99 protein-coding genes and 3 tRNA genes (1 of these 102 only partly in view) are annotated in these 115,343 nt (G+C 31.6%); 41 read left to right on the top strand and 61 right to left on the bottom strand.

Annotated elements, in window-relative coordinates; translation table 11 throughout:
• The 5 genes from MW871_RS07480 to MW871_RS07460 form a co-directional block, all read left to right on the top strand.
• Window positions 1-291: the final stretch of a SusC/RagA family TonB-linked outer membrane protein gene (locus MW871_RS07480; protein WP_248428121.1), read on the top strand. Its footprint begins 2,835 nt before the window's first position; the window shows 291 of its 3,126 coding nt (coding positions 2,836-3,126); its start codon lies beyond the left edge, outside the window; the stop codon is at window positions 289-291.
• A 9-nt stretch (window positions 292-300) separates the two neighbouring features.
• Window positions 301-1,998 (top strand): RagB/SusD family nutrient uptake outer membrane protein, encoded by a 1,698-nt coding sequence (locus MW871_RS07475; RefSeq protein WP_248428120.1) that lies wholly within the window; start codon window positions 301-303, stop codon window positions 1,996-1,998.
• 118 nt (window positions 1,999-2,116) lie between these two features.
• A complete protein-coding gene (locus tag MW871_RS07470) occupies window positions 2,117-3,445 on the top strand; it encodes a DUF3472 domain-containing protein (protein ID WP_248428119.1) in 1,329 nt (442 codons plus the stop codon).
• Window positions 3,446-3,543: 98 nt separating this feature from the next.
• Window positions 3,544-4,920, top strand: coding sequence for a Gfo/Idh/MocA family protein (locus tag MW871_RS07465; protein WP_248428118.1), 1,377 nt, complete (start codon window positions 3,544-3,546; stop codon window positions 4,918-4,920).
• 360 nt (window positions 4,921-5,280) lie between these two features.
• Entirely contained in the window at window positions 5,281-6,633 is a 1,353-nt protein-coding gene (locus tag MW871_RS07460) for an NAD-dependent succinate-semialdehyde dehydrogenase (protein WP_248428117.1), read from the top strand.
• A gap of 100 nt (window positions 6,634-6,733) precedes the next feature.
• Here MW871_RS07460 and MW871_RS07455 read toward each other — a convergent pair whose 3' ends face one another.
• From MW871_RS07455 to MW871_RS07435, 5 genes are all read right to left on the bottom strand, one after another.
• Window positions 6,734-7,636, bottom strand: a complete 903-nt coding sequence (locus tag MW871_RS07455) for an N-acetylmuramoyl-L-alanine amidase (protein WP_248428116.1) — start codon at window positions 7,634-7,636, stop codon at window positions 6,734-6,736.
• Window positions 7,637-7,666: 30 nt separating this feature from the next.
• Window positions 7,667-8,137, bottom strand: coding sequence for a hypothetical protein (locus MW871_RS07450; RefSeq protein WP_188049761.1), 471 nt, complete (start codon window positions 8,135-8,137; stop codon window positions 7,667-7,669).
• A 32-nt stretch (window positions 8,138-8,169) separates the two neighbouring features.
• Window positions 8,170-9,483, bottom strand: coding sequence for a 30S ribosomal protein S12 methylthiotransferase RimO (gene rimO / locus MW871_RS07445; protein WP_248428115.1), 1,314 nt, complete (start codon window positions 9,481-9,483; stop codon window positions 8,170-8,172).
• Window positions 9,484-9,698: 215 nt separating this feature from the next.
• Window positions 9,699-11,249 carry an OmpP1/FadL family transporter gene (locus MW871_RS07440; RefSeq protein ID WP_248428114.1) on the bottom strand — a complete coding sequence of 517 codons (1,551 nt, stop codon included), beginning with the start codon at window positions 11,247-11,249 and terminating at the stop codon, window positions 9,699-9,701.
• A 36-nt stretch (window positions 11,250-11,285) separates the two neighbouring features.
• Window positions 11,286-12,332 carry a hypothetical protein gene (locus MW871_RS07435; protein WP_248428113.1) on the bottom strand — a complete coding sequence of 349 codons (1,047 nt, stop codon included), beginning with the start codon at window positions 12,330-12,332 and terminating at the stop codon, window positions 11,286-11,288.
• Between the two features lie 101 nt (window positions 12,333-12,433).
• Here MW871_RS07435 and proS point away from each other — a divergent pair, with 101 nt between their 5' ends.
• The 5 genes from proS to rpsT all read left to right on the top strand — a co-directional run bounded on the left by proS (window position 12,434) and on the right by rpsT (window position 14,573).
• Complete coding sequence (gene proS, locus MW871_RS07430; protein ID WP_248428112.1) at window positions 12,434-13,912, top strand: proline--tRNA ligase; 1,479 nt, start codon at window positions 12,434-12,436, stop codon at window positions 13,910-13,912.
• A 78-nt stretch (window positions 13,913-13,990) separates the two neighbouring features.
• Window positions 13,991-14,062: transfer RNA gene (locus MW871_RS07425), tRNA-Glu, on the top strand.
• A 46-nt stretch (window positions 14,063-14,108) separates the two neighbouring features.
• Window positions 14,109-14,180 (top strand) — tRNA-Glu (locus MW871_RS07420).
• Window positions 14,181-14,216: 36 nt separating this feature from the next.
• Window positions 14,217-14,288: transfer RNA gene (locus MW871_RS07415), tRNA-Glu, on the top strand.
• 33 nt (window positions 14,289-14,321) lie between these two features.
• A complete protein-coding gene (gene rpsT, locus MW871_RS07410) occupies window positions 14,322-14,573 on the top strand; it encodes a 30S ribosomal protein S20 (protein WP_066078122.1) in 252 nt (83 codons plus the stop codon).
• 61 nt (window positions 14,574-14,634) lie between these two features.
• Here the strand turns inward: rpsT and MW871_RS07405 are convergent, their stop codons facing one another.
• Together MW871_RS07405 and MW871_RS07400 are read right to left on the bottom strand one after the other, a co-directional pair.
• Window positions 14,635-15,048: a response regulator gene (locus tag MW871_RS07405; protein WP_248428111.1), complete on the bottom strand. Its 414-nt coding sequence runs from the start codon at window positions 15,046-15,048 to the stop codon at window positions 14,635-14,637.
• Window positions 15,048-16,763, bottom strand: coding sequence for a PAS domain-containing sensor histidine kinase (locus MW871_RS07400; RefSeq protein ID WP_248428110.1), 1,716 nt, complete (start codon window positions 16,761-16,763; stop codon window positions 15,048-15,050). The genes MW871_RS07405 and MW871_RS07400 overlap by 1 nt, the downstream gene beginning before the upstream one ends.
• Before the next feature lie 171 nt (window positions 16,764-16,934).
• On the opposite strand from MW871_RS07400, the gene typA reads away from it, so the two are divergent.
• Window positions 16,935-18,731 (top strand): translational GTPase TypA, encoded by a 1,797-nt coding sequence (gene typA, locus MW871_RS07395; RefSeq protein WP_248428109.1) that lies wholly within the window; start codon window positions 16,935-16,937, stop codon window positions 18,729-18,731.
• 239 nt (window positions 18,732-18,970) lie between these two features.
• On the opposite strand, the gene MW871_RS07390 is transcribed toward typA, so the two are convergent.
• The 4 genes from MW871_RS07390 to MW871_RS07375 all read right to left on the bottom strand — a co-directional run bounded on the left by MW871_RS07390 (window position 18,971) and on the right by MW871_RS07375 (window position 27,847).
• A complete protein-coding gene (locus MW871_RS07390; RefSeq protein WP_248428108.1) occupies window positions 18,971-23,335 on the bottom strand; it encodes a T9SS type B sorting domain-containing protein in 4,365 nt (1,454 codons plus the stop codon).
• Between the two features lie 24 nt (window positions 23,336-23,359).
• Window positions 23,360-25,444, bottom strand: a complete 2,085-nt coding sequence (locus MW871_RS07385; RefSeq protein ID WP_248428107.1) for a choice-of-anchor L domain-containing protein — start codon at window positions 25,442-25,444, stop codon at window positions 23,360-23,362.
• Window positions 25,445-25,617: 173 nt separating this feature from the next.
• A complete protein-coding gene (locus MW871_RS07380; protein WP_188049771.1) occupies window positions 25,618-26,028 on the bottom strand; it encodes a response regulator in 411 nt (136 codons plus the stop codon).
• Window positions 26,018-27,847, bottom strand: coding sequence for a sensor histidine kinase (locus tag MW871_RS07375; protein WP_248428106.1), 1,830 nt, complete (start codon window positions 27,845-27,847; stop codon window positions 26,018-26,020). The genes MW871_RS07380 and MW871_RS07375 overlap by 11 nt, the downstream gene beginning before the upstream one ends.
• Before the next feature lie 323 nt (window positions 27,848-28,170).
• Here MW871_RS07375 and MW871_RS07370 point away from each other — a divergent pair, with 323 nt between their 5' ends.
• Both MW871_RS07370 and MW871_RS07365 read left to right on the top strand, forming a co-directional pair.
• Window positions 28,171-29,235 carry a hypothetical protein gene (locus MW871_RS07370; RefSeq protein ID WP_188049773.1) on the top strand — a complete coding sequence of 355 codons (1,065 nt, stop codon included), beginning with the start codon at window positions 28,171-28,173 and terminating at the stop codon, window positions 29,233-29,235.
• A gap of 38 nt (window positions 29,236-29,273) precedes the next feature.
• The gene (locus tag MW871_RS07365) at window positions 29,274-30,149 is read left to right on the top strand and encodes an SdiA-regulated/phytase-like domain-containing protein (RefSeq protein ID WP_210644018.1); all 876 of its coding nucleotides are present in this window, start codon (window positions 29,274-29,276) and stop codon (window positions 30,147-30,149) included.
• Here the strand turns inward: MW871_RS07365 and MW871_RS07360 are convergent.
• Window positions 30,132-33,869: a metallophosphoesterase gene (locus tag MW871_RS07360; protein WP_248428105.1), complete on the bottom strand. Its 3,738-nt coding sequence runs from the start codon at window positions 33,867-33,869 to the stop codon at window positions 30,132-30,134. The two genes, MW871_RS07365 and MW871_RS07360, sit on opposite strands and share 18 nt — an antisense overlap.
• Window positions 33,870-33,894: 25 nt before the next feature.
• On the opposite strand from MW871_RS07360, the gene MW871_RS07355 reads away from it, so the two are divergent.
• Complete coding sequence (locus MW871_RS07355; RefSeq protein ID WP_248428104.1) at window positions 33,895-35,067, top strand: Pycsar system effector family protein; 1,173 nt, start codon at window positions 33,895-33,897, stop codon at window positions 35,065-35,067.
• Here the strand turns inward: MW871_RS07355 and MW871_RS07350 are convergent.
• The 7 genes from MW871_RS07350 to MW871_RS07320 all read right to left on the bottom strand — a co-directional run bounded on the left by MW871_RS07350 (window position 35,064) and on the right by MW871_RS07320 (window position 42,783).
• Window positions 35,064-37,436 carry a GAF domain-containing protein gene (locus tag MW871_RS07350; RefSeq protein ID WP_248428103.1) on the bottom strand — a complete coding sequence of 791 codons (2,373 nt, stop codon included), beginning with the start codon at window positions 37,434-37,436 and terminating at the stop codon, window positions 35,064-35,066. The genes MW871_RS07355 and MW871_RS07350 overlap by 4 nt on opposite strands.
• Before the next feature lie 157 nt (window positions 37,437-37,593).
• Window positions 37,594-38,652, bottom strand: a complete 1,059-nt coding sequence (locus MW871_RS07345; RefSeq protein WP_248428102.1) for a nucleoid-associated protein — start codon at window positions 38,650-38,652, stop codon at window positions 37,594-37,596.
• A 168-nt stretch (window positions 38,653-38,820) separates the two neighbouring features.
• Window positions 38,821-39,360, bottom strand: a complete 540-nt coding sequence (locus MW871_RS07340) for an IS1096 element passenger TnpR family protein (protein ID WP_188049779.1) — start codon at window positions 39,358-39,360, stop codon at window positions 38,821-38,823.
• Between the two features lie 212 nt (window positions 39,361-39,572).
• Window positions 39,573-40,184: an HPP family protein gene (locus MW871_RS07335; protein ID WP_248428101.1), complete on the bottom strand. Its 612-nt coding sequence runs from the start codon at window positions 40,182-40,184 to the stop codon at window positions 39,573-39,575.
• Between the two features lie 4 nt (window positions 40,185-40,188).
• Window positions 40,189-41,469, bottom strand: a complete 1,281-nt coding sequence (locus tag MW871_RS07330; RefSeq protein WP_248428100.1) for a chloride channel protein — start codon at window positions 41,467-41,469, stop codon at window positions 40,189-40,191.
• Between the two features lie 308 nt (window positions 41,470-41,777).
• The gene (locus MW871_RS07325) at window positions 41,778-42,173 is read right to left on the bottom strand and encodes a hypothetical protein (RefSeq protein WP_248428099.1); all 396 of its coding nucleotides are present in this window, start codon (window positions 42,171-42,173) and stop codon (window positions 41,778-41,780) included.
• A gap of 43 nt (window positions 42,174-42,216) precedes the next feature.
• Entirely contained in the window at window positions 42,217-42,783 is a 567-nt protein-coding gene (locus MW871_RS07320) for a sugar O-acetyltransferase (protein WP_248428098.1), read from the bottom strand.
• A gap of 140 nt (window positions 42,784-42,923) precedes the next feature.
• On the opposite strand from MW871_RS07320, the gene MW871_RS07315 reads away from it, so the two are divergent.
• The 5 genes from MW871_RS07315 to MW871_RS07295 all read left to right on the top strand — a co-directional run bounded on the left by MW871_RS07315 (window position 42,924) and on the right by MW871_RS07295 (window position 48,609).
• Window positions 42,924-45,083, top strand: a complete 2,160-nt coding sequence (locus MW871_RS07315) for a TonB-dependent receptor (protein WP_248428097.1) — start codon at window positions 42,924-42,926, stop codon at window positions 45,081-45,083.
• A 176-nt stretch (window positions 45,084-45,259) separates the two neighbouring features.
• Window positions 45,260-45,880, top strand: coding sequence for a hypothetical protein (locus MW871_RS07310; RefSeq protein WP_248428096.1), 621 nt, complete (start codon window positions 45,260-45,262; stop codon window positions 45,878-45,880).
• Window positions 45,881-45,892: 12 nt separating this feature from the next.
• Window positions 45,893-47,248 carry a histidine kinase gene (locus tag MW871_RS07305; protein WP_210643997.1) on the top strand — a complete coding sequence of 452 codons (1,356 nt, stop codon included), beginning with the start codon at window positions 45,893-45,895 and terminating at the stop codon, window positions 47,246-47,248.
• Between the two features lie 199 nt (window positions 47,249-47,447).
• On the top strand, window positions 47,448-47,801 hold the full coding sequence (locus MW871_RS07300; protein WP_188049787.1) for a 2TM domain-containing protein: 354 nt from the start codon (window positions 47,448-47,450) through the stop codon (window positions 47,799-47,801).
• Between the two features lie 37 nt (window positions 47,802-47,838).
• The gene (locus tag MW871_RS07295) at window positions 47,839-48,609 is read left to right on the top strand and encodes a LytR/AlgR family response regulator transcription factor (RefSeq protein WP_248428095.1); all 771 of its coding nucleotides are present in this window, start codon (window positions 47,839-47,841) and stop codon (window positions 48,607-48,609) included.
• A 107-nt stretch (window positions 48,610-48,716) separates the two neighbouring features.
• On the opposite strand, the gene MW871_RS07290 is transcribed toward MW871_RS07295, so the two are convergent.
• The 11 genes from MW871_RS07290 to MW871_RS07240 all read right to left on the bottom strand — a co-directional run bounded on the left by MW871_RS07290 (window position 48,717) and on the right by MW871_RS07240 (window position 59,560).
• Window positions 48,717-48,899 carry a CsbD family protein gene (locus tag MW871_RS07290; RefSeq protein WP_188049789.1) on the bottom strand — a complete coding sequence of 61 codons (183 nt, stop codon included), beginning with the start codon at window positions 48,897-48,899 and terminating at the stop codon, window positions 48,717-48,719.
• 213 nt (window positions 48,900-49,112) lie between these two features.
• The gene (locus MW871_RS07285) at window positions 49,113-49,886 is read right to left on the bottom strand and encodes a CDP-alcohol phosphatidyltransferase family protein (RefSeq protein ID WP_210643993.1); all 774 of its coding nucleotides are present in this window, start codon (window positions 49,884-49,886) and stop codon (window positions 49,113-49,115) included.
• A 111-nt stretch (window positions 49,887-49,997) separates the two neighbouring features.
• A complete protein-coding gene (locus MW871_RS07280; RefSeq protein WP_248428094.1) occupies window positions 49,998-51,020 on the bottom strand; it encodes a COX15/CtaA family protein in 1,023 nt (340 codons plus the stop codon).
• 51 nt (window positions 51,021-51,071) lie between these two features.
• Window positions 51,072-52,499, bottom strand: a complete 1,428-nt coding sequence (locus MW871_RS07275; protein ID WP_370566830.1) for a CCA tRNA nucleotidyltransferase — start codon at window positions 52,497-52,499, stop codon at window positions 51,072-51,074.
• A gap of 45 nt (window positions 52,500-52,544) precedes the next feature.
• Window positions 52,545-53,114 (bottom strand): L-threonylcarbamoyladenylate synthase, encoded by a 570-nt coding sequence (locus MW871_RS07270; protein WP_188049793.1) that lies wholly within the window; start codon window positions 53,112-53,114, stop codon window positions 52,545-52,547.
• Window positions 53,115-53,121: 7 nt separating this feature from the next.
• Window positions 53,122-54,987, bottom strand: a complete 1,866-nt coding sequence (locus MW871_RS07265; protein WP_248428093.1) for a DUF3413 domain-containing protein — start codon at window positions 54,985-54,987, stop codon at window positions 53,122-53,124.
• A 7-nt stretch (window positions 54,988-54,994) separates the two neighbouring features.
• Window positions 54,995-55,633 carry an acetyltransferase gene (locus MW871_RS07260; RefSeq protein WP_248428092.1) on the bottom strand — a complete coding sequence of 213 codons (639 nt, stop codon included), beginning with the start codon at window positions 55,631-55,633 and terminating at the stop codon, window positions 54,995-54,997.
• Window positions 55,627-56,718: a DegT/DnrJ/EryC1/StrS family aminotransferase gene (locus tag MW871_RS07255; RefSeq protein ID WP_248428091.1), complete on the bottom strand. Its 1,092-nt coding sequence runs from the start codon at window positions 56,716-56,718 to the stop codon at window positions 55,627-55,629. Before MW871_RS07255 ends, MW871_RS07260 begins: the two co-directional genes overlap by 7 nt.
• Window positions 56,719-56,813: 95 nt before the next feature.
• Window positions 56,814-57,635 carry a glycosyltransferase family 2 protein gene (locus MW871_RS07250; protein WP_248428090.1) on the bottom strand — a complete coding sequence of 274 codons (822 nt, stop codon included), beginning with the start codon at window positions 57,633-57,635 and terminating at the stop codon, window positions 56,814-56,816.
• 2 nt (window positions 57,636-57,637) lie between these two features.
• Entirely contained in the window at window positions 57,638-58,612 is a 975-nt protein-coding gene (locus tag MW871_RS07245; protein ID WP_248428089.1) for a hypothetical protein, read from the bottom strand.
• A gap of 3 nt (window positions 58,613-58,615) precedes the next feature.
• Complete coding sequence (locus tag MW871_RS07240; protein ID WP_248428088.1) at window positions 58,616-59,560, bottom strand: WaaS/CpsH family glycosyltransferase; 945 nt, start codon at window positions 59,558-59,560, stop codon at window positions 58,616-58,618.
• Between the two features lie 87 nt (window positions 59,561-59,647).
• Between MW871_RS07240 and MW871_RS07235 the strand changes: the two genes are divergently transcribed.
• Window positions 59,648-60,409, top strand: coding sequence for a PhoP regulatory network YrbL family protein (locus MW871_RS07235; protein WP_248428087.1), 762 nt, complete (start codon window positions 59,648-59,650; stop codon window positions 60,407-60,409).
• 148 nt (window positions 60,410-60,557) lie between these two features.
• Here the strand turns inward: MW871_RS07235 and MW871_RS07230 are convergent, their stop codons facing one another.
• Window positions 60,558-60,866, bottom strand: coding sequence for a winged helix-turn-helix transcriptional regulator (locus tag MW871_RS07230; RefSeq protein WP_248428086.1), 309 nt, complete (start codon window positions 60,864-60,866; stop codon window positions 60,558-60,560).
• Between the two features lie 152 nt (window positions 60,867-61,018).
• Between MW871_RS07230 and MW871_RS07225 the strand changes: the two genes are divergently transcribed.
• Window positions 61,019-61,567, top strand: coding sequence for a YceI family protein (locus MW871_RS07225; RefSeq protein WP_248428085.1), 549 nt, complete (start codon window positions 61,019-61,021; stop codon window positions 61,565-61,567).
• A 258-nt stretch (window positions 61,568-61,825) separates the two neighbouring features.
• Here MW871_RS07225 and MW871_RS07220 read toward each other — a convergent pair whose 3' ends face one another.
• Genes MW871_RS07220 through MW871_RS07210 form a run of 3 tightly spaced genes read right to left on the bottom strand, consistent with a single transcriptional unit; the run spans window position 61,826 to window position 65,619 of the window.
• A complete protein-coding gene (locus MW871_RS07220; RefSeq protein WP_248428084.1) occupies window positions 61,826-62,896 on the bottom strand; it encodes a glycosyltransferase family 9 protein in 1,071 nt (356 codons plus the stop codon).
• 4 nt (window positions 62,897-62,900) lie between these two features.
• Entirely contained in the window at window positions 62,901-64,772 is a 1,872-nt protein-coding gene (locus MW871_RS07215) for an LTA synthase family protein (RefSeq protein WP_248428083.1), read from the bottom strand.
• Window positions 64,773-64,803: 31 nt separating this feature from the next.
• Entirely contained in the window at window positions 64,804-65,619 is an 816-nt protein-coding gene (locus MW871_RS07210) for a 2,3,4,5-tetrahydropyridine-2,6-dicarboxylate N-succinyltransferase (RefSeq protein ID WP_188049802.1), read from the bottom strand.
• A gap of 196 nt (window positions 65,620-65,815) precedes the next feature.
• Here MW871_RS07210 and ruvX point away from each other — a divergent pair, with 196 nt between their 5' ends.
• Window positions 65,816-66,232 carry a Holliday junction resolvase RuvX gene (ruvX, locus tag MW871_RS07205; RefSeq protein WP_188049803.1) on the top strand — a complete coding sequence of 139 codons (417 nt, stop codon included), beginning with the start codon at window positions 65,816-65,818 and terminating at the stop codon, window positions 66,230-66,232.
• A 116-nt stretch (window positions 66,233-66,348) separates the two neighbouring features.
• Window positions 66,349-67,848: a malate:quinone oxidoreductase gene (locus tag MW871_RS07200; protein ID WP_248428082.1), complete on the top strand. Its 1,500-nt coding sequence runs from the start codon at window positions 66,349-66,351 to the stop codon at window positions 67,846-67,848.
• Between the two features lie 71 nt (window positions 67,849-67,919).
• On the opposite strand, the gene MW871_RS07195 is transcribed toward MW871_RS07200, so the two are convergent.
• Complete coding sequence (locus tag MW871_RS07195; RefSeq protein WP_248428081.1) at window positions 67,920-70,139, bottom strand: FUSC family protein; 2,220 nt, start codon at window positions 70,137-70,139, stop codon at window positions 67,920-67,922.
• Between the two features lie 192 nt (window positions 70,140-70,331).
• Here MW871_RS07195 and def point away from each other — a divergent pair, with 192 nt between their 5' ends.
• From def to MW871_RS07175, 4 genes are all read left to right on the top strand, one after another.
• On the top strand, window positions 70,332-70,919 hold the full coding sequence (gene def / locus MW871_RS07190) for a peptide deformylase (protein ID WP_188049806.1): 588 nt from the start codon (window positions 70,332-70,334) through the stop codon (window positions 70,917-70,919).
• Between the two features lie 85 nt (window positions 70,920-71,004).
• Entirely contained in the window at window positions 71,005-71,493 is a 489-nt protein-coding gene (locus MW871_RS07185) for a DUF5606 family protein (protein WP_248428080.1), read from the top strand.
• A gap of 80 nt (window positions 71,494-71,573) precedes the next feature.
• Window positions 71,574-72,356 (top strand): nucleoside triphosphate pyrophosphohydrolase, encoded by a 783-nt coding sequence (gene mazG, locus MW871_RS07180; protein ID WP_248428079.1) that lies wholly within the window; start codon window positions 71,574-71,576, stop codon window positions 72,354-72,356.
• 325 nt (window positions 72,357-72,681) lie between these two features.
• Entirely contained in the window at window positions 72,682-74,130 is a 1,449-nt protein-coding gene (locus tag MW871_RS07175; RefSeq protein ID WP_248428078.1) for an APC family permease, read from the top strand.
• Between the two features lies 1 nt (window position 74,131).
• Here the strand turns inward: MW871_RS07175 and MW871_RS07170 are convergent, their stop codons facing one another.
• Window positions 74,132-74,818 (bottom strand): Crp/Fnr family transcriptional regulator, encoded by a 687-nt coding sequence (locus tag MW871_RS07170; RefSeq protein ID WP_188049810.1) that lies wholly within the window; start codon window positions 74,816-74,818, stop codon window positions 74,132-74,134.
• 109 nt (window positions 74,819-74,927) lie between these two features.
• On the opposite strand from MW871_RS07170, the gene MW871_RS07165 reads away from it, so the two are divergent.
• The 8 genes from MW871_RS07165 to MW871_RS07130 all read left to right on the top strand — a co-directional run bounded on the left by MW871_RS07165 (window position 74,928) and on the right by MW871_RS07130 (window position 83,744).
• On the top strand, window positions 74,928-77,333 hold the full coding sequence (locus tag MW871_RS07165; RefSeq protein WP_248428077.1) for a heavy metal translocating P-type ATPase: 2,406 nt from the start codon (window positions 74,928-74,930) through the stop codon (window positions 77,331-77,333).
• A gap of 116 nt (window positions 77,334-77,449) precedes the next feature.
• Window positions 77,450-77,653: a cbb3-type cytochrome oxidase assembly protein CcoS gene (gene ccoS / locus MW871_RS07160; protein ID WP_188049812.1), complete on the top strand. Its 204-nt coding sequence runs from the start codon at window positions 77,450-77,452 to the stop codon at window positions 77,651-77,653.
• Window positions 77,654-77,706: 53 nt separating this feature from the next.
• The gene (ccoN, locus tag MW871_RS07155) at window positions 77,707-79,884 is read left to right on the top strand and encodes a cytochrome-c oxidase, cbb3-type subunit I (RefSeq protein WP_188049813.1); all 2,178 of its coding nucleotides are present in this window, start codon (window positions 77,707-77,709) and stop codon (window positions 79,882-79,884) included.
• Window positions 79,885-79,902: 18 nt separating this feature from the next.
• Window positions 79,903-80,082 (top strand): CcoQ/FixQ family Cbb3-type cytochrome c oxidase assembly chaperone, encoded by a 180-nt coding sequence (locus tag MW871_RS07150; RefSeq protein WP_188049814.1) that lies wholly within the window; start codon window positions 79,903-79,905, stop codon window positions 80,080-80,082.
• An 18-nt stretch (window positions 80,083-80,100) separates the two neighbouring features.
• Window positions 80,101-80,967: a cbb3-type cytochrome c oxidase N-terminal domain-containing protein gene (locus MW871_RS07145; RefSeq protein WP_210643957.1), complete on the top strand. Its 867-nt coding sequence runs from the start codon at window positions 80,101-80,103 to the stop codon at window positions 80,965-80,967.
• A gap of 96 nt (window positions 80,968-81,063) precedes the next feature.
• The gene (gene ccoG / locus MW871_RS07140) at window positions 81,064-82,482 is read left to right on the top strand and encodes a cytochrome c oxidase accessory protein CcoG (RefSeq protein ID WP_210643955.1); all 1,419 of its coding nucleotides are present in this window, start codon (window positions 81,064-81,066) and stop codon (window positions 82,480-82,482) included.
• A 35-nt stretch (window positions 82,483-82,517) separates the two neighbouring features.
• Window positions 82,518-82,970, top strand: coding sequence for a FixH family protein (locus tag MW871_RS07135; protein ID WP_248428076.1), 453 nt, complete (start codon window positions 82,518-82,520; stop codon window positions 82,968-82,970).
• A gap of 72 nt (window positions 82,971-83,042) precedes the next feature.
• A complete protein-coding gene (locus tag MW871_RS07130) occupies window positions 83,043-83,744 on the top strand; it encodes a sulfite exporter TauE/SafE family protein (protein WP_188049818.1) in 702 nt (233 codons plus the stop codon).
• A 66-nt stretch (window positions 83,745-83,810) separates the two neighbouring features.
• Here MW871_RS07130 and hemN read toward each other — a convergent pair whose 3' ends face one another.
• From hemN to rsfS, 15 genes are all read right to left on the bottom strand, one after another.
• A complete protein-coding gene (gene hemN, locus MW871_RS07125) occupies window positions 83,811-85,175 on the bottom strand; it encodes an oxygen-independent coproporphyrinogen III oxidase (RefSeq protein ID WP_248428075.1) in 1,365 nt (454 codons plus the stop codon).
• Window positions 85,176-85,304: 129 nt separating this feature from the next.
• Complete coding sequence (locus tag MW871_RS07120) at window positions 85,305-85,781, bottom strand: hypothetical protein (RefSeq protein WP_248428074.1); 477 nt, start codon at window positions 85,779-85,781, stop codon at window positions 85,305-85,307.
• Window positions 85,782-85,917: 136 nt separating this feature from the next.
• Window positions 85,918-86,265, bottom strand: a complete 348-nt coding sequence (locus MW871_RS07115) for a hypothetical protein (protein ID WP_188049821.1) — start codon at window positions 86,263-86,265, stop codon at window positions 85,918-85,920.
• A gap of 128 nt (window positions 86,266-86,393) precedes the next feature.
• The gene (locus tag MW871_RS07110; protein ID WP_248428073.1) at window positions 86,394-88,394 is read right to left on the bottom strand and encodes a DUF349 domain-containing protein; all 2,001 of its coding nucleotides are present in this window, start codon (window positions 88,392-88,394) and stop codon (window positions 86,394-86,396) included.
• A 259-nt stretch (window positions 88,395-88,653) separates the two neighbouring features.
• Entirely contained in the window at window positions 88,654-89,403 is a 750-nt protein-coding gene (locus tag MW871_RS07105) for a shikimate dehydrogenase family protein (protein WP_248428072.1), read from the bottom strand.
• Entirely contained in the window at window positions 89,403-90,800 is a 1,398-nt protein-coding gene (locus MW871_RS07100) for a tetratricopeptide repeat protein (protein ID WP_248428071.1), read from the bottom strand. Before MW871_RS07100 ends, MW871_RS07105 begins: the two co-directional genes overlap by 1 nt.
• Window positions 90,801-91,028: 228 nt before the next feature.
• Window positions 91,029-92,216, bottom strand: a complete 1,188-nt coding sequence (locus tag MW871_RS07095; protein WP_248428070.1) for an aspartate aminotransferase family protein — start codon at window positions 92,214-92,216, stop codon at window positions 91,029-91,031.
• 16 nt (window positions 92,217-92,232) lie between these two features.
• The gene (locus tag MW871_RS07090) at window positions 92,233-93,888 is read right to left on the bottom strand and encodes an OstA-like protein (RefSeq protein WP_248428069.1); all 1,656 of its coding nucleotides are present in this window, start codon (window positions 93,886-93,888) and stop codon (window positions 92,233-92,235) included.
• 442 nt (window positions 93,889-94,330) lie between these two features.
• Window positions 94,331-95,104, bottom strand: a complete 774-nt coding sequence (locus tag MW871_RS07085) for a superoxide dismutase (protein ID WP_282454599.1) — start codon at window positions 95,102-95,104, stop codon at window positions 94,331-94,333.
• A gap of 7 nt (window positions 95,105-95,111) precedes the next feature.
• Window positions 95,112-95,381 (bottom strand): acyl-CoA-binding protein, encoded by a 270-nt coding sequence (locus tag MW871_RS07080; protein WP_210643935.1) that lies wholly within the window; start codon window positions 95,379-95,381, stop codon window positions 95,112-95,114.
• A complete protein-coding gene (locus tag MW871_RS07075) occupies window positions 95,381-96,034 on the bottom strand; it encodes a phosphatidylserine decarboxylase family protein (protein ID WP_188049829.1) in 654 nt (217 codons plus the stop codon). Before MW871_RS07075 ends, MW871_RS07080 begins: the two co-directional genes overlap by 1 nt.
• Window positions 96,024-96,914 (bottom strand): phosphatidate cytidylyltransferase, encoded by an 891-nt coding sequence (locus MW871_RS07070; protein WP_248428068.1) that lies wholly within the window; start codon window positions 96,912-96,914, stop codon window positions 96,024-96,026. The genes MW871_RS07075 and MW871_RS07070 overlap by 11 nt, the downstream gene beginning before the upstream one ends.
• A gap of 1 nt (window position 96,915) precedes the next feature.
• Window positions 96,916-97,518 carry an LUD domain-containing protein gene (locus tag MW871_RS07065; RefSeq protein WP_188049831.1) on the bottom strand — a complete coding sequence of 201 codons (603 nt, stop codon included), beginning with the start codon at window positions 97,516-97,518 and terminating at the stop codon, window positions 96,916-96,918.
• A 115-nt stretch (window positions 97,519-97,633) separates the two neighbouring features.
• Window positions 97,634-99,559 (bottom strand): ATP-dependent zinc metalloprotease FtsH, encoded by a 1,926-nt coding sequence (gene ftsH, locus MW871_RS07060; RefSeq protein WP_188049832.1) that lies wholly within the window; start codon window positions 99,557-99,559, stop codon window positions 97,634-97,636.
• Between the two features lie 19 nt (window positions 99,560-99,578).
• Window positions 99,579-99,950 (bottom strand): ribosome silencing factor, encoded by a 372-nt coding sequence (gene rsfS / locus MW871_RS07055; protein ID WP_188049833.1) that lies wholly within the window; start codon window positions 99,948-99,950, stop codon window positions 99,579-99,581.
• Between the two features lie 95 nt (window positions 99,951-100,045).
• Between rsfS and MW871_RS07050 the strand changes: the two genes are divergently transcribed.
• Window positions 100,046-100,774, top strand: a complete 729-nt coding sequence (locus tag MW871_RS07050) for a biotin--[acetyl-CoA-carboxylase] ligase (protein ID WP_248428067.1) — start codon at window positions 100,046-100,048, stop codon at window positions 100,772-100,774.
• Between the two features lie 74 nt (window positions 100,775-100,848).
• Here MW871_RS07050 and MW871_RS07045 read toward each other — a convergent pair whose 3' ends face one another.
• Together MW871_RS07045 and pyrE are read right to left on the bottom strand one after the other, a co-directional pair.
• Complete coding sequence (locus MW871_RS07045; protein WP_188049835.1) at window positions 100,849-101,241, bottom strand: SRPBCC family protein; 393 nt, start codon at window positions 101,239-101,241, stop codon at window positions 100,849-100,851.
• Window positions 101,242-101,259: 18 nt separating this feature from the next.
• Window positions 101,260-101,907, bottom strand: a complete 648-nt coding sequence (gene pyrE / locus MW871_RS07040; RefSeq protein ID WP_188049836.1) for an orotate phosphoribosyltransferase — start codon at window positions 101,905-101,907, stop codon at window positions 101,260-101,262.
• Between the two features lie 7 nt (window positions 101,908-101,914).
• On the opposite strand from pyrE, the gene MW871_RS07035 reads away from it, so the two are divergent.
• Window positions 101,915-102,511 (top strand): NUDIX hydrolase, encoded by a 597-nt coding sequence (locus MW871_RS07035; RefSeq protein WP_248428066.1) that lies wholly within the window; start codon window positions 101,915-101,917, stop codon window positions 102,509-102,511.
• Between the two features lie 116 nt (window positions 102,512-102,627).
• On the opposite strand, the gene MW871_RS07030 is transcribed toward MW871_RS07035, so the two are convergent.
• The gene (locus tag MW871_RS07030) at window positions 102,628-104,358 is read right to left on the bottom strand and encodes a M14 family metallopeptidase (RefSeq protein ID WP_248428065.1); all 1,731 of its coding nucleotides are present in this window, start codon (window positions 104,356-104,358) and stop codon (window positions 102,628-102,630) included.
• 135 nt (window positions 104,359-104,493) lie between these two features.
• Here MW871_RS07030 and MW871_RS07025 point away from each other — a divergent pair, with 135 nt between their 5' ends.
• Window positions 104,494-105,840, top strand: coding sequence for a DEAD/DEAH box helicase (locus tag MW871_RS07025; protein ID WP_248428064.1), 1,347 nt, complete (start codon window positions 104,494-104,496; stop codon window positions 105,838-105,840).
• Between the two features lie 222 nt (window positions 105,841-106,062).
• Here MW871_RS07025 and MW871_RS07020 read toward each other — a convergent pair whose 3' ends face one another.
• The 4 genes from MW871_RS07020 to MW871_RS07005 all read right to left on the bottom strand — a co-directional run bounded on the left by MW871_RS07020 (window position 106,063) and on the right by MW871_RS07005 (window position 109,008).
• The gene (locus MW871_RS07020; RefSeq protein ID WP_210643921.1) at window positions 106,063-106,641 is read right to left on the bottom strand and encodes a PhnA domain-containing protein; all 579 of its coding nucleotides are present in this window, start codon (window positions 106,639-106,641) and stop codon (window positions 106,063-106,065) included.
• 195 nt (window positions 106,642-106,836) lie between these two features.
• Complete coding sequence (gene coaD, locus MW871_RS07015; protein WP_188049841.1) at window positions 106,837-107,292, bottom strand: pantetheine-phosphate adenylyltransferase; 456 nt, start codon at window positions 107,290-107,292, stop codon at window positions 106,837-106,839.
• 39 nt (window positions 107,293-107,331) lie between these two features.
• Window positions 107,332-108,024, bottom strand: a complete 693-nt coding sequence (locus MW871_RS07010; protein WP_248428063.1) for a DUF421 domain-containing protein — start codon at window positions 108,022-108,024, stop codon at window positions 107,332-107,334.
• A gap of 9 nt (window positions 108,025-108,033) precedes the next feature.
• The gene (locus MW871_RS07005; RefSeq protein ID WP_248428062.1) at window positions 108,034-109,008 is read right to left on the bottom strand and encodes a D-alanine--D-alanine ligase; all 975 of its coding nucleotides are present in this window, start codon (window positions 109,006-109,008) and stop codon (window positions 108,034-108,036) included.
• Window positions 109,009-109,202: 194 nt separating this feature from the next.
• Between MW871_RS07005 and MW871_RS07000 the strand changes: the two genes are divergently transcribed.
• From MW871_RS07000 to MW871_RS06990, 3 genes are all read left to right on the top strand, one after another.
• On the top strand, window positions 109,203-109,805 hold the full coding sequence (locus MW871_RS07000) for a PASTA domain-containing protein (protein ID WP_188049844.1): 603 nt from the start codon (window positions 109,203-109,205) through the stop codon (window positions 109,803-109,805).
• A gap of 10 nt (window positions 109,806-109,815) precedes the next feature.
• Entirely contained in the window at window positions 109,816-110,859 is a 1,044-nt protein-coding gene (locus MW871_RS06995) for an RluA family pseudouridine synthase (protein WP_248428061.1), read from the top strand.
• Window positions 110,860-111,082: 223 nt separating this feature from the next.
• The gene (locus MW871_RS06990; protein ID WP_248428060.1) at window positions 111,083-111,637 is read left to right on the top strand and encodes a C40 family peptidase; all 555 of its coding nucleotides are present in this window, start codon (window positions 111,083-111,085) and stop codon (window positions 111,635-111,637) included.
• A 288-nt stretch (window positions 111,638-111,925) separates the two neighbouring features.
• On the opposite strand, the gene cysK is transcribed toward MW871_RS06990, so the two are convergent.
• The 3 genes from cysK to lpdA form a co-directional block, all read right to left on the bottom strand.
• Window positions 111,926-112,840 (bottom strand): cysteine synthase A, encoded by a 915-nt coding sequence (gene cysK / locus MW871_RS06985; protein WP_248428059.1) that lies wholly within the window; start codon window positions 112,838-112,840, stop codon window positions 111,926-111,928.
• A 5-nt stretch (window positions 112,841-112,845) separates the two neighbouring features.
• Entirely contained in the window at window positions 112,846-113,682 is an 837-nt protein-coding gene (locus MW871_RS06980; protein WP_248428058.1) for a serine O-acetyltransferase, read from the bottom strand.
• Window positions 113,683-113,950: 268 nt separating this feature from the next.
• Window positions 113,951-115,339 carry a dihydrolipoyl dehydrogenase gene (gene lpdA, locus MW871_RS06975; RefSeq protein ID WP_188049849.1) on the bottom strand — a complete coding sequence of 463 codons (1,389 nt, stop codon included), beginning with the start codon at window positions 115,337-115,339 and terminating at the stop codon, window positions 113,951-113,953.
• Window positions 115,340-115,343 lie beyond the last annotated feature (4 nt).

Below are 115,343 nucleotides of genomic sequence, written 5' to 3'. Positions count from 1 at the left end.
AACTCTAGCAATTCAAATAAAGTTTCTTCACGTTTCTTGGAAACAGGAACTTACTTAAAAATGAGAAACATAACTCTAGGATATAATTTGCCAGCTATCAAAGCATTAAATTCAACTAATATCAGATTGTTTATGTCTGCTGAGAATGTATTTACAATTTCAGATTTTTCAGGAGTGGATCCTGAAATTCCACCAGCAAATGTAAATGGTACAACCTCTGTGACAGGAGTTGCCACTTCTGTATATCCACAAACTCGTAGAATTGTGTTAGGAGTTAATGTTTCACTTTAAACTTAAATTATGAAAAAAATAGTTATATTAATTCTATCTGTTACCTTCCTGTCTTCCTGTGAGTTGGACAGAGAACCATTTAGCTCTTATACTGAAGATAAAATTCTTGCTGACAAAGAAGCTTCGGTAAATGTACTTTTAAACGGATGTTATGCTCAACTTAAAGGTTGGTCTGATGTAATGCATCGTATTGGTGAATATCCAGGAGATAATGTTATGATTAGAGGTACTTCTACAGATTCATTTTATTCTTTTATTTCCTATCAACACATTCCTAATAACGACAGATTATCTGTTTTTTGGAATAATAGTTATAAAATTATTTCACAATCAAGCGATTTGATAAAAATTATAAAGGAGGGCGAAAGCACTCAAATTGATCAAAAGTTGGGAGAAGCATATTATTTAAGAGGAATGATTTATTTTTATTTAACACGTGCTTATGGAAGACCTTATTATGATGCTCCTGAAACTAATTTAGGAGTGCCAATCGTAAATGGTATGCCAAACAGTATTGATAATTTACAACTTCCGGATCGCGCTACTGTCAAAGCGACTTATGAACAAGCAATCATTGATTTGAAAAAAGGAGAAGCGCTAATGAATGAAAACATAAATGCTGCTTATGCAACAAAAGAAGCTGCTCAAGCCATGCTTTCTAGAGTTTATTTATACATGAGTGGTACTTATCAAAACCCAAATCAACAGTATGCTGACCTTTCTATTGAGTATTCTAATAAAGTAATTAATAGCGGAAGATACACTTTATTATCTCGCTCTGAGTTTATGAAATACAATACCTATGCTCCTGATGACTCACCACAAACAGAAACTATTTTTGCAGTGAAACGGGTTGCTTCAGAATTCTCAGGTGAAGATCACTTTTATGGAGTGGGTGGTATGTACGCAAACATACAAGGTCAAGGTTGGGGCGAAATGTATGCTAGTGGAGAGTATTTAGATTTGTTGCGTAAAGCAGGGAAAAAAAATGATGCACGTTGGGCTTTTATAGATCCACAATATACTATGGATGCGTCTAACAAAAAAACGGAAGCTTTCCGTTTTATATACGATTTAAAAGACAATAGTGGTATACAAACGGGTTACAATTATTTGCAACAGCCATTAGAGAAAAATAGTGATGGCTCTTTTTTTATAACTATTGCTAATGTTAGATATAATTTAACCGTAGTAGATGCAGCTGAAAATAGTTATTCCATAAACTATGAGGGAAAAACCTATGTGGGCGAAAAGGATTATATGATGTTATTAAACCGTGTTTATCCTATGTTTTACGTAACTAAATGTTCTTTACAAAATAATGATTCTCATTTGCACTCTCCAATTATTTCTAGATTAGGAGAAATGTATTTGAATCTTGCAGAAGCTTATGCTAAAAAAGGAGATTATCAAAATGCCCGTACTAATTTAAATATTATTAGAGAAAGAGCAATTGTTGGAGGAGGTTATAGTTCATTAACAACTGCAAATGCAGCTCAATTAATCGATGAAGAACGCCAATTAGAATTAGCTTTTGAAGCACATCGCGGGTATGATGTTTATAGAAACGGTCAAACAATGACCCGTCATTATCCAGGGCCGCATACACCAATGGTAGATTATCCCGCTTCTAGTTTAAGAGTGGTACAATATATACCGCAATCGGAAATAAATGCATATCCAGGAACATTGACACAGAATCCATAATTGTTGGTTTGTTAATTAGTTTTTAACCTTTCTAATGTAAAAATTAGAAAGGTTATACTTTAGAATAGTAATAATGACAGATGTTTTTTATAGTTAACAAATTAGCACATTACTTAAAATGAAAAATTTATATGGATTGTTTTTTACTATTTTATCAGTAACAATTGTTAGTGCTAACAGTAATAAGTTTTCTGAATTTAAAAGAAGTGAAAAAACTTCTAATTTTCAAATAGCAATTCCTTTAGCCGGAAACGCATACAGTTCTAAGCATATAGAAGGAGTTCCTGTAATTACAAACAATGGAATAGAAAATTGGACCGATGCAAAGGAGTATTTTACAGTTTATTTTAGAATTTCGAAACCCGGAAATTTTCAATTTGCAATAAATGATTTTAGTATCGATTCAGGAAAAACAGAATTAGAATTTGCTATTAATGCTATCGCTAAAAAAGTAAAAATTAATACATCATCAAATAAAAAATCAATAGCCATTGGCAGTTGGAATATAAAAAAAGAAGGTTATGTAGCACTTACCATTAAAGCTATTAGCAAGACAGGGAAAAATTTTCCTTCTTTCAATACGTTAGTGGTAACTAGTACGGATTTTGACGGTAAAATTGATTACGTTCCAAATAATGAAGATAATTTTTATCATTGGGGCAGGAGAGGAGCATCCGTGCATTTGAATTATCAAATTCTAGAAAATGTAAATGCAGAATGGTATTATAATGAACTAATGGTTCCTGTAGGACAAGACAAAATAGGTTCCTACTTTATGGCAAATGGTTTTGGCGAAGGTTATTTTGGTATTCAAGTAAACTCTGCTGAAGAAAGAAGAGTTTTATTTTCTGTTTGGAGTCCTTTTACCACAGATGATCCCAAAAGTATTCCAGAATCGCATAAGATAAAATTGCTAAAAAAAGGGAAAAATGTAATTGTAGGAGAGTTTGGTAATGAAGGTTCAGGTGGACAAAGCTATTTAAAATACAATTGGGTAGCTGGCAACACTTACAAGTTTCTACTTAGAGGCATTCCACAAGAAAATAATTCAACAGCGTACACAGCCTATTTTTTTGCGCCTGAAACTCAGACTTGGGAAATTATAGCAAGTTTTAGTCGTCCGCAAACTAAAACTTATTTAAAAAGATTTCATTCTTTTTTAGAAAATTTTATTCCTGAGCAGGGTAATTTTTCTAGAATGGTTGTATTTTACAACCAATGGTATTGTGATGATAAAGGAAATTGGAATGAAGTAAATACTGCGAAATTCTCTGCTGATAACACCGCTAAAAAGGGATATAGAAAAGATTATTCAGGAGGCTTAAACCAAGAAGGTTTCTATCTCAAAAACGGAGGATTTAAAATCGATTATACTGAAATGGGAACACTATTTACCAGACCAATAACACACAACAAACCGAATATAGATTTTAAAACCTTGCCTTAAAAAAGATTTATATTTTGATAATTTAAGCTTTATAATTGTAATAATGATACTAATAAAAAGCATGGTATCTTAATGAAAACTAAATAAAATAATTTAATATGAAAAGTACAATTTCTAAATTTTTCCTAATTGCTTTTTTGTTTTTAGGATGGGCTAGTGCCTCTGCCCAAATGATTAAAACCCCAACGCCAAAAAGAGCCAAAGGACAAACAGATGTTTTGCGTTTAGCAATAGCTCCAATTCCTACAGTCCGTGTTGCCTTTATAGGATTAGGAATGCGCGGTCCTGGTGCAGTAGAGCGAATGACACATATTCCAGGAGTTGAAATTGTTGCGCTTTGCGATATGTTAGAAGACAGAACACAGTCTGCTAATAAAATATTAGAAAAAGCAGGTTTGCCTAAAGCACAAGAGTTTTATGGAGAAAATTCTTGGCGAAAAGTTACAGCTCTCCCTAATGTAGATCTTGTTTATATTGCTACAGATTGGAAGCATCATGCAGAATTGGGAGTTCAAGCAATGAAAGATGGTAAAAATGTAGCTATAGAAGTTCCAGGAGCCATGAATATGAAAGAAATTTGGGATCTTATCAATACTTCTGAGAAAACGCGCAAACATTGTATGATGTTAGAAAACTGTGTGTATGACTTCTTTGAATTGACAACATTAAATATGGCTCAGCAAGGACTTTTTGGTGAGATTTTGCATGCAGAAGGTTCTTATATTCATGGATTACAACCTTTTTGGGGAGCTTATTGGGACAACTGGAGAATGGATTATAACAAAAAACACCGTGGCGATATCTATGCTACTCACGGAATGGGACCTGCTTGTCAAGCATTAAATATTCACCGTGGAGACAAAATGAATTTCTTAGTTTCTATGGATACTAAAGCGGTTGGAAATCCTTCATTTATCAAAGAAAAGACAGGAGAAGAGGTTAAAGATTTTAGAAACGGTGACCACACGATGACTATGATTCGTACAGAAAAAGGAAAGACAATCCAAATTCAGCATGATGTAACGTCGCCTCGTCCTTACAGTCGTATGTATCAATTAAGCGGAACTAAGGGATTTGCTAATAAATATCCATTTGAAGGTTATGCATTAGATTCTAAAAGTATTGGGACAGATGTAGCACCAAATCACGAGAATCTAAGTGCACATAGTTTTGTTCCTGATGAAGTGAAAAAAGCTTTAATGGAAAAATACCAACATCCAATAGTAAAAGGTATTGAAGAACAAGCCAAAAAAGTTGGTGGTCATGGTGGTATGGATTTTATCATGGATTACCGATTGATTTATTGTCTTCAAAATGGACTTCCCTTAGATATGGATGTTTATGATTTAGCAGAATGGTCTTGCTTGGCACCATTGACAGAGATTTCTCTGGATAATAATTCGGCTCCAGTTGAAATTCCTGATTTTACACGTGGTGGATGGAATAAGTTAAAAAGCTTAGAATTTTCTAAATAATAAAAATTAAAAGATCAAAACCCGCAATTTGCGGGTTTTTTATGAAAAATAGTAAAGTTAAAAATTAATAAGCGCTATATAAAACATGATATAATTTCTAAATAATTGCACTGCTATTTATTCTTTTTTATTAAATACACAATTGATTTTAAATTGCTTTATTTTTTTCTCTAAGCACTGGAAAAAAAAATTATCGAATGGTTTAGTTTTATTAAATTTTACTTATTTGGTAGTTACAACATATAAATTTTTATTAAAATTATTCCTTTAAACTCCTCTTTTCTTTAAATTCAGTACCTTAGATATTCTAAAAAAAACTGTTGTATTTATTAAAAATACATTTCATAAAATTAAGTAAAGATGATATTTAAATCCATAAATCCATTTACACAAGAAGTAATAGCAGAGTATGAATCTTTATCCAATGCTGCGTTAAACAAAAAAATTGCATTAGCTGAAAACGCTTTTAACAAATGGAAACACACCTCCTTTCAGGAAAGAGCGGAGATGATGCAAAAATTGGCAAACATTCTTAGAGAGAATAAACAAAAATTAGGCTTACTCATCACAAATGAAATGGGTAAAATCTTATCAGAAAGTGTGGCCGAAGTTGAAAAGTCTGCATCAAACTGCGATTATTATGCAGAAAATGCAGAACAAATGCTGAAAGATGTGTATTATGAAACACCATTCAAGAGTATGTCTGTTTACGATCCAATGGGAGCTGTTTTTGCAGTGATGCCTTGGAATTACCCTTTTTGGCAAGTTCTTCGTTATGCTGCTCCAGCAATTATGGCGGGTAATGTAACACTATTAAAACACGCCTCAAACGTTATCGGTTGTGCTAAAGCGATTGAAAGTGCCTTTTTAGAAGCAGGATTTCCAGAAGGTGTTTTTCAGCAGATAAGTATAGAAGTATCTCAAGTTGAGACAGTGATTAGTTCTAATATTGTGCAAGGAATTACCTTAACAGGTAGTGAAGCTGCAGGTTCTTCGGTAGCCTCATTAGCTGGAAAACATATTAAAAAGTCGGTAATGGAGCTTGGTGGATCTGATCCTTTTATCATTTTAGAGGATGCTAATCTTACTAAAGCTGCTGAGGTAGCTGCACATTCTAGAATGTTAAACGCAGGTCAGGCCTGTATTTGTGCCAAACGTTTTATTGTAACTGATAAAGTAGCAGATGAATTTGTTTCTCTTTTTTCAGCTAATATAGCCTCTTTGAAGCAAGGAAATCCTTTGCAGGATGGAATTGATTTGGGGCCTTTGGCGCGATTGGATTTAGTAGATACATTAGCAGATCAATTACAAAAATCACTTAAACAGGGAGCAAAATTGGTTACAGGCGGATCATATGAAAATTGTAATTTTCAACCTACTTTAATTGACTTTGTTAGTGTGGACTCAGTAGCATTTCAGCAAGAAACATTTGGTCCACTAGCAACTGTGATCAGAGCAAAAGATGAAAACGATGCCATTGCAATAGCCAATAACCATCGTTATGGATTAGCCGCCGCAATTTGGACAGAAGATAGAGAAAAGGCATATAAATTAGCTAGGAAAATAGAATCAGGAAATGTTTTTGTAAACTCTCTTGTTCGTTCAGTTTCTCAAGTTCCTTTTGGAGGTATAAAAAAATCAGGATACGGGAGAGAATTAGGAGCAGTTGGGATTAAAGAGTTCATGAATATGAAATCATTGGTAATTGAATAATTAAATATTTTAAAAATAAAAAACGAGAGTAGAAGCGGTTAAACCAATTCTACTCTCGTTTTTTTACAATTTTATTTTTTTGTCTTTTTACAAATAGCCTTTATTGCTTCTTGTAAATAGAATAAATGGTATTAATTGTTTTCTCATCTAAAGTAGTACTTAGTTCACTTTGAATGAAATGTAATTTAAAAGCACTAATCGCTGCGGGTAAATTTTTAGTGTCATAACCAATGATTCTTAAACCTTGTTCTACATTAAAATCAGCAGGCGCAGGTTCCAGTTCTTCGTCTGGCCAAACTCCAAATCCTTTTTCTGCAAGAGTTTTCCATGGGAAAAGCACACTTGGATCTACTTTTCGTTTAGGAGCAATATCAGAGTGACCTATTATATTTTGAACAGGAATATTATAATCTTTTTTTAACTTTGTTAATAGTGCCAATAGGCTATTGATTTGTAAGTCAGAAAATGGTTCAGAGCCATTATTGTCTAATTCAATTCCAATAGATACAGAATTAATGTCTGTGTTTTTTCCCCAAGAACCATTACCGGCATGCCAAGCCCTTAAATAATCATTCAACATTTGTACGACACGACCATCATCTCCAATAACATAATGTGCGCTAACTTGGGTTCGCGCCAATGTAAATGTTTTGATAGTTTGCTGTATAGAATCCTGAGCCGTATGATGTAAAATAATAAAGTTTGGCTTTCTTAAGTTAAAGTTAACGGTTCCAATCCATTCAGTATTTACACCATTTCTTAAAATTGTAAGTTCCATTTTTGAAATAGAATCTTTTATATTTAATAAATTGTCAGAGTAAGTGGGTTCAACGGTTATTTTAAAGTTATTAACCATCGGTAGTGTAACGCTTTCTTTATTTGAAATGGTTTCTTGTAAAGATTTTAGTTTTTCATCGTATATTTTTTCTGTTTTTTTGTACGGATTAACCGCGCAAGAAGTCACGAAGATTACAAAAAAAAGGTAATAATAAAAATTTCTCATAAGGATAGTTTATCGAAGCGCTACAATTTATTATTCAGACTTTTTCTTCTTAGATTTTTTAGGACTATTTGCTTCTTGATTCAAAGCAGTATATTTTTCTTTTTGCTCTTTATTCAGCAACTCCATGATTTTTCTGTCTGTTGCTTCTGATAGTGCTTTAATATTTGCCATTTTATCGTCTTGACTTACTTCAGCTTTAATAAGCATTCCTTGTGTTCTAATATTTTCGGTCAAAATGTTAGAAATCGCAATTGCTTGAAGTTCATCTAGATTTAATTCTGGTTTTATGCGCTCAATAATTTTAGCAACGGTTACTTCAACAGGTATTTCCTTTGGTTTTTGTTGAGACATTGATTGATCCATGCCGCTATTCATTCGACGATTACTACCATAATTGTTTCCGTAACCGTTATTATATCCACCATTTCCATATTGTGCGGAAACAGTAGTAGAAAATAAAAATACAACTAGAATAATAAAAATGGATTGTAATAGTTTCATAATTAGCTTTTTTAAATCAATTATAATAAATTTTAAGCAGGTTCACCATAAAGATCAAATTCAGTTGCCTCAATAATTTTTATCATAGCAAAGTCACCTGTTTTTAAGTAATATTTTGAAGCATCTATTAACACTTCATTATCTACATCTGGACTATCAAATTCAGTGCGACCTACAAAATGTGCGCCTTCTTTTCTATCAATGATACATTTGAATGTTTGACCTATTTTTTCTTGGTTTAAATCCCATGAAATTTGAGACTGTAATTCCATGATTTCATTAGCTCGTTCTTGTTTTACCGCATCAGGAACATCATCTTCTAGTAAATAAGCATGAGTATTTTCTTCATGAGAATAAGCAAAACATCCCATTCTGTCAAACTTCATTTCTTGTACAAAATCTTTTAGAGTATTAAAGTCTTCTTGTGTTTCTCCAGGATAACCAACAATCAAAGTAGTTCTTATAGCCATTCCTGGAACTGCAGCACGAAATTCTTTTAATAATTTTGTTGTTTTATCTTGTGTTGTTCCACGACGCATCGATTTCAAAATAGAATCTGAAATGTGTTGCAATGGAATGTCTAAATAATTACAAATTTTTGGTTCACGTTTCATAATTTCTAAAACGTCCATCGGGAAGCCTGTAGGAAATGCATAATGCAAACGAATCCATTCAATACCTTCAACTTTAACTAAAGCTTCTAATAATTCACCTAAAGCTCTTTTTTTATAAATATCTAAACCATAATAAGTTAAATCTTGAGCAATAAGAATTAGTTCTTTTACACCGTTCTTTGCTAAACCTTCAGACTCTTTTACCAATTTTTCAATGGTTTGCGATACGTTTTTACCTCGCATCAAAGGAATAGCACAAAAACTACACGGTCTGTCACATCCTTCAGATATTTTTAAGTAAGCATAATTTTTAGGAGTAGTTGTCAAACGTTCTCCTAACAATTCATGTTTATAATCGGCTCCCAAAGCTTTCAACAATGCAGGCAGTTCAGTAGTTCCAAAAAATTGATCTACGTTAGGGATTTCTTTTTCTAAATCCGGTCTATAACGTTCCGATAAACATCCAGTAACAAATACTTTGTCTACTAGTCCTTTTTCTTTTTTATCTGCATATTCTAGTATCATATTTACAGATTCTGCTTTGGCATTGTCTATAAATCCACAAGTATTAATTACAATTATATTTCCTTCTTCAGCTTCTGGAGCTTCATGCGTCACCTCTTTTCCGCTCGCGCGAAGTTGACCCATAAGTACTTCACTATCATACACATTCTTAGAACATCCAAGAGTGATTACATTTATTTTATTCTTTTTTAAAGACTTCGTTCTCATATCATTAGAATCCCGATAATTTGGGAATTTTGCAAAATTACAACTTTTTATTCAAACTGAACTTGTTTACTTTTCTTTTCCTTTTTTTTAGAGTTAATACACTCTTAACCTAAATATGATTTGGTAAAAATAAAATTAGTTTTTGTAGCTCTAAACCTAAAAAAAAATCCGTTTCAAAAACATGAAGCGGATTTTAAATTTTATTTTTAGAATAATTATAGTTCAAATATAAGTGATACAGAAATATTATTATTAATGGCATCTATTTTTGGACCATCTGTAAATCCTTGTGCAAAGAAACCTTGTTGTGAGTTTCTTTTTGCGTAAGAATAGGCTAAATCTAACTTAGTAGATCCAAAGTTATATCCTAAACCTGTAGAGTAACCTGTTAGATCACCTATAGTATTACCGTTTTTAAAAGGACTTTGTTCGTAACGATAACCTGCTCTTAAGCTTAAAGCATCAATTCGATATTCAGCTCCTATTCTTAATTCACCTGTATTGGTAAGTACATTATTTATTTCTTTATTTAAGCCATCAAAGCCAGTTTTTAATTTAATATTACTGTAATCTTTCATAGCATAATCAACACTTATTAATCCAGATTTACCAAAAACATAGGCGAAACTTCCAGTTAATTTACTAGGAGATTGTAATTTATATGATTCGTATATATTAACAAATCTTGGATCAACGGTTTCTTTTAAGTCATTTCCTGTTGTAGCACTACTAACTGTAATAAGTTTTTGAGATAATTCATCATTTAAAGTATACCATGTTGGAGATTCATAAGCTAATCCCACACGTACCTCATTAGTTAATTTGGCGATAGCTCCCATTTGGAACGAAAATCCATTTCCATACGTATGTAAGTTATTGTCAAACTGTATCGAAGTAATAGTATAGTCACTTATTAATGGTGCATTGTTGTCTTCGTAAAAACTTGTTGATTTCTTTAAATCTGTAAAATGAGAATTTAAATTTAAACCTAAAAATAGTTTATCTTTATAAGAGGTAGCTGCATTAAAAGATAATTTTCCGTTATAACCCGTACTCGTTGTATAATTGTCTTGATAATAATTACCTCTAGTGGGTACCAATGATGAGTAAGTGCTATTCGGATTATTAAAATCAACGACATCAATTATAAAACCCTGATTATAAAATGCAATCATCGCTTGTTGTGCTGCAAAACCGTAGGGTAAATTATTTCCTAAGTAGGAGTAAAGATCAGATATTGATTCTCCATTTTTTCTAGTTACAAATTCCTGTGGTATTGGAGCTCCGTTATTACCCGTATTAGCATAACTTAAAAAATATTTATCTATAGAATTCGTTGGATTTATACCAGCTGAAAATAGTTTATTATCAAAATTATTAGTGTTTTCGTAATTTACTGCTAGAGAGATTTTTTTCCAGTTACTTTCTTTTCTGTTGTTAAATACAAAAACTGCTCCGGCCTGATTTAGATCAAAAGTATTTTCTTTATCAGAAGTCTTGTTTTCAAAGTAATTTGAATTATTCTTGGTGTTAAAGTTGGTTATAGTAAGTCCTACTTGATTATTTGAAAAAATAGCTGAACCTGCAGGGTTTACAGTAATAGCAGAAAAATCACCTCCCAATGCTCCAAACGCACCTCCCATTGCTCTAAATCTCGCCGTTCCGTTTAAATTTTCTTGAGAATAAAGTAGCGCGTCCGATAACTCTTGAGACTGTGCCACACTAACAGAAAAGCCTAATGCTAGTAAAAATATATATTTTTTCATCTGATTTAAAATTAAAATTTAATAGTGTAAATTGAATTATCCTCTACCGCCACTTCTGCCACCTCTACTGCCCGAAGATCTAGTTTCGCCTCCTGAAGATCTAGTTTCACTACCTGAAGATCTTGTGTTATTGTAAGATCTTGAAGAATTGTCATATCTAGGTTCTGGTGAATAGGTTCTGGTTGGTGTAGTGCTTTCAATACGACCATTATTTGTATTACCTCTTCTAGGAGCGCTCTGTGTATTGTTTTGAGGGTAATTTGGAGTTTGTTGTGGATTTCTTGAAAAAGTAGGACTAGTTCTACTAGATGAATTTCTATTAAAATCAGTCGATTGTCTGTTTTCTGAGTTTATAGTCCTTCTATTGTTGTTATTTTGTGTTCTTGAATAGGTACCAGAATTTCGACCATTAATACCTGCATTATCGTAGGTAGAACCTCTTCTACTAGAATTGTAAGAACGCGTTCTACTATTGTAGTAATTTGAATTTGTCCAATTATTTCCATAGTAACTATTTCCGTAATATCCATTTCCGTAGTAAGCGTTCCCGTAGTAACCATTTCCATAATAGCTATTTCCGTAAAAACCATTTCCGTAATAATTATTCCATCCTAAACCTACATTTAATCCCCATCCATATCCACCATTCCATCCCCAGTAATTTCTATACCAATTATTACCATACCAATTGTTTCCGTACCAATAATTCCCGTACCAATTATTATCATTGAAATTAATGCTTATATTTTGCGGATTGCTTCCCCAACCTGGATAATTTGTTTCATTATTTTGAACCGATTCAGAATTCAAATCATAACTGCTATAGTCATCAACATTGGTGAAAATTTCATCTGATGTATTGTCTTTCTGTAAAGTAGCAAAATAATCCTTATATTGGTTTCTATCGTACGAGTTGTTTTGGCTTCTTGTTTCAATTGTTCTATTAGCGCTGCTTCCGTAAATTCCATCAGAGTCGTAATAAGAACTATTTTGGTAGGAGCCGCATGAAGTCAATAAGACACTAAAAAAAACAACAAAGTAATATATTGATGTATTTCTGGGTGAAAGAGTATTAGTTTTCATATCTATGGAGTTTTTTATTGTTGGACGTTACAAAAATAGTTAGTTTTGCTAAACTATTTACGTAAAATTATTAATGCAAAATTTATGCCAAACTATTCAATATGAGTAAGAGCTTAACTAAGAGATCAGAAGATTATTCAAAATGGTATAACGAATTGGTTGTCAAGGCCGATTTAGCCGAAAACTCAGGAGTGAGAGGCTGTATGGTGATCAAGCCTTACGGATATGCGATATGGGAGAAAATGCAAGCCGAATTGGATCGAAAGTTTAAAGAAACTGGGCATGAAAATGCTTATTTTCCTTTATTTGTGCCAAAAAGTATGTTTGAAGCAGAGGAGAAGAATGCAGAAGGATTTGCTAAAGAATGCGCTATTGTAACACATTATAGATTGAAAAATGATCCAGATAAACCTGGAAAATTGATGGTTGATCCAAATGCAAAACTAGAAGAAGAATTAATAGTTCGTCCTACTAGTGAAGCTATAATTTGGTCTACTTATAAAGGATGGGTTCAGTCTTATAGAGATTTACCTTTATTAATTAATCAGTGGGCCAATGTAGTGCGATGGGAAATGCGAACTAGATTGTTCTTGCGTACTGCAGAATTTCTTTGGCAAGAAGGGCATACTGCTCATGCAACAAGAGAAGAAGCTGTAGAGGAATCTGAAAAAATGATGAATGTTTATGCTGATTTTGCTCAGGATTTCATGGCAATTCCAGTTGTAAAAGGAATAAAAACAGAAACGGAGCGTTTTGCTGGTGCTGAGGAAACGTATTGTATCGAGGCTTTAATGCAAGATGGAAAAGCATTACAGGCCGGTACTTCGCATTTTTTAGGTCAAAATTTTGCTAAGGCATTTGATGTGAAGTTTGCTAATACAGAAGGAAAGCAAGAATATGTTTGGGGAACATCATGGGGAGTTTCAACTCGTTTGATGGGTGCGTTAGTAATGACTCATTCTGATGATCAAGGATTGGTTTTACCTCCTAATTTGGCACCGATACAAGTTGTAGTTGTTCCTATATATAAAACAGAGGAGCAATTGGATTTAATAGCATCCGAAGTGGCTGTTTTGACAGCGGCCTTGCGAAAATTGAATGTCACTGTTAAATTTGATAATAGAACGACTCAAAAGCCAGGTTTTAAATTTGCGGAATGGGAATTAAAAGGGGTGCCAATTAGAGTGGCTGTAGGTCCAAAAGATTTAGAAAACGGAACTTTTGAAGTTGCTCGAAGAGATACCTTAACTAAAGAAGTGGTTTCTAAAAATGGAATCGAAGTTTATATTAGTGATTTATTGATTCAAATTCAAAAAGATTTATTTGATAAAGCGTTAGATTATAAAAATTCGCATATCACCGAGGTGAATAGTTTTGAAGAATTTACAGAAGTATTAAATACTAAAGGAGGTTTTGTATCAGCACATTGGGACGGAACTGCGGCTACTGAAGAAAAGATTAAAGACTTGACTAAAGCAACCATTAGATGTATCCCTTTAGATAGAGTTCTTGAAGCGGGAGACTGTGTGCTTACTGGGGAAAGTTCCGTTGGGAGAGTGTTGTTTGCTAAGGCATATTGAAAAAAAATAAAAAAATATGCGTAAGCTATTGTACGTTTCAAAAATAGTTGTATTTTTGCATCCGCATTAGAGAAGCAGGGCCCGTTCGTCTATCGGTTAGGACGCATGGTTTTCATCCATGTAAGAGCGGTTCGATTCCGCTACGGGCTACTATTTTTATTGCAGAATGAAGTTCTCCTGAACTTAGAGGGAAAATGGCCCGTTCGTCTATCGGTTAGGACGCATGGTTTTCATCCATGTAAGAGCGGTTCGATTCCGCTACGGGCTACAATTCAATTCATATTGAAAAAACTTAGGGGATAATGGTCCGTTCGTCTAGGGGTTAGGACGCCAAGATTTCGTCTTGGTAACAGGGGTTCGATTCCCTTACGGACTACAAAAAATTAGTAAAAGAAAAAAAAGTAATAAAATGGCAAATCATAAATCAGCTCTAAAGAGAATCAGAACTAACGAAAAGAGAAGAGTATTAAATAGATACCAACATAAAACTACTCGTAATGCTATCAAAGCACTAAGAATAGCTACAGATAAAACAGATGCTACATCTAAATTATCTAATGTAATTTCTATGATTGATAAATTAGCTAAAAAGAATATTATTCATGATAACAAAGCTTCTAATTTAAAATCTAAATTAACGAAACTTGTTTCTAAATTGTAATTAATACAATTTTGTGTATATAAAAAAAGCTCTCATTTTATGAGAGCTTTTTTTATATATCTTACTTTTCTAATTTATTGGTTAAGTATTCTAGCATTAATTTACTAATTGGTTTTGGTAAAAAATCAATAACCATTGGATAGGTTTTAGACTTTTCTAAATCATCTGGATCAATTGTGGAGGAGAGAATGATAACTTTTATGGTATTAAATTCTGCAAATTCTTCCTTTGTAAAATAGTCTAGAAATTCCCAACCACCCATAACGGGCATGTTTAAATCTAAAAAAATAAGTTGCGGTTTTAAAATTGATGCATTTTTCTCTTTGTTATCTCTAAGATCTCTAAAGTAGTTTATTGCCTCTTCTCCGTTTTTCAAAGCGATGGTGTCTTTAGAAAACAAAGCTTTACTGATTACTTTTTTGCAAAGCATCAGTGTTATTGGATCGTCATCAATGCATAGGATTTGATCTAGCATTATTCTTTGTTTTTAAATGTTAATGTGAATGTAGTTCCTATATTAACTTCGCTTTCGATATCTATTGTTCCTCCCATAGTTTCTACTTGTGATTTTGCAAGGTATAATCCAAGTCCCTTGCTGTCAGGATAATTGTGAAAGCGCTGATATAAGCCAAATACTTTAGCTCTATTGCGCACTAAATCTATTCCTATGCCGTTGTCTTTGAATGTTAAAATAACTGTATTGTCGATTTGATTTGAGGTAATGGCTATTTTTAATTTTCTATTTTCAGATTTGTATTTAATCGAATTGGTCATCAAGTTTAATAGAATACTTTCGATATAGGCTTTATTGGCGTGAATTGTTTTTGCTTTTTCAAAATCTAATTTTATAGTCGGCTTATGTAATTCTATTTGGAAATTCAACTGGCTGAACACGTTTTCAAACACTTCTTTAAGCAGTACTTCTTCTTTTTGAATAGACGGTTTGTCTTTAATAATGATAACTTTTACTAAATCGTTTATAGTATCGTTTAATAGGTGAGTAGATTTATTAAAACCCATTAAGATTTCATTTAACTCTTGATTTTCAATCGGAATATCTTCGATCAAGTTTAAAAGACCAATTAGGTTTGATAAAGGAGCTCTTAAATTGTGGGAGGTGATGTATGAAAACTGCTTTAAATCTTTATTGTTCTGTGTTAATTCTCTAATTAATTGTTCTTTTTCTTTTTCGTTGTTTTTTTCTTCGGATACATCTCTTTGTATCGATATCCAATGAGTGAGAATCTTTTCTGAATTATAAATAGGAATCATAGTAAATCTAATCCAGTATTTCTCTTTGTTTTTCTTATAGGTTATTGTCTCGATTAAGCATTCCTGTTTTTCTTTAAGCGCATCAATCAATTTGTCGTATTCGTTTTGATCAGAATACATTTCTTTAAAAATAGCTGTAGTTTTTCCTAATACCTCTTCTTTTTTATAACCAGACATGATAGAGAAAGCGGGATTGGTATATATTATTTTTGAAACTCCAATCTCATTAGGATTTGGTTCTATGATAACAATAGAATCTTTAGATTGTGTGATGACGGTTTCTAGTAGTCTTAATCTTTGCTCTTCTTCCTTTTGTTTAGTAATGTCTTGTATTGCTCCAATCATTCTGGTAGCTTTACCTTGATTGTCTTTTAATAAAAAACCTCTATCTAAAACATATTTATAAGAGTTGTCCGCACATCTAAAACGATATTGATCCTGCCAATTTTTAGTTTTTTGTTCTAAAAATGAATATAGTTTAACAGACATTTTTATACTGTCTTCTGGGTGAATCTTGTCAAACCACCAATCAGAACTGTTAATTACTTCTTCTTGAGTGTAGCCAAACATGCTTTCTATGCCTTTATTCCATGAAAAGCTATTGTCCTGTATTTTCCAATCCCAAATTGTATCACTAGTTGCTTTTGCAACGATATTGTATTTTTCGTTACTCTCCTTTATTTTTTCATTCGTTTTTTTTAGCTTTTTAAAAACAGCAATGTTTCTTTGATCATTTTTGGCGAGGATAAGTTTGAAAATTCCTCCCGTAAATAGTATAAAAAGAATTTCTTTGATAAAATTATAATTGTTGCTTTTATCATCAGATAGGAAGTGCTGCAGTAGTTTATGACTAATAATAACAGCAAACATCGAAATTACGATGTAAACTAGGATTACTTGGTTGGTTTTGCTTTTCATTACTCAAATATAAATAAATATTATCAACTTTTTAAACATCATTTAGAACTTATTTTTTTAAGTTTTTTAGGGTGCTTTTTTAGGTGTAATAGGTTAAGCGTATGGAAACTATTACGGAAATGTTATTTATTTAAAAAAAAATTGTACATTTGCGCCCATTAAAAAACACAGATGGAATCTATAAGAAATATTGCAATTATTGCCCACGTCGATCACGGTAAAACTACAGTGGTTGATAAAATTATGTATCACTGTCAATTGTTTCGTGACAATGAAAACACAGGAGACTTAATCCTTGACAACAACGATTTAGAGCGCGAAAGAGGTATTACAATTACTTCAAAGAATGTTTCTGTTCAGTATAAAGGAACAAAAATCAACATTATTGATACTCCTGGTCACGCCGATTTTGGTGGTGAGGTAGAGCGTGTATTAAATATGGCTGATGGAGTTTGTCTTTTGGTGGATGCATTTGAGGGGCCAATGCCACAAACGCGTTTTGTATTGCAAAAAGCTTTAGACCTTGGTTTAAAACCTTGCGTAGTTATTAATAAAGTAGATAAAGAAAACTGTACTCCTGAAGAAGTTCATGAGAAAGTTTTTGACTTAATGTTTGAATTAGGTGCTACTGAAGAACAATTGGATTTCCCAACAGTTTACGGTTCAGCTAAAAATAACTGGATGTCTGATGACTGGAAAGTTCAAACTGAAAACATTGAGCCATTATTGGATATGGTTCTTGCTAACGTTCCAGCTCCTAAAGTTTCAGAAGGAACACCTCAAATGTTAATTACCTCTTTAGATTTCTCTGCTTTTACAGGTCGTATTGCTATTGGTCGTTTGGAAAGAGGAGTTTTGAAAGAAGGGATGCCAATTTCATTAGTGAAAAGAGATGGTTCTGTAACAAAATCAAAAATTAAAGAATTACATACTTTTGAAGGTCTTGGCCGTAAAAAAGTTCAAGAAGTAATTGCTGGAGATATTTGTGCTATTATTGGTGTTGAAGGATTTGAAATTGGTGATACAATCGCTGATTATGAAAACCCTGAAGGATTAGCATCTATTGCTATTGACGAACCAACAATGAGTATGTTGTTCACCATTAATGATTCACCTTTCTTTGGTAAAGAAGGTAAATTTGTAACTTCTCGTCATATTCGTGAAAGATTGACAAAAGAATTAGAGAAAAATTTAGCCATGAAGATGGGTGAAACTGATTCTGCTGATAAGTTCATGGTTTTTGGTCGTGGAGTACTTCACTTGTCAGTTCTTATTGAAACAATGAGAAGAGAAGGTTATGAATTACAAATTGGTCAACCACAAGTTATTATCAAAGAAATTGATGGTAAAAAATGTGAGCCAATTGAGGAGCTAACAATCGATTTACCTGAAAGTCTTTCAGGAAGAGCGGTAGAGTTTGTTACGATGCGTAAAGGTGAAATGTTGAGTATGGAAACTAAAGGGGAGCGTATGATTGTAAAATTCAATATTCCATCACGTGGAATTATCGGATTGCGTAATCAATTGCTTACTGCTACTGCTGGTGAGGCTATTATGGCACACCGTTTCATAGGATACGAGCCTTACAAAGGAGAAATTTCTGGACGTAACAAAGGTTCATTAATTTCTATGGAAAAAGGAAAAGCTATTCCTTATTCTATCGATAAATTACAAGATCGTGGTAAATTCTTCGTTGAGCCAAATGCTGAGATCTATGAAGGTCAGGTAATTGGAGAAAACTCTCGTGGAGATGATATGTGTGTAAACGTAACTAAAGAGAAAAAACAATCTAACGTACGTTCTTCTGGAAATGATGAAAAAGCGAGAATTATTCCTCCAATCATTTTCTCTTTAGAAGAAGCTTTAGAGTACATTCAAAAAGATGAATATGTTGAGGTTACTCCGAAATCTATTCGTTTGAGAAAAATTTACTTGACTGAAACTGATAGAAAAAGATTTAAAATCTAATTTATCTTTTATTATATTAAAAAACCCATTCATTTATTTGAATGGGTTTTTTGTTTGTTGATATTTCTTAACTGTTTTAGAATTTTATGTAGCGTTTGTATCACTTTACTTGCGTGAGGGATAGGAACAAGCTACCGAAGTAGCGTGGATAGCCCGACAGCACAAACAAAAAGGGCCAACTCATCACTATGATGCGTTTGGCCCTTTTTGTTTGTGGTGGCACGTCCTATAATTCTTTATTATCTTTTTAAACTAAAATGTCCTTTTAATTCTCTACCATCTTCTAATTTTATAGTGTACCAATAATCATCAGACGGCAACTGAATTCCGTTGAAAGTGCCATCCCAACCTTCACTTGTGGCAATTAATTGCTTAAGTAATTTTCCGTAGCGATCAAATATATATATTGTTGTATTGGCATTAAAGGAAGTGTTTATTCCTTTTACCTGCCAGTAATCATTGTAGTGATCATTATTAGGAGTGAAATATTTTGGTATACCAAGTACTGCTATGGTTTTACTAATTGTTCCACATCCATTTGCATCGTTTACGTAGATATCATGAATTCCTGGCGGCACATTGGTAAAAGTATTCGATGTTTGAAAAGGGCCAGTGGGACCATCTAAACTGTATTCGTATTTTCCAGGTCCTTTTGTATTTACTATAATTGTGTTATCGTCAGTTAGATCTGATATTTCAATATTAGTTAATGTAGCGATGTCTGACGGACTGACTTTTATACTTCTGATTCTGCTACATCCTAATCCAGAGCTAACTTCAACAGTATAATTTCCTTCGGTATTTACTGCTAGGGTAGGATTGGTTTCTCCGTTTAAAACGACATTATTTTTTGTCCATATGTAAGTATAATTAGAAGTGAGTGAATTATCTACAATTCCGGCATCTAAGGTTACAAATAAAGTAGGGATATTAGAGCAAATTAATTGATCTTGACTGTGGTCTTTATTCAGATTTATATTGGGTGTTGGATTGACTTTTAGCGTTATACAAGGTTTTATCCCAAAACAAGTATTGTCTAAATCACTATCTACTCGAACCCAAATTTGTTGTGTTATTGGGCTACTTGTGTTTCTGTAATTGGTGTAATTTGTAATTTTATTTAATTGAGATAAAGCATCTGCTTGATTTTGGTAATAGGTAATAGTATAATTGCCAACCGGAAGTATATTTTTTATATCATCTGTGACAGTGCTGAAATTAAATGTTGCGATTCCGTCAGTGTCATCATTTGTAGAATCAATAAAATCATCACAAGTTTCAAATGTCCTTTCAAAAGAAGATTGAATTGCTGTTGCTGAAATTTTTAAGTCAATTTGTGCTACGCTAAAGCAACCATTGCTGTTAGTAACTCTTGCCCAAACGGATTGATTAAAAGGAATTTCATTTGTGAAAGCTAAAGGATTTGCAATTAATTGTAAAGCATCTTGTGTATTTGCACCTACTAAAGTTTTGTAAAAAGTAAAGGTTTGTGCAGTTGCGTTATTTGTAATTTCATTGTTTTTTATTGTAAGATTAAAAGTGGTAATCCCATCAAAATCATCGTCACATTGTACTAGGTTAATGTTATTGACAATGGGTAGTGCATAAGTTTGAAGTGCGATTTCATTTGAAATTAATCCACAACTATTACCTATTTTATTTAGTTTTACGCGGTATTTATAGCCATTCATTGCGCTTTTTACGCTTGTTAAGGAAAGTGTATTTGTAGTAACCCCAGAATAAGTAACTTTGTTTGTTATATCCGTCCAATTTACTCCATCCACAGAAATTTGCCATTGGTAGGTATTTCCAAGATTATCAGTAATAGATATTGTTGTGTTTTGTAGCTCACAAATAATTTGTGGTTGTGGTTGAATAGTTATAATTATTGGAGCGGCAGTAATGTAATTGCTGTTTGGAGTGGTGTATGCTATTGCACTAATCACTTTTCCTTTTACATCTACTACTACAGGATTGTTACCTAATAGTCCATCAAAATTGGGATCTAAAAAACCAGCTTCTATGACATCAAAACACAAATCGCCGTCACTATCTAAATCACGGTAATTTTTGATGCCATCATTATCAGTATCAGTGCCCAAACTTCCTGTTTCAATAGAATCGTATATTCCGTCATTGTCGCTATCTACATCTAGATAATCGGGAACTCCATCATTATCAGTGTCTACAGGAAAAAAACCGGGTTCGAAAGCATCGTCTAAACCATTTTTGTTCGTGTCAATATTGGAGAGAGCAACTGCATTGTCTATTTGAGCTTCAATAGTATCAGGTATTCCATCGTTATCGCTGTCTAAATCAAGTTGATCTGGAATTCCATCCCCATCTGAATCCTTTGGTAAACAAGTAGCTTTAATTTGAAAAGTAGCTTTATTATTTGAAGTATCGGATAAGTTCTTGTGAATGAAAGTTAATGAATCGGTCAAATACGATCGCAAGCTAAAAGTTCCGGTTCCTGCAGCTAAAGGAACTGTGCTGTTCAATCGAAAACGAATTTCAAAAGAGGAGTATTCTTTTACTTCACTTTCAAAAATCCCATCATAGTTAGTGTCTATTAACAACTGATTGTCCGGATTAAGAATCGTTATTGTTTTGTCGATAGGTGCTTTTATTATAAATTCTGCATTAGAATTTAGTAGATCCGCTGTATTTGCAGTATTTACATATTCTAAAGCTATAGAAATTGGTTTAGCAAAATTCATTACATAACCAACACTATTGTCCTTTCCTGTTGGAATTTCGGATGTGAAAACTCCATTGCTTTTTCCTGTCAAAGGATTAGAAACTGCAAGGATTGAAGTTGATATGACGCCAGAAAAAGAATTATTATAGTTTTCTTTAGAAATGCTTCCGCTTTCTAAGTTGGAAAGGTTAATTGAAAGATCTCCATACGATTCTGTACAATTTGTAATTCCATCATTATCATTGTCAATATCTACATTGTCATTTGTACCATCATTGTCCATATCTGTAGGGCAGTTGCTAACAGGTATTTTATCAGAAAATATTGGGAATGTATTCGGACATCCAGATATCGTTCCTTGTACTTGATAATATCCTGGTTCAGTCGGAGTAAAAGAATTTGATATTTCTCCAAGGATAGGACTGTCATTTTTATACCATTGAAAACTATCGTAGGAGGAAAGAGAGCTTATTTTTAGAATGATATTGGGTATGCATTTCGAATTGGTAATAGAAACTCTTTCTGTGACTACTTCTGGTTTAGTGTCAAATCCAGAATAATAGCCTCCGTATGTAGCAGCTCCGTTGGTACCAAAGTAAGAAACATAGACTTGCTTAGTAGATTTTACCGTTATATTTCCAGTTAAATTATTTTTTGTGTAGCTAACAAAATTGGGATTTCCACTAATTGGTGTAGGCAAGACTCCTATAGGTTGTTCGTTTATAGTTACGATTGCTCCAGCTTCTGTAACTATATTTAAACCTCCGTTAAATTTTATGTTACCAATAGATTCTATAAATGGAATATTGTTGACCATATTAGGAGTAGTACATTTTATAGGCGGAACAAAAAATAGATTTTGGTTTGCTGCAGCATTTGTTCCGCCTATACTTTGGTAAGCAAAAATATTTTGAGAGGAAGTAACATATAAATTACCATTACTAAAACTCGATCCGTCAATTGCTATATAATTTCCGGCATTAATGGTGATAGGATCAGTTGATCCATTTAGATAAACAATAGTATTTTGATGAGCTACTAACAAAACGCGTTCGATATCATCAGATCCATTTCCTTTTACAAAAATGTATTCTTTACCTGTTTTTTCTAACGAAACAATTTGATCAAATCCTATATCTCTACCAGATATATTGCCTCTATTATCTACTGTTGAACTGTTGCTTCCTCCAAAAGAGCCTGAATTAACAACAATATCTTTGTCCGACACAACCAAGGCGCCAATCATTTTCGAGCTGTTTGATGGCGTGTTGCCGTCAGTATTCTGCAAGGCTAAAACATAACTTTCGTTTTTATTTAAAGTAATGTTTATCGGGCCAGTAATTAATGTGCCGTTAGCAAGTTGGGTTCCGTTTGGAATATTAGAAATAGTAATTTTGGTGTCATTTTCTGTCGATAATATCGAAGCGAAGTTGAGTAATGTACTGTCAAAAATTGGGTTTAGCATTGCGCCCAATCTAAAGGTTTTGCCCAAAGCGCTATTTCCTTTAGAAACGAGTCCTCCTGCATGATTATAAGATCCATTTTGGTTCCGAGCTGAATTAACTCTTACACTTACATAAATTAAATCTTCGGATTCAATTATATATCCTTTATTGCTCGTTTTTCCAATTTGATTTTTGTCAACAAACAACTGTGTGTTAATTCCTTGCCCAATACTATGAATATAGGGAGAATTATTAGAAACAGTTCCTTTAATTGTATTTCCTCCAATTTCTTTAATTTCAAAATTTACTTTTACAATACTTGGTGTTGAGATATAGATGTATTGATCTCCTTCTAAACCTTCAGCGCTAGTTAATGGTGGTATGTAATGAGATTTACTGAATTGCGCTAGGCAACTAATTGATATAAAAATAAAAAGGATAAGTAATGTTTTTCTCATTTGCTAAAAATAAGAAAATAACTCTTATCTTTTTAACGAAAAATTTCCTTTTATGATTTTTCCATTCTTAAAATCAATATTAAACCAATAATCATCCGAAGGTAGTTGTACATTATTAAAAGTCCCGTCCCATCCTAAGTTATTTGAACTCATTTGCTTTAATAGCTTTCCGTATCGATCAAAGATGCTTATTGTTGCATTGGGAAATAAATTTAAGTTCTTAATGCTCCATGAATCATTAATTCCGTCGCCGTTTGGCGTAAAAAAACGAGGATAATCAAGCACATAAATCAGCATTGTAGAGAGACTGCAGCTAAAAGTTTCTCTAACATATGCGGTATAAATTCCAGTTTTTACATTTCTAAAGATTGGTTCTTTCTGAAATTGCGTTCCATCTAGCGAGTATTCTATTGGACCCGTTTTATTGGTTTGTATTAAAACAGAATTAGTATCTCCAGAAAAATCACTGATTTCAGTTCCAGTAATTATAGATGGAACACTTGTAGTATAAGGAACTATTTTTAACTCTATTTCATAGATACCATAACAGTCTAATCCATTTTCAATGCGAACAAAAATGTTTTGTGGATTGGTTGTAGTAGCGTAATTATTAGCGAGAATATTGGTTTTCAGAATGGCGTCATTTTCGTTTAAATAATATCCTTGAATTGCATTTGGTGACATAACCTTAGGTAGAATTTGCGGACTGATTTCTTTTCTAAAGTCAAATAAACGAAAGCTATTTTGAGTAACATTGCCATCACATAAATTAATTGTTTGTATAGGACTTGAAGTCCTTAAAACTTGAAGTTGTATCTCAGCAGATTTCTCACATCCTGAGGAAGTGTTGCTTACTTTAGCATAAATTGTTTTGGATGCAGCACTATAGTTTGATGGGTTTATTATAATTGGATTCTTATTGATTAAGTCTGCCAAAGTTTCGTAATAGTTTACAGAGTCTGTATTTCCTCCATTAACTGTAGTATTCAATTGGGTTAAATCAAATAACGCATTCCCACTATCATCCCCACATTGCGCAAGTTGAGTTGTGATAGGGCTTGTGTACTTAATAATAACATTACCCTCTGCTTCGCAACTTCCTGCAATTATAACTTTTACAGTATATTCTCCAGGGCTTTCTACAGTAATACTTGCGTTTGTTTCGGGTAATTCGGTACCGTTTTTAAACCATTTATAAGTATAAGCACTGTTGTTTAGTCCAGTATTGATAACTGACTTTTCTCCAAAACAAACAGTTTGTTCTAAACCTAAATCTATTTTAGGAGAAAAACTACCAGCTTCTATAAAAACAGCTGAATCATAATCTACATTTAAATGATCCGCAATTACTAATTTTATGTGGTACGTTTTGCCCGCAATCACAGGACTTTGAGCATTTAATACTTTGGTTTGTGCACTGTAATTTATGGGACTAGAATCTGTATTGTATCCATTGAAATAATTTTCATTTTTAGCACCACAACCTCTTATAACACCATTCGAACCATTAAAAGATGGAATTTGGGGATGAACATTAGCAGAAGAAACGGGAGTTGTAGTATTGGGTAACACTGCTATGTTTATATAAGGATCTGCAGTTCCTTTTTCTTTTATTAAAAAAGCAAATCCATCAGAGAATTGACAAGGAAAATAATCTTGGTATTCATTTGAAGCAAAAATATAATTGAAACTGACAAAATTTGTTAGAGGTAGAAAATCGAATTCTAAAACAGTTGAATTAAATGTATTGCTCAAATTTAATGCTTGTTCTAAATCAGTATCTCCTTTCCAATTTTCTGAACCACCACCACTATTTCGGATAAATGGACCAACAGAGTTTGTGCTGCTCCAGGTGCTTAAAACAACGCCTTCTTGAAAAGGGAAATTGCTACTACCTGCATTAAAGTATGAGTAGCTTGTGTTGCTGCCTGAAAAATCATCTCCACTTGCCTTTGAATTAGTAATAGTTACGCAGGTACTTTTAACTAAAACATTTTCAACAAGTTGTTGGGCATTCAATGTGTTGTCAACTACAATGTATTGGGCTGTAGCGGTATTAAAAAAATAGCAAAAGAAAATAAAGAATAATACATTTTTTAGTGATCTCATAATACCACAAATATACCATAAATCTGTTTTTATGATATATTAAAAGAATAGAATAAATAAATATGTTTCTTAAATAAAAAAAGCAAAATCCTACAATTTTCTAACATCTTGTTGATTAAATGTCATCCGTTTTATATTTCTTTAAATACAACAGATTTAATCGCTATTTTGTATTAATTAGGTTTATTTATGTCGCTAATTAGTCTGCAAAGTGTATCAAGTTTTTTTGATGTAATTGGTTTTTCAATATAATTTTTAACCACATTATATTTCTTTGCTTTTTCTATATCTGCGGGATCGATTGAAGAGGTCATTATAAAAATTGAAATCTTTTTTGTAATCGATAAATGAATAAATTCATCCAGAAATTGCCATCCATCCATTAATGGCATATTGAGATCTAAAAGTATCGCATCAGGTAAAATATTGTGATTATCAGAATTCTGTTTTAATTGTTCTAATGCAAACTGTGCATTATAAAAAGATTTTATTTCCTCACAAAATTCATTTTTAGAAATTAGAATAGTCATTAATTTGACAGTCAGTTTATCATCGTCTATAATATAGGTCAATTTATTTTTCATTTAAATAAATTTTAAAATTAGATCCTTCATCTACTTTACTTTCGACTTCTATTTTACCATTCATGGCTTCTAATTGATTTTTTGTAATAAACAAACCAATTCCTTTGGCATCTTCATTGCCATGAAAGGTTTTGTACATACCAAAAAGTTTATGACCGTTTCTGATTAAATCTAAACCTAACCCATTGTCTTTGAAGTGTATGACAATGTATTCGTTAATAATTTCATATCCTATTTCTAACGTTGAATTTCGATTAGTTGATTTGTATTTTATTGCATTTGTAAATAAATTTAGTAAAATACTGTCAAGATAAGCAGGGATTACGTTAACCGTTAAGTCTTCTGGAATTGTATCGGTTATTGTTATTTTACTATCTTTTATGACTAATCGTAAGGCTTTTTTTGTTTTTTCTATTTCAGCTTTTAAATAAACTTGTTTTTTTTCTATGTTAGTTTTTTGTTGAATAGTTATAATTTCATTTAAATATTCGATGGTTTCAGATAACTTCTCCGTTCCTTCTTTAAACAAGTCAAAATAGGAAATTTTTTCATCAATATCTGTTGTGTTTTCAATCACATCGACAACCATTGATAAGTTGCTAGTATGAGAGCGAATATTGTGAGAAACGATATGGGTAAAATTATATAATTTATTATTTTGATTGCTGGTTACTTCTAAAAGAGCTTTTAATTCTAACTCTTTTTCAATTCTAGAAGTTACATTTCGACCCACCCCAATAAAATTGACAAAGTTGTTTTTGTTGTCAAATGCAGTGGTAATATTTAATTCAAACCAATATTTTTCGTTGTTTTTGCGGTAATTGAGAATCGTTATTTTTATACTCTCTTTATTCAAAATTGCTTTACGCATCAGCATAGAAGCATGCGGGTCTGTTTCTGGACCTTTAGATAAGTACCCTACTTTATTCCCCAAAACTTCTTCCATGGTTAAGCCCGTTAGCTCTAGATAGGCTTTATTGGCCCAAACAGCAATTCCTTTATCATCAGCAATTACAATTGTATCGGTAGTTTCAGATGCGGCTAGAGAAAGTAGATTTAGTTTGTTTTCTGCATTCTTTCTTTCACTAATATCTCTGATAAAGCAGACTAGGTAAGTTATATTATCTACTTGAAATTTTTTCCCCGATGCTATCTCTACAGGCAAAGAATGACCTGATTTTGTTTTAATATAAGTTTCATCAACCGTATATTCATTTCGATGCAAATTATACTTTAAAAAAAAGCGGACTTCTTTTTTGAACTCTTCGGGGAATAATTCCGAATTGTGTAAGCCCTTTAATTCTGAAATTTCATATCCTGTAAGCGCTGTTGATCTCGTATTACAATCGGTTATAATTCCGTTTGAAGTGTCAATAATAAATATGGCGTCATTCGCACTTGAAAAAATTGAAGAAAATTTTTGTACGTTAAGTTCAAGTTCATTTATTAAATTTTGCTCATTAGTAATATCCTGAAAGGTACCTAATAAGTTAGTAGGTCTTCCATCAATACTTTCTACTATACAAATGCATTCTATGTATTTAATATTATTTTTGGCAGTTGTAATCTGGAATTTATCATTAAAGGAGATACCTTCATAAATAGCACTAAAAATACGGCTTTTAATTCTTTCTCTATTTTCTCCCTCAGTATAAAAACTAATACCATTGCCATTAACAGGTTCGTACTCATCCGGAACTTCCAGAATACATTTGGTCACAGAATCCCAATAGATGTGGTTGTTTTGCAAATTCATTTTCCAAATACCAATCTTGGCGGACTGTGCTGCTTTAAAATAAAGTTCGAGTTTATCTGACATAGTAGGTTCTAAAATATAGCTAATTTGGGTTATCAAATATAAAGCATATATTTATCTATCCGTTTTATTTTTTTATAAATTTCACTTATAAAGGGTTAATTTTATGAAATTTATCAAATTGTGTCCCTTGTTTAAACTATTTTGACTACTAAGAAAATTATAGGAAATAATTTATATTTTAATTTTTTATTATTAAATCATTCATCCATTTAAGAATCAAGATTTTTATTACTTTTCTATTCTACATTCTTTATTGCTATAGTCCTTTATAATTCTTCTTTACCTCTCTATTTTATTGTAATTTTGTAGTAAATATTTTTCTAATGAGTGAGCCAATAATGCTTTTTAAAAAACCTTCTTATCCTATAAATGATTCTCTTTTGGAGTATCTGGAACGATTTGATCGCATCTCTAAAGTTTCTATTTTTTATGATGATTTATTGCGTTTTTCAGGCTCTGTAACTGTTTATGATAAAAACGATCAAGATACGTTATGGATCAGAGTGTATTACAATGAATATGAAAGACAAGAAATCGATTTAAATCTAAAAAAAATCTATTCCCTTTTACACTCCGATGGAAATTTAGGTATTATCAAGTTTCTTAATGTAGACTCTATTGATTATTGCACTTTTGGAAATTCGAAACCATTTAGAATAAAAGTTAGAAATATTCTTAATGATAATTATACCCATTTTTATATCAAAAAAGCTGATGCTTCTCGCGTTTATGGACTAGAATTAGAACACATTCTCTCTCCAGATAAAATTAATTTTTTAGTTTATCAAGACACTTTGATAGAGGAACATATTATGGGAATTCCTGGCGATGTATTTATAAAAACATTACTTGCCGATTGTACTGCAACCGAAAAAGCACAAATTGCTAAAGAGTTTGTAAAGTTCAACGAACGTTGTATGATACGCTTATTAGGCGACATGCGTTCTTATAATTATGTAATCGTTCCTACGCATGATTTTGATCACGTAGTTTATAAAATACGGGCTATAGATTTTGATCAGCAGTGTTATGAAGGGAATTTTAAAGTCTATCGTCCTCAGTTTTTCAAAGAGAATTATCCAATGGTTAAATTAGTCAAAGAAAAACTTCAAAACAGCTCTATTGAGCAATATAAAGACGAAGAGCGCTCTGTTCTTGCCAAAAGAATTCTATCTGCTGAAAATCGTATAAAGATTTTGCTTCAAATAATGGGAGAAGATGTTTTGGCACCCGAATCCCATTTAGAACAATTAAAAATGGAACTCTATCGCTATACTAATGATTTGAATTTCAAAAAAGCAAAATCAATGGGTAATATCATGAATGCTGCTTTTGAATTTATTGTTAGGAATTATAAAAGTAGTGCTGTCTTAAAAAATAGAATTTAAATTTAATTGATGTTATATAAGTTCTAATTAATTATCTTATGAAAAAAGGTTCGTTATTAATTGCTGTTTTTGTACTATTAGCTTGTCAACAAAAGATGACTTCTTTACCAATATTGTATCAATTACCTAAAAAACTAAAAGAGGTCTCTGGAATTATTTATGCTTCAAATAGCAATTTACTTTGGGCCGTTGAAGATCATGGTAATGCAAATGCTATTTATGGTTTAAATACCAAAGGTAAAATAGAAAGAACGATTACTATCGACAACACTGAAAATATTGATTGGGAAGATTTGACAAAAGATAATCAGGGCAATCTTTATATTGGAGATTTTGGCAATAATGATAATGTTAGAAAGGATTTGAGTATTTATAAAATAGAAAAAAAAGATTTACAGTCCCAAAACGTAAAACCAAGTTACAAAATCTCATTTGCTTATCCTGAGCAAAAAAGTTTTCCGCCCAAAAAATCCCAACTTTTTTATGATGTTGAAGGTTTTTTTGAGTTTAGAAATCACTTTTATCTTTTCACAAAAAATAGAAGTAAAGGTTTTGACGGTACCTCATTTTTATACAAGGTTCCCAATAAAGCAGGATTTCATCAAGCTGTTTTAATGGGTAAATTCAATACTTGCGGGACTTACAACGGTTGCGCTATTACAAGTGCTGCAATAAGTCCAGATGAAACTAAAGTAGTAGTATTAACACATGATAAGTTATTTCTATTTGAAAATTTTAAAAATGATGATTTTTTAAATGGACAAAAAACAACACTCGAACTCAACCACTTTTCTCAAAAAGAATCAGTTTGCTTCAAGGATAATGATCGTTTATTTATAGCTGATGAACGTACTAAAAATGCTTTTGGAAACGTATATGAAATTAGTCTGAAAAAATTAAAATCCAAATCCTAAACCAAATCCAATTCGGGCTTCCTCATCACCAATACTTTTAAAATAAGTTAATCGTGCTGTTAGTGTATTTAGACCATTAATCCATAATCCTCCTCCAAAAGATTGATGCCATTTTTCTGAATTTTCACCTTTTTGCCAAACTCGTCCGTAGTCGTAACCACCTAGAATTCCAAAAGACATTGGTATAACATTTCTTTTAATTTTTCCGATGTTCCATCGAATATCACTACTTTGATAAAAAGATTTGTTTCCTAGAAAGCGCTGGTTTCTAAAACCTCTTAAATCGTAATCTCCTCCTAAATTTGCCCCTTGGTAAAACTCGAAATTGTTATTAAGCACCGTTTTCCCTTTCAGAATTGTGGCTAATATTAATTTTCCGTTTGCATCTATTTTATGATTAAAATTAAGTTTACCTTCTACGGTTGGGAAATTTCTTTTTGTATCCTCCAAATTTACTTTCCAACCAGCAGTCAAAGAAAGACCCATTCCCATTGAGGGATAAGCCGGAAAATCGTAATTTTCGAAACTGTATTTTAAATTGGCTCCAGCAAATAATTGATTATCAAAAACAGTTGGATTTATGTTTGGAGCTATCTCTATAAATCGACTAACAGTTTTTTCAACAGTTATTCTTTCAAAACTAGTTTGTAAGAGAACAGTACTTCCTTGTTTCCCTACTTTTTTTATAGACGGTAATACATTTAGCATTTTTAAGCGAACACGATTGTAATCCTTACCAAAAACCTCCTCATTATTTTCCGTATCATTACCATAGCCAAAATAATTGACTGTAAAATTTGGGCTAGTATATTGACTTTCCACATCCAAATCCCACGACCCAAATAATTTAGGAAAATTAGCGGTGTAAAAAACCTCAAATCCCTTTGTAGCAAAATAAAAATTAGTTTTTAAACTATGTTTCTGAGTGTATGGATTTTGTTTGAAATCATTTACTTTGAAACCCGTAATAATACCCAATTTTATACCATCGTCTGGATTATACCCGATGTTTGGAAGCAACGAGAAGAAATTATATTTCGGTTTTTTGTAATCATATAAACTAGTTTCGTAGTCATCTGATAATAATTTTTTTGTCTTGTGATCTAAGGAATAAGTGTTCTCTTTTGATTTGAAATCATGTATTTTTATTTTTTTTCCATTCTCAACAAGATAGGAATCTTGGTTTTGTCCCCCTATTAATCGAATCTTAATTCCTGATTTTGATTTTCCCTTTACTTCAAAAACATCATCATCATCTAAGCCATAAATCCATATTTTTTTTGTTTCTGCAGCATCAAAATTTCTAACATATTGTAGTTCCTCTTTTTCGTTTTTTAATCTAAAAACTTGAATCTCCAGTTTGTTTTTTTCGATGTTGTTAATGACGAACTTATCTTTTTTATTAGTTCCTACAATCAAAACAGTATGTTGTAATACTAGGTAGTATTCCTTTGCGGCACGTTCTAAATCTTTTTTTCGTAATTTTAATTTGCGTTTTATATCAGTTATAGTCTGATCTTGAACTGCGATTGGTAAGGTAGTAAAGGCAGCATCTATAGCGTCATCAGATAGGTTGTCTTCAATGTATTTCGCTTGTTTAATCCAGTCATTTTCGCTTGCTTTTTTTAAAACAGCTAAATCTAATGGATAAGGCTCGCGGTTCATTATTTTGACATTTTTAATTTCGTCCTTAAAGGATTGCATGTGACGTAAAGGCACACTTTTCATTAACAAAGAAAGTAACGTACCATCATATTTTGTAAAAGCTTGATCGCGATCTCTTGGAATAGGCTTGTAAACTATTTTTTGATCTACAGTATAAGCTCCCCAACGCCATTGATCATCATGTCTGTCCCAATCTCCTATAAGGATATCAAAAAGTCGAGCTCTTATGTACGCGTCTTCATCTATAGTATATTTTTCGTCCTTCTGTAAATTTTTTAGAACATCTTCTGTACTTAAAATTGCTTCAGGATTTCCAAAACTTTTTACCGAGATTTGACTATTTGTAGGACGCTCTTCAACCATATACAACTCATTTCCAAAATTGGCATTAAAAGTGCCTAAAGCATGATGCTTTGGAATATAATATAATTGTGGGTTGGTGTGAGAAACGCCAATTTTTTCGGCTAAATTACCAACTGCAAACGGGGTATAAGGATGTGCTGTAGTATAAAAGTCAGACAATAAACTTTCAGCAAATGTTCCGTCAAATTGATCTTGAATAAACTGATTTTTAAAAGCAACAGATTGTATAAAACGAGAGGTACTTTTCTTTAAAGCACGCATCACATATTCTTTGTTATTTTTATCAACCAACTGTAAAGAATTAGATTGATGTCCTCCTCCGGAACGTTTGGGTTTTAATCCTCCAAAAAGAGTGTCAATTGTAACTGTTGTAGCTTCTATTGGAAGACTATAGTAAGCTCTGTAGTGTTTGCCAAACAGGAATTTGTAAAATTTTGATTTCTGAGTTTGCTCTGCAGTGTAGATTTTTGCAGTGGTTTTTTTAGGAAAAGATTTTGGGAATATTGCCGTATTGTAATCGTCTTTTTGATTTAAAACTATTTGTTCAAAAAGTAATTTTTCTTTTCCATTTTCTTGACCATAAAAGTAAACTTTTGCAATACCGTTATCAAAAAATTTAAGTGCAGCATATCCGTTTTTTCCATAAGTAAAATCATTCGGATATATAGCTTTTGCTGCTTCCGATTTTGATCCAGCACCGCTAATAATTTGTTTAATATTATCGTTGTCTATATATTGTAAATTGTGATCATGACCTGATACTACTATAACATTATCTTGACTTTGTAATAGAGTTTTGACTCTTTGAACAAACTGAAAATAGAATTTGTTTTGAATGTCTTGTGGACTTATACCTGAAGTTTTTCGGATGAAATTAATAACAGAACCAATCACGGGAAGCGGAATTTTTTGTTCTAAAGGGAAAAGTTGTTTTTCAACAGAAAACTGTCCACCATGCGTTCCGTTACTCATCAAGGGATGATGTAAAGCTAAAAGGACTGTTTTTTCTTTGTTTTTATTGAGTAGATCTTCAAGTTCAGTAAAAAAAGCTTCTCTAGTTTTTATAGTACAATCGTCATTTATAGTGGGTATTTTGTCCCAGTCTTCTAAGAACCACTGACTGTCAATGGTTATTAAAACTAAATTTTCATTTATAGTCACATCATCAATACCACAACCTTTTCTTGGAAGAAAAGATTTTTTATCATTGAGATATTCTATTACAAAATTAGCTTGGCGTTCTAGTCCTTTTATGCCACTGTACCAATCGTGATTTCCAGGAATAAAAATAGTTTGTCCTTTGAATTTTTTTGACAATTCTAATTGACTGTTTAGTTTACTTTCAGCAACCAATCTTTCATTTGTACTTTCGGCGCTAGGTAATCCTTTAGGGTATATGTTATCGCCTAGAAATAATAAAGTGGTGTTTTTATCTGCCTTTTGCAATCGATTCGATAACGTACCCAGCTTTTTTTGTGTTGTTTCTTTACTCAAATTTCCAGCATCGCCTACTAAATAGAAAGTATGTGTTACTTTTGATGTGTCAATAGTACTTATTGGAATCGGATTTTTAATGTTTTTACCATATTGTTCGTGTTTCGTAGCGCACGATTGCAAAAGGAGTAGCGAAATAAGGCAGGTGTAAATCGCTTTATTGAAAGTAATAAAATAGTTATCCGAAAATAATTTCATAATTTAGTAATATAAAAATTAGTCTATGAACCTAATAGAACAGGCAGAAAAATTTATTGAGAAATTATTCAAAGATAATCTTTCTGCTTCATATACCTATCACAATATAAATCATACGCATGATGTTGTTAATGCAGTTAAACAAATTATTGAGCAAACAAATTTAGATTTCGATGACAAACAAGCTTTACTCGTAGCCGCTTGGTTTCATGATGCAGGATATGTAAATGGTTTCGAGAATCACGAAGATTTTAGTGTAAAGATTGTTACTGAGTTCCTGTTAAATAATGGAATGTCAGGTGACTTTATAGAAAAAGTGTCTAGTTTGATAAAAGCTACTACTTTTGGTTTTGTGCCTCAAAACTTTTTAGAAAAAGTAATTGCCGATGCTGATTATTTCCACTTATCAACAAATCATTATACTTTTACTTGTAATGCTTTGCGAACGGAATTAGAAAATACAAACAAATCAAAACTTTCTGATGCAGAATGGACAAAAGAAAACATTGATTTTTTAACCAATAAACATCAGTATTATACCGAATATGCCATAAAAAATTGGCAGCCCTCTAAAGAAAATACTATAAAAATACTTCAAAAAAATAAATCCAAAATGGAATTAAATACCACCAAAGAATCAAAGAAAAAACAAAAAGACGAAAAACCAGATAGAGCTGTTGATACTTTGTTTCGAATTACTTTAAACAATCACACCACATTAAGCGGAATTGCAGATAGTAAAGCTAATATTTTGTTATCTGTAAATGCCATTATTATCTCGATTGCTCTTTCTACTTTAATCCCAAAGTTAGATAGTCCTAGTAATGCACATTTATTGATTCCTACTTTTATAATGTTGCTATCAAGTGTAATAACTATCATTTTTGCTATACTTTCTACAAGACCTAAAGTAACTAATGGCGTTTTTACAAGACAAGATATTGAAAATAAAAAAGTAAATTTATTGTTCTTTGGTAATTTTTACAAAATGCCTTTAGACGAGTATCAGTGGGCGATGAATGAAATGATGAAAGATAAAGATTACTTATATAACTCTATGATTAAGGATTTATATTTTTTGGGACTGGTTCTCGAAAGAAAATACCGTTTATTAAGAATCACCTATAATTTTTTTATGATAGGAATTGTATTGTCTGTTATTTCATTTGTAATCGCTTTTATGTCAATTGGAGCCTAGTTTAATTCATTTAATAAATCTTGATAGGAATATTTTTTTAAAGTCAGTATTTCATTATCATTTCGAACTTTAACACGTATGGCTTTCAAACCGGATACGCCTTGCAATTCTTCTACTTCAAACTGTTCAATAGTAGGTTCTAAAATGTTTTTGAACTGCAAAAATTTAATATAATTTAAATATTCGGTTTCTTCATTGCTATGAGAATACACGATCGTGATTTTTTCTTTTGCTGTAATTCTCTCTTTAGTTCCTTTAATATTGGCTTTGTCGATCCGTTTTTTTACAACTTCGTAACGCGCATTATAGGTTCCGTCAACATCAAATCGCTTTTCGTCCATCCTAAATCGAATTGAAATCGACGAGCTAAAAACTAATATCAATGAAGCTACCTCTAGTTCATAAGGTAAGGAGTTTTTAAGTTGGTGGTGCATCATTTCCATTTCACATACTATTTGCAACTGCCAAAGCCTTAAATTATGAAGGTATAGAATGTCAAAAGTCTTTGATGGAGCAATAGAAGCCCCGATATAAATATTATGTTCTATTCCGTCGGTTTTAAATCTTTCGTAATAATGAGGGAAAATAAGTTGTGCTTCTGCTTGTTTTTCGTCGAGTAGTGAAGCAAGTTTTTTGTTAATTATAGAAACTGCATTGTCAAATTTCTTTCTTGAATGATAGAACATTCCTGATTTCTTATCTAAACTTTCAAAATAATTGATAACAGAAATTTCTTTTGTAAAACCACTTTCTCTATTGTTTAGAATGGGGTGAATTTCATTTTCAATATAAAGCTGAATTTGCTGTTCCGTATCCGCTTTTAAAGGGAATTGAAGTTGGTTTAAAAATGATTTTAATTCAAATTTTCGTTGTTTTAATACGACCAAGCTAGAGTGTAATTCTCTGTGGTCAAGAATTTTGATTAGCGTACTTACCTGATTTATTAAGTCTTGCTTTACCGTTTGATTTCTATGCTCAGAGGAACTCTGAATGTCTATCTGTCCATACAAAGGATACACTTCTTTGAACACTATTTCTTTAAAAATATAGTCTTTGTTTTGACGGTTTGTTTCAAAATATTTTGAAGCTTCCCGTCTAAATTTCCAATAAACACTCGGATGAATAGCAGTATATTCTCTCTGAATAATGGCGTCAATTTGATGTTGTTTGTCTAAATTGTGGCGCTCTGCCGTATCTATCAAGTACGGTATGATTAAATCTAATTTTCTCGCATTTAGACTGTTTAATTCTCTTTTATTAGATGAAACTAATTCAATTATACCCAAAATGGTATTGTTGTTTATAATAGGTGCAAATATACAGCTCTGAATATTTTGATCTAATAAATGATTTCCTAGTTTTTCATTTCCTGGAATCAAAGCAAATTTTTCGACATTAGAAATGCATAAAGGTTTCTTTGTTTCTAATAATTTTTCAAAAGAGCAACCTAATAATTCATTTTCACAATTTAATTCTTGATCTGCAGACAGTATAAAACTTCCAGAACTTCCATCTTCGTTAAAACTAGTGTTTATAAATTTATTTTCTTCGGTATCGTAAATAACCAAACCGATTCTTAAATTAGAATTTTTAAAAATAGAACGAAAAATAGATTCAAAATTATTTTGAAGTGATATTTGCTCCATTTCTGGTTTTAATAAATTGCTTTTTAATTTAGAAATGGCACTTTCTATGGTAGCATCAAATAATATAGCAATTCCAAAACCTTTTAAAATCCAGCTATTTACAGGAAATTTCTCTTTCCAGAGTGCAATGTTATCATAATTATCAATTAATAAATCGATTTCATCTTGTGTCAACTTTTTTACTGCAGCGGTTGGTGTTATTTCAATAAAATCGGCATTATATAAAATCCGATATTGATTGATTATTCCATTTTGATTTGGAATGTCATAAAACAAAGGATTATTATAATCAATTTTCTGCCCATAATGTTCATTTAAAATCAAGGTGCAGTTCATGATATAAAACTGATATTCATTGAGATTACTGATCGACATATCAAAAGATACACCTGCTTCTTTAACTATTTTTTTTAAACGTTCGGTATAGTTAAAACTAAAATTCTGAAAAGGAATAGTTACGGCCTTAATTTCATTATGGGTCAAAGCCGTTGGAAACAAATCTGCTAATAAGTTTTGTATTAACTTTTCGTTTTTATAAATTAAATCTAAGTTTTCAATTCCGGATCTAAATTCTGGAAATGGCTCAATTTCTTTTAATAAAGCTTTAGCATAATTAGCGCGATAATCTATATCAGAAACGGCAATCTCCTCTAAACTCTCAATGAGTTTATGAAAGGAAATAAGTGTTTTGAAGGGGCTTTCTGTGAAAAAATGATCTTTCATTTTATTTTAATGGTATAAATGTAAATTTACGAATAATACTAAAAGAATGACTGTTTTAATACAATGGATTCTGTTTGTACACTATTTTATAATTACACTTAAAAAAAAATCCCCAATTACTTTTGTAATTAGGGATTCTCTATTTTAATTATAAACCTTACGATTTTTGTTCTTTATTAAAGTAAACTAAGTAATAGTACATTTGTTTTTCTTCATCCCAACCTTTTTCAACATATTTCTCAGCACTTTCAGGATTAATAAAATCCATTTTAATTTGGATATGCGTGTCTAAATTAATTACGTTTTTGATTGACTTACGCGCATCAGAAACAGCTGCATTTGCTATTGGGAAAGAAGTGACATCTTCTATGCTGTATTTTTCTCCTTTATCTATTTTATAATTTTTAAATTCCGGAATTAAGTCTGGATTGTCTAGTACTTCATTCAAGAACGCAGTTTCTTCAAACTCATCATTTTTGGCAAAGTAATTCACAGAACGGTTCATGAACATAACTTCTTCTTTTTTGTCTTCCGCAGGAAAAACTACATCTTTAGCAAAGTTTTGACAGAACTTTAAATATTTTTTTGTGATAAAATTTTCGTCTTCAAATGCATCAACAGAAAGGAAATGCTCTAACCAATATCGAGCATCATAACGGTTGCTATCTACAGTAAGAATTTTATATCCTTCTTCTTTCTTGTAATTAAAGATCAAACAACCTTTGTCTAGTTTATTTAAACTTACACCTTGTTGCAAAATCATTTCTAAGTGAGTTGCTTTTTCTTCAAATTGTAAAAAGTCAGCTTGAATTTCACTCTTAAAAATCCCAATAGCATCAACCACATTATTATCAATACTCAAGTTAGTTAAGTACGTGACATATACTTCACCGTTTTTGATGTGTGGATGATTGGATTGCTCAAATAAATGATTTGTTATTTTTTTAGAAACTTCGTGAATAGTAGATGGATTATCAAAAACTTCAGTAGCAAACTTGAACATGTCATTGTAATCTAAATCGATTTCATGAGCAAACTGAAAATAGTTTTCTTCTTTTTCTCTAAACGTTTTAAAGAAGAACTCTTTCATCAAAGGCACAATTTCATCATTCAAATTAAAAGGTTGCTCTGATAAAAAAATTGGCTCATTTCTACTTTTGTTACCAACTCTATGAATTGATAAGTTTTCGATATGGGTATTATATAGGTTGATCATTTTTTTTGAAAGTGTTTAGAGTTAGGTTTTGACATTTGTTTACACTTATAAATAGAAGTGTTAAGTTCAAGTTATTATGTGCAAACAAAATAACATTTCATCTTTGGGAAATGTTTTAATTTTAGGTGTTTTGATCGACTCTGTTTTTAACTAGAGCACGAGTTTTGACTAATTCCAGTTCTCTTCAAATCCGAAATCTTCAAAACTGTCGTCTCCTTCAAACATGTCCAAATCATCTTCGTCTAAGCCGTCCTCATATTCATCATTGTAATCATCGGCATTGTCTGATTCAAAGTTTTTTTCCATTGCTTCATCAGGAATTTCACCATGAGAAAAAATAGTTTCAGGATAACTGTTACCAGTAACTGGATCTTCAATAGCTGCTAATTCTACTAGGAATGTCCACATATTAATGAAATCATAAACATAAATAATCTTAGTATTTTCCTTATCTAAAATTTCAGATAATGGATAATCACTCATTATTTTTTGTTCACCAACTACATCTCCAGTATCAAAAAGAGAGATTTCATCTTCTTGATTCCAAGTCTCGTCGCAAGTGTAAAAAGAAGCAACGTCCATCCCATCAAAACCAAAGGAATTGAAGATAGCATTGTGTAAATCTTCTAATGTATCTTCTTCTAATATTGCAATATCTCTAAAAACATCTTCTTCTGCGTCTAGAATCACTCTAAATTTATAAACCATAATCGTTCCTGTTTTTTTGAATGGTCAAAGGTAAAATATAATTTTAGATTTTGTCTCGAAGTTTTGAGACAGATTTTAGTTTTGTTGATAAGATTTTTGCGTATGCGAAGAGAATCAAAAGTGATAAAAGAGAAAATTTATTTAGCTATAATTAAAATATAAAAAGTGTCAAAGGACTTCTTTTTTTGGTTATACAACTAATTTCTAATGATTTAAAAAGAGGTTTTTTTGTTAAAAACTTTGGAGATTCTTTTTCTGAATTTGTGGTATTTTTTATGACTCGGATAGAGTCTGTTGTGTGCCATGTTGTTAGTAATTAAGGCTACTGCAAGTAAGATTAATGCGCCACTTAAGACAGGCGAAAGAACGTACCAATAGCCTAGATTTTTAACTTTTTCAGAACCCGCAATTGCAATTAATGCTGTGGCGCCACCAGGAGGGTGCAAGGTCTTGGTAATTTGCATTAATACAATAGAGGAAGCTACAGCAAGTGGAGCAGTTAACCAAAGGATATCTGGTAAAAATTTATAAATAGTAACGCCAATCAGGGCAGAAATTACATGTCCTCCGATGAGATTTCTGGGTTGTGCTAATGGGCTTTGAATAACGCCATACACTAAAACACTAGAGGCACCAAAAGAACCAATTAAATAAACCATATCTGATTTTGGAAGCACTGTAGATTGCAAATAAGCAATAATACCCATGCCTACAAATCCGCCTACAAAAGCCCAAAAATGTTCTTTAAAATCAACCAATGTTTCTTTATATAGAATGTATTTAGTTTTGCGGTAGTTCCTTTTTATTTTATGAATAGATGACATATGCTTATTTTGCTAGAGTAGGTGAATAAGTATATACGGTAAAAGGATAAATCATTTTTGCAGTATATTTAGAAATCAAACAAACTACTAAAATAGGTAGAAATAAGGTATAGTCATTAGTCAATCCGCACACTAAAAATATAGCGGTAAAGGGAGCGTGTATACTAGAACTTAAAACCGCTGCCATTCCAATAATCATAAAATTTAGAGGAATTACATTTGCATCCAAATAACGATTTAAAAGTAAGGCCAAAAACAAACCTAAAAAAGCACCAATAAAAAGGCTAGGAGCAAAAACACCTCCGTCACCTCCAGAAGCCAAGGTGGCCGAAGTAACAATTGGTTTTAATAAAATGATTCCGATAAATGTTAAAGCTAATGAAAACGTAAGTGTTGTCGCATTAGGATTTAAAAATAAGATTTTCATTGTATGATAACCTTCTCCGTATAATTGTGGGAATAAGATAAAGGATAAGCTTAGTATTAAGGATCCTAAAATTATTTTAAAATGAGCTTCTTTTATTTTATAGAACTGTGCTTTAAAAAAGAGTACCGCTCGCGTAAGATATACAGAATGAAGGGCGGCCAAAACTCCTAAAAGTATAAAATAGGGAGCCGCTTTTAAGTGCCATGTTGTTACATCGACAGCAAATAAAGGTTCTTCGTGTAATATGTAGCATAGCGCATAAGCCACTGTAACGGAAATTACATTGGAGAGTATAAACGCTCGAGTTATTTTTTTAGAAATTACTTCAAAGGAAAATAATATTCCTGCTATAGGACTACTAAATAAAACCGTAATTCCGGCTGAAATTCCCGCACATATTAATTCTGTTTTGTATTGTCTAAAAACATTTTGTTTGCGTTGTGCTACCGCACCAATAGTTGCTGTTGCCACAACCGTTGATACTTCAATTCCTGTAGATCCACCTGAGACTACGGTCAGTAATCCGTTGATAAAATGGGAAGGGATTTTGTAACTGGGTAAATTTTTTGATTTAGAATTTACACTTTCAAAAATTTCTTTAATCCCTTTGTTTTCCTTTTTTTTAAAAAGATATTCTCTAAGAAAAAAGATTATAGACAAACCAAAAATAGGAAATACTACAAAAAACACTGAATTTATAGTAGCTCTATGAAAAAATATAGATTCGTAATACTCCGTAGCATTCTTTAAAACGATTCCTAAAAAAGCAGAAAGAAAACCAATAAGAATGGATACTATAACTAATTTTTTAACTTTAATAAACTGATAATTTTTTTTAATTTTTGCAGTAGTATTCATTGTGAGTAGTTTGTATTCTTTTGTTTAGATAAGATGAGAAAGCACACTCTTTAAAAGGAATGAGTTTGTGTTTCACAAATTTAAAAAAACAAAACCACAATAGAACTGAAAAATACATGTTCTTGCCGTATTTTATGATTTCTTCATTTATTTAGCCTATAAAAAATCAAAATTCATTTATTTTTCATAAAAGCATAAGGGTAAGTTGTTTGTAGAAATACTAAAAATTATAATTGCTATTTTGAATAGCAAAACGAAATGCAAATTGTTTTTAATCAAAAAGAAATCAAAAGATTATTTTGCTGTTCTTATTTTTTCTCTTCAGAACATAGTCCAACTATTTCATGAAAAGTGTTATGTAAATCAGTAATCGATTTCAAAATTTCATCGTCAGTTGCTTGAGATTGAACTAATCTATGTAAACCTTTACTTTTTACTTGTAGTTTTTGTGCTGCTGCTAAAATTTTGTCAGTTCTAAATTCTACAGGAATAGCTGATTTTAATAATTGTGCGGCTTGATTCATCATTTCCTCCGAACGCGATTTAATAGGAGCTAGATTTCCTTCTTCGGCAGGATGAAAAGTAGCTGACATTACTTCATGAAATTCTTTGATAGCCGGCCATTTGTCAAAAGTTGATTGTGCAGAAACTGAGTTGACAATTAAAACAAGGATAAATACGAGAAATAATTTAAAGTGCTTCATGGTTTTTATTTAATAGTTTGATAGTTAGATAAATGTAATTCAATTATTTTTGGGATTCATTTAATTTCCGAATAATTTTCGCTGGATTTCCAACAGCTAGGCTATTATCAGGTATGTTTTTTGTAACCACTGATCCAGCACCAATAACACAACCATTCCCAATAGTAATTCCAGGACAAATAACCGTGTTTCCGCCAATCCAGCAATCGTTGCCAATTTTTATAGGCAATGCATTTGCTACTGTTTTACGTAATTCTGCATTAAGTGGATGGCTCGCGGTGTATAACTGAACGCCTGGAGCAAAAAATACATTAGATCCAATTGTTACTTGAGCAGCATCTAATACCACACAATTTACATTAAAATATACATTCTCACCACAAATGATATTGTAGCCATAATCACAAAAAAAAGGAGGCTCTATGTAAAGATTTGCTCCAGCATTAGGAATAAGTTCTTTTAATATTTCTCGTGCTTTTTTTGTTATTCGGTATTCTGTTACATTCAAACGATGCAATAGATTTTTCGATTTTCGTCTGTCTTTTACTAGAATAGGATCACCTGAAAAATAATTTTCTCCTGCGATCATTTTCTCTTTTTCGGTATTCATAAGCATATTTTTAGTGTTGTAAATGTATAAGAAAATCGTTCATATCGCAACTCATCCCCATTTATTGACAGTTCGGTTAGCTTTTGTTTTAATGTTAGTTGGGCACCAATATATTTGCTTCATCAACTAAATCAAATGATATGAAAATTTTAATCACTGCTTGTCTTATATTAATTTCCACTGTATTTTTTGCTCAAACAATTATCTCTGGTAAAGTAGTAGATCAAAAAGGAAAGCCAATTGCCGGTGCAAATATTTATATTGAAGGAACGTATGACGGAAGTTCGAGTTCAGAAACAGGCGATTTTAACTTTGAGACTACTACCACTGGCAATCAAATTTTAGTGGTGAGTTTTCTAGTTTTTGAAACCTCAAAAACACAGATTGATGTTTCCAATTTTCAAAACAAAATCATCAAGCTAAAAGACAATGTCAATGCATTGGATGCGGTTGTAATTACTGCAGGAACTTTTGAGGCTGGAGGAAAAGCAAAAGTTTCTGTTTTAAAAGCGCTTGATATTGTAACTACAGCTGGTTCTGCTGGAAACATTATCGCGGCATTACAGACATTACCTGGAACGCAAAACGTGGCAGAAGACGGGAGACTTTTTGTGCGTGGAGGCGAAGCCAATGAAACACAAACTTTTGTTGATGGAGTTCGAGTAGCACAACCTTATGGTGCTTCGGCACAAAATCTGCCTACTAGAGGTCGTTTTTCTCCTTTTTTATTCGACGGAATCTCCTTTTCTACAGGAGGTTATTCTGCAGAATATGGCGAAGCTTTATCAAGTGTTTTATTGCTGAATACAAAAGATGAAGCCGATTACAATAAAACAGAAATTTCTTTAATGACGGTAGGTTTAGGCGTTGGAAATACTCAAAAATGGAAAAAAAGTGCACTAACGGTCAATGCCTCTTACATCAATTTAGCTCCTTATCAATATGCAATAAAACAAAACGTAGATTGGAATAGACCTTTTCAATCTTTATCAGGAGAAACCGTTTACCGCTATAATTTCACGAATGGAATTTTAAAAGTTTATGCTGCTTTTGATTCCTCAAGGTTTGACGTAAATCAGGAAAACATCAATGCACCACAAAAAATAAGAGTAAATTTAAACAATAATAATTTTTATTTTAATACTACATACAAAGGAGTTTTTGGTTCAAATTGGCAAATTAATTCAGGAATAAGCTACGGTTATAGTAAGAATAAAATCAAATTTGATTTAGACAATGTTGATAATGATGAAAACGCAGCGCACTTTAAATTGAAATTAAAAAAGAATATTTCTAATCGATTTAAAATGTCTTTTGGAGCTGATTATTTTATAACCCAATTTGATGAAGATTTTAAACCCAATACTGGAATAGCAAATGCTGTTGGATACAATAGTGCTATTGCAGCTATTTTTACAGAATCAGATATTTACTTTTCTAAAAAACTGGCTGCAAAAGTTGGTTTGAGATTTTCAAATAATAGTTTACTGGAGGAAACGGCAATTGCTCCTAGAATATCACTGGCTTACAAAATGACAAAAAACAGTCAGTTTTCTTTGGCTTACGGAGATTTTAGTCAGTCTCCAAATTCACAATACATCAAATATTCTAAATTTCATCAATTTGAAAGTGAGAAAGCTTCTCATTATATTGTTAATTATCAGTTTAGTAAAACAGGGAAAACTTTAATTGCAGAAGCGTATTTTAAGAGCTATGACAATTTAGTAAAATATGATACCCCAACCATTCAATACAATTCGGTTTTTAATAATTCAGGTTCTGGATATGCTAAAGGATTAGATTTATTTTGGAGAGATGGAACGACTTTTAAAAATTTAGAATATTGGATTTCTTATTCCTACATTGATTCGCAAAGAGATTATAAAAACTTTCCTACTCAAGCTACACCAAGTTTCATTGCTAATAATAGTCTTTCATTAGTTGCTAAATACTGGATTAACGATTGGAAATCACAAATTGGTTTTACTAATTCATTCAGCACTGGCAGACCGTATAATAATCCCAATGAAACGGAATTTATGAACGGAAAAACAAAAGCATATAATAATTTAAGTTTTAATTGGGCGTATTTACTATCCCAACAAAAGATTTTATATTTCTCTGTTTCAAATGTTTTAGGAACTCAAAACGTTTATGGCTACGATTATGCAAAAAATCCAAATTCAAACGGAATTTATAATCGTACCGCAATAACACCCACTGCAGATCGCTTTTTGTTTGTAGGCTTCTTTTGGACCATTAGTGCAGATAAAAAAGACAATCAATTAAAGAATCTTTAATAAAAAACTTTTAACTCTCTAAAAATAGTGGTCTAAAAACAGTTCATCATATTATTTCAACACTTGAGTAAGTATAAATTTTAAAAGAACAGGCATCGCCATACTTTTGAAATAGAATTAGAGAAAATCAATATCAAACGCATTTATAAAATATAATCATTTAACAACTAGAAATCATGACTAAAATTATCACTAGCATCGCCTTATTTATTTGTAGTTTATTGTCGGCTCAAAGCCAATTTGATCAAGGCATGGGAAAAGCTTTTCAGCTTTGGGGACAAGGAAAAAATACAGAAGCATCAGATTTATTTGAAAGAATTGCTGCTGCAGAGCAAACAAGTTGGTTGCCTAATTATTACGTAGCATTAATAAATACAACTGCGGCTTTTCAAACGAAAGATAAGGAGCAAATAAATTTATTGTTGTCAAAAGCGCAAAATGCAGTAACTATAGAAATGACTAAAAATCCTAATAATCCCGAACTATTAGTACTGCAAGCGATGATTCATACTGCTTGGATAGCTTATGACCCCATGACAAACGGACAAAAGTTATCTGGAAAAGTAATGGAGTTGTATGGCAAAGCCTTAGCTATTGCTCCAGAAAATCCGAGAGTTGTTTTCGAGAAAGCACAATTTGAAATTGGTGCCGCAAAATTTTGGGGAACCGATACCAAACCAATGTGTGCTCAAATTGAAAAAGCTATTGGACTTTTTGCTACTTTTAAACCTGAAACTACTTTTTCTCCAAAATGGGGATTGGAGAGCGCTATTGCAGCATCAGCAAATTGTAAATAACAGCATAAAATAATGGAAAATCACAGAATCAAAACATTTACAGAGTTTAGCAAAGGCTTCATGGTTTGTTTCAAAATTAGCTTAATTTTTACTTTAGTCTTTTCTATAGTTCAAATGAATTTTGAATTAGAGAATGTCATACGAACCTTCTTGGTAAGTTCCCTGTATTCTTTCGGTATTGGTTTTGGTAACGGAATGATTAACGTATTACTCGATCGAAGATGGGATTGGCTTGAACAAACGAATTTGAGAGTTTATTTTGGAATCATTACCACAGTTTTATACACCGTTCCTGTTGTTTTACTAATTGATTATATCACTTTTGTGATGTTTCAGGATTTAGATCCGGGACAATTTTTTAGTGAGAAAATGATTTTTGTTCATCTTTTTTATATCGTTTTGTCATTGGGAGTTTCCATTTTTATTCATGCAAGAAGCTTTATGGTCAACTGGAAACAAGCTTCTAAAAAAGAAATTATTGAACATAAGATTATTGCAGGAACTGCTTCGGCAAAATTTGAGACTTTAAAAAACCAAATAGATCCTCACTTTCTTTTTAATAGTCTGAATGTCCTGAGTTCTCTAATCGAAGAAAATCCAGATAATGCGCAGCGATTTACCACTTCCTTATCAAAAGTGTATCGCTATGTTTTAGAACAAAAAGACAAGGAGTTGGTTAGTGTAGACGAAGAATTAGCATTCGCCAAAACCTATATGAACTTATTAAAAATGCGTTTTGAAAATAGCCTTTTTTATGAATTACCTACAACCAATATAAATCCGGAGGCAAAAGTGGTTCCGCTATCCTTACAGCTTTTATTAGAAAACACAGTAAAGCATAACGTAGTTAGTGAACAGAAACCGTTACACATCAGAATATTTTTAGAAGGTGATTATCTTGTTGTTGAAAATGATTATCAAAAAAAAGATGTTTTGCAAGAAAGGCAAGGCGTAGGACTTCAAAATATTATCAGTCGATACGAAATTATTACCAATAGAAAAATACAAATTGATCAAAATGAAAAGGTATTTGCAGTCAAAATACCAGTTTTAACAAAAAAAATAACAATCATGGAAGCATCTATAAATTATGGAAAAGAGAACTCTTATTTTAGAGCTAAAAAACGTGTTGAAGAACTGAAAGGCTTTTACGGAAACTTATTATCGTATTGTTTTGTCATTCCTATTTTAATATTTATCAATCTTACTTATTCACCCCATTTTCAATGGTTTTGGTTTTCAGCTGCAGGTTGGGGTTTTGGATTAATTATGCATGCTCTAAAAGTATTTGGTTATAGTACTAATTGGGAAGAACGAAAAATAAAAGAGATAATGCAAAAACAAAACAGTAAAGAAATTTATAAGTAACGTAAAGAAAAAGAAATAATAGAAAAGAAATATAATAATGAAGAACAGTATGCCAAAGCAGTTGAAAGAGTAGCAGCAATAAAAGTCTTTAATTATATACCTTACTTTGATAAGGATTGGGAATAAAAAAAGATAAAAGGATTGATAGGAAAGAGATAAAGAATATAAATAATAGATTAAGAAGTTAAATTTAAGTATCATGAAAAGAGACCGCGAAAATAGATATGATAGAAAAGAAATGGATTTAAATAATCCGGATTCTGAATATGAAATGGCCTACCGAAAAGTAAAAAAAATTAAAGGTTTTTATATTCATTTAATGGTGTATGTTTTAGTAAATGCTTTTATTATTCTTTCGAGTATGAATAGAAATTCATTTCAAAATGGAGATTTTCTAAATTGGCAAACTTATTCAACCGCATTGTTTTGGGGCATAGGCTTAGTAGCTCATGGATTGTCGGTTTTTGGAAGAAATATATTTTTTGGTGAAAATTGGGAGGAGAAAAAAATAAAGCAATTTATGGACAAAGAAAAAAGTCAGAAATGGGAATAATTCTAAATTTATTTATTTACAACTTTAAGATTAAAAAATGAAAATAATCATCATCGAAGACGAAAAACCAGCTGCAAGATTATTGCAAAGAAAACTGCAAAAACTAGATATTGAGGTAGGAGTGATGCTTCATTCTGTAGAAGAAGCAATTGATTGGTTTACAAAAAATGAACATCCTGATCTAATTTTTCTAGATATTCAATTATCAGATGGTTTGTCGTTTGAAATTTTCGAGCATTTTTCTACTTTGCAGCAAACAATAAAAAGTGCTGTAATATTTACAACAGCATACGATGAATATGCGTTAAGAGCTTTTAAATTAAATAGTATTGATTATCTTTTAAAACCTATCGATGAAGAGGACTTGGAAGTAGCTGTTTCTAAATTTAAAGCGCGATTACCCAAACAAGAAGCGCTTCAATTTGATTTCGAACAAATTAAAAAAATGCTTTCCAATCCTTTTGATAAAACCTATAAAAAACGTTTTACGGTAAAAATTGGTCAACACTTAAAAGTGATTTCGGTTGAAGAAATTGAATGTTTTTTTAGTGAAAATAAAGGAACTTATATACATACTTTTGACAATCGAAATTATTTGATAGATTCGACTTTAGAAGTTTTAGAACAAGATTTAGATGGAGCAAATTTCTTTAGAATTAGTAGAAAATTTATTATACCTCTTAAAGCAATTAAAGAAATTTTAGTACATAGTAACTCTCGCTTAAAGATAATTTTGCCCACATATAAAGAAGATGAGGTTGTGGTGAGTAGAGAAAAAGTAAGTGATTTTAAAACATGGATAAACTAAGTATTAGCAATAAAAAAACTGTCTCAGATACTAAGTGCAGCAATTCAAAATGAATACAGTTGCAACAGTATTTGAGACAGTCAAATTAACTAAACAGTTTTTTAAAATTAATCAAATAATGATTTAATTTCTTTTTCTGTTTTACCTAATTTTTGCTGTAATTTACCCCACATTTCATCTTCTTTTCCTTCATCGTAAAGCAAATCATCATCAGTTAATTCAGCATATTTTTGTTTAAGTTTTCCTTTAAACTCATTCCAGTTTCCTTTAATCTCTTTTGAATTTGGCATAATTTCTAAGTTTTGAATTAATAATTGTGTTTTACAAATTTCAGAAATATACTCACAAATTCTCTTACAGAATTAAAATTTAGTTTTATATAATTCTAACTTTCAGATAATTATATATTTATTTTGACTTAAATAAAAGATTTGTATAAAGTAACTTAAGTGACTGGAAAATAATAAAATAAAGGCATGTGATAGATTATTACTATGATAGTTTTAGACCTTAAAAACTAATTTTCTGATTCCAATCAGTGCAAATATAAGCCCAGTGTAAGCAATAAAAAACGGAACTATATATTCAATAAGTTGTAGAGGTAACATGATGGCAATAATCAATAACTGAAATCCTAATCCATAGAGACTGACTAATGTCATGAACCAATTAGGAAACGTCTTAACCTTATAGGCATCATTATCTAACAGGTGAATTATTTTATCGAATGCGCCATATACAATAGTGTAAATAAAGAACAAAATATCTACTGATTTTTGACGCTCTCCCGGTAAAGCGCGAGGTGATTTATTTTCGAAAATCTTGCTCGTAGTATCTCCACCAACCGATTTATTTCTTAAAATTACATAGTAATAATTGTATAAAGTGCCTTGCAATTGAATGCCAATAAATGCCAATAAAGTAAGCCAAATACTAGTGTTTGAAACATAGCAAATGGTCATCAAAAACAAAAAATTTAAAATGATATCAAATACGCTATCTAAGTATCTTCCGGTATAAGAAGGTGTGTTTTTTAATCGTGCTAATTCACCATCGGCTGCATCAATAATTGACTTTAAAATGATGAAAAAACCAGCTAATAAATACTGATTTATTAAAATAAAGTAAATAGCAATTAATCCAGAAACACCAAAAACAAGCGTAACATGAATAGGAGTAAAGCGAGTGTTTTTAAGTTGATTGGCAATAAAATTTCCAATAGGTCTTCCATAATCTGATAAATCTAAAAATTTATCTTGAGGAGCTAGTTTAGACATTTAAGTTTATAAGCAAAGAAATGCGACAATATAGTCTGGTTGTATTTTTGGTATTGTGTAACAATTGGTTGTTAGTAAAAGTAAGTTAAATAATTTATGTTTTTTACAATACTATTTAGACAATCGGTGTAAGGTAAAGGTCATGGCTGTAAGTAAAAAGAAGGCCATAATTTGGTGTACCAAACCCAACCACAACGGAACGCCATACAATAAAGTGAAAACACCTAATGTAAATTGTATAAATACGAAAATTAATAAAGTGTTTATTCCTCTTTTTTGAATACTTGTAAGGGCAAATTTTTTGCTTCTTATGTACAAAGCAATTATAAGAGCAACTACAAAATAGGCCATAGTTCTGTGAACGAATTGAACCCCACTTTTTCCTTCAACAAGATTCAAGAATAATGTTTTTTGTTCTATAAAAACACTGTCATGTATAAATTGTCCATCACTCATTAGTGGCCAGTGGTTGTGAATTAAACCGGCGTTTAAACCTGCTACAAATCCGCCATAAATAATTTGAATTATCAAAAAGACTAATGCAACTCGTGCTAGATTTCGTAGAGGAACGATTACTTCAATTTTATTTGGATAGATTAAATCTAATGCAACCCAAAGCGTGTAAGCAAACGTGATAAATGCAAAAGTAAGGTGTAATGCTAATCTAAAATGACTTACGTCTGGATCATCAATTAAACCACTTTTAACCATAAACCATCCTAAAAAACCTTGAAAGGCACCCATAGAAAGTAATACGACACACTTTTTGATAGTTGGGCTTGAAAGACGTTTTTTTAATAAAAAGTAGAAAAATGGAATAATAAATACTAGGCCAATGATTCTACCAATAAATCGGTGAAACCATTCCCAGAAATAAATGAATTTATAGTCACTTAGCGTAAAATCATTATGGATGTTGATTTTTTGATATTCCGGAAATTTCTTGTATTCTTCAAATGTTTGTAACCATTTTGCCTCTGTAAGTGGAGGGAAAGTATCTGTTACCAAATGCCAATCCGTCATAGACAAACCAGAATTTGTCAATCTAGTGATTCCTCCAACAACAACCATTATAAACAATAATAAACAACCGGATAGCAACCAGATGATCACGTAATTATTCTCTTTTTTCATTGTTCAAAATTAATTTATACAAAGGTATTTGAAATCTGTTTATTTCTCAATTCAACAAGCGTTAATCTTTAGTCCAATTTTTGCAGCTCTCTTTAGCATAAATGCATAAGCTGCATTATATTCGTTAGGAATTTCTCCTTCTAAAATGGCTTCTTTAATGGCTTCTTTCAACATTCCGATTTCCTTAGAAGGTTTTAAATTAAAAAGAACCATGATTTCCTCACCAGAAATAGGAGGTTGAAAATTGCGTACTTGATCGCGTTCTTCTACTTCGACAATTTTCTTTCTAACGATTTCAAAATTATTGTGGTATTTTTTAAATTTATTTGGGTTTTTAGTAGTGATATCTGCTTCACATAAAGTCATTAAGTTCTCTACATCTTCTCCAGCATCAAAAACTAAACGGCGAACCGCAGAATCTGTTACGGTATCTTGCGACAAAACGATAGGACGAGAACTCATCATTACCATTTTTTGAACAAATTTCATTTTGTGATTCAATGGCATGTGCAAGCGTTCGAATATTTTTTTGGCCATTTTACCACCAAGAAATTCATGTCCGTGAAATGTCCAGCCTTGTTTTTTATTAAATCGTTTGGTGGGCGCTTTTCCAATATCGTGTAACAAAGCGGACCAACGCAACCAAACATCATCGGTATTAGGGCAAATATTATCTACAACTTCTAATGTATGATAAAAATTATTTTTATGTGTATGTCCTTCAATTTCTTCTACTTGATTTAAAGCTGTTAATTCCGGAAGAATAATATCTAAAAGTCCAGTTTTAAATAACAGTAAAAAACCAATAGACGGTTTGTCTGTAGAAAGAATTTTATTGAGTTCCTCTACGATGCGCTCTCCAGAAATAATTTTGATTCGTTCCGCATTTTTTGTGATTGATTTTAAAGAGTTTTCTTCAATTTCAAAACCCAACTGATTGGCAAATCGAATTCCTCTTAACATCCTTAAGGGATCATCAGAAAAAGTAATGTCAGGATCCAGAGGCGTTTTTATTGTTTTATTTTCTAAATCAACTAAGCCATTAAAAGGATCTGATAAATCTCCAAAATTTTCTTTATTTAAAGATAAAGCCAACGCGTTGATCGTAAAGTCACGTCTGTTTTGGTCATCTTCAAGAGTACCATTTTCCACCACAGGATTTCTGCTTTCAAAATGATACGATTCTTTTCGAGCACCTACAAATTCAATCTCAGTATCTTCAAAACGCAACATGGCGGTTCCATAGGTTTTAAAAACTTGTACTTTAGGTTTTTTTGGAAGTAATTCAGACACTTTTAGAGCCAATTCAATTCCGCTACCTACGGCAACAATATCAATATCTTTTTTGAATTCTCTTTTTAAAATCAAATCTCTTACGAAACCACCAATCACATAACTATCAATGTTAAGTTCTTCGGAAGCTTGAGTTATGACTTCAAATATTTTGTTATGTAGGGCTTGTTTGTAGTTTTTCAAAATAATTTTTTTCGGTCTAAATTGATTCCTCTTTATAGAAGTGAGTATTTATTTACGAATTACTTTAACTTGAGAATCACTCGTTAATTTAATTATTGTTGACGGTTTTCCTGCTATTTTATCGCGGTGCAAATTTACAACATAGTCTACGCCTTTTATAATTTCAGGACTAATTTCTTTAAAACTTTTTGGAGTAGGTTGGCCTGATATATTTGCCGATGTAGAAACAAGTGGCTTTTTCATTTTTTCTAACAACTTAAAGCAAAAAGGTTCCTTTACGATTCTAATTCCTAATGTTTGATCTGCAGCAATTAGATTTGCCGCTACGTTTCTTGGTTTGTCTAACACCAGTGTGGTAGGATTTTCTGAAAGATCCATGATTTGCCATGCTACTTCGGGTATATCTTTAAACACATTGTACATCATGCGTTCTCCATTCATGAGTACAATCATGCTTTGTGTTTCTGCTCTTTTCTTAAGCTTGTATATTTTAGCTACAGCTTCAGGATTGGTGGCATCACAGCCAATTCCCCAAACGGTATCCGTTGGATAGAGTATAATTCCACCTTCCTTAATTATATCGTATGCGTTTTGAATTTCTTGATTACTATTTTCCATAAAAAAATTATTTGTTTTTTATATAAAATTTATTTGTTTCCTTAAAAGCATTTTCAATAACGTCGTAATTAATATCTTTGCTTAAGGTGTTCAGTTTTTGGTCTGTAATTTCAAATAAGCCAGAAGCATAAATGTTTGTAATTTGGTTTTGCTCAATTACAGAATACTTTTGATTGTATCCGCATACAAACCAATCTCTTTTTTTGTTTTCGTATATATCTCTTCCTGCACTGTATTCTGCAGCTTTATTGGTTGTTCCTAAATAATGCTTCATTAGGGTAGGAACAATATCATAATGCAAAGTTAAGTAATCATATTGTTTTGGACTTTTAGAAGCATCATAAATTAACATAGGTACTTGAATCTGAAATTTAGAAAAATTTCCTCCGTGTTGCCAATACCCTTTTTTATTGTCATTAAATTCCTGACCGTGATCTCCGGTAATGACTATTATAGTATTTTGTAATTTATTATTTTCCTTAAGATGTGAAATTACTTTTCCTATTTCATTATCAATAAAATGAAGCGCATTTTTGTATCTGTTTATTAGTGGTTTTGCATCGTATTTATCACTCAAAGCCAAAAAATCAACTTCTTTACAAGCTGGTTTAAAAGGGATTGCATAGGAATCTGGATAATCAAATCCGTGGGCTGCATCATAAAAGACAAAACTAAAGCTAGGATTTTTTGTATTTCTTTTTTTGTAATATTCCAACCAATCTTTTGTAACATCTTGATCTCTCTCATCAGGAGAATCACCATCAGAGAATAAACGAATATTTTTTATTCTGGAAAATACATTCCTATCAAAAGGTGGATTTTCTAAAGTAGCACTACTAAAAATACCAATTTGATAGTTTTGCTTTTGTAACTCATCTATAAAAACAGGTGATTTTTCAACTCCCGTAAACGAGTCGAAATAGGTAGCAGGTATTCCATAAAACAATGAAAAGATTCCTCCTGTGGTCATGTTCGAACCGCTGTTGTGATTTTGAAATACTTGTGATTTCTCAGAAAACTGTGCGATGTTAGGAGTTATTTCTTTTGACATGCAATCAAAACGCCATGAATCTATTACGATAAATACAATATCTTTTTTATTTTCTAACGGTATCGAACTAATTGGTTCTAATGGATATTGGATGGAATTTTGAGTCTGATTTTTACTAATTTCTTTATTTCGGATAATCAATGCTTCATCTACAAGTCCCAGTTTTGTCATTAAACCTTCAGCTGTTAAAGGGAAAAAAGCAGGATAAATATTTTTATATTGTAAAACTGGCCTGTAAAAATTGACATCAGCCCAAGCAAATATCGAATGACTATAAAGCAAGCATATGACAATAAACGCAAGTGTTTTTCTAATGTGAAATTGATTTGTTTTATCAATTATTCTTTTTGCAATCCAGAAAAATAAGAGCTGCATTAGAACTAAACCACCAACAAATAAAATAGAAGTAATGACATTTGAAGTAGAAAATTGGAAGATGTCGCTGGCTCTTTTTCCAAATAACAAACTAAATACGATAGGCGATAAATGGTATCTAAATTGATTGAAAATATTAGCATCCACTTTAAGAATGAGCAACACTAAGAGCATCAATATTATAAATATTATGCTACTCAATCGTGTAGATTTTGTAATAAAATAAATCACTATGCTCAATAATAGTGGAATAGCTGTCAGTAAAAAGAAGTGACTTATTGTTGTTGCTAAAAAATAAATTTTTGCTTTTATTTCATTCCCACTTTCTATATAACTTAAATAGGGAAGAGCGATCAACAACACTAAAAAAAAATTGAATAAAGATTGTATATAAAGTTGTTTTAAAAATCCCTTGTTTATGGATTTTACTTCAGTATTTTGAAACATATTCTATTTATTGATTGAAATATTTTTTGATTATTGCTGGTACTCCAGCTACCATACAATTATCGGGAACATCTTTTGTAACCACAGCTCCTGCGGCTACAATTACATTTGTGCCAATTGTGATGTTGGGTAATACAGTAACATTGGTTCCAATGGTAGAATAATCTCCAATTTTGCAATTTCCAGATATATTTGAACCCGGTGATATTTCGACAAATTTGCCAATTTTTGTATCGTGACCTATGGTACAATTCAAATTTATTAATACTCCTGTTTCAATATGTACGTCGTTAGTTATTACTACACCACACATAATGTTGCTGCCAGTTTCTATTATTGTATTGTAGTGTCCAATTTTTGCATTTGTACTAATTACAGAAGAGTAAATTCCACCAATTGCAGTAAACTTATCAAAAAGTTGCTTTCTCAAAATAGGATTTCCTATTCCAATAGTAAATAATTTCGATTTGTTTTTAAAGTATTCCGAAGCAGTTTCTAAATCGGTAATAATTTCAAATTTATTATAAAGTGTTTTTGCTGTCAGTACGTTAACATCATCATAAAATGAAATATGTTGTAATTGATCGTTAATGTGTAAAACTTCAAGAACTTCTTTTGCAAAACCTTTTGCGCCAACTATTAACATGTTAAAGGATTTATTAAATTAACTATTACTGACACTTCTTCATCGGTTAAGTCTTTATATAAGGGTAAACATAAAACTCTAGAAGCAACTGATTCAGAAATGGGCATATTGGCACCATGTACATAATTTACTTTATTCAAAGAAGGATAAAAATACCTTCTTGGGTAAATTTTATTGTCGTTGAGCGTTTTTAATACAGTTAGAAGCATTTCTTCCGATTCGAAAATAACAGGATAATAACTATAATTCCATTCTGTATTTTCTCTAATTTTAATTTTAGATATTCTTTCGAATTTTAGATTTTTAGTGTAAAAATCTACCACACGTTTTCTGTTTTCAAATATGGAATCAAAGTGATTCAAAACGGTTAATCCCATAGCAGATTGTAATTCTGATATTTTAGCATTAATACCCAAACCATGAAAATCTTCAGGACCATTGTGTCCAAAATTATGAGAGTAAAATATTTTTTCATACAGTTTTTGATCCTTACAAAAAATAGCGCCACCTTCTCCAGTGTGAAATATTTTGGTAGCGTGAAAACTGCAAGTGCTTACAGTACCATAATTAAAAATGGATTGTCCTTTGTAATTGACACCAAAACAATGCGCAGCGTCATAAATTACATGTAAATTGTGTTTTTTAGCAATTTCTTCAATCCGTTCTACATGACAAGGATTCCCAAAAACATGTGTTGCTAAAATTGCTGTTGTTTTATCGGTAATAGCAGCTTCAATTTTTAATTCATCAATCGTAAGATAATCGGGATCAATATCTACAAAAACAGGAGTGCAATTTTCCCATATTATAGCAGATGTAGTAGCTATGTAAGAGAAAGGTGTTGTTATTATTTCTCCGTAGTTTCCTAAAATTTTTAGCGCAATTTGCAGCGGTATCGTTCCGTTGTTGGTAATAAGAATAGTATCAACAGCTAATTTCTCTTTTAATTTTTTTTCTAATTCTAAAGTAAGTTCACCTCTATTAGTAAGCCATTCATTTTTCCAAATCCGTTCTAAATAATGATTGTACTCTTTTAGCGGAGGAAAAAAGGATTTGGTAACATATATGGGATGAGATAAAGACATATTTTTTTTGTAAAATTCGATTAAATTATTTTATAAATACTTGATTTATAAAGTTTTTAATAACAAGATGTTTTCTTTTTAGTATAATTCTAAATTTATTTTTTGGTATCAAAAAAACGTTTTATTTTTTTTATCTTTTTATCCCAAAAACCAGCATGTTTCATTGCAATTTTTTCAATTTGAAGATCTATAATTTTCTGAATTTGTCCTTCAAAATTTATTTTTATTGAATTCAAAAAAGAAATTAGTATCTGATCTTGCTCTGCATTACTTTTAGAAGACCAATAAGAGGTTCCGTGAATACGGTAAACCGCCATTACTTCATCAATATATTTGATCTTTCCGTATTGCGCATTCAATAAATGTAAAAAATAATCACCTATTGGAGCATTTTTGAAATAATCAGGAAATTCAGGAAATAATCGATTTCTATAAACAACACTTGGTGTATGAATTACATTTTTTAAAGCTAATTCTTCAATTCCGAATACGGATGGAATCCTTTTTTTGAGATTGTCTTCTTTAAGAGTGTTGTTAATTTCAAGATTTACGTTGTGAAAACAAATACTAAAATCATTATTTTGTTCTAAAAAATCTACTTGTTTTTGAAGTTTAGAAGCATCTGTCCAATAATCATCACCTTCGCACAAAGCAATATATTTTCCATTCGCAGCATTTAAGGCGAACATAAAATTTGGCATCATTCCTAAATTCACCTTCTGATCATAGTACGTAATTTTACATCTCGTATTTTGATTTTTTATAGAACGAATAAGACTGTCAGAATTGTCCGTAGAACAATCATTAGATATTATAAATTCGAAATCAAAGTCAGTTTCTTGCTTTAAAACGCCTTGAATCGCCTCTTCAATATATTTTGAATGATTGTAAACAATCATTATTACACTTAGCATCATCTTTAAGAATTGTTTTTAGTGAAAAGACCTCTAATATCATCTAACATTCTTTGTTTTTCCGATAAAACAAATGCTCTAAATGATGTAAAATCATTTTTAACAGAATCGTAATTAGTCATTATGTGACGTATTTTTTCTATTACAATTTCTGGAGTAATTTCATTTTCATGTAATTTATAAATTTCTGGAATGCCTAAATCTTCTTTAAAACCAGAAGTTCCTTCCCTTCCTGTTAATAGACAACAACCCGAAATTAGAGCTTCACGCGGAATTTTATCTCTTCCAGGAAAATACCCAAAATCTACATGCAATTTAGCTTTTCTCAATAAATCACGCATCTCTATTCTAGTCATTCCAGATAGCGGTACCCATTGGTATTGGGGCAAAAGTTTTATAATCGGTTCAATTTTATCAAATCCTTTTTTAGGATTGTAAGTAATAATGTCTTTTTTATCAAAATCCTCTATTTTAGGTAAATTTTCAAAAAATACATCAGCAACATAATCACATAAATACTGTGCCGGATTGCATAATTCTTTTGTATCTAAATACTCTTTTGTACGTTGTGATTGATACCAATGTGTGATCGTTTTATTTTTCTCAAAGCGATATTCAGTATGTTTGTAAGGTACAAATATTTTTCTTAAAAAATTCTTCTTTGCTTCTCTACTATTCATTGCCATTTCATAGAAAGTAAGACTCAACCACCAAACTTTCTTCTCAGCCAATGGAAATCTTGCCATCCAGTTGGTCATCGATTCTGGAATAATCATTACATTATCGGCACTATCTTTTACCTTATAGGTATATGGAATTTGATAGTCTTTATAAAAAGGATGTACAGGATTTGATTTTCGTTTAGAATAGAGCATCGTAACATCATAACCATTTTTTTTTAATAAATGACCTAATTGATGCAAAGCTTCTGGGCCTCCTGTTGCTTTGTTTGGAGGACATAATATAAATATACTTTTCATGTTTTAAATAAATTCATTAAACCATCCGGACAGTTTGTACTTTTCTATTATTTCTTGTGGAATTTCTACAAAAGGTTTTTCAAAAAAGTCAGAAATGATGATTGGATTTTTTGGATCAATTATTAAAATATTATTCTCGTTATAAAAATCGTAGTTGCGAATAGAGGCGTTGGTTGTTATTAGTTTTTTGTGCCATCCCAAACTTTCGAAAACTCTAAAGGATAAGCCCGACTGATTTTTTCTTTGTAAATCTAATAAGCAACCTACCTTTTTAATCTGATTATTAACTTCTTCAAGCGGAATTGTTTCTTGAACAGAGGTAACTAAAGTGTTATTTTTAAGTTTTCTTTTTTTATCAAAAATAATGATTTTATAAGGAATGTTTATTTTCCTCAATTCTGTGGCAATTTTTGTGATAAGTTCTAAACTTCTTCCATAAGAGGATATATTGAAAACCGATTTTGTAATTTCAGTTTCTTTTTTCTCTTGAAAGTTATAAATAAAGTTTGTTTTATGTCTTAAATTGTACTTTTCGCAATCTTCTTTTTCAAAAGAATAAACAGTATCAAAACAATCTAAAACGCCAATAATTTTAGGACATCTTTTGATGTTGTCATTAAAAAAAGCAGTCGATTTTTTAGTGTATTTTTTTATCTTACTCGCAAACTCTGGAGCAATAAAATCTCCTTTGATAGTAAGTATTAAATCTTGTTTATTCGGATTTTGGTCTAATTCGTTTAAAATCTGTTTGCCATAAAATTTCGTTTTTAAATTTTGCTTAAAAAACGACTTTAAAATAAAATTGTAGGCTTTAAATAAGACATTGGGATATTTATATTTAAATTTACTGAAATCAATATGGTGAACCTCGTGTCCTTCCTCCGATATGTGGTCAACAATCTTTTGGTTAAAACCCCAATTATCAAAGGATATCACTGTAATTTTCATGTTAAATTGAAATATATTTTTGCGAAATTAACTATTAAATTTGATTAGTAAAAGATAATATATACTTTTGAATTAAAATATTTATTTATGCATTCTAAATACCACAAAAAATTTTTAAAATTTGATAATTTAATTGACAATTGCATTAAATATTTTGAAACTTCAGGCGAAAATTTTGTTGTTGGGAATAGAAATAATATCAAACTTTTTAAAGTAGAAGATTTAATTTTAAACATAAAATCTTTTAAAAAGCCCAATTTAATTAATAAAATCGCCTATAAATATTTTAGAAAATCCAAAGCCAAACGCTCTTTTGAATATGCTACTATTTTATTAGAAAAAGGAATAGGAACTCCAAGTCCAATTGCTTATTTCGAGAATTTTGATGCCTTAGCATTAAACGAAAGTTATTATGTTTCCGAACATTTAGATTGTGATTTGACCTACAGAGAATTAGTCGAAACGGATTATCCTGATGCAGAAAATATTTTAAGACAATTTACTCGTTTTTCTTATGATTTACATCAAAATGGAATTGAGTTTATGGATCATTCGCCAGGAAATACCCTAATTAAAAATAATGGAGACGGCAAATATTCCTTTTATTTAGTTGACCTAAATAGAATGAAGTTTCATGAATCAATGTCTTTTGAAATGCGCATGAATAATCTAAGACGTCTTACGCCTCGCAAGGATATGATTGTCATTATGAGTAATGAATATGCAAAAGTATCTGGAGAATCGGAAAAATCTGTTTTTGAAACACTTTGGGCAATGACAAGCGATTTTCAAGAAAAGTTTTCGAGAAAAAAAAGATTGAAAAAACAATTCCAGTTTTGGAAAAAATGATTTTAATTTAAAACTATTTTTTCTGTAGAAATTATTTTACTCACTAAATTGAATTTTTTATAAAAAAAATGGAACTTTACTTCAGTGTCAAATATAGTTATGAATCAATTTTTATATAGGAGTTAGCGGTCACCTTGTTATAAAAATCCTAATTCTCAACAATTTCTTTCCGAAAATGAACTCCCCAATTTAGCATTTCATCGAGCAATTTTTGCATAGATTTTCCTAAAGGTGTAAGCGCATATTCCACCATTACAGGCATACTGTCGTAGAGCGTTCGAGTAATAATTTTATTTTCTTCCAAAGCCTTCAATTCTTGCGACAACATTTTCGGTGAAATGTCTACAATATCTCTTTGTATTTCTCCAAATCTTTTATTACCAAATGTCAATGCAATAATAATAGGTATTCTCCATTTACCTTGGATTACTTCCAATGCATCTCGTGTTACCAACATTTTTTGTAAACAGACCGCTCCTTTTTGATTCATAATTAATTGATTTTCAATATACTTAACCAAAGGTAACTAGTTACGAGTAGGTAACTACTATGGTTTTGATAGCAAAGTTATATAAATTTGTGCTATTAATAAATATTTAATACAGAAAAATGGTAAATTCAAAAAAATGGGTCATAGACCCAATGCACTCCGATGTTTTATTTAAAATTAAGTACTTGGTTATTTCTACGGTAACTGGTTCATTCAAAAAATTTGAAGGAAATTTTATTACCGAAGGAAATGATTTTAGTAATGCAAAAGTCAATTTTACAATTGATGTAAAAAGCATTGACACCAATCAATCGCAACGTGATGAACATTTGCAAAGTGGTGACTTTTTTGAAGCAGAAAAATATCCTGAAATCACTTTTGAATCTACTTCATTTGTTAAAAAAAATGAAACTGATTACAAAATGATTGGTAATTTAACTATGAAAGGCGTTACAAAATCGGTTGAATTAAATGTAGAATATGGTGGTTCATCAGACAATGGGCACAATGTTTTGAAACACGGTTTTGAAGTTACAGGAACCGTAAATCGTATCGAATTTGGAATGACTTGGAATAGACTTACAGACACTGGTGGTTTAGGATTAAGTGAAGATATTAAACTCATTGCAAACATTCAGATTTCGGAATTGGAGGAATCATTAAAATAACTAAATGCTAACTGCGAATATATAAAGTATTGGAAATCGCCTTATGCTAAAAATAAAAAACCTTGTTTAATTTTTTAGTTAAACAAGGTTTTTGTCTCTAAACCAACCACAGAAAAAGTTAACCGCTAGCCGTTACAAGATATTTGGGTTTTAGGCTGAATTTAAAGATGGTTTTGTAATTGTAAAATTTGTGTTTAATGGAAAAAACTCGCATCTTTAATCCCAAACATCCTGTAGCGACAAGACGTTAATTTGTGATTAGGGTAAAAGGTGCTGCTTTAAAAAAGGAATCATTTTTTCGATTACAAACGCAGGTTTCAAATTCTCATATAAAGAAATAGCATTCTCTTTTAAAGCTTTTTCTGTCTTGTCATAAAAAAGTGCTGGCAAAACATCTTTAAGATGAATTGAAGTATGATGAATTCCGTCTTCAAAAGTTGCCCAAATTTTCTTTTCGATCCAGGGAGAAAAAATAATAAAGGAAGGTTTTCCTAATGCTTTGGCTAGATTTATAGCACCACCGTCGTTTCCTATAATAACATCACATTTACTCATTATAGCTATATATTGTCTTAAATCAGCTCCTAAAAGATCGAAATAAATGTTTTTTTGAGTTTTTGTAGCGCAGTAATTATATATAATTCTAGCTTCCTCAATTTGGCTAGGAAAATAATTAAATACAATATTTATCTGGAACGAGTCACTTACAGAATCTAGAATAGCAGCCATATACTGCGGCGGATAAGTCTTAAGTTTTTCGCTCCCTAGCAAACTCACCATTACGGTTTTTCGAGATTCATCTATTTTATGTTGCTCAAAAAGAGCAGTAGCGAACTTTATTTCCTCCTGGTCAAGAAATACTTTTGGAAAAGGATCAATAGATATAGTTAAATTCAACGGAGAAAGTAATGATAATCTCCGTTCAATGGCTAAGCCAAAATTTGATGATGGATTTTTTGCTAGCGGAATGTTATAATCGTATAAAAATGTCCTTCCCGTTTTTTGATAAGATATTTTTTGTTTAGCACCAGAGAGCAATGTAATGATCCAGCTTTGTAATTTTGAATAAGCATCAATTACAAGATCATATTTGTTTTTTTGGATTTGAAAAGCAAATTTGATCAATTCAAAAAAACTATTTTGTGCTTTTTTATCAAAAATAATAAGGTTGCTAATGTTGGGATTTCCTTTTAGAACTGCAACGGTATTGTCATTTACCAAATAATCAATCTGAGCATTAGGATAGGCTTTTCGTAAATTATTACAGATAATGCTACTTACTAAAACGTCACCAATCATTTTGTGTTGAATTACTAAAATTCTCATCATTGATTTATTTTTTTAATGTAAGTTCATTTTTGATTATACGTTCGTTAAAACTCTGAACATACGCTTTGATAAATCGTTCCATTTCCGCTGCTTTTGCTGGATTGGTTTTTAATAAATTATTTTTTAATAATTCATCATTTTTGAAATTGTAAAGTCCCAATGATTTTTTTCCGTCAAAAGCCAAGTAGAAATCTCCTGAAATATAGTGATAGATATTGTCCAAATAATAAACCACAAAATCTTTATCAGATTGATATGATTTTCCAAAAGTAACCATCTTAGCATCGATATTTAGATATTCTAATATGGAAGGCATTACATCTATCTGTTGCAAATTTTTACTGTTTTTTCCAACTAAAGTAGGATTGGAAGGATCGAAAAATAAAATGGGGATTCTAAATTTCCCAACATTAGTTTTAAATTTTGCTTGTTTGGGTTCTGAAGAAGTATGATCGGCTACGATTACAAATAAAGTGTTTTTATACCAATCTTGTTTAGAAGCAGTTTCAAAAAAGCGCTTTAAAGCAAAATCAGAATAAGCTATACTTTCCTGAATTTTCGTATTTCCTTTTGGGAATTTTCCTTTATATTTTTCTGGAATTATATAAGGATTGTGTGATGAAATTGTAAATAAAGTGGTGAAAAATGGTTGTTTGAATTGTGATAATTTTCTAGAAAAATATTGTAAAAACTCCTCGTCAAAAATTCCCCATCTGCCATCAAAAGATTCAGGTCCTTCATATTGATCTTTTCCATAATAAGCATCAAAACCAGCCACTTTACAGTATTGGTCAAAATTTTGGCTTCCATTAAATGCACCATGAAAAAAGGAGGTTTGATAACCGTTATCCTTCATTATTTTGGGCAAACCATATACTTCATTAATGGCATAACTTGAAGTAATCAGCGAATTATTCATCAAACTAGGAACGCTTGATAACGTAGAAGGAACAGCATCTATAGAAAGTTTACCATTGGCAAAACCGTTTTCAAAAAACATTGATTTTTCAATTAAGGAATCTAAAAAAGGAGTTTGTCCGCATTGTAGATTTTCTCTACCAAAGCTTTCTAAGATTAAAATGACAACATTTTTTTTAGTTGGTTTTCCCGAAGTTTTAGTTACTGTAATTGGATTGAATATGGTATTTAATTCTTTTTCGGAATAGAACTTAGGAGATTCTAATGTTTCCTTTTTACCGATTGTTTTTAAGATACAAAAAGGGGTATTCAGTACAATTGCGGACTGATTGATAGAGCCGTAATTAACAGCATCAACGATTTTTAATGGTTTTTTTTGAAAACCACCACGTCCTATTACAAATACAGTGGCTAAGAATAAAAGGAATAATCCACTTTGTTTTAACGATTGAAGTTTGCTTGAACTTGTTTCAGTAACCATTTTTAAATTAGGAATTGCTTTCCAAAAAAGGAATGCCAAAACAATTGCTAATAAAGGCAAATACCAGAATTCAACTAAAAATGAAAAGAGTAATCCACCAATCTCATTTTCCATTCCAGTTGCTGTAATCATTCCAAATGTACTGCGTCTTCCTGTAAATTTATAATATTCGAAATCAACAAAATTGGTTAATATGAAAATTAAGTTTACAGTAAAAAAGGCGATTTTTAATCCTTTTTGATAATTAGGTCTGTATTTAAAATTCCCAGGTAACAGGTGCATTACGGCAAAGATCAGATTGATGTAAGCAATTGCCGATAAGTCAAAATGAATGCCGCCTAAAAATCCTTTAAAAGAGATACTTTCAAAAGCATTGCGATTAAAGAAGTAAAATAAAAACCTACAAATTTGATAAACAAAAAGTACTACTAAAAAACGTTTGAAAAAAAGTTTTACACTTTGAAGATAATTTTGCATTGGTAAATTTGTAGATTTTTATTAGAAATTATTATACTGCAACGTCATATTCGCGCAACGCATTATTTAATGATGTTTTTAAATCAGTAGAAGGTTTACGAGTTCCGATAATTAAAGCACATGGTACTTGAAACTCTCCAGCAGCAAATTTTTTTGTATAACTTCCTGGAATAACTACTGACCGAGCAGGAACAAAACCTTTCATCTCAATAGGTTCTTCACCAGTTACATCAATGATTTTTGTAGATGCTGTAAGGCAAACATTAGCGCCAAGAACTGCTTCTTTACCAACATGAACACCTTCGACAACGATACAACGAGATCCAATAAAAGCGCCATCTTCAATAATAACAGGAGCAGCTTGTAAGGGTTCAAGAACACCACCAATTCCTACACCACCACTTAAGTGTACGTTTTTACCAATTTGCGCACAACTTCCTACTGTAGCCCAGGTATCTACCATAGTTCCTTCGTCAACATAAGCACCAATATTTACGTAGCTTGGCATTAAAATAACACCGCTAGAGATATAAGCGCCATAACGAGCAACAGCATTTGGTACAACACGAATTCCTTTTTCAGCGTAACCTCTTTTTAGTAACATTTTATCATGGTACTCAAAAATACCAGATTCCCAAGTTTCCATTTTTTGAATAGGGAAATACATTACTACCGCTTTTTTTACCCATTCGTTTACTTGCCATCCTTCGGCAACAGGTTCAGCAACACGCAACTTTCCAGTATCTAGTAGCTCAATAACTGATCTAATTGCATCAGTTGTTTCTTTTTCTTGTAACAAAGCACGGTTTTCCCAAGCTTGTTCTATGATTGTTTGTAATGGATTCATTTTTTTGAAATTTTTGTACAAATATAAATGGATTTTTTAGAAAACTTGATGCTTTTTGCAATAGTAACATATTAAATGTTTTTGTTAGATAAACAGAATTACGTTTGAAGTTAAATCCGTAGTAATGCTTGCACTTGCAGGTAGGTATTAATAAATCTGAAAGCTTTACTTATCTTTGCCAATAAACAAATAGCAAATGGCTAGAATTCTTTCTATAGATTACGGACAAAAACGAACTGGAATCGCGGTTACTGACGAAATGCAGATTATTGCTTCTGGATTAACAACAATTCCGAGTGCTACAGCTATTGCCTTTTTAAAAGAGTATTTTTCTAAAGAAAAAGTTGAGGCTGTGCTTATTGGAGAGCCTAAGCAAATGAACGGTATGCCTTCTGAAAGCGCCTCTATGATTAAAGGATTTGTAACACATTTTACCAATCATTTTCCCGATATGAAAGTGGTTAGAGTAGATGAACGATTTACCTCTAAAATGGCTTTTCAATCGATGATTGATAATGGCATGAAAAAAAAACAACGCCAAAATAAAGCATTGATAGATGAAATTTCGGCTACAATAATGCTTCAAGATTATTTGACTCAAAAAAGATTTTAATAAGTTGCTTTATTTTTTTTGGTTCTAAATTTATCCAGCATTTTTTTACTTTTTAACATTAAATTGTTACTTTATTTTTACATATATAAAGTATCTTTGCACTTTAAATTTTTGTTATGTCAGATAAAACCATAAGCACAAATAGTGACGTAGTTCTTATAGGGGCGGGGATTATGAGTGCAACATTAGGATTGATCCTAAAAGAATTACAACCCGATTTAAAAATTGAAATTTACGAGCGATTGGATATTGCGGCTGCTGAAAGTTCAGATGCTTGGAATAATGCTGGTACAGGTCATTCTGCTTTTTGCGAGTTAAATTACACGCCAGAAAACGAAGACAAAAGTATTAGCGCCAAGAAAGCAATCAGTATAGCTGAATCTTTTGAAATTTCGCGACAATTTTGGGCTTATTTAGTTCAAGAAAATAAAGTTTCATCACCCGAAAATTTTATAAAAAGTATTCCTCACATGAGTTTCGTTTGGGGCGATAAAAATGTCGAATATTTGCAAAAAAGATTTGAAGCTTTAAAGCCGAATCCACTTTTTAAAGATATGGTATTCAGTACTGACTTTTCTCAATTAAAAGAATGGATGCCTTTAGTAATGGAAGGTCGAAAGAATTCTGAGAAAGTAGCTGCTACATCGATGTCTTTGGGTACTGATGTGAATTTTGGAGAATTAACTAGAAATATTTTTGGCTATTTAACTAAATTAGAAGGTGTAACTATTCACTTTCACCATGAAGTTAAAAAGCTGAAACAACTTGAAGATAAGGTTTGGAGAATAAAAATTACTGATTTAGCGACGGGACAAAAACAAAAAGTCTTTTCTAAGTTTGTTTTTATTGGTGCAGGCGGCGGATCTTTACCTTTATTAGAAAAAGCAGATGTTCCTGAAGGAAAAGGGTATGGTGGTTTTCCTGTAAGTGGACAATGGCTAAAATGTATTAATCCTGAAGTAATCGCTAAACATCAAGCAAAAGTTTATGGAAAAGCAAGTGTTGGTGCACCACCAATGTCTGTTCCTCACATTGATTCTCGTATGATAAATGGTGAAAAAGCTTTGTTATTTGGTCCTTTTGCAGGTTTTTCTACTCGATTTTTAAAAAATGGTTCCTACTCCGATTTGCCTTTATCCATAAAGACAGATAACATCATTCCTATGATCGCTGCTGGGATCAAAAACATTCCGCTTACTCGATATTTGATAGAACAAGTTCGACAATCGCCTAAGGATAGAATTGATGCTTTGAAAGAATATGTTCCTACTGCGAAATCTAAAGATTGGGTTTTAGAAAGAGCTGGACAAAGAGTACAAGTAATAAAGAAAGATGAAAAAGAAGGCGGTATCCTTGAGTTTGGTACAGAAGTTATCACTACAGATGATGGCTCTTTATCCGTATTATTAGGGGCTTCGCCTGGCGCTTCAACAGCGGTATCAATAATGATTGATTTGATAGGAAGATGTTTTAAAGAGCAATTTCAAACTCCAGAATGGCAAGAAAAATTAAAAACGATGATTCCCTCTTTTGGACAAAAATTAAACGATAATCCGGAATTACTATTGGAAATTAGAAAAGAAACCGCTTCTGTTTTGAAATTAAAAAATGATTAGGCTTTAAAAAATATTTAAAAAGGCATTAAAATTAGATCTTACTATATCTAAATTTTAATGCCTTTTTTTATTTAACTAGTTTTTAGAATTTTTATTGTTTTTACAATGTTTTCAGATAAATTATTGAGCCAGACGAGCTGTTCAATAACTAATTGTGCTTCTTGCATTTTTAACTGAAAATCTTCTTCTTCATCATTATTTGGAATTCCTTTTTTCATTTCATTTTCTTGAATTTTCTTTAATTCCATAAAATGCATTGCTAATTCTTCCTGCGGAATATTTTCTGAACTGTCTAAATTATTTTCTTTTAAAATAGAAATGGCATATTCTAGACTTTTGGAAACTGTATCTATAACGATGTTAAAAGTTTTAGAGGCAGTAGTGGTCTTATGAGACTGTATGTAAGTTCCCATCGATGCTAACGATGATAATAAGGAATGATTTAGTACTGCTAATTTGTAAACTTGCGGTAATTGTTTTTGTTTTGATTTTGGTTCCTGTGACATTCTTTGAAAAGACGCCATTAAATTCCCCACTTCTATAAAGGCATTTTTTCGAGCTAATCGGTAGGCGGTAGAAAGACTTCCTTTTTCGTTATAGAAAATAGCAATTTGTTTAAGGTATTGTTGATTTGCTTTTATCGCTTTTTCTAAATGGTTTGGGATGTTTAAAAATTCCCATGATGGCCATAAAAAGTGATTAGCTAAGAAAGCTAATGCCGCACCTACAAGAGTATCAAGTATTCTATACTGCACCAAGTCGCTAATGTTTGGGGTTAGGATACCATATACAAATACTACATACATAGTCACAAAAGTGGCGCTAACCCTATAATTTATTTGAGTAAAACTAAAACCCAAAAGAATACAAATTATAGCTAGTATGCTGATAACGAAATTCTCTTTGACAATATACAGGATGCCAAATGCAATCAATCCGCCAAGAATTGTACCTATTAATCGTTGAAAAGAGCGTTCTTTTGTTAAACCATAACTTGGTCTTAGAATTACAATTATCGTCAATAAAATCCAATATACATTTTGAAACGGTAAAAATATACCCAAAATAAATCCAAACATTAAGGTAATAGTAAGCCGTAAGGAATGTCTAAAGATAGTAGAGGAGAAGCTTAGGTTTTGGGTCAAAGTACTCAGCGGATAATATTGTGGAGTTAAGAATTTTTCTAAATCCTTGTCAATTCCTTTAAAATCAAGTTTGTTTGAGGTGAGAGAAAAAGCTCTTTCGATAATTTTTATTTTTTCGACTTGTTTTTCTGCATATTGTAGCATCGTAGTTAGCATTAAAACGCCTTCTGAAGCTGCTATTTTTCCTAAATCTTTCTCATAGATTGTGATTGCGTGTTGTAGCGCATTCAGATCCTTCAATAAGTTATATTTCGAAACATATACTTTTCTTTTCTTGACACTTTTTGATAGTTTTTTTAAACTAGCCGCAAGATTATAGGCTAATTTTTGATAGGTAAGTAAGAGTTCAGGCTGATCATCAAACTTTTGATGTAATTTTTCGTGGTCAAATGATGTAGATAAGGATAGTTCAAGTATTTCTACCAAAGATATAAAAACCAGTAACATTTTGCGGTTTTGATTGGATGATCCATTTACGGTAGAGTTGCTGATGATAAATTCTCTTATGTTTTGATGAATAGTATTCAATTCAACCTGAAGGTGTAATTGTTTTTCTATTATCAATTTTTTGTCCGTATTTGTATTCCACAAATCACCGCGAAGTTTTAAATATTTAGAAGATAATTTGATACATTCTGCAATTTGTAATTCAATATAGCGGTGGGGTCTGATATAATGAAATACAAGAGAAACTATCAGGTAAAACAAACCACCAGCTAAAATTAGACCAGCATGTTCTATCATTGCCCAACCAGTTGAAATATTTGAGAACGCTAAGGATACGGTAACTAGACCAGAAAACGAAACCATCGTACCTCTTTGCCCATAAACAGAAATCATCGACAACAAGAAAATGAGTAAAGTTAAAAAAGGATAAAAAATCCAAGGGTAAGGATGTACAATATTGATAATCAAATTAATGCTAGCTACTAAAAAAGCAGTAAAAACAATACCTTTCATTTTATGTTTTAAGCTACTAGGAATGTCGCTAGGATAAGTAAAAAAAGCACCAATTGCCATTGCAAAGCCCATTCCGAATTTTCCTAAATAAGTGAATACTATCACAGGAATTACAGCAGCTATTGTTACTTTCATAGCATTTGTAAAATAGGTACTGTCTGTAAATTTTTGAATTTTGTATAACATAGCATCGTGTTATAACAAAGGTAAGATTTGTATGAATTATACAAAGGATTAACCCAATTCTTTTGTCTCAAATTGTTAATATTAGGTAATAATTAATAGATGATTATTCATTGTCTATTTTTTTGCTATTTTTGCAAACTGAATAAAAAGCATATTCGCTTATTTTGTCAGATAATATTTAATACAACACGAATGATTGTACCGATTATAGGATATGGTGATCCAGTTTTAAGAAAAACAGGAGAAATAGTTACACCAGAACATCCAAATTTAAAAGAGATTATAGCTAATATGTACGAGACGATGTACAATGCTTATGGTGTTGGACTTGCAGCACCTCAGATCGGTTTAGCACTTCGTTTATTTGTAATAGACACAACTCCTTTTAGTGATGATGAAGAACTAGATGATGCGGCACAAAAAAAACTTCAAGGCTTTAAGAAAACTTTTATCAATGCAAAAATGATTAAAGAAGAAGGTGTAGAATGGAGTTTTAATGAAGGATGTTTAAGCATTCCTGATGTAAGAGAAGATGTTTATAGAAATCCAACTATTACGATTGAATATTGTGAAGAGGATTTTGTTATGAAAACCGAAGTATTTGATGGTTTAATTGCTAGAGTAATTCAACACGAATACGATCATATCGAAGGAATTTTGTTTACAGATAAAATCTCTACATTAAAAAAACGTTTGATTCAAAAGAAATTAAAAAATATTTTGGAAGGAAAAACATTTCAAGATTACCGAATGAAATTTTTTGGTAAAAAAGGAAGGTAAAAAAAGAGTAAGCTTCTATTGGTACGATTCTTGGTTATAAACAAAAAAATAATAAGTCAAATTCTTAATAATAATTACAAAAAAAATGAATTTAGAAAAAATATTAGCAATTTCTGGGAAACCAGGTTTATATGTATTGCAAGTTCAAACTCGTACTGGGTTTGTAGCAGAATCATTAGTGGATGGAAAAAAAATCACTGTGAATTTGAAAAGTAATGTAAGTTTATTATCTGAAATTTCTATTTACACTTACGAAGGTGAAAAGCCATTATCTGAAATTATGCAAAAAATTGCGGATAAAGAAAATAAAGGACAAGCGATTTCTCATAAAGAGGACAATACAACTTTAACGACTTACTTTAAAGAAATTTTGCCTGATTATGATGAAGAAAGAGTGTATCCATCAGATATTAAAAAAGTTTTGAACTGGTACAACATGCTTCAAGCAAAAGGATTAATTATTGATACAGTAGTAGTTCCTACAGTTGCTGAAGAAGCAGTTGCTGAATTAGAGGAAGCTCCAGTTGCAGAGGCTAAAGTTTCACCAAAGAAACAAAAAGCTACAAAAGAGTAATTTTATTTTAAAATGTTATTTAATCCTGTTCAGTTCTATTTCTGAACAGGATTTTTTTATTTTTACCAAAAATATTTCTCATGAATTCAAGACAAACTCAATTAGAAGCTTTCGGAAGATTATTAGACATCATGGATGATTTGCGTGCAAAATGTCCGTGGGATAAAAAGCAAACTATGCAAAGCTTACGTCATCTTACTATTGAAGAAATTTACGAATTAGGCGATGCAATTTTAGATAATGATTTAAACGAGGTAAAAAAAGAGTTAGGAGATGTCTTGCTGCATTTGGTTTTTTATTCTAAAATTGGAAGTGAAACAAACGACTTTGATATAGCGGATGTATGTAATGAAATCTGTGAGAAATTAATTCATCGTCATCCGCACATTTACAGTGATGTAGTTGTGAAAGATGAAGAAGAAGTAAAACAAAATTGGGAAAAACTAAAGCTAAAAGAAGGTAAAAAATCAGTTTTAGAAGGTGTTCCTAAAAGTTTACCTGCATTAGTTAAAGCAAGTAGGATTCAAGATAAAGTGAAAGGAGTAGGCTTTGATTGGGAAGAATCACATCAGGTTTGGGATAAAGTGCAAGAAGAATTAGCTGAATTACAAGTTGAGGTTGATGCTGGTGATCAAGATAAAATTGAAGCAGAATTTGGAGATGTTTTATTTTCGATGATTAATTACGCTAGATTTCTTAAAGTAAATCCAGAAGATGCATTAGAGCGTACTAATAAAAAGTTTATAAAAAGATTTCAGTACTTAGAAAGTAAAGCAGACGAACTAGGAAAACCACTAATGGACATGACTTTGGCTGAAATGGATGTTTTTTGGGAAGAAGCAAAGCGACTTCCTAAAAAATAGGAATTGAAAATCTATGATTTTCAAATATTCAAATTTTGGGAAGAAGCAAAGCGACTTCCTAAAAAATAGGAATTGAAAATCTATGATTTTCAAATATTCAAATTTTGGGAAGAAGCAAAGCGTCTTCCTAAAAAATAGGAATTGAAAATCTGTGATTTTCAAATATTCAAATTTTGGGAAGAAGCAAAGCGACTTCCTAAAAAATAGGAATTGAAAATCTATGATTTTCAAATATTCAAACTTTAGGAAGAAGCTAATAATTTATATTTTTCAGAATTTAAAGGATCAAATTAAACCATTATACTATTCATAATTAAACAGATCAATGCCAGAAAATAAAACTGAATTAAAACGTTCTTTAGGATTAATAGATGCCACGAGTTTAGTTGCAGGATCAATGATAGGTTCTGGGATTTTTATTGTTACTTCAGCGATGGCGAGAGATATTGGATCTGCTGCTTGGTTATTAGTAATTTGGATAGTGACCGGATTAATAACAGTTGCTGCGGCGCTGAGTTATGGCGAATTAGCAGGAATGATGCCGAATGCAGGAGGACAATTTGTCTACATTCAGCGTGCTTACGGAAGACTCGTTTCTTTTCTTTACGGATGGACTGTTTTTACAGTAATTCAAACAGGAGTAATTGCGGCTATTGCTGTGACGTTTGCTAATTATGCAGCAATTTTCTTTCCTGTTTTAGATAAAACTCTTTTTACTATAGGAGGCAATTTTATTATTTCTTACCAAAAAGTTTTAGCGGTTTTTAGTATTGTACTCTTAACATTTATTAATACAAAAGGAGTAGAAAGTGGTAAAAGAGTTCAATTGGTTTTTACTTCTGCAAAATTAATTGCTCTGTTTGCCTTAATACTTTTAGGTTTGTATGTAGGTTTACAAACATCTGTTTTATCGGATAACTTTACCAATATGTGGGAGGCTAGTAAAACAGTTGTTAATGCAGATGGAACTATTACGGTAACCAAACTTGCAGGAATGGCGCTGTTAGGAGCTGCTGGAGCTACAATAATTAATTCTCTTTTTTCTAGTGATGCATGGAATAATGTGACATTTATTGCAGGAGAAATTAAAGAACCTAAAAAAAATATTCCTAGAAGTTTGTTTTTAGGAACTTTAATAGTTACCGTTATTTATGTTTTAGCCAATCTAGCTTATTTGGCTTTATTGCCGATGCAAGGAGCCCCGGGTATTGCCAATATAAGCAGTAGCGGAATTATGTTTGCTAGTAATGATAGAGTTGGTGCAGCTGCTGCAAGTATGATTATGGGTAATATAGGTGTTTTTGTAATGGCAGGATTAATTATGGTTTCAACTTTTGGTTGCAATAGCGGATTAATCCTTTCAGGCGGAAGATTGTTTTTTGCAATGGCAAAAGATGGGCTTTTTTTTAAGCAAGCTACCCAACTTAATAAAAATCAAGTTCCTGCAAAAGCTTTATGGGTACAATGTATTTGGGCTTGTGTATTATGTATTTCAGGTAAGTTTGGTGATTTATTAACTTACGCTACTTTTGCTTCCTTGTTATTTTATATTTTAACAATTCTAGGTGTTTTCATTCTTAGAAAAAAAGAACCAAATACCCCTAGACCGTACAAAGCATTTGGTTATCCTGTAATTCCAGCAATTTATATAGTAGTAACAATAGGAATATGTATGACTTTATTGATTTATGATACTTTTAATACAGGACTTGGGTTATTTATAGTAGCACTAGGAATTCCAGTTTATTATTTCACTATGGATAGAAAAGAGTAAATTAAACAGTTCTACTTATTTTTTTTAATTTGTTAATATCTTTTAAGACTATTTTTTTACCTGTTAATTCTATAAGCTCTAATTTATTAAAATCAGATAGTAAGCGAATACAGCTTTCAGTTGCCGTACCAATCATACTAGCTAATTCGTCTCTAGAAAGTTGAACTTTTAAAGAATTATCTTCATTTTTGCCAAAAGTATCATGAAGGTAAAGCAGTACTTCTGCTAATCTTTCTTTGACTGTTTTTTGAGCTATGTTTACCATGTGATCATCTGCGTCTTTCAAATCGCCACAAATTGATTTCATAACATTCATAGAAAACTGATTGTTTTTGTCAAAGAAACCCATTACTTCTGTTTTTGGAATAAAACAAACATGCATATCTTCTAAGGCAACAGCACTTAGATTTACCGGTTCTTCACTAATCATAGAGCGTTGACCCAATAACTCTCCTTTACTTACTAATTTTACAATATGATCTTTTCCATTTGCACTAAGTTTAGTTAGTTTGCAAATACCATCTTTAATGCAATAAATACCATTTACATTTTCTCCTTCTTCAAATATAACGTCCCCTTTCTTTATAACATGGGTAGTCTTGCAATCCGAAATTTTAAGTAATTCGTCTTTGGTAAGTGCCTTTAAGGAGCTAAATTCTCTAACGATACATTGTTCACATTTACTCATAGTATAACTGGGGTGTTTAACAGCGCAAATTTAGACATTTATATGACAAATATCATTTTTTAACGGAATCAATTTCGTAACCTTTGTGGCAGGTAAAATGAGCAAAGTTATGGACACACAAAACTGTTTCCATTGTGGTTTAGATATTGTAAAAGAAGACGAAATTATTTTTGATGCTAAAAATTTCTGTTGTAACGGTTGTAAAACTGTTTATGAAATCTTTAGTCTCAATGATATGACGTGTTATTATGATTTCGAAAAATCACCTGGAGCAACTCCGCAAGATATTAGCGGCAAATATGATTTTTTAGATAATGAGAGCATTGTATCCAAACTTTTGGAATTTCAAGAGAATTCGACCGCTATTATTTCACTTAACATTCCACATATACATTGTAGCTCGTGTATTTGGATTTTGGAAAATCTACAGCGTCTTCAAAAAGGCATAAGCACTTCTCAGGTTAATTTTCCAGAAAAGAAGGTTAGAATAACCTATAATCCTGAGTTGGTTTCGATCAAAAACATTGTTTATTTATTGAGTTCCATAGGATATGAACCTTATATTAGCTTAGAAAATTACGAAACAGGGGCTAATAATGTCGACAGAAGTTTAACTTACAAGTTAGGTGTTGCTTTCTTTTGTTTTGGTAATATAATGTTACTATCATTTCCGGAATATTTTGAAGTAAAAGAATTTTGGCTCGATCACTATCGTGGTTTTTTTAGATGGTTAATTTTTGCTTTGGCTATGCCAAGTTTTATTTATTCTGCCAGCGGTTATTATGTTTCTGCCTATAAAAGTATTAAAACAAAAATGCTTAACATTGATATTCCTATTGCTTTAGGAATTGTAGTGATGTTTATTCGCAGTGCTTTTGATATCATTATGGACTATGGACCTGGTTTCTTTGATAGTCTAACGGGGCTGATCTTCTTTATGCTTTTAGGAAAAATGTTTCAAATTAAAACGTATAGTTTTTTAAGTTTTGAGCGTGATTTCAAGTCTTATTTTCCAATTGCAATTACTAAAATTAATGCAGATACTTCAGAAGAAAGTGTGCCGATTTACGAAGTTTTAAAAGGTGATCGATTGCTAATTAGGAATCAAGAACTAATTCCTGTTGATGGAATTTTGATTTCTGAGCAAGCTGAAATTGACTACAGTTTTGTCACAGGGGAAGCCGTAGCTATTACTAAAAAATCAGGTGACAAAGTATTTGCTGGAGGAAAACAAATAGGAAAAGTGATCGAAATGGAAGTACTTCATTCAGTTTCCCAAAGTTATCTGACGCAGTTGTGGAGCAATGATGTTTTTCAAAAAAATGTAGAGCAAAAACACAAAACGATTACTGATAATATTTCGCATTATTTTACACCAATATTATTATTGATTGCTTTTGTTTCCTTTACTTATTGGATTTTTATCGATGCTACTACAGCATTCAATGTCTTTACCGCAGTGCTTATCGTTGCTTGTCCTTGTGCATTGGCATTGACGGCTCCATTTACTTTTGGAAACGTATTAAGAATCCTTGGCAAGCAAAAATTTTATTTAAAAAATGCTTTAGTTATTGAGCAATTAGCTAAAGTAGATACCATAGTTTTTGATAAAACAGGGACAATTACAACAAATAAAAAATCGAATATTTCGTATGAAGGAACGACTCTTTCAGATGAACAATTGTTGCTAATAAAAAATGTTCTTAGAGCTTCAAATCATCCGTTAAGCAGAATGTTATATGATTATTTGCCACTTCCTATTTTAGAAAATAAATCTGCTACACTTGCTAAAAAAATGAAAGTAGAGCATTTTGAGGAGATTACTGGAAAAGGAATTAAGTCTCAAATTTTTTGGTATACGATCTTAATTGGTTCTGCGAGTTTTGTCGAAAAACTAGAGGATTCTTCTATTCAACAAACTGCTGTACATATAAAAATTGATGGGATTTATTTCGGAAAATTTATTTTCAATAATCAATACAGAGAAGGTTTAGAAGAGCTATTTCAGACTTTGAGTAAACTATATAAAATTAAAGTTCTGTCTGGCGATAATGAAGGCGAGCGTTCTGTTCTAGAACGATTATTGCCTAAAGGAACGGAGTTGATTTTTAATCAAAAACCGGAACAAAAATTAGAATTTATAAAAAATTTACAAGAAAAAGGGAATAACGTTATGATGGTAGGTGACGGTCTAAATGATGCTGGAGCTTTAGCGCAAAGTGATATTGGTATTTCTATTTCTGAGAATGTAAATGTTTTTTCTCCTGCTTGTGATGCGATTTTAGATGCGAATGAATTTCAAAAATTAAATTATTTCCTGAAATTTTCAAAAAATTCTATAACCACCATTAAGATGAGTTTTACTTTGTCTTTACTGTACAATGTGGTTGGGCTAACTTTTGCTGTTACAGGAAACTTATTGCCTCTAGTTGCAGCTATTATAATGCCGCTCAGCACTATAACTATTGTGAGTTTTGTAACGGTAATGAGTAACTACTACTCGAGAAAGAAGTAAGTGTAAATTTAAAATATTTGTTTATCTTCACATTTATTTAACATTTGTTAAGATGTATGACAATTGTCATATTTTGCTCTAAATAATCACAGTAATTTTGTAACATAAACTTAGGTATGAGTGTCATTTATTTATTAATAACCATCAGTATAATAATTGCTATTGGTTTTTTTATTGCTTTTATAACAGCAGTGAAAACAGGTCAATACGATGATGATTATACACCATCTGTCAGGATGCTTTTTGATGATGAGCTATTAAAACCAACAAAAAAAGAAATTAAAGTTGAAAAAAAAGAAGAAAATAAATTAGATGTCTAAATCTATAGTATTGACTTCAAAATGTTTAAATTAAGTTAAAAACAAATTTATTTATGGAAATGCAGCAGTTTTATTATGACAACAAAATTGTAAAGAAATTCATTTATGCCACCATCGCTTTTGGTGTGGTAGGAATGGTAGTAGGGCTTACATTGGCCTTTATGTTTCTTTTCCCAAACATGACCGATGGAATTTCATGGTTAAGTTACGGTCGATTAAGACCACTACACACAAATGCTGTTATTTTTGCTTTCGTAGGAAATGCTTTTTTTGCTGGAATGTATTATTCTATGCAACGATTGCTTAAAGCAAGGATGTACAGTGATTTCTTGAGTAATATTCACTTTTGGGGTTGGCAACTAATCATTGTTGCTGCAGCGATTACTTTGCCATTAGGTTTTAGTTCGTCAAAGGAATATGCTGAGCTAGAGTGGCCTATTGATATTGCTATTACTCTTATTTGGGTTGTAATGGGTATCAATATGATTGGTACGATGATAAAACGTAGAGAGCGCCATTTATATGTTGCTATTTGGTTTTATTTAGCAACTTTTGTTACTGTAGCAGTTTTACATATTTTTAATAATTTAGAATTACCAGTATCTGCATTCAAAAGTTATTCTGTTTACGCAGGAGTTCAAGATGCATTAGTACAATGGTGGTACGGTCATAATGCGGTTGCATTTTTCTTGACTACTCCTTTCTTAGGTTTAATGTATTATTTTGTTCCTAAAGCGGCTAATCGTCCTGTATATTCATATAGATTATCAATCGTTCACTTTTGGTCTTTGATTTTTATATATATTTGGGCTGGACCTCACCACTTATTATATTCTGCATTACCTAACTGGGCTCAGAATTTAGGAGTTGCTTTCTCAATAATGTTACTTGCTCCATCTTGGGGTGGTATGATAAACGGGCTTTTGACTTTAAGAGGTGTTTGGGATAAAGTACGTGTAGATCCTGTTTTGAAATTCTTCGTTGTAGCGATTACAGGTTACGGTATGGCCACTTTTGAAGGGCCAATGCTATCTCTTAAAAATGTAAATGCTATTGCACACTATACGGATTGGATTATTGCTCACGTTCACGTAGGTGCATTAGCTTGGAACGGATTTATGGCTTTTGGTATGATTTATTGGTTAGTTCCTAGAATGGCAAAAACCAGTTTGTACTCTTTAAAATTAGCTAACTTTCACTTTTGGATTGGTACATTAGGTGTTATTTTATATACAATTCCAATGTATGTTGCTGGTTTCTTACAAGCTTCAATGTGGAAACAGTTTAATCCAGACGGAACGTTAACTTATGGTAACTTTCTAGAAACAGTTACTCAAATCATGCCAATGTATTGGATGAGAGCAATTGGTGGATGTCTTTATTTAACTGGAATGCTTGTTTTAGTATATAACATTGTTCAAACATTAAGAGCAGGTGCAACTATTGAAGATGAATTAGCAGAAGCTCCAGCTTTAGTTAGAATAAGTTCTGGAAGAGTAAAAGGAGAAAAATTTCACCCTTGGTTAGAAAGAAAACCTATTCAATTGACAATTTTAGCAACTGTGGCTATTTTGATTGGTGGAGTTATTCAGATTGTTCCAACCATTATGGTAAAATCAAATATTCCTACAATTACAAGTGTAAAACCTTACTCTCCTTTAGAATTAGAAGGACGTGATTTGTATATTCGTGAAGGTTGTGTGGGTTGTCACTCTCAGTCTGTTCGTCCTTTCCGTAGTGAAGTAGAGCGTTATGGACCACAAGCAAAAGCAGGAGAGTTCGTGTACGATCATCCATTTTTATGGGGATCAAAACGTACAGGACCAGATTTATTAAGAGTAGGTGGAAAATACAATGATAACTGGCATTTTAACCACTTCTGGAGTCCACAAAGTATTTCTGCAGGTTCAATTATGCCTGGATACAAATGGTTATTTGACAACAAACCAATGGATATTTCATTAACTCAAAAGAAAATGAAAGCTATGGTTACCCTTGGTGTACCTTACACAGAAGCTCAAGTAGCGAGTGGTTTAGATGATTTAAGAAAACAAGCTCTTGCCATTGAAGAAAGTTTGAAAAATGATCCTGACTTTGTGAAAAGTTATGATGAAAGTAAGAAAAAAGCAGAAGCTAGAGGAGAAAAATTTGTTCCTATGAACGAAAGAGAAATTGTAGCTATGATTGCTTATATGCAAAGACTTGGAACAGATATTAAAGTAAAGAAATAATACTAAAATTAGTAAATCATGTTTGAACAAGTAAAACATAATTTGGAGACCATCGATGGAGTTTCCATATTTCCTATCTTATCCTTATTGATTTTTTTCTTATTTTTTGTAGGACTTGGTATTTGGGTGTTTTCATATAAAAAAGAAAGAATCGATGAGCTAAGTCAGATGCCATTGAATGACAATAAAATAGTATAATTTTTTAAAATTTAGAGAATGAAAAAATTAATTCCAGCATACGTTAGCGTTCTTGTAATATTCTTTGCTGCTTTTGGAGCAATGGAGTATTTCATTGACTCAGGAGATAAACCTGCCTTTATAAAGTACCCAATGGTTTCTGTATTTTTATTGGTGTTCCTTTTTGTTTTGGTTGCCATTGCAATTACTATGAGAGCAGTAGATAATGTCACCTATCATTTACTAACTGACGAGCAAAAAGCCGAATTAAATCAAAATACTAATTGGAATATAACAGAAAAAAAATGGTATAAAAAATTAGTTAGTGCTGATGAAACGGTAAGTGAAGACCAGTTATTATTAGAGCATGATTATGATGGTATAAAAGAACTAGATAACAATTTACCATCATGGTGGGTTTATTTATTCTATGCATCAATTGTATTTGGAGTGATCTATATGGTTCGTTTTGAAATATTAGGAGCTGATGATCAAGAGATGGAACTTAAGAAAGAAATAGCTCAAGCTAAAATTGAAGTGGCTGAGTATATGAAAACTGCACCGGATATGATGGACGAAAAAACAGTTACTTTATTAACTGATCCAGCAGATTTAGCAGTAGGAAAAGAGATATTTACTACTAATTGTGCTGCTTGTCACAGAGCAGATGCTGGAGGTCAAATTGGACCAAACTTGACAGATGATCAATGGATCTTAGGCGGAGGTATTAAAAATATTTTCCACACCTTAGTAAATGGAGGTCGTGATGGTAAAGGAATGATTGCATGGAAAGGAACTTTAAAACCAAAAGAAATGCAAAAAGTGGCAAGTTATATTATATCTTTAAAAGGAAGTAATCCAACTGATCCCAAAGCTCCAGAAGGTGAAGTTTGGGTTGAGGAGTAATATTTATTACAGTTAAATAATAATTAAAAACACACGTTTTTATTTAGCTTTAGGATTTTAAGAATTATTTTAAAATTGTGTTTTAAATAAAAAAAAATGTCAAAATTACCAGATGAAGCTTTTAGAGACACTATTGGTACAATAGATACTGAAGGAAATAGAAAATTTATTTTTCCAAAAAAACCTTCAGGGAAGTTTTATGATTATAGGAAATGGCTCAGTTATTTTTTATTGATCATATTTGTTGTTTGTCCTTTTATAAAGATCAATGACAACCAATTCATGATGTTTAATATTCTGGAAAGGCGATTCAATATTTTTGGATTTCCATTTTGGCCACAAGATTTTTATATTTTCGTTCTTTTTTTACTGGTAGGAGTTGTATTCGTTATTCTATTTACAGTTATTTTTGGAAGGATCTTTTGTGGATGGATTTGTCCGCAGACTATATTTTTAGAAATGGTTTTCCGTAGATTTGAATACTGGATTGAAGGCGATAGAGGAGCACAAATACGTTTAGAAAAGCAAGAATGGAATGCAGAGAAAATTAGAAAAAAAGCACTTAAATGGTCTGTATTTTTAATTATTTCTTTTTTTATTGCTAATGTATTTCTTGCTTATCTTATTGGGAGTGATAAATTATTTTTGATGATCGAAGAAGGACCTAAAGATCACATCAGTACATTAATATCGCTTTTGATTTTTACAGGAATTTTTTATTTCGTTTTTGCTTGGTTTAGAGAACAAGTATGTATTATAGCTTGTCCTTACGGAAGATTACAAGGAGTTTTGTTAGATGATAAATCGATTAATGTTGCTTACGATTTTGTTCGTGGTGAAAAAGAAGCAGGTAGAGCTAAATACAATAAACAAGAAGACAGAGCAGCTTCAGGAAAAGGAGATTGTATCGATTGTAAACAATGTGTAAATGTTTGTCCAACGGGTATTGATATCCGCAACGGAACGCAAATGGAATGCGTCAATTGTACGGCATGTATTGATGAATGTGATGTCATTATGGATAATATTGGATTGCCGAGAGGATTAATCCGTTACGCCTCTGAGGAAGAAATTGAGAAAAACGTAAAGTTTAAATTTACTCCTAGAATGAAAGGTTATTCAGCGATATTATTTATTTTGACAGGAATATTAATCGGGCTTTTGTTTTTACGTACGGACGTCGAGGCTACAATATTGCGTTTGCCAGGACAATTGTTTCAGCATAAAGGAGAAAATATCAGTAATATCTATACGTTTAAAATTATAAATAAAACCAATAATAATTTTAATGATGTTCATTTTAAATTAGTTGGTATAAAAGGAACATTAAATGTTGTAGGTAAACAAGTCTTGCAAGTGCCAAAGCAAGGAATGAGTGGCGGGACATTGTTTATTGAGATAAATAAGAATTTATTGGATAGCGATAAGACCAAATTAAAGATCGAAGTTTATGATGGTGGTAAAAAAATTGAAACGAGTACCACAAGCTTTTTAAGTCCTAGAAGTTTTGACTAATTTACAAAACTGTAAAATTTATAAATAAAAATAACATGAAAATTAATTGGGGAACTGCAATCGTAATTGCTTTTGGTTTGTTTATAACCTTCATATTATATTTTGTTTTTAAAGTGCAATCAGATTCAAAATACGATAATGATTTAGTTGTAGAAGAGTATTACAAGCATGATGCTAATTTTGGTGCAGAAATGAAAAGAGTGCAAAATGCAGAAGATTTAGTTTCAAAACCTGTAATTACTGCAGTTGAAGATGGAGTTACTATCGTATTTCCAAGTTCATTTACACCCAAAAATATAAAAGGAATTGTGTCCCTTTATAGACCGTCTAACAAAAAATTAGATTTTGAAATTCCAATTTCTCTTTCTGATGCTACTACTTTGCTCATACCTAAAAAAAGTTTGGCAGGCGGTCGATGGGACATTAATATGGAATGGCAATATGATGGAAAGTCCTATTTGTCTAAAGAAATAATTTATATCAATTAATAAAATTAAAAGCCACCAAGTCTTATTTTTGACTTTGTGGCTTTCAATTTTATAACAATAGAATTAACAAGAATGCTTTACTCTGCCTTTATTTTCGGTTTAATAAGTAGTTTTCATTGCATTGGTATGTGTGGACCTATTGCGATGATGTTGCCTGTAGATCGTAATAATCAAGCTAAAAAAGTAACTCAAATTATTACTTATCATATAGGCAGGTTAACAGCTTATGCTTCGATTGGTTTTATATTTGGACTTCTTGGAAAAGGTTTTTTTCTAGCAGGTATTCAACAAAATTTATCCATTTTCATAGGCATCGCTATGATTTTAATAGTCTTAGTTCCCGATAAGATTTTTGCTAAATATAATTTCTCTAAACCTGTTTTTAAGTTGATATCTAAAATCAAAACTGCTTTAGGAAGTCAATTTAAAAATAAGAGTTATAAGTCTTTGTTTACTATTGGTTTATTAAATGGCTTTTTGCCTTGCGGAATGGTCTATGTAGCTCTATTTGGAGCAATAGCGATGCAAAGCGAAGGATTGGGAGTCTTATATATGATTTTATTCGGTTTGGGAACCGTTCCTATGATGAGTAGTGTAGTGTATATTAATTCGTTTTTAACCATACCGATCCGTAATAGAATTCAAAAAGTAATTCCCTATGTAGCTGTTATTATAGGTTGTTTGTTTATTTTGAGAGGTTTGGGTTTAGGAATTCCTTATATTTCTCCTTCCAATATGAGCTTATTTGTTCAAGGAGATCCTAATTGTCACTAATTTTAGCATTACTAAATGTCATAAAAAAATACGCTCAAGGCGTATTTTTTTTATTTAATTTTAATGTTATATGGTCATCGAGAATAATTGTGTTTCTGGTGCTTTTCTTTTCAAACGTAAATCAAATGCCATACATATATTACGAACATATGGTTTACCAGCATCGGTAACTTGAATGCTGTTTTTATTAATAATCAGCAATCCGTCGTTTTCCATTTCCTTTAATTGAACAAGAACCTCTGGAATCTCTTCAAAATAAGTTTCTTTATTTTCCCATGATGTTTCAAATTGACACATCAAATTTAAAATGTGCTTTCTAATTTTTAAATCTTCGTTATTTAAAACATGTCCACGATAAACCGGTAGTTTATCCCATTCTAATATTTGATAATAATCTTCTAAGTTTTTTACATTTTGAGCAAAACTATACCAACTATCACTAATTGATGAAACACCTAGGCCAATCATCAATTGGGTTTTAGAAGAGCTATATCCCATGAAATTGCGGTGCAGTTTTCCGTTTTCAAAAGCATCATGTAAACTATCAGTTTCTAAGGCAAAATGATCCATTCCTATTTCATGATAGCCATTTTCAAAGAGTAATTTTTTACCAGTCTCATAAAGCATTCTTTTTTTATCATCTTTAGGAATGTCTTCATCTTTAAAACCACGTTGACCATTTCCTTTAATCCAAGGTACGTGAGCATAACTATAAAATGCCAATCGATCGGGTTGTAATGATTTAGTTTTTTCAATAGTATCTATTACATCTTCAATTTCCTGAAAGGGTAAACCAAAAATAATATCATGACCGATAGATGTATAACCAATCTCTCTGGCCCAAAAAGTAACTTTTGCCACATTATGAAAAGGTTGTTCTCTATGTATTGCTTTTTGAACTTTAGCAGAATAATCTTGTACGCCAAAACTAACTCTTCTAAATCCTAAATCATACAATTTCTGTAGATGTTCGTGAGATGTATTGTTAGGATGTCCTTCAAAACTAAATTCATAATTAGAAGCTTTTACAGCGCTAGTAAAGATTCCGTTTATTAAATCTTCTAAATTCTTTGGCGAAAAAAACGTTGGTGTTCCTCCTCCTAAATGTATTTCCTTGATAGTTGGTTTTTCTCCTAATATTTTACAATAGATAGACCACTCTTTTAGAACCGCATCAATATAGGGATTCTCTACACTATGATTTTTTGTGATGCGCTTGTTACATCCACAAAAAGTGCATAAACTTTCACAAAACGGCAAGTGAATATAAAGACTTATTCCTTCTGGACCGTTACTTTCTACAAATGATTTTTTTAAGGTTTCGGTCCAAATTTCATACGAAAAATCAGATTCATCCCAATAGGGAACCGTAGGATAACTAGTATATCTAGGTCCTGGAACATTATATTTTTGAATTAAAGAGTTTTTCATAAAAAATAAATTTAGTAATAATCAAAAGTAACATTATGACTAAATATTTAAAATGATAATTATCATATTAAGCATAGGTATAAAAAAAGAGACTTTTAAAAGTCTCTTTTTTTATTATTTTAATAAGCGTTAAATAGAAATGCAATTGTCTATTATTTGCTTATATTTTTTTGCAAGTTGATGATCTTCATACAAGCAAAGTTGCCCCATTTGATCATTTTCAATTTTATAAAATGGCACAGATTTTATTTTTTTATTTTCTTTGTAATGAAACTCTAAGTCTATTTGTGTTATTGTTTCACCGCTATTGTCCTTTGTAACTACCAATTTACTAGTTTGAATATCCTTCAAATCGACAAACGAGTTCTTTTCTGATTTTAAATTAAAATCCATTAAAAGAAAACCTTTATTTTTTTCGTCTAAAGCCATTACTTTTTTATTTAATGTTTCTGTAGTTTCAAATTTAAAACGATTGTTTTGGCTAAATTCTGCTTTTATTTTTTCAATTTTTGATTTATTCATAGAGTTTGATCTTATAGAATAAAATATAGGAAGTGCAATTAAAACTGTAAGGACAAGACCAATTATGGCTATAGAAGTATCCATTTTTTTTATTTTTAGTAATTTATATAACAAGATAATTTGTATTGAATATCTAAAGATATCAATCAATATTAGGACAAAGCAATGTCCTAGAAGTAGTAAAGATTAAAAATACTTCAATACTATTTTATAGTTATTATTACCAAAAAGAATGATAAGGGAAGAGTAGTAGAGAAACCTTTTCGCATCGGTCAATATCTTGATAATCAAAACGAATAAAAAGTGTTTTGATTTTAAAATCGGGTATTACAGAAGAATAACTGATTAAGTATTTTATAAACGAGCAGCTAGGATTTTTGTAATGTGGTAGAAATGAAGAAGCAACTTGAGGCTGAATAAAAACGGAGGTGTGAACGTTATCAGCTGCAAAGGAAGTTTTGTTTTGTTCTACTTCGAGTGTTTCACCCCGAGATTGATTTGTAGTAAACACAAATAAAAAGACAAATGAAAGCCCAATAATAAATATGGTTTTCCGAATCCAATTCATTTTGTAAATATAAACTTTGCTATTGAATATAAAGTGATTTTTGTTATAAATGAAAGTTAAAACTAAAATCTATTTTTATAAAAAAAACCTTGAACATTTAGTTCAAGGTTTTAATATTTAATAATACTTTATTCGATATTTATATTTCTCAATTGTTTTAACTTTTCCTTCCAGACACCAAGTGTTTCTTTTTGAATTGCAATATTTTTTCGAACTTCTAATACGATAGAATTTTCTTTTTTTGCATTACGTGTATTGGTAAAAAACTGAATGTTATTTTCTAATTGAAAGATCTCATTCTGTACTTCTTCAATTTTACGCATGATAAAGATTTTTTCATTATCTAACTTACGAGAATCATTACTTTCAGTTAAATGATCCACTCGGTTTGCAAAACGCATCATTTCAGTATCCTTTTTACTCAAATTTAATTTTTCAAAAAGAGCATCTAGAATTTTATTAAATTTACCTTCAATATGTCTTCTTGGAAAAGGAACTTTACCAAAGTTTTTCCAGGTTTCAATATGCAGTTTAATTGCATCTAGATCTGCTTTGTGTTCTCCTACCAGTTGAAATTCTCTCAGCGTTTCTAAGTAGGCTTTTTTACTATCAAAAGCAGCAACTTCTTCTGTGTTTTCTTCGCTTTTTTGTTCTTTTAGTTTTTCAAAATAGTGATTACAAGCATCTTTAAATTCTTTCCAAATTTTATCAGAGTATTTTCGGGGAACGTGACCTATTTGTTTCCATTCCTCTTGAATTTGCTTCATAATTGGAGTAGTGGCAGCAAAGTCTGTACTTTCTTGTAATGCTTTAGCTTTTGCAACAAGAGCTGTTTTCTTGCTTAAATTGTCGTTTTGGTCTTTCTTAATATCTTTGTAAAATGAGTTTTTGAAAGAATTGAAATTTCTAACAGCAGTTTTAAATGCAGACCAAGTTTCTTCATTAACATCTGAAGGTACTTTTCCAGAAGAGAAAAAAGCAGTTCGTAAAGCTTCTACTTTTTCAATTTGAGCAAGCCATTGTGAATGTGCATTTACTTTTTCAGTAGCTAAAACTTCAATTTGAGCAATAATATCTTTTTTCTTTGCTAAATTTTCAAGTTCAGTTCCTCTTTGATTTTCAAATAAAACCTCTCTTTTATCATGCATTTGCTTAGTTAAGTCACTAAACTTGTTCCAGATTTCATCGCGGTGTTCACGCGAAACAGGACCGATATCTTCTTTCCAGATTCTATGTAAATCTTGTAGTTCTCTAAAAGCTTTATTAATATCTGCCTCGTTTACTAATTCTTCAACACGGGCAACAATTTTTTGTTTTTGCTCTAAATTATGTTTAAAATCAAGATCTCTAGCTTCTCTGTCTAAGTGCAGATAATCATAGAAATTTTCTACATGAAAATGGAAATTATTCCAAACGTGATTGTATTTGTCTTTTGGAATTGGTCCAGCATTTTTCCAACGCTCTCTTAAATCATTAAAATGTTTTAAGGTATCCTTAATATTTGCTTGAGGATTAATAAGCTCTTTTAATTCTTCTACGATAGCCAAACGGTTTTCTAAATTAGTTTTTAGATTTGTTTGTAAGTTTTTGAAATGCGCATTTTTTGCATCTCTAAAAATGGAGTAATATTTGTCAAAATTGCTCTTTAAAGGAGAATGATATTGAAATTCTTCATTTGGATCTTGGTTTTCCGCAGCAAATTCTTCTTTTTTCTCTTCTAAAAGGTGATTGTATTTCGCCAAAAACGATTTCTTTATTTCTTCTATATGATCTTTTGCTGATACTAATTTTTCATTAGAAACCAGGTTTTTTAGTTCTTCTACTAACTCTTCTAATGATAAGGTATCATAATCTTGCATGGGAATATCATGACGCTCTTTTAGAGTTTCGTCTTCACTTTCTTCTGCATTAGTATCTGAAATAGCATCAAGTGCATTCTGATTTTCTACAATTTTATTCTCAGAAGGTTGTATTTCATTTTCTTCTGCAGCAAAAGCGGTAGTTTCTTTAGAAATATTATTTTCTATAGACTCAGTCACAGTTGTAGTTGACTCAACTGAATTGTTTTCAATATTTCCATCTGTTTCGCTCTCATGGCGAGACAGGTTATCATTCTTTTCTTCTAACATTTTTTCAATGTGTAAGGTTTGTAATTGTATCTATTGCGAAAGGTACTAAAGCAGTATGAAAATACAAAATTAATCTGCTCATTATCACTTTTTTTCGCTGAAATTATCAGATTTAAATCCATTATAAATTATATAGTACAATTTAATTCCTACTTAACTTGATGCTTTTTATCAAAATAAATTGAATTAAGAGTAAAAAAAAACACAACATTTTATAGTTGTGGTTTTATATTCAAATTTTGTTATTGTGTTTTACAAATTACTTATTCCAAATTTTCCATGCTTTCTCCGCTTGAAATATAAGCATGTCTAAACCGTTTGTAATTTGTGCTCCTTTTTGTTTTGCTTTTTTTAAGAATTGTGTTTCTTCAGGGTTATAAATCAGATCAAATGCAATATGGTTATTCGTAAAATAGTCATACGGAATATTGGGATATGCCTCTATGTTAGGACTTGTTCCAACAGGAGTCGTATTAATTATAATTTGATAATTATCAAACGTAGTAGCATTGATGCGATCATAACTGATAGCATTTTCTTTAGCTTCTCTTGAAACAAAAGTATACGGAATATTAAGTTCGTCTAAGGCATATGCAACTCCTTTTGAAGCTCCACCTGTTCCTAAAATTAAGGCTTTTTTATGATGAGACAATAATAAGGGTTTTAATGATTTTTTGAAACCATAATAATCTGTGTTATACCCTTTTAATTTTCCTTTCTTAGTTACTCTAATTGTATTTACAGCCCCTGTTAGAGCTGCTTTTTTTGACAATTTATTTAAAAAAGGAATAACAGTTTCTTTATAAGGAATAGTAACATTTAAACCTTTTAGGTTAGGAGTATTAGTTATAATATCAGAGAAAGTGTCTATTTCCTGAATGTCAAAGTTTACATAACTACATCCTTCAAAGTTTTCATTACTGAATTTTTTAGTAAAATAAGCTTTAGAGAAGGAGTAGCTTATATTTCTTCCTACTAAACCAAAACCTTTTTGTACAATGTCTATCATTATAATTTATTATGTTTTACAATAAAATTTTGTACTATCTTTTTTGCCCAAACTACAGGAAATAACTCTTCTAAAAGAGTTTGGTTGGCTAAATTTAATCGTAAAGCATTGCTTAAGTGAAACTTTGCTTTTGTAGCTTCTGATAACATATAGTATAATCCGGCCAAACGATATTCTACTTCATTTTCTTCTGGAAAATATTCAGAAGCTTGTAATAAAGTTTGAACAGCACTTTGAAATTCTCCTAAAAACTGAAGAATATCTACCCAAAACAACCATGTTTCTAGAGAGTGATCTCCAAATTCTACCGCTTTTCTATAGCCAAATTCTGCTTCTTCAAAGAAGTTCATTTGTTTGTTTATCGAGGCATAACGTTTCCAATATAAGCGATTTTGATTGTCAATTGCTAGTGCTTTATTGACAAAGAAAAGTGCTTTTTGATAGTTTTTTTGTCTTATGTAAAAATCAGTAATAGCAATCCAACCTTTGTCTAAAAGTGGATCTTCATGTACAGTCTCATTAAAATATTTTAATGCTAAAGCTTTCTTTCCTATTTTTTCATAACATTTTCCTATTCTTAACAAAGCATAAGATGTCGCATCTTCTAATTCGATGGTTCTTTCGTAACTTTCAATTGCTTCTTTGTATTTTTTTAAACGTTCAAAAGCTTTCGCTTTTTCCATAAACGCTCCTAGGAATTCATCATCAATTAATGTGGCATAATCAAAGGCACGAATAGCACTTTCATATTCTTTTACACCGTAATGCAAACGTCCTACTTGATGCCAAGCAATTTCGCTGTACGGATTTTTTTCAATATATTGATTTAAGAAAATTATAGCTTCTTGATTTTGATCTAAAAATTCAAAACAATAGACCACGTTATATAATGCAGATTGATCTTCTAAATCCTCTTCTAGACATTTAATAAAATTTTCTTTTGCTAGCTCAAAATTGTCCATAAATAAGTATTCCATACCTATTAAGTTATAGACATCGGCATAATCATCTGTGTATTTTAAAGCAATTTTTAATAACTCAACTGCTTTATCATGCTGATCTCTTTTGGAGTAAATATTTGCTTTTTGAATGTATATTTCTTCGTTTGTTGGTTCGATTGCATATAATTCATTCAATAGTTTTTCTGCTAATTCTAATTTGTCATCATAGACTAACATCTCCACTTGAACTAATTTTAGTCCGGTTGATTTAGGGTGTTGGTCTAGTGCTAATTTTAATGCTTTTTTTGCCAAAGCGGCCTTACCCATATCGAGATAGTGAAGAATAATTTCTTCAAATTCCTCCGAGTCAAAAAAGAGCACTTTGTTGGTTTTCAACATAGACTCAAATTTAGATAGGGATAAGTTATGGTCTTCTTCTTCGTTGCTTAATTGCATACTGTGTTTTTTTAATATAGCCTAAATAAAGTTAGGCATCCTTACTGTTAATGTGAGGAGAAGTGGTAATTGTTTTGAACAATTTAATTAACAAAAAATAAATTTCAGTTTCTAAAATAAATTCCTTAAAAACCTTAGATTCTAGCCCTGATAGAAGTGAAAATCCTTTTATGGCGGGTTTCGCCATAAAAGATTGTAACGGATAGCAGGAATAGCTCCTAAAAATAATTATTCTCTATTGAAAATCTCGTCCATAACCTCTAGAATAATTGCGCAACCTTCTTTAATTTCTTCATTAGAAATGGTAAGCGGTGGCGTAATTCGTATTGCTGTACCTTCAAAAAGTAGCCAAAATAAAATAAGCCCTTTGTCTTGACATTTCAGAATTACTTCATTTGTGATATCGGCGTTTTTTGTCATAGCGGCCAACATTAAACCTTTTCCTCGTACTTCCTCTATCAAAGGATGTACCAAAAGAGATCTGTATAGTTTTTCTTTCTCTAGGGCTTCTGCCATTAGATTGGTCTCGGTAATTTCTTTCAAAGTGGCCAAACAGGCTGACGCTATGACAGGATGTCCACCAAAAGTAGTGATATGTCCTAGTTTTGGATTTTCACTTAATAAATCCATACGTTCGGCTGAAGCTGTAAAAGCACCAACCGGCATTCCGCCACCCATTCCTTTTCCTATAACGAGAATATCGGGAACGACATCGTAATTTTGAAATCCAAAAAGTTTTCCTGTTCGTCCAAAACCGGGTTGAATCTCATCTAAAATCATCATGGCACCAACTTCATCACATCGTTGGCGTACTTTTTTTAAAAAATCATTATGTGGTTGAATAAATCCAGCACCTCCCTGAATAGTTTCCAAAATAATTCCGGCAGTTTTGGTTGTTATTTTTTGTAAATCAGCTTCGTTATTGAATGTGATAAAATCAACATCAGGTATTAAAGGACGAAAAACTTGTTTTCGTTCTTCAAAGCCCATAACACTCATCGAACCCATCGTATTGCCATGATACGCATTGTGACATGAGATCAATTGGCCTCTTCCCGTGGTTCGTCTTGCTAGTTTTAAAGCTCCTTCAATAGCTTCTGTTCCAGAATTTACTAAATAGGTTTTGTCTAATGAAGATGGTAGGAGTGAAGCCAGTAATTTGCAATATTCAACTGCTGGACTTTGTGAATATTCTCCATAAACCATTACGTGTGAATATTTGTCGAGTTGGTCTTTGATCGCTTGATTTACTCTTGGATGTTGATGTCCAAGCGGGCAAGCAGAAACTCCTGCTACAAAATCTAAGTATTTTTTATTATTGGTGTCGTAAATATAGGAGCCTATGGCGTGAGAAACTTCCATTCCTAAAGGATAGGGAGAAGTTTGTGCTTGATACTTTATAAAATCAGTGTTCAAAACGTTTTGTATTAAATTATTTTACTTTTCCTTTTTTTGGAGTCTGTGGACTTTTCTTTTTATCATAATTTAAAGTCTCTTTCCTTATCTTCATAGGAACATTCTCTAAGGCTTTTTCAGATTTTTTTGCCTTAGCTAGCAGCTCATTGTCTTCATCTTCTTCTGGTGGGAAAATATCATCTTTAGATTTTATTCTTTCTTCTCCTCGCCAAACTAGTCCTCTTAGTTTCCGTGCATTTTCTGGGAGATCTTTTTCTGGATAAATATCACCATCTACTTGATTGAAAAAAGTAATTGTTTCTATTTCATTTTTTTCTAAAAGAAGATTTATTTTGCTACTTACATTTTTGTTGATCCCAATAAGATCTTTGGCATCATTTCGCATGTAATAGATGACTTCTGCATTTTTGATAATATCAACATCGCGCAGTTTACCTTCAAAAAATTTACCATAGAGATTTTGACCTTTAACTTGGTTATAACCAGTTCCTAAAGTATCTTTTGAAACCAAAAATGTATTGTTAAGTACTTTGAGTGAATCTAATTTTTGGGTTGTATTATTTCCTATTAGGTGCATAATGTCTCCCGTAATCTGACTTTCGCCATTCCAAAGTATTGGATTGCCGATCATTTTTGTCAATGCAATTTTAGAATCAGAATGAATTGAATCACATTTTCCGCTCATATCCGTTTTATAAAAACGCACATTATTAAAGGCTCTGATGATGCGATTTCCTTCTTTTCCAGTAACCATTAGTTTTTTTCCATGAATATAAACCGAATCATTTTCGACAAAGTTTACTGCAACAGCTCTTTTGGTTACAAAAACCGAATCCTTTTTTTTATACATTTCAGCATAATGTCCTTTAATGATTCCGCGGTTGATTGAATCAGTAATTTTTACATTTCTCGTTGCCGATGCAAATTCTCGATTTCGATCATAGTATAAACTATCGCCTTTAATCACTCTATCATCGTATTTAATATAGGATTTATTCAAAAAATGGGCTAAGTTTTTTTTGGTATCGTAAAATCCTTTTTCAGTGTAAATATAATTGGCTTTACTGGTAATTGTTGAAGGCCCAAAGAGATAGGAGTGTCCTGAATTACTAAAATAATCAAGGTGATTCGATTTAATTACGTAGGTCGGATTTGTTATAGTTACAGCAGTTAAAAACTGAAATTTCTTTTGATTAACATAGTATCTGCCGGCGTTACTTTGCAAGGTATTGTCTTTATTGGTTATCGTGCCAGGAGTTTCATAAAAAGCTTCCTGAGTGTTACGATCAAAATTGATTGTCTCTGTTACTAATGTTGCGTCTGGTGAGCTCATTACTGCATCTCCGGTAGCATAGGCTTTTTTTGCATTCCCATTATACTCAGCATATTTACTATTTAAGAATAAAGTGTCACCTTGCACCATTTGTACATTACCAAATGCTTTAATGTAATTTTCCTTTTGAAAATAGTAAGCTTTGTTGCAAGTCATAACAATTCCATCGTGATTCACGCGAACATTTCCAACAAGCAGCAAAGCATCTGGAGTTTCTGTTTGATTTACATCGGCAAAATCAGAATTTTCAATAATAATTTTTTTCGGGGCTTGTGCCAAAACTACATTTGTAATTAGTAGTACGAAACAATAACGAACGAAAAACAGTGATTTTTTCAAAGGATTTAATTTTTGTCAAATTTATGAAAAAGGATACAATCCTAATCTATATTAAGATTTATTTATAACAGGTAAATACCCAATGTTAAGTAGTTTAATTATATACTAAAGTTTGTGTTTAATTAAAACCTAAATTAGAAGTGCGTTACATAAATTAAGAGCTTCATTTTCTAATAATTCAATCGATGAATTGCTTAAAAAAAAATAGAACAACAGAGGTTTGTGTTTTTATTTTAAATTAAAATACTCACACAATACAGAGCATTAAAATTATGCTATATTAAAAATGCTTTTGTAGATTTTTTGAAAATAAGTGGTAATAAAAAAATAGAACAAAATTATTTTTACTACTAGTGTTGATTTTTTAAAATTGTAAGTAACGATTATAAAAAAAATACTGTTACGTTTCCGTAGCAGTATTTTATATGTTCAAAAAAGAGAATTATTTTTTTAATGCAGCTTCATAAAATTCTTCTACTTTTTTCCAATTAATATTGTTAAAAAAGTCATCTACATAATTAGCTCTTTTGTATTGATAGTCTAAATAGTAAGCGTGTTCCCAAACATCTAAGGCTAATATTGGAGTTCCAGGAACAGCTGCATTTCTCATAAGAGGATTGTCTTGATTAGAAGTGCTGGTAACTTGTAGTTTGCCTGTTTTATCAACTATTAGCCAAGCCCATCCAGACCCAAAGTGTTTCGTTGCTTGATTTTTGAAAGAAGTACTAAAGGTACCAAACGAACCAAAATCTTTAATAATCGCTTCTCCTAAAGTTCCATTTGGCTCACCTCCTGTATTAGGAGCCATACATTTCCAATACAGCGAATGGTTGTAATAACCACCAGCATTGTTCCGAAGTGCTTCGTCATTAGGGTCTAATTTAGATACTACTTCTTCAATTGTTAGGTTTTCTAAAGGAGTTCCTAATAGTGCTTTGTTTAAGTTATTAGTGTAAGTTAAATAATGTTTTGAATAATGAATTTCTAATGCAGTCGCTGATATATCCGGTTTTAAGGCATCATAAGGATAAGGTAATCTGTCCATTTGAAAAGATCCCTCATCTGCTCTTACATCATCAGGTGATCCCATTACTACTTTTTTTTCTACCGTAGTAGGTAATGGAACTTCAACAACTTCAATTAATTTTTTTTCATTACAAGAATTTAAAATACCCAAAAAAGAGACTAACGGAATCCAAAAATATAATTTTTTCATAATTAGATTATTTTTTAAATAACGAATGAATCATTTCAATATATTGTTGCTTGGCTTCATCTATACTAAGATGACTGATCTGCATCCAAGCGTTCGTCTTAAAAGCATCTCTCAAATGATAGGATGAATTTTGTTTTAGATCCACAGTTCCTAACGTAGCTTGTTTGTATGAAGCATATAGGCGCAATTGAACATCTTGTGGTAAAGATGCCTGAGTCATTTTAGAAGCTATTTCAACAGCTTCTAAGAATTGAGTATCTAAATCTTTCTGAGTCATTACTGTTTTGTAGCTATAACTGTTTTTCCACCTACTGCCACTTCATTTAAAATAACATTTATTGGTGTTCCTAATGGTAAAAAAATATCCACTCTTGAGCCAAATTTTATAAATCCTGCATCTGTACCTTGAACTACAGTTGTACCTTCTTCTGCATAATTTACAATTCTGCGGGCTAAAGCTCCAGCAATTTGACGGTATAATACTTCTCCAAAAGTATTATTTTCTATGACAATTGTCGTTCTTTCATTTTCTTCACTAGCTTTTGGATGCCAAGCGACTAAGAACTTTCCAGGATGATATTTGCTGAATTTTACTAAACCGCTAAGTCCATAACGTGTTACATGTACATTTATTGGTGACATAAAGATAGAAATTTGTAATCTTTTGTCTTTAAAATACTCACCTTCGTATACTTCCTCAATAACCACAACTTTACCATCTACTGGTGCAAGTATTTGACTATCGTTGATGATAACATTTCTTTTAGGATTTCTAAAAAATTGTAAAATGATAATGAGCACTAATAATGCAGCTATCTGTATGACCATTTTAAGCCAATTGGTGTCAATGAAATTATCAGACAATAAAAGTACAACAGCAGTAAAAATAGTGCCTAATAAAATAGATTGGGTTCCTTCTTTATGAAACATAGTTTAAAATTTGGTAAAACAAAAAAATAATTGGTGCTACAAATATAACACTATCTAAACGATCTAATATGCCTCCGTGTCCTGGCATTATGCTTCCGCTATCTTTTACACCCGCAATACGCTTGAATTTAGATTCGATCAAATCTCCTATTGTGCCCGCTATTCCTACTATTACAGCAATAGAAGTCCATATAAGAATTGATCTGTCGCTGTGTTCAGGACTGGCTTTAATATAATATTTTGATATCAAATAACCTGCTAAAACTGCAAAAATAATTCCACCAAGGAATCCTTCCACTGTTTTTTTAGGAGATATTTTCTCTAATAACTTCGTTTTACCAATAGATTTGCCTACTATATAAGCAAAAGTATCGTTGGTCCAAACCAATATAAATAATCCTATTATTATTTTAGGGTTGTAATCTTTTACTCCAAATGAAATTTTAGTTATAAAGATAAAAGGAAGTATGATGTAACCTAGTAAATAAAGATATTTAGAAGAGTTACTTATTTTTTGAATGTTGTCATAAAATAAGAAAAGAATACATTTAAGAGAAACCACTAAACATATTACAAGTAAAATAATATTTAAAGTTTCAATATTGATTGTAAAAGCAAACTTTGTATTAAATATATGATTTAGATTTTCTGTAGTGCTTTTATTGTAATGGCTAAATAAAGTCACAGTAGTATATAAGATAGTCCCAAAAAGAATTGGAAATACTTTATGTATTTGAACCAAATTGCAAAATTCATAAATTGCAATTATCAGAAAGATTCCAAATAATATAAAAAAGGTTTCGGTTGAATATAAAATAGAAACCAATAATAATACGATATATACAGCTCCTGATATAGCCCGTTTTAAAGTTTCATTCATCTTATAGGTCTTCTAAAAGCAATAAATAAAGGTTCTTTGCAGAACTTCCATATTGTGTAAAGTCTTCTTCTTTGACTTTTTCAAAATATTTTATAGTAGTGATGTTGGTTGGGTAGTCTCTTTCATATTTTTTTTTGATAGCACTTAAGCCATCACTTTTAGCTCCAATGATTTGACTTGTTTTAGCTAAAATAATGATGTTGACTGGTAATTCGTTTGGCTTATTTTGTTTGATTTGTTTTGATGAAAATAGGATAGAGCCTTCATCTGCAATTAAATTTTCACAACTAGCAAAAATAAATTTTGGATTTAAAGGTTTTTCATAAACAAGCTTGTTATCATCAAGCATAGTATATAGAGCAGGTTCATAACAAAGTACTTCACTTTCAAACCAATCGTTTTCTTCTAAAATATTTTCAAATTGCTCTTTTACTTCATCAGCATTTTCGCAGTATAAAAATTTACCTCCATTTTTTTTGAAATTAAAGATAAATGTCTCGTCTATAGAGGTAGTGTTTTTAGTAAAGGACTCACTAAATTCACTTTCTTTTTCTTCATCAGAAGCTAGATTGCTAGAACCAAAAAATTTGCTAAAAAGACTCATATACTTTTAAACTGCTTTATTTGTTATTTGAAAACGTCCAAAGATAAAAAAATCTTAATTCAAAAGAAGCTTTTGAATTAAGATTTTGTAAATAATGTAAATATTGATGTTATTTTTATGAAACTACTTCTTCTAGATTTTTATCCCAATTTCTTTTTCCGAAGATTGCTTCTAAATCATCCTTAAAAATAACTTCTTTTTCAATTAAAATATCGGCAAGTTGATTCAACTTGTCTTTGTTTTCTTCTAATATTTGAATGGCTCTTTTGTACTGACCTTCAATTAATTCTGATATTTCAGCATCAATTATTTTTGCAGTCTCATCAGAATAAGGTTTAGAGAAGTTATATTCACTTTGTCCAGTTGAATCGTAATAAGTAACGTTTCCTATTTTTTCATTCAATCCGTAAATAGTAACCATCGCACGAGCTTGACGTGTTACTTTCTCTAAATCACTCAATGCACCTGTAGAAATTCTATCAAAAGTAACTTTTTCAGCTGCTCTTCCTCCCATTGTAGCACACATTTCATCTAACATTTGATCTGTTCTTACAATTTGTCTTTCTTCTGGAAGGTACCAAGCTGCTCCTAAACTTTGTCCACGAGGAACAATAGTCACTTTAATTAACGGTGCTGCATGTTCTAGCATCCAACTTACGGTTGCATGTCCAGCTTCATGAATAGCAATTGCTCTTTTTTCTTCAGGAGTGATAATTTTATTTTTCTTTTCCAAACCACCAATAATTCTATCAACTGCATCAAGAAAATCTTGTCTATCTACTGCTGTTTTGTTATGACGAGCTGCTATAAGAGCTGCTTCATTACATACATTTGCGATGTCAGCACCAGAGAAACCTGGAGTTTGTTTGGCTAAGAAATCTAAATCTAGACCTTCTACTTTTTTGATAGGAGCTAAGTGAACTTGAAAAATTTCGGCTCTTTCTCTAATGTCTGGCAAATCAACAAATATTTGTCTGTCAAATCGACCTGCTCTCATTAAGGCTTTGTCAAGAACATCAGCTCTATTGGTTGCTGCCAAAACAATAACATTAGAATTAGTTCCAAAACCATCCATTTCTGTAAGCAATTGATTTAGTGTGTTCTCACGTTCATCATTTCCGCCAGACATATTGCTTTTTCCTCTAGCTCTACCAACAGCATCTATTTCGTCAATGAAGATAATAGCGGGAGATTTTTCTTTAGCTTGTTTAAACAAATCACGAACACGTGATGCACCTACACCTACAAACATTTCTACAAAATCAGAACCTGATAAAGAGAAAAAAGGTACTTGAGCTTCACCCGCAACAGCTTTCGCTAATAAGGTTTTACCAGTTCCTGGAGGACCAACGAGCAAGGCGCCTTTTGGTATTTTACCTCCCAGATTAGTATATTTTTCAGGGTTTTTTAAGAACTCTACAATTTCTTGTATTTCTTCTTTTGCTCCTTCTAAACCAGCTACATCTTTAAAGGTGGTTTTGATATCTGTTTTTTCATCAAATAGTTTTGCTTTTGATTTTCCAATATTGAAAATCTGACCACCGCCACCACCGCCGCCGCCAGACATTTTTCTCATGATAAAGATCCATACGGCAACTATGATAATTATTGGTAACAAGCTCATTAAAATATCTGACCAATTGTTTTTAGGTAAAAAATTGAAATCTTTCAACTTTCCTTCAGCAACTGCTTTTTCTAATTTTGTTTGAAAAATTTGATCATTACCAATATCAAAAGTGTAATGAGGTCCTTTATTAGGTCTGTCAAAAACATCTTTAGAAACTTTTTTATGTTCAGCCTCTTTTAATGCAGCAGCATTCAGATATACTTCTGCTTCTGTTTTGTTGTAAACAGTTACTTTTTCTATTTGACCTTTTTCTAAATAGTCGTTAAACTTAGAAGATGTCAATTGTCCCGGTTCATTAATATTAGAACCTCCAGTTATGAAACTTATAAATAAGAAAATTAACAGTATTGCAGTATAAATTAACCACGGACTTACCTTGAACTTATTTGGATTTGGATTATTTTCTTTAGCCATTACTACGGATTATGTGTCTTTAGTATTTGTTTTCAATGGTTGTTATTTTTGCATCGCCCCATAAACTTTCGATGTTGTAATATTCTCTGATGTGTTTTTGGAACACATGTACAACAATATTTACGTAATCCATTAGTACCCATTCGGCATTGTCTGTTCCTTCAACATGCCAAGGCTTGTCTTTCATTTCTTTTGAAACTATTTTTTGGATTGAGTTGACAATGGCATTTACTTGTGTATTAGAGTTACCATTGCAAATGACAAAATAATCACAAACTGCTGTGTCTATTTCTCTTAAATCAAGTACAGTAATATCATTTCCTTTTACTTCTTCTATTCCGTTAATGATATTCGCTAATAGGATGTCATTATTTATCGTCTTTTTCGCCATGAATTATTTTTATATAAGTTTGTAAAGTTACCATTTTTTGTGATTATTTTTGAACCTTAACAGAATATTAAATTCTGTTGATCAAAAAAGGTATAATGAAACTAATCAAACTCGATGCCATAGATTCAACAAATGAGTTCTTAAAGGCTTTATCGAACAAACAAGAGCTGGAGAATTTTACTGTCATAACAGCTGAGAATCAAACGAAAGGAAAAGGACAGATGGGTTCTATATGGGCTTCCGAAACGAGTAAAAACTTAATAATGAGTATTTTGGTTAAGGATTTTTTATCTGATATTAATCAAATTTTCAATCTCAATATTGCCATTTCTCTTGCTGTAATTGAAGTTCTAGAAACTTTAAACATTCCTAATCTTAGTATTAAATGGCCTAACGACATTATGTCATATAACAAAAAGATTGGTGGCATTTTGATTGAAAATAGTATAAAAAGTGACGGAAACATTGTTTCAATTGTCGGTTTAGGACTCAATGTAAATCAAACTAATTTTGAAAACTTACCAAAAGCATCTTCTTTAGCGGTTATTTGTAATAAAGATTTTAATAAAGAAAAGCTACTTTTTTCTATTGTTGACTGTTTGGAAAATAAAATAAAGGGATGTACAAATAAAAAAGATTTCTTGTGGGAAAGTTATAGTAATAAATTATTTAAAAAAGGAATTCCGATGCCTTTTTCAGATCAAAAGAAAAATCACTTTATGGGAATTATTCAAGGAGTTTCTCAAATTGGTAAGTTAGAAGTTATCTTGGAAGATGATACTGTTTCTGAATTTGATATTAAAGAAATCCAAATGTTGTATTAATAAAAAAGGAGAAAAAATAGACACTTTCGTGAAATTTTTTTCTCCTTTTAGTTATTGTTATAATGTTTTGAAACTTATAATTTATGCATATTGCTTGCTAAAGTTTCGATAAACTTACTAATTGGTCCTTTGATCATCATTGCCATCATTGGGTTGAAATCTCCTTCAAAATCAAGCTTTACTTCACTTGATGAATCTGATACACTTTCTATGTTTGCAACTAAAGTAAAAGGAAGTTTATCACTTGCCGCTCCTAAAACCACTTTGTTTGGCGCGACTTTTTCCTTCATTTTTAGTTTAATTTCTGGCATTCCTTTTAATCCAAAAATAAAAGCATCTTCACCAATTACTTCAAATTTAGCGATGTTTTCTGGCATTAACGTTCCGAAATTTTTTACATCCGTTAATAAGTCAAATAATTCTTGAGCTGATTTTTGAACGCTAACTTTAGGGCTTTCTAAGTTCATCATTTTATATTTTGATTATTATATTTCAATATTCCAAGTAGATGGACTTACATTCCATTCTCTCAAGGTTTGTTCCTCTTCTTCTGTAATGTATCTTTTTGCAACTGCCAAATTCAATAGATTTTGGTAATTACTTAAAGTAAATAAATCAATATTTGCGGATTTAAAATTTTCTTCTGCAACATTAAATCCGTAAGTGAATATTGCAGCCATACCTTTTACGTTGGCACCTGCTTCACGCAAAGCCTCTACTGCAAGTAAACTACTATTTCCCGTACTAATCAAATCCTCTACTACAACAACATTTTGTCCTTTTTGTAAAAAACCTTCTACTTGATTTTGTCTACCGTGTTTTTTAGCTTCTGGACGTACATAAACGAATGGTAATCCCATGCTTTCTGCAACTAGAATACCAATACCTATTGCTCCAGTGGCAACTCCAGCAATAACATCTGGTTTTCCAAATTGTTTCTCAATGTTTTTCGAAAATTCATCTCTAACATAATTTCTTACTGCTGGAAATGAGAGAATTAATCGATTATCACAATAAATTGGCGATTTCCATCCAGAAGCCCATGTAAAAGGATTTCTTGGATTCAATTTAATTGCATTTATTTGCAAAAGGAATTCGGCTGTTTTTTCGGCGGTTTCTTTATTAAAAATCATAGTACAAATGTATAAAGTTTTTGTTAACGACAAGCCACTTTTTTTGACAAATCACATCTCTAAGGAGACAGATTTTCAATTATTTCTGTTAGAGAGTATTGACATAGAGCAACTTATCGTCAAAATATTTCAAAATAAAATTAATAAAGCTTATTTATATCATCCTGATGAAAGCTTGATAATGAAGACTTTAAAAGCTAAAATTCCTGTTTGCAAAGCAGGAGGAGGCTTAGTATATAATAAAAAGGGGGAAGTGTTATTCATTTTTAGAAATGGAAAGTGGGATTTACCTAAAGGAGGTATAGAAAAAGGAGAAGAAATTGAGGATACTGCGATGCGTGAAGTAGAGGAGGAGACTGGGGTAAATGGTCTTACGATTTCGCATAAACTTCAAAAAACGTATCATGTTTTTAGAAGAAATGGGAAGTATAAGTTAAAAATAACCCATTGGTTCGAAATGCAATCTGATTTTGAAGGGACTCCAAAAGGCCAATTAGAAGAAGGAATTGAAAAAGTCGCTTGGTTAAATCCAGTGCAAATCAAAGAAGCATTAAAAAATTCCTACGAAAACATAAAATTATTGTTTGAAGAAGAGAGTATTTAGTACTATTTTATTTTTAAAAAAGTACATTAGTTTTAAACACGTATTTCACACATTTTCGCAAATTAATATTTGAAAATGAATGAAATACGTTTTTTTTATCTATTAAAAATAGAATTTTATTTTAAAATTCGATAGACTGGATATTGTAAATGTGCAGCTTCATAGTAAATAGAATGTTTATAAATCCAATCCAATTGCGCTTCTGGATTCTTTGAAAAGTTGGTATCGCTTTGCATTTTTTGCTGTAATTCGTCTTTTAGTTTTGGATTTTCTTTTAATATTTTAGCAGCAGTATCTTCAAAAACATAGTCAGAATACCCTTCTTTTTGTTGCAATATCGTATCGAAAAAATTCCAATTAAAGAAAGAATCAATCGCTTCGGGTTCTAGAGTTTCTAGTAAATATTTTATTCCTTTTTGACTTGTTGTAATCAAATAATCTCCCTTAGCAAAAGCCATTTTCTTAATTTGCGATGTGGTAGTCGTATTTCTATGTAAATAATGTCCTTCATAAGCGGAATTGGTCGTTTTAAAATCAGCAATTCTGTAACTTTCCACTTCAATTACAGTGTCTTTTTTTAATTCTTGCATTGCAATTCCATTGCCTTTTAATAAATCAATAATATCCCAAAATCCTTTGGGAATTACGTAAGATGTTGGTATTATAATTTCTTTTGCAGATTTGTACTCTTTGCTAAATGGTACTTCTTTTTTGTAAGGTTTTGTACGATCGTAAAACAAACGATTTCCTGAGGTAACCTCACTTTTTTTGTGGCTGCCTTCATAACCTAAAAAAGAGAACGGAATTACCTTTGTAGTATCAATTTCCCATTTTATCGTATAGGATTTTTCAGGTTTATATTGTTCTTCATTTTTTAATCTCATTTGTTTGATTTTAGTATAATTATTATCAGTAAAATCAATTGCGGAGCGCATATATTCATAGGTTACTTTTACACGGTCTGCATATTTTTTTAGCATGTGCGTTTCTACTACAAAACCAATGGTGTTAAATAAAGATGTGTAACCCGTTGCATATCTTGGACTTTCAAAAAACTGAGCAAAACCTTTGTCTGGCGTATCAGAAAAGGCATTTACATATGGAGTAGTTTCGATTCCCTTTTTTTGTAAATCGGTTACCAAAGCCGGCATCATTTCACTATTCAAAAAATCGCCTAATACATTCCCTAATTTGTTGTGCTGGGTCATGATATAAGTCAGTTTGTATTGATAATCGGCGCCATTGCTAACATGATTATCAATAAAAACATCTGGATTGATTTTGTGAAATATTTCGACAAAACTTTTGGTGTTCCTAGTATCTGACTTTATGAAATCTCGATTTAAATCATAGTTTCTAGCATTTCCTCTAAAACCATAGATTTCTGGACCCTCTTGATTCGTTCTTGTGGTCGAATTTCTGTTTAGAGCGCCTCCAATATTATATACTGGAATGCAAACGATAACCGTGTTTTTTGGAGCTTTAATTTTGCCTAAAGCCAAATCTCTAAACAATTGCATACTCGCATCAATTCCGTCGGGTTCTCCGCCATGAATTCCGTTATTCAATAAGATTACGGCTTTGTTTTTATTGATTTTTTCAAAGTCGAATTGCTTTTCGGGATTATAAATTACAATATGTAATGGTTCTCCACTATCTGTTAAACCCATTTTTTGCATTTTTATAGACGGGAAATCATTAGATAATAAAGTGTAATAGGAGATTGTTTCGGTATAACTTGGCGTTTGATTTCCGTTGCCCTTTTCAAAAAAGGTATCGTATTTATTTGTTTTTTGTGCCAAGACACTAATTGAAAAGAGTAGAATAAGGAGCGTGAAAAATCTCATACTTTGATTTTTAAATTGATTATCAAATGTAGCAAATTTTATACTGTTTTTATAAGCAATGCTATTCTCTTAAACGCCCTATTTAAAACAAATGATAATTTAAAATTTAGAATTACCTTTGCACAAATAAAAAAAATGAATACGAAACACCATTCCAACAATATACTTTTGAATTTAGGCATCGAAAGCCTGAATGAAATGCAAGAAGTTGCTCAAGACGCGATCTTAAACGATAGTAATGTATTATTACTATCGCCAACGGGCTCTGGGAAAACCTTGGCCTTTTTGTTGCCAATTCTTGAAATGTTACAACCAGAAATTCTATCAGTTCAGTGCTTAATTTTAGTTCCTTCACGTGAATTAGGATTACAGATTGAGCAAGTTTGGAAAAAAATGGGTACTGATTATAAAGTAAATGTGTGCTACGGCGGACACTCCATTGATACTGAAATTAAGAACTTAAGCAATCCACCAGCTGTTTTAATAGGAACTCCAGGAAGAATTGCAGATCATATTGATAGAGGAACTTTCCGCTTAGATAAAATTCAAACCTTGATTCTAGATGAATTTGACAAATCATTGCAATTGGGTTTCCATGAGCAAATGTCATTCATTATTGGAAAATTGACGAAATTGAACAAACGTGTTCTAGTTTCAGCAACTTCTGATATTGAAATTCCAAGATATACAAGAGTGGTAAATCCTACCATTCTTGACTTTATTCCCGAAAATGAACAAGAATCAAACCTTTCGATGAAAATGGTAGTTTCTAAGGATAAAGATAAAATAGGAAGTTTGTTCAACTTAATTTGTTCTTTGAAATCAGAATCTGCCATTGTTTTTTGTAATCATCGTGATGCTGCAGAACGCATTAGCGATACCTTGAACGAAAAAGGAATTTACGCTACCTACTATCACGGTGGTATGGATCAGGATGAAAGAGAGCGCGCTTTAATTCAATTCCGTAACGGAAGTGTGAGTTATTTAATCACCACTGATTTAGCGGCTCGTGGACTTGATATTCCCGAGATGAATCACGTGATTCATTATCATTTACCTGCTAAGGAAGATGAATTTACGCATAGAAATGGTAGAACAGCTCGTATGTTAGCTTCTGGAACGGCATATATTGTTGCGCACGAAAGTGAGAAAAAAGCAGATTATCTAGATTACGGAATGCCTGTTTTTAATGTTGAAAATGCAACTTCATTACCAAAGCCACCTCAATTTCAAACGATTTACATTAGTGGTGGAAAGAAAAATAAATTGAATAAAATTGATATAGTAGGTTTCTTTTCTCAAAAAGGAAAACTGGAAAAAGGCGATTTAGGATTAATTGAAGTCAAAGATTTTATCTCTTTTGCGGCGGTTAAATTCAATAAAGTGAAAGATCTATTGCACGCGATAAAAGATGAGAAAATGAAGGGTAAAAAATTCAAAATCGAAGTAGCAAGAAAAGTTATTAAGAAAGAAGAGGAATAGATTATTGATCAGTTTTGAAAAGTCTTCATTCCAATTATTTTGTCATGCTGGAAGTATCCCTATAAAGTTGCTCTACATTGTTGAGACGCTTCCCGCAAGACAATTGTAGTAGCGTTTATTGATTTAAAATAGCATAAAAAAACGTTAGTAGTCTAAATTTAGACTGCTAACGTTTTTTTTATTTTTACTCAAAAATGATTACTAACTATCAATCACTAAAATTTATGTTTTCTTAACGTATTGAGTAATAATTACAATTGTTTGTCCATCTACTTTTCCTTCAATATATTCAGCGTTTTCATGGTCTAATCGAATGTTACGCACTGCGGTTCCTTGTTTAGCAACCATGCTCGATCCTTTTACTTTCAAATCTTTAATCAGGACAACGGAGTCTCCGTGTTCTAAGATTACGCCATTACTGTCACGATGTATAATTTTGTTTTCGTCATCTTCTCCTTCACCTGTAGCTTGAGCCCAAGCCAAAGTATCTTCATCTAAATACATTTGATCTAGTAATTCTTGTGGCCATCCAGCAGAACGCAAACGGCTTAACATTCTCCAAGCCACAACTTGTACCGGAGTTTGTTCGCTCCACATGCTGTCGTTTAAACATCTCCAATGGTTTAAATCTACATTTTCAGGGTTTTCTATTTGATCAACACAAGTGCTACAAGCCATGATACTTTCATCAAGCCCACCTTTTTTTGTTGGCAATACTTCGTACACTTTTAGGTTTTCGGTTGCGCCACAAAGTTCACATTTAGATCCACTACGTTTGCTTAATTCTCTTTCTATGCTCATTATTTGATGTCTTTATTTTAGGCGAATTTACTGTTTAAAGATTGTCTTCGCAAATTATAGTAGTTTTGATTGAATATATTAATAAGTACTGTTAGAATTATTCTGCTGATTATTAAATCAATAGTGTTTGAAAAAAAGAAGACGCTTTCTGTGTGACAAATACACCACTTAAAGTTTTTATTAATTACTGTAAAACTATTTCATTCTAACCGCACTAGGAACCAGCAATTCATATTGTCCGCCGTTTCTAAGAACGTCTCTAACAATGCTTGAACTGATGTAGGAAGTTTTTGCTGCAGTTAATAAAAATACAGTTTCTATTTTTGCCAAACGTCTATTAGTGTGTGCAATAGCTTTTTCAAATTCAAAATCGGCGGGATTTCGCAAGCCACGAAGAATAAAATTAGCTTTGACTTTATGACACAAATCAATGGTTAATCCTTCGTAAGTAATGACTGAAACTTTAGGCTCATCCTTAAATGTTTCTTCGATGAATCGTTTTCTTTCTTCAAGTGAAAACATGTATTTTTTTTCGGCATTAACACCAATAGCAATTACAATTTCGTCAAAAAGGGAAATGGCTCGATTAATTATATCTTCATGTCCTAAGGTAATTGGGTCAAAAGATCCCGGGAATATTGCTTTTCTCATATTGTATTATAGTCTATTGGTAAACTGATTTACGTTAAATTATGATTTACGAATGGTATTTAATGAAGCTACCCATTCTGATTTATTACAAGCATCACAGGTAGCCATTCCCGCTTTTTGCTGTATTGTATTTCCGCAAAAAGTGCAAGAATAAAGCCCTTCATTAGGAATAACACTGTTTTTTTGATTGAATAAATGGGGCAGAATTGGCAAACCTGATTTTACCTTATCATCTTCATAATAAAAAACACTTATTTCGCCGCTGGTTTCCATAAATGCACTTTTTATTTGTCCTAAGTGTTCGATAGATTTTAATCTAAGTTCCGAGAAAAATTCATCTTGTGCTAAACTTTCTTTTTTGAAAGATGCAATCGAAAATTTTCCTTCCTGAATCAAACACTCTGTTTTTCCTTCTATAAACTCTTCGAATTTCTTGCTTTTTCCGGTAAACCAAGTGACTAATCGATACAAAAGGATAATGACAGTAAATACGGTAATAGCTGGAATTATTCCCACATCTTCATAAAACATTGGGTCTCCAGCTGCTGATCCTAGAGCAATTATTATTACAGTTTCAAAAACAGACAATTGTTTTACGCCGCGTTTTCCAGCTACTTTTAAGGTTAACAATAAAACGATAAACATTACTACAGAGCGAAAAATGACTTCTAAAAGAAAGGATTCAGGTAAACCATTGAATAATAATCTATTCCATTCAAATATTTCTTTCATAATAGAAATTTAGTTGTTTAAAGCCAATTCTATTGCGTTTGTGAACAAATCTTCTAGTGAAATTCCTGCTGCTTTTGCTTGTTGTGGAATCAAGCTTTCTGTGGTTAATCCGGGAATGGTGTTCATTTCAAGCATGAACGGTTCACCATCTACAATAATAAATTCACTTCTAGAGAACCCTTTCATTTTTAGGATTTCATAAGCGCGTTTTGCTATTTCGCCTACTTTTTGCGTCATTTCATCAGAAATTCTGGCTGGCGTAATTTCTTGTGATTTTCCTAAGTATTTTGCTTCATAATCAAAGAAATCATTATCTGATACTATTTCTGTAATGGGTAATACAGTTACGATTCCTTTGTAATTGATAACTCCAACCGAAACTTCAGTTCCGTCTAGGAAACTTTCTATAATGATTTCGTTGTCTTCTTTATAAGCCACTTCAATTGCAATGGGCAATTCGGCAGCTGTTTTTGCTTTAGAAATTCCGAAACTTGATCCTGCTTTATTTGGTTTTACAAAACAAGGTAAACCCACTTTTGCTACAATCTCGTCCGTATTGATTTTATCCCCTTTGTTTAAGTAATAGGAAGTTGCTGTTTTGATTCCGTATGGTTTTAAAACCGATAATAGATCTCTTTTGTTGAACGTTAAGGCAGCTTGGTAGTAATCGCAAGAGGTTTGTGGAATGTTTAAAAGTTCGAAATACGCTTGCATTAAACCATCTTCTCCAGGTGTTCCGTGAATGGCATTAAACACACAATCAAAAGTGATTTTGGTCCCAGCGACTGTTACGGAAAAGTCATTTTTATCGATTGCGAATTCTGTATCGCTTGCATCTACATAAACCCATTTTTCTTTAAAAATATGGATGCGGAATGCGTTGTATTGGGTTTTGTCTAAGAATTGATAAACAACGTTTCCGCTGATAAGTGAGATTTTATATTCGCTAGAATATCCGCCCATGATGATGGCAATGTTCTTCATTTTTGAAAGATATAGGTTATGAAAACGTTTTCTTTTTTTAGCCCCGATAGCAGTGGAAATCCTTTTTATTGGCCTTTTGGCCCATAAAAAGATTGCAACGAATAGCGGGAAATAGCTCCAGAGAGTATTAAACAAAATTATCATTTTTTTTGAAACGAAATAGCTTTATCTTTGCGACATCTAAAAATAAATTTATGAGTTTACGTAAGTATCTTACTAGCCGTGTTTTTGTAATACAAGTACTAGTTGCTTTTGCCATTTTGGCTACTTTGGGTTATTTGTTTATGCATTGGTTGACTTTTACAACCGATCACGGTCATGAAATTGCAGTTCCGGATTTGCGAAAACTGACTGAGGAACAAGTGCAGACGAAACTTGATGAATTGGATTTAGACTACGTTCTTTTGGATAGTGTGGATTATAGAAGCGATTTCCCCCAATTTAGTGTGGTAGAACAAGATCCAACTCCAGGCACTAAGGTTAAAGTAGGTCGAAAAATATACATAAAAATTAATACTTCTGGATTTTCATCAGTTAAAGTTCCTGATTTAATCGAAAAAACGTATCGTGAAGCGGTGCCAACATTGAAAGCTTTAGGACTTGATGAAGGAACAGTTACTTATGTACCTAATTTAGGAAAAGATATGGTGCTGGAAATGCGTTTTAAAGGACGAAATCTAAAAGTAGGCGATAGAGTTCTAAAATCATCTAAAATTGATTTGGTTTTGGGCGACGGAAAAATGAGTTATCAAGAAGAAGAAAATGCAGCGGATACACTAAGTACGCCAATAGAATAAATACCAATTAATGAATAATACTGTAGATACAATAGATTTAGAAGACGAGTTATATGAACATTTTAGATTTGAAGTTCCTAAAGGCCAAGCGGCTTTACGAATTGATAAATATTTGATGGGATTGATCCAAAATGCAACTCGCAACAAAATACAAACTGCCGCAACCGAAGGGAATATCTTTGTAAATGATGCGACGGTAAAATCAAATTATAAGGTGAAAGCAAATGACGTAGTTCGTGTGATGCTGACTCATCCTCCTTACGAAAACCATATCATTCCAGAGAATATTCCGCTGGATATTGTTTATGAAGATGATACTTTATTGCTGATAAATAAATTGCCAGGAATGGTTGTGCATCCTGGTCACGGGAATTATACAGGAACTCTGGTTCATGCTTTGGCGTATCATTTTGATAATTTGCCAATGAATAGTAGTGAGCGTCCTGGATTAGTACATCGAATTGACAAGGATACTTCTGGTTTGCTAGTTATTGCCAAAACAGAAGCTGCTATGACCCATTTAGCAAAACAATTTGAAGCGAAAACTTCTGAAAGAGAATATGTAGCTTTGGTTTGGGGAAATGTAGCTGAAGATCAAGGAACGATCGAAGGAAACTTAGCGCGCCACTTGAAAGACCGCATGCAAATGGCTGTTTTTGCTGATCCAGAAATAGGAAAGCCTGCCATTACACATTACAAAGTTTTAGAGCGTTTTGGATATGTAACTTTGATTTCATGCCAACTAGAAACGGGTAGAACACACCAGATTCGCGCGCATTTAAAACATATTGGTCATCCTCTTTTTAATGACGAGCGTTATGGCGGTCATTTGATTTTGAAAGGAACTACGTTTACCAAATACAAACAGTTTATAGACAATTGTTTTAAAGCGTTACCAAGACAAGCCTTACATGCTAAAACATTAGGTTTTGTGCATCCTACAACGGGTGAATTAATGCGATTTGATACCCAATTACCACAAGATCTACAAGATTGTATTGAGAAATGGAGAAATTATTCTAAGTCTCATGGAACTGATGAAGTAGAAGAATAAGATTAAAAAAAAGCTCCGTTATGGGGCTTTTTTTATAGAAATAATTTATTACTATTCATTATTTTTTCTTTTATAAATGTTGTTTTTTACCTCGTTTAATTCGAATTATATAATTTAATTAGATTTGTAACGTTGAGATAAGTACTTTTCTTTTCTTATTTAATTTTAGAATATAAAATTTCTTTTGTTTAAAGCTATATTTTTTTTTATTTAAATTTTTAATATGACCTATAAAAATATCCATTTTTTTAAATTCAGAATCGTTTTTTCTTTAGTACTATTTTTGTTTTTAACGGATGCGTATTCCTCTGCAAAAACGGGAATTTGTAAAAAGGTGCACTATGAAATAAATAGTAAAGACAAATTAACTGAGCCAATTCAAAACGAGTTGTCTTTAAGAGATAAGATTATCAATTACGGAAGAGGTTTGCTAGGAACGCCTTATGTGGCAGCGGGTTGCAGTGCAAAAGGTTTTGATTGTTCTGGATTTGTTTATTTTGTATTTAATCATTTTAATATAAAAGTTCCCAGAAGTTCTTCGCAGTTTAAAAATTTTGGTAAAGAAATTGCTATCGAAGAGGTTCAAAAAGGAGATATACTGTTGTTTTTGAGTCCTACCAGAAATGTTATTGGTCATGTAGGTATTGTTACAAATCCGAAAGGCTTGGATAGTGATTTTATACATTCCTCGTCAGGTAGTGAAATGAAAGTGATAGTTACTAGTTTAAAAAAACCAGGTTATGCAAAAAGATTTGTAAAAGCAGTACGGGTTTTGTAATGTGGACCTAATTTTATGTTTGAATCTTTTTTTTTTCCATTACAAACACGTAGAAAAGTGATTTTTTTTAATTTTAAAAACAATTACACTGCACTCTATTTTTACTATTTTATTTATATTAAGTCCTATTTTTTAATTTAGAAATTATTCTTTTTCTAAAAACTCTTTGAAAAATATAAACCTCCGTAAATGCTGTTTTCTAAAAGCAGATTTACGAAGGTTATTTGATATTAAAAGGCATAAATGTAGTCGTTATGCAATCCGAGTAATACTTGTTTAATTGACTGCTTATACAAACAATCCCTCAACACTTAAGTAATGTTCTCCTGTGTCGTAGCAAAAAGTTAAAACTGTAGCATTCTCAGGAATTTCTGTTAGTTTTTTAGCTACTGCTGCTAAAGAAGCGCCAGAAGAAATTCCAACAAACATTCCTTCTTCTTTTGCGGCTCTTTGTGCATAAGTAAAAGCATCGTCTTTACTCACTTGAATCGTTCCGTCTAATAAATCGGTATGCAAATTAGCAGGAATAAATCCGGCACCAATTCCTTGAATAGGATGCGGACCCGGTTTACCACCACTAATTACTGGAGAGACTTCTGGTTCTACAGCAAAAACTTGTAAGTTGGGAAAATGTTGTTTTAATATTTCAGCACAACCAGTGATATGACCACCGGTTCCTACGCCAGTTATCAAATAATCCAATCCATCAGGAAAAGCTTTGATGATTTCTTGAGCAGTAGTTTTTTTGTGAATATCAATATTTACAGGATTGTCAAATTGAAGTGGTGACCAAGCATTTGATAATTCGTTGACTAATTCCTTTGCTTTTTCAATAGCGCCAGTCATTCCTTTTTCACGAGGTGTTAAAACAAATTCAGCTCCGTACAAACTCATTAATCTACGTCTTTCAATAGACATCGATTCTGGCATTACTAGTACTAGTTTGTATCCTTTTACAGCAGCAACCATAGCTAGTCCAATACCGGTATTTCCTGATGTAGCTTCTATTATTGTTCCGCCTTCTTTCAACAGTCCTTTTTGTTCTGCATCTTCAATCATGGCAAGAGCAATTCTATCTTTTATGCTGGCTCCAGGATTGGCACGTTCTAGTTTTATCCAAACGTTTTGGTTTGCCCCAAATAATTTATTTATTTTTACATGTGGTGTATTGCCTATTGTTTCGAGTATGTTATTGTATTTCATAATATTTATATTGAGAAAAAATTAATTTCTTTTATTTCTTGTTGATTTAAAACAGTGTTTTTATTGGATTGCATTACAAAAGAATAGGGATTTAGACTTTTAGTTACAAAAGTATTTCCACCAATAATACTGTGATTCCCTATTATGGTGCTTCCGCCAAGAATAGTAGCATTTGCATAAATAATCACATGATCTTCTACAGTAGGATGTCGTTTTTTTTCTTCCATGCTTTTTTCTACTTGCAGAGCTCCCAGAGTCACTCCTTGATAAATACTTACGTGTTTTCCTATGATGGTAGTTTCGCCAATCACAATTCCTGTTCCGTGATCAATGATAAAGGGAATACCAATAGTTGCTTTTGGATGAATATCAATTCCTGTTTTGCTATGCGCATATTCTGTCAGTATGCGAGGTAATAAGCAATTTGTTAATCCCGAAATAGCATTGGCAATCCGGTACACTTCGATAGCGAAAAAACCAGGATACGAGTTAATAATTTCTTGAATGCAATCGGCTGCGGGATCAGTGTCTAAAATTGCTTGCGCATCTTGCTGCATCGCCGAATATAAATCTGGAAGTTTACTATAAAAGGCAGCTGTTACTGCACGACTTTTAGTGGATGTTTTATCTTTATTAATTTCAGTTAAAATAGCTGTAAACTTTGCTTTGTTTTGTTCTAAAAGTAGTTCGATTTGAATGGTTTCTAACGCTTTTTCGGGAAAAATAATTCGGAATAAATCATCTAGCCAACTAATGATTTTAGAAGAATCGATAGCTCTCACCCAATTTTTATTTTGGTTTTCGTGGAGTATATTAGAGAAGTTGTGTGTTTCAGTGTTCATCAATTGTATAATAAATTCAATATTTAAGGAGTCAAATGACTTAGAACACAAAGATAGAATAGAAATTAATAGTTTTTTAGATACAGTTTGTAAATATATGTTAAGATGTTAATCTTAGAAAAGAATCAAAATACATTCTTTTTGTTATCGTACAAAACAGAATAAAATAGATGTTTAATTTTTAAAATAGAGCAAAAAAAATCCGTTTAGAATTTCTAAACGGATTTAATAAGTGAATAAGAAATCATTTCTTTTCTCCCAATGAATGCTATAAGTGAATTACTTCATCGTAAGCTGCAGCAACAGCTTCCATTACTGCTTCACTCATTGTTGGGTGTGGGTGAATTGATTTTAGGATTTCATGACCTGTAGTTTCCAGTTTACGAGCAACAACTGCCTCAGCAATCATATCGGTAACACCAGCACCAATCATGTGACAACCTAACCATTCGCCATATTTTGCATCAAAAATTACTTTTACAAATCCATCAGGAGTTCCTGCTGCTTTTGCTTTTCCTGAAGCAGAGAATGGGAATTTACCAATTTTTAATTCATATCCTTTTTCTTTAGCTTGCTTTTCTGTTAAACCTACTGAAGCAATTTCAGGAGTTGCATACGTACAACCCGGAACGTTTCCGTAATCGATAGGCTCTACATGTAAACCTGCAATTTTCTCTACACAGTTGATTCCTTCTGCAGAAGCAACGTGTGCTAATGCTTGTCCTGGTGTGATATCACCAATAGCATAATATCCAGGAATATTAGTTTGATTGTAAGCGTTTACTAAGATTTTATCTCTATCTGTAGCAATTCCTACTTCTTCTAAACCTATGTTTTCAATATTAGTTTTGATTCCAACTGCCGAAAGTAAAATGTCTGCTTCTATAACTTCTTCTCCTTTTGCTGTTTTTACAAATGCTTTCACACCAGCTCCGGTAGTATCAATTCTTTCTACAGACGAGTTCGTCATGATTTTGATACCAGCTTTTTTCAATGAGCGCTCCATTTGTTTCGAAATATCTTCGTCTTCAACAGGAACTACATTTGGCATAAATTCTACGATAGTCACTTCCGTTCCCATAGAATTGTAAAAATGTGCAAACTCAACTCCAATTGCTCCAGAACCCACAATAATCATTGATTTAGGTTGTGTTGGCAAAGTCATTGCTTGACGATATCCTATTACTTTTACACCATCTTGAGGTAAACTTGGTAATTCACGAGAACGCGCTCCAGTAGCAATGATGATATGATCCGCACTGTATTCTGTAACTTTATTCTCTTTATCCGTAACATCAACTTTTTTACCAGGTTTTAGTTTTCCAAAACCATCAATTACGTCGATTTTATTTTTTTTCATTAGGAACTGAACTCCTTTACTCATGTCTCCAGCAACAGTTCTACTGCGTTGTACAACAGCAGGAAAGTCTTTGTCAAATGATGAAATAGTCAATCCGTAATCAGAAGCGTGTTTCAAATAATCAAAAACCTGAGCTGATTTTAGCAATGCTTTTGTTGGTATACAACCCCAGTTTAGGCAAACTCCACCTAAACTTTCTTTTTCAATCACAGCTACTTTAAAGCCTAATTGCGATGCTCTAATGGCAGTAACATATCCACCTGGTCCACTTCCTAAAACTATAATATCGTATTTCATTTTT

The organism is Flavobacterium pygoscelis (assembly GCF_023162025.1).
Lineage (GTDB): Bacteria > Bacteroidota > Bacteroidia > Flavobacteriales > Flavobacteriaceae > Flavobacterium > Flavobacterium pygoscelis.
This window is presented reverse-complemented; position numbering and strand designations above follow the sequence as displayed.

Coding starts and splice junctions, on each gene's coding strand:
- MW871_RS07475 (WP_248428120.1), top strand. CDS start 301: ATGAAAAAAATAGTTATATTAATTCTATCTGTTACCTTCCTGTCTTCC.
- MW871_RS07470 (WP_248428119.1), top strand. CDS start 2,117: ATGAAAAATTTATATGGATTGTTTTTTACTATTTTATCAGTAACAATT.
- MW871_RS07465 (WP_248428118.1), top strand. CDS start 3,544: ATGAAAAGTACAATTTCTAAATTTTTCCTAATTGCTTTTTTGTTTTTA.
- MW871_RS07460 (WP_248428117.1), top strand. CDS start 5,281: ATGATATTTAAATCCATAAATCCATTTACACAAGAAGTAATAGCAGAG.
- MW871_RS07455 (WP_248428116.1), bottom strand. CDS start 7,636: ATGAGAAATTTTTATTATTACCTTTTTTTTGTAATCTTCGTGACTTCT.
- MW871_RS07450 (WP_188049761.1), bottom strand. CDS start 8,137: ATGAAACTATTACAATCCATTTTTATTATTCTAGTTGTATTTTTATTT.
- rimO (WP_248428115.1), bottom strand. CDS start 9,483: ATGAGAACGAAGTCTTTAAAAAAGAATAAAATAAATGTAATCACTCTT.
- MW871_RS07440 (WP_248428114.1), bottom strand. CDS start 11,249: ATGAAAAAATATATATTTTTACTAGCATTAGGCTTTTCTGTTAGTGTG.
- MW871_RS07435 (WP_248428113.1), bottom strand. CDS start 12,332: ATGAAAACTAATACTCTTTCACCCAGAAATACATCAATATATTACTTT.
- proS (WP_248428112.1), top strand. CDS start 12,434: ATGAGTAAGAGCTTAACTAAGAGATCAGAAGATTATTCAAAATGGTAT.
- rpsT (WP_066078122.1), top strand. CDS start 14,322: ATGGCAAATCATAAATCAGCTCTAAAGAGAATCAGAACTAACGAAAAG.
- MW871_RS07405 (WP_248428111.1), bottom strand. CDS start 15,048: ATGCTAGATCAAATCCTATGCATTGATGACGATCCAATAACACTGATG.
- MW871_RS07400 (WP_248428110.1), bottom strand. CDS start 16,763: ATGAAAAGCAAAACCAACCAAGTAATCCTAGTTTACATCGTAATTTCG.
- typA (WP_248428109.1), top strand. CDS start 16,935: ATGGAATCTATAAGAAATATTGCAATTATTGCCCACGTCGATCACGGT.
- MW871_RS07390 (WP_248428108.1), bottom strand. CDS start 23,335: ATGAGAAAAACATTACTTATCCTTTTTATTTTTATATCAATTAGTTGC.
- MW871_RS07385 (WP_248428107.1), bottom strand. CDS start 25,444: ATGAGATCACTAAAAAATGTATTATTCTTTATTTTCTTTTGCTATTTT.
- MW871_RS07380 (WP_188049771.1), bottom strand. CDS start 26,028: ATGAAAAATAAATTGACCTATATTATAGACGATGATAAACTGACTGTC.
- MW871_RS07375 (WP_248428106.1), bottom strand. CDS start 27,847: ATGTCAGATAAACTCGAACTTTATTTTAAAGCAGCACAGTCCGCCAAG.
- MW871_RS07370 (WP_188049773.1), top strand. CDS start 28,171: ATGAGTGAGCCAATAATGCTTTTTAAAAAACCTTCTTATCCTATAAAT.
- MW871_RS07365 (WP_210644018.1), top strand. CDS start 29,274: ATGAAAAAAGGTTCGTTATTAATTGCTGTTTTTGTACTATTAGCTTGT.
- MW871_RS07360 (WP_248428105.1), bottom strand. CDS start 33,869: ATGAAATTATTTTCGGATAACTATTTTATTACTTTCAATAAAGCGATT.
- MW871_RS07355 (WP_248428104.1), top strand. CDS start 33,895: ATGAACCTAATAGAACAGGCAGAAAAATTTATTGAGAAATTATTCAAA.
- MW871_RS07350 (WP_248428103.1), bottom strand. CDS start 37,436: ATGAAAGATCATTTTTTCACAGAAAGCCCCTTCAAAACACTTATTTCC.
- MW871_RS07345 (WP_248428102.1), bottom strand. CDS start 38,652: ATGATCAACCTATATAATACCCATATCGAAAACTTATCAATTCATAGA.
- MW871_RS07340 (WP_188049779.1), bottom strand. CDS start 39,360: ATGGTTTATAAATTTAGAGTGATTCTAGACGCAGAAGAAGATGTTTTT.
- MW871_RS07335 (WP_248428101.1), bottom strand. CDS start 40,184: ATGTCATCTATTCATAAAATAAAAAGGAACTACCGCAAAACTAAATAC.
- MW871_RS07330 (WP_248428100.1), bottom strand. CDS start 41,469: ATGAATACTACTGCAAAAATTAAAAAAAATTATCAGTTTATTAAAGTT.
- MW871_RS07325 (WP_248428099.1), bottom strand. CDS start 42,173: ATGAAGCACTTTAAATTATTTCTCGTATTTATCCTTGTTTTAATTGTC.
- MW871_RS07320 (WP_248428098.1), bottom strand. CDS start 42,783: ATGAATACCGAAAAAGAGAAAATGATCGCAGGAGAAAATTATTTTTCA.
- MW871_RS07315 (WP_248428097.1), top strand. CDS start 42,924: ATGAAAATTTTAATCACTGCTTGTCTTATATTAATTTCCACTGTATTT.
- MW871_RS07310 (WP_248428096.1), top strand. CDS start 45,260: ATGACTAAAATTATCACTAGCATCGCCTTATTTATTTGTAGTTTATTG.
- MW871_RS07305 (WP_210643997.1), top strand. CDS start 45,893: ATGGAAAATCACAGAATCAAAACATTTACAGAGTTTAGCAAAGGCTTC.
- MW871_RS07300 (WP_188049787.1), top strand. CDS start 47,448: ATGAAAAGAGACCGCGAAAATAGATATGATAGAAAAGAAATGGATTTA.
- MW871_RS07295 (WP_248428095.1), top strand. CDS start 47,839: ATGAAAATAATCATCATCGAAGACGAAAAACCAGCTGCAAGATTATTG.
- MW871_RS07290 (WP_188049789.1), bottom strand. CDS start 48,899: ATGCCAAATTCAAAAGAGATTAAAGGAAACTGGAATGAGTTTAAAGGA.
- MW871_RS07285 (WP_210643993.1), bottom strand. CDS start 49,886: ATGTCTAAACTAGCTCCTCAAGATAAATTTTTAGATTTATCAGATTAT.
- MW871_RS07280 (WP_248428094.1), bottom strand. CDS start 51,020: ATGAAAAAAGAGAATAATTACGTGATCATCTGGTTGCTATCCGGTTGT.
- MW871_RS07270 (WP_188049793.1), bottom strand. CDS start 53,114: ATGGAAAATAGTAATCAAGAAATTCAAAACGCATACGATATAATTAAG.
- MW871_RS07265 (WP_248428093.1), bottom strand. CDS start 54,987: ATGTTTCAAAATACTGAAGTAAAATCCATAAACAAGGGATTTTTAAAA.
- MW871_RS07260 (WP_248428092.1), bottom strand. CDS start 55,633: ATGTTAATAGTTGGCGCAAAAGGTTTTGCAAAAGAAGTTCTTGAAGTT.
- MW871_RS07255 (WP_248428091.1), bottom strand. CDS start 56,718: ATGTCTTTATCTCATCCCATATATGTTACCAAATCCTTTTTTCCTCCG.
- MW871_RS07250 (WP_248428090.1), bottom strand. CDS start 57,635: ATGATGCTAAGTGTAATAATGATTGTTTACAATCATTCAAAATATATT.
- MW871_RS07245 (WP_248428089.1), bottom strand. CDS start 58,612: ATGAAAAGTATATTTATATTATGTCCTCCAAACAAAGCAACAGGAGGC.
- MW871_RS07240 (WP_248428088.1), bottom strand. CDS start 59,560: ATGAAAATTACAGTGATATCCTTTGATAATTGGGGTTTTAACCAAAAG.
- MW871_RS07235 (WP_248428087.1), top strand. CDS start 59,648: ATGCATTCTAAATACCACAAAAAATTTTTAAAATTTGATAATTTAATT.
- MW871_RS07230 (WP_248428086.1), bottom strand. CDS start 60,866: ATGTTGGTAACACGAGATGCATTGGAAGTAATCCAAGGTAAATGGAGA.
- MW871_RS07225 (WP_248428085.1), top strand. CDS start 61,019: ATGGTAAATTCAAAAAAATGGGTCATAGACCCAATGCACTCCGATGTT.
- MW871_RS07220 (WP_248428084.1), bottom strand. CDS start 62,896: ATGATGAGAATTTTAGTAATTCAACACAAAATGATTGGTGACGTTTTA.
- MW871_RS07215 (WP_248428083.1), bottom strand. CDS start 64,772: ATGCAAAATTATCTTCAAAGTGTAAAACTTTTTTTCAAACGTTTTTTA.
- MW871_RS07210 (WP_188049802.1), bottom strand. CDS start 65,619: ATGAATCCATTACAAACAATCATAGAACAAGCTTGGGAAAACCGTGCT.
- ruvX (WP_188049803.1), top strand. CDS start 65,816: ATGGCTAGAATTCTTTCTATAGATTACGGACAAAAACGAACTGGAATC.
- MW871_RS07200 (WP_248428082.1), top strand. CDS start 66,349: ATGTCAGATAAAACCATAAGCACAAATAGTGACGTAGTTCTTATAGGG.
- MW871_RS07195 (WP_248428081.1), bottom strand. CDS start 70,139: ATGTTATACAAAATTCAAAAATTTACAGACAGTACCTATTTTACAAAT.
- def (WP_188049806.1), top strand. CDS start 70,332: ATGATTGTACCGATTATAGGATATGGTGATCCAGTTTTAAGAAAAACA.
- MW871_RS07185 (WP_248428080.1), top strand. CDS start 71,005: ATGAATTTAGAAAAAATATTAGCAATTTCTGGGAAACCAGGTTTATAT.
- mazG (WP_248428079.1), top strand. CDS start 71,574: ATGAATTCAAGACAAACTCAATTAGAAGCTTTCGGAAGATTATTAGAC.
- MW871_RS07175 (WP_248428078.1), top strand. CDS start 72,682: ATGCCAGAAAATAAAACTGAATTAAAACGTTCTTTAGGATTAATAGAT.
- MW871_RS07170 (WP_188049810.1), bottom strand. CDS start 74,818: ATGAGTAAATGTGAACAATGTATCGTTAGAGAATTTAGCTCCTTAAAG.
- MW871_RS07165 (WP_248428077.1), top strand. CDS start 74,928: ATGGACACACAAAACTGTTTCCATTGTGGTTTAGATATTGTAAAAGAA.
- ccoS (WP_188049812.1), top strand. CDS start 77,450: ATGAGTGTCATTTATTTATTAATAACCATCAGTATAATAATTGCTATT.
- ccoN (WP_188049813.1), top strand. CDS start 77,707: ATGGAAATGCAGCAGTTTTATTATGACAACAAAATTGTAAAGAAATTC.
- MW871_RS07150 (WP_188049814.1), top strand. CDS start 79,903: ATGTTTGAACAAGTAAAACATAATTTGGAGACCATCGATGGAGTTTCC.
- MW871_RS07145 (WP_210643957.1), top strand. CDS start 80,101: ATGAAAAAATTAATTCCAGCATACGTTAGCGTTCTTGTAATATTCTTT.
- ccoG (WP_210643955.1), top strand. CDS start 81,064: ATGTCAAAATTACCAGATGAAGCTTTTAGAGACACTATTGGTACAATA.
- MW871_RS07135 (WP_248428076.1), top strand. CDS start 82,518: ATGAAAATTAATTGGGGAACTGCAATCGTAATTGCTTTTGGTTTGTTT.
- MW871_RS07130 (WP_188049818.1), top strand. CDS start 83,043: ATGCTTTACTCTGCCTTTATTTTCGGTTTAATAAGTAGTTTTCATTGC.
- hemN (WP_248428075.1), bottom strand. CDS start 85,175: ATGAAAAACTCTTTAATTCAAAAATATAATGTTCCAGGACCTAGATAT.
- MW871_RS07120 (WP_248428074.1), bottom strand. CDS start 85,781: ATGGATACTTCTATAGCCATAATTGGTCTTGTCCTTACAGTTTTAATT.
- MW871_RS07115 (WP_188049821.1), bottom strand. CDS start 86,265: ATGAATTGGATTCGGAAAACCATATTTATTATTGGGCTTTCATTTGTC.
- MW871_RS07110 (WP_248428073.1), bottom strand. CDS start 88,394: ATGTTAGAAGAAAAGAATGATAACCTGTCTCGCCATGAGAGCGAAACA.
- MW871_RS07105 (WP_248428072.1), bottom strand. CDS start 89,403: ATGATAGACATTGTACAAAAAGGTTTTGGTTTAGTAGGAAGAAATATA.
- MW871_RS07100 (WP_248428071.1), bottom strand. CDS start 90,800: ATGCAATTAAGCAACGAAGAAGAAGACCATAACTTATCCCTATCTAAA.
- MW871_RS07085 (WP_282454599.1), bottom strand. CDS start 95,104: ATGAAAAAATTATATTTTTGGATTCCGTTAGTCTCTTTTTTGGGTATT.
- MW871_RS07080 (WP_210643935.1), bottom strand. CDS start 95,381: ATGACTCAGAAAGATTTAGATACTCAATTCTTAGAAGCTGTTGAAATA.
- MW871_RS07075 (WP_188049829.1), bottom strand. CDS start 96,034: ATGTTTCATAAAGAAGGAACCCAATCTATTTTATTAGGCACTATTTTT.
- MW871_RS07070 (WP_248428068.1), bottom strand. CDS start 96,914: ATGAATGAAACTTTAAAACGGGCTATATCAGGAGCTGTATATATCGTA.
- MW871_RS07065 (WP_188049831.1), bottom strand. CDS start 97,518: ATGAGTCTTTTTAGCAAATTTTTTGGTTCTAGCAATCTAGCTTCTGAT.
- ftsH (WP_188049832.1), bottom strand. CDS start 99,559: ATGGCTAAAGAAAATAATCCAAATCCAAATAAGTTCAAGGTAAGTCCG.
- rsfS (WP_188049833.1), bottom strand. CDS start 99,950: ATGGCGAAAAAGACGATAAATAATGACATCCTATTAGCGAATATCATT.
- MW871_RS07050 (WP_248428067.1), top strand. CDS start 100,046: ATGAAACTAATCAAACTCGATGCCATAGATTCAACAAATGAGTTCTTA.
- MW871_RS07045 (WP_188049835.1), bottom strand. CDS start 101,241: ATGAACTTAGAAAGCCCTAAAGTTAGCGTTCAAAAATCAGCTCAAGAA.
- pyrE (WP_188049836.1), bottom strand. CDS start 101,907: ATGATTTTTAATAAAGAAACCGCCGAAAAAACAGCCGAATTCCTTTTG.
- MW871_RS07035 (WP_248428066.1), top strand. CDS start 101,915: ATGTATAAAGTTTTTGTTAACGACAAGCCACTTTTTTTGACAAATCAC.
- MW871_RS07030 (WP_248428065.1), bottom strand. CDS start 104,358: ATGAGATTTTTCACGCTCCTTATTCTACTCTTTTCAATTAGTGTCTTG.
- MW871_RS07025 (WP_248428064.1), top strand. CDS start 104,494: ATGAATACGAAACACCATTCCAACAATATACTTTTGAATTTAGGCATC.
- MW871_RS07020 (WP_210643921.1), bottom strand. CDS start 106,641: ATGAGCATAGAAAGAGAATTAAGCAAACGTAGTGGATCTAAATGTGAA.
- coaD (WP_188049841.1), bottom strand. CDS start 107,292: ATGAGAAAAGCAATATTCCCGGGATCTTTTGACCCAATTACCTTAGGA.
- MW871_RS07010 (WP_248428063.1), bottom strand. CDS start 108,024: ATGAAAGAAATATTTGAATGGAATAGATTATTATTCAATGGTTTACCT.
- MW871_RS07005 (WP_248428062.1), bottom strand. CDS start 109,008: ATGAAGAACATTGCCATCATCATGGGCGGATATTCTAGCGAATATAAA.
- MW871_RS07000 (WP_188049844.1), top strand. CDS start 109,203: ATGAGTTTACGTAAGTATCTTACTAGCCGTGTTTTTGTAATACAAGTA.
- MW871_RS06995 (WP_248428061.1), top strand. CDS start 109,816: ATGAATAATACTGTAGATACAATAGATTTAGAAGACGAGTTATATGAA.
- MW871_RS06990 (WP_248428060.1), top strand. CDS start 111,083: ATGACCTATAAAAATATCCATTTTTTTAAATTCAGAATCGTTTTTTCT.
- cysK (WP_248428059.1), bottom strand. CDS start 112,840: ATGAAATACAATAACATACTCGAAACAATAGGCAATACACCACATGTA.
- MW871_RS06980 (WP_248428058.1), bottom strand. CDS start 113,682: ATGAACACTGAAACACACAACTTCTCTAATATACTCCACGAAAACCAA.
- lpdA (WP_188049849.1), bottom strand. CDS start 115,339: ATGAAATACGATATTATAGTTTTAGGAAGTGGACCAGGTGGATATGTT.